The 112,976-nt window shown below is 70.8% G+C and carries 96 protein-coding genes and 2 pseudogenes (2 of these 98 cut by a window edge); 45 read left to right on the top strand and 53 right to left on the bottom strand.

What is annotated here, in order from left to right; genetic code table 11:
* Positions 1 to 318, bottom strand: partial view of an ATP-binding protein gene (locus tag ACIBJB_RS20910; RefSeq protein WP_398932572.1) — the 5' end (the start) only. Its footprint begins 1,143 nt before the window's first position; 318 of the gene's 1,461 nt are visible here — the first part of the coding sequence; it begins with the start codon at positions 316 to 318; its stop codon lies beyond the left edge, outside the window.
* On the bottom strand, positions 315 to 1,010 hold the full coding sequence (locus ACIBJB_RS20905; protein ID WP_398932571.1) for a response regulator: 696 nt from the start codon (positions 1,008 to 1,010) through the stop codon (positions 315 to 317). Before ACIBJB_RS20905 ends, ACIBJB_RS20910 begins: the two co-directional genes overlap by 4 nt.
* A gap of 173 nt (positions 1,011 to 1,183) precedes the next feature.
* Here ACIBJB_RS20905 and ACIBJB_RS20900 point away from each other — a divergent pair, with 173 nt between their 5' ends.
* From ACIBJB_RS20900 to ACIBJB_RS20890, 3 genes are all read left to right on the top strand, one after another.
* Positions 1,184 to 1,954 carry a DUF3152 domain-containing protein gene (locus ACIBJB_RS20900; RefSeq protein WP_398932696.1) on the top strand — a complete coding sequence of 257 codons (771 nt, stop codon included), beginning with the start codon at positions 1,184 to 1,186 and terminating at the stop codon, positions 1,952 to 1,954.
* A gap of 31 nt (positions 1,955 to 1,985) precedes the next feature.
* Positions 1,986 to 5,339 carry a S8 family serine peptidase gene (locus ACIBJB_RS20895; protein WP_398932569.1) on the top strand — a complete coding sequence of 1,118 codons (3,354 nt, stop codon included), beginning with the start codon at positions 1,986 to 1,988 and terminating at the stop codon, positions 5,337 to 5,339.
* A gap of 207 nt (positions 5,340 to 5,546) precedes the next feature.
* Entirely contained in the window at positions 5,547 to 6,371 is an 825-nt protein-coding gene (locus ACIBJB_RS20890) for an SAM-dependent methyltransferase (RefSeq protein ID WP_398932567.1), read from the top strand.
* A 19-nt stretch (positions 6,372 to 6,390) separates the two neighbouring features.
* Here the strand turns inward: ACIBJB_RS20890 and ACIBJB_RS20885 are convergent, their stop codons facing one another.
* Both ACIBJB_RS20885 and ACIBJB_RS20880 read right to left on the bottom strand, forming a co-directional pair.
* On the bottom strand, positions 6,391 to 7,227 hold the full coding sequence (locus ACIBJB_RS20885) for a helix-turn-helix domain-containing protein (protein WP_398932695.1): 837 nt from the start codon (positions 7,225 to 7,227) through the stop codon (positions 6,391 to 6,393).
* A 175-nt stretch (positions 7,228 to 7,402) separates the two neighbouring features.
* Positions 7,403 to 8,683, bottom strand: coding sequence for an MFS transporter (locus ACIBJB_RS20880; RefSeq protein WP_398932565.1), 1,281 nt, complete (start codon positions 8,681 to 8,683; stop codon positions 7,403 to 7,405).
* 228 nt (positions 8,684 to 8,911) lie between these two features.
* Between ACIBJB_RS20880 and ACIBJB_RS20875 the strand changes: the two genes are divergently transcribed.
* Entirely contained in the window at positions 8,912 to 9,808 is an 897-nt protein-coding gene (locus tag ACIBJB_RS20875; RefSeq protein WP_398932694.1) for a S1 family peptidase, read from the top strand.
* Here the strand turns inward: ACIBJB_RS20875 and ACIBJB_RS20870 are convergent.
* Positions 9,787 to 11,244, bottom strand: a complete 1,458-nt coding sequence (locus ACIBJB_RS20870; RefSeq protein WP_398932563.1) for a tannase/feruloyl esterase family alpha/beta hydrolase — start codon at positions 11,242 to 11,244, stop codon at positions 9,787 to 9,789. The two genes, ACIBJB_RS20875 and ACIBJB_RS20870, sit on opposite strands and share 22 nt — an antisense overlap.
* A gap of 280 nt (positions 11,245 to 11,524) precedes the next feature.
* On the opposite strand from ACIBJB_RS20870, the gene ACIBJB_RS20865 reads away from it, so the two are divergent.
* From ACIBJB_RS20865 to ACIBJB_RS20855, 3 genes are all read left to right on the top strand, one after another.
* Positions 11,525 to 13,009 (top strand): alpha/beta hydrolase family esterase, encoded by a 1,485-nt coding sequence (locus ACIBJB_RS20865; protein WP_398932560.1) that lies wholly within the window; start codon positions 11,525 to 11,527, stop codon positions 13,007 to 13,009.
* Positions 13,010 to 13,177: 168 nt separating this feature from the next.
* Entirely contained in the window at positions 13,178 to 13,852 is a 675-nt protein-coding gene (locus ACIBJB_RS20860) for a polysaccharide lyase family 7 protein (RefSeq protein WP_398932558.1), read from the top strand.
* Positions 13,853 to 14,018: 166 nt separating this feature from the next.
* Positions 14,019 to 15,569 (top strand): CBS domain-containing protein, encoded by a 1,551-nt coding sequence (locus ACIBJB_RS20855; protein ID WP_398932556.1) that lies wholly within the window; start codon positions 14,019 to 14,021, stop codon positions 15,567 to 15,569.
* 23 nt (positions 15,570 to 15,592) lie between these two features.
* On the opposite strand, the gene ACIBJB_RS20850 is transcribed toward ACIBJB_RS20855, so the two are convergent.
* Positions 15,593 to 16,021, bottom strand: coding sequence for a secondary thiamine-phosphate synthase enzyme YjbQ (locus ACIBJB_RS20850; RefSeq protein ID WP_398932554.1), 429 nt, complete (start codon positions 16,019 to 16,021; stop codon positions 15,593 to 15,595).
* 104 nt (positions 16,022 to 16,125) lie between these two features.
* Between ACIBJB_RS20850 and ACIBJB_RS20845 the strand changes: the two genes are divergently transcribed.
* From ACIBJB_RS20845 to ACIBJB_RS20825, 5 genes are all read left to right on the top strand, one after another.
* A complete protein-coding gene (locus tag ACIBJB_RS20845; RefSeq protein ID WP_356244832.1) occupies positions 16,126 to 16,227 on the top strand; it encodes a putative leader peptide in 102 nt (33 codons plus the stop codon).
* 124 nt (positions 16,228 to 16,351) lie between these two features.
* On the top strand, positions 16,352 to 17,251 hold the full coding sequence (locus ACIBJB_RS20840; RefSeq protein WP_398932552.1) for an ABC transporter permease: 900 nt from the start codon (positions 16,352 to 16,354) through the stop codon (positions 17,249 to 17,251).
* A complete protein-coding gene (locus ACIBJB_RS20835; RefSeq protein ID WP_398932550.1) occupies positions 17,224 to 18,048 on the top strand; it encodes an ABC transporter ATP-binding protein in 825 nt (274 codons plus the stop codon). Before ACIBJB_RS20840 ends, ACIBJB_RS20835 begins: the two co-directional genes overlap by 28 nt.
* A gap of 43 nt (positions 18,049 to 18,091) precedes the next feature.
* A complete protein-coding gene (locus ACIBJB_RS20830; RefSeq protein ID WP_398932548.1) occupies positions 18,092 to 19,117 on the top strand; it encodes an ABC transporter substrate-binding protein in 1,026 nt (341 codons plus the stop codon).
* 60 nt (positions 19,118 to 19,177) lie between these two features.
* Positions 19,178 to 20,254, top strand: a complete 1,077-nt coding sequence (locus ACIBJB_RS20825) for an NAD(P)-binding domain-containing protein (RefSeq protein ID WP_398932546.1) — start codon at positions 19,178 to 19,180, stop codon at positions 20,252 to 20,254.
* Positions 20,255 to 20,275: 21 nt separating this feature from the next.
* Here the strand turns inward: ACIBJB_RS20825 and mltG are convergent, their stop codons facing one another.
* Both mltG and ACIBJB_RS20815 read right to left on the bottom strand, forming a co-directional pair.
* On the bottom strand, positions 20,276 to 21,124 hold the full coding sequence (gene mltG, locus ACIBJB_RS20820) for an endolytic transglycosylase MltG (RefSeq protein WP_398932544.1): 849 nt from the start codon (positions 21,122 to 21,124) through the stop codon (positions 20,276 to 20,278).
* Positions 21,125 to 21,186: 62 nt separating this feature from the next.
* A complete protein-coding gene (locus ACIBJB_RS20815; RefSeq protein WP_398932542.1) occupies positions 21,187 to 23,022 on the bottom strand; it encodes an ABC transporter ATP-binding protein in 1,836 nt (611 codons plus the stop codon).
* Between the two features lie 94 nt (positions 23,023 to 23,116).
* Here ACIBJB_RS20815 and ACIBJB_RS20810 point away from each other — a divergent pair, with 94 nt between their 5' ends.
* A complete protein-coding gene (locus ACIBJB_RS20810; protein ID WP_398932540.1) occupies positions 23,117 to 23,554 on the top strand; it encodes a MarR family winged helix-turn-helix transcriptional regulator in 438 nt (145 codons plus the stop codon).
* Positions 23,555 to 23,617: 63 nt separating this feature from the next.
* Here the strand turns inward: ACIBJB_RS20810 and ACIBJB_RS20805 are convergent, their stop codons facing one another.
* From ACIBJB_RS20805 to ACIBJB_RS20795, 3 genes are all read right to left on the bottom strand, one after another.
* On the bottom strand, positions 23,618 to 25,078 hold the full coding sequence (locus tag ACIBJB_RS20805) for a cation:dicarboxylate symporter family transporter (protein ID WP_398932538.1): 1,461 nt from the start codon (positions 25,076 to 25,078) through the stop codon (positions 23,618 to 23,620).
* Positions 25,079 to 25,247: 169 nt separating this feature from the next.
* Complete coding sequence (locus ACIBJB_RS20800) at positions 25,248 to 26,852, bottom strand: peptide-N4-asparagine amidase (protein WP_398932536.1); 1,605 nt, start codon at positions 26,850 to 26,852, stop codon at positions 25,248 to 25,250.
* 56 nt (positions 26,853 to 26,908) lie between these two features.
* Positions 26,909 to 27,667: a hypothetical protein gene (locus ACIBJB_RS20795; protein WP_398932533.1), complete on the bottom strand. Its 759-nt coding sequence runs from the start codon at positions 27,665 to 27,667 to the stop codon at positions 26,909 to 26,911.
* A gap of 180 nt (positions 27,668 to 27,847) precedes the next feature.
* Between ACIBJB_RS20795 and ACIBJB_RS20790 the strand changes: the two genes are divergently transcribed.
* From ACIBJB_RS20790 to ACIBJB_RS20775, 4 genes are all read left to right on the top strand, one after another.
* Positions 27,848 to 29,662 carry an ABC transporter transmembrane domain-containing protein gene (locus ACIBJB_RS20790; protein WP_398932531.1) on the top strand — a complete coding sequence of 605 codons (1,815 nt, stop codon included), beginning with the start codon at positions 27,848 to 27,850 and terminating at the stop codon, positions 29,660 to 29,662.
* On the top strand, positions 29,659 to 31,440 hold the full coding sequence (locus ACIBJB_RS20785; RefSeq protein WP_398932529.1) for an ABC transporter ATP-binding protein: 1,782 nt from the start codon (positions 29,659 to 29,661) through the stop codon (positions 31,438 to 31,440). The genes ACIBJB_RS20790 and ACIBJB_RS20785 overlap by 4 nt, the downstream gene beginning before the upstream one ends.
* A gap of 951 nt (positions 31,441 to 32,391) precedes the next feature.
* Positions 32,392 to 32,862 (top strand): DUF5709 domain-containing protein, encoded by a 471-nt coding sequence (locus tag ACIBJB_RS20780; protein ID WP_398932527.1) that lies wholly within the window; start codon positions 32,392 to 32,394, stop codon positions 32,860 to 32,862.
* 78 nt (positions 32,863 to 32,940) lie between these two features.
* Positions 32,941 to 33,201 (top strand): type B 50S ribosomal protein L31, encoded by a 261-nt coding sequence (locus ACIBJB_RS20775; protein ID WP_398932525.1) that lies wholly within the window; start codon positions 32,941 to 32,943, stop codon positions 33,199 to 33,201.
* Between the two features lie 23 nt (positions 33,202 to 33,224).
* On the opposite strand, the gene ACIBJB_RS20770 is transcribed toward ACIBJB_RS20775, so the two are convergent.
* The gene (locus ACIBJB_RS20770; protein ID WP_398932523.1) at positions 33,225 to 34,019 is read right to left on the bottom strand and encodes a metal-dependent hydrolase; all 795 of its coding nucleotides are present in this window, start codon (positions 34,017 to 34,019) and stop codon (positions 33,225 to 33,227) included.
* A gap of 145 nt (positions 34,020 to 34,164) precedes the next feature.
* On the opposite strand from ACIBJB_RS20770, the gene ACIBJB_RS20765 reads away from it, so the two are divergent.
* Both ACIBJB_RS20765 and ACIBJB_RS20760 read left to right on the top strand, forming a co-directional pair.
* Entirely contained in the window at positions 34,165 to 36,678 is a 2,514-nt protein-coding gene (locus ACIBJB_RS20765) for a DEAD/DEAH box helicase (RefSeq protein WP_398932521.1), read from the top strand.
* Between the two features lie 37 nt (positions 36,679 to 36,715).
* Complete coding sequence (locus ACIBJB_RS20760) at positions 36,716 to 37,582, top strand: acyl-CoA thioesterase (protein WP_398932519.1); 867 nt, start codon at positions 36,716 to 36,718, stop codon at positions 37,580 to 37,582.
* A 1-nt stretch (position 37,583) separates the two neighbouring features.
* On the opposite strand, the gene ACIBJB_RS20755 is transcribed toward ACIBJB_RS20760, so the two are convergent.
* Complete coding sequence (locus ACIBJB_RS20755; protein WP_398932517.1) at positions 37,584 to 38,468, bottom strand: DUF6397 family protein; 885 nt, start codon at positions 38,466 to 38,468, stop codon at positions 37,584 to 37,586.
* Between the two features lie 125 nt (positions 38,469 to 38,593).
* Positions 38,594 to 39,007, bottom strand: a complete 414-nt coding sequence (locus tag ACIBJB_RS20750; RefSeq protein WP_069762461.1) for a roadblock/LC7 domain-containing protein — start codon at positions 39,005 to 39,007, stop codon at positions 38,594 to 38,596.
* Positions 39,008 to 39,101: 94 nt separating this feature from the next.
* Here ACIBJB_RS20750 and ACIBJB_RS20745 point away from each other — a divergent pair, with 94 nt between their 5' ends.
* Positions 39,102 to 39,530, top strand: coding sequence for a PPOX class F420-dependent oxidoreductase (locus tag ACIBJB_RS20745; protein ID WP_398932513.1), 429 nt, complete (start codon positions 39,102 to 39,104; stop codon positions 39,528 to 39,530).
* Positions 39,531 to 39,558: 28 nt separating this feature from the next.
* On the opposite strand, the gene ACIBJB_RS20740 is transcribed toward ACIBJB_RS20745, so the two are convergent.
* The 5 genes from ACIBJB_RS20740 to ACIBJB_RS20720 form a co-directional block, all read right to left on the bottom strand.
* Positions 39,559 to 40,161, bottom strand: a complete 603-nt coding sequence (locus ACIBJB_RS20740; RefSeq protein ID WP_398932511.1) for a GTP-binding protein — start codon at positions 40,159 to 40,161, stop codon at positions 39,559 to 39,561.
* Between the two features lie 198 nt (positions 40,162 to 40,359).
* Positions 40,360 to 40,773, bottom strand: a complete 414-nt coding sequence (locus tag ACIBJB_RS20735; protein WP_266524315.1) for a DUF742 domain-containing protein — start codon at positions 40,771 to 40,773, stop codon at positions 40,360 to 40,362.
* 22 nt (positions 40,774 to 40,795) lie between these two features.
* Positions 40,796 to 41,269 carry a roadblock/LC7 domain-containing protein gene (locus ACIBJB_RS20730; RefSeq protein ID WP_392769793.1) on the bottom strand — a complete coding sequence of 158 codons (474 nt, stop codon included), beginning with the start codon at positions 41,267 to 41,269 and terminating at the stop codon, positions 40,796 to 40,798.
* On the bottom strand, positions 41,266 to 43,791 hold the full coding sequence (locus tag ACIBJB_RS20725; RefSeq protein ID WP_398932508.1) for a nitrate- and nitrite sensing domain-containing protein: 2,526 nt from the start codon (positions 43,789 to 43,791) through the stop codon (positions 41,266 to 41,268). Before ACIBJB_RS20725 ends, ACIBJB_RS20730 begins: the two co-directional genes overlap by 4 nt.
* A gap of 62 nt (positions 43,792 to 43,853) precedes the next feature.
* Positions 43,854 to 44,627 (bottom strand): MHYT domain-containing protein, encoded by a 774-nt coding sequence (locus tag ACIBJB_RS20720; protein WP_398932506.1) that lies wholly within the window; start codon positions 44,625 to 44,627, stop codon positions 43,854 to 43,856.
* A gap of 153 nt (positions 44,628 to 44,780) precedes the next feature.
* On the opposite strand from ACIBJB_RS20720, the gene ACIBJB_RS20715 reads away from it, so the two are divergent.
* On the top strand, positions 44,781 to 45,380 hold the full coding sequence (locus tag ACIBJB_RS20715) for a methyltransferase domain-containing protein (protein WP_398932504.1): 600 nt from the start codon (positions 44,781 to 44,783) through the stop codon (positions 45,378 to 45,380).
* Between the two features lie 6 nt (positions 45,381 to 45,386).
* Here the strand turns inward: ACIBJB_RS20715 and ACIBJB_RS20710 are convergent, their stop codons facing one another.
* Positions 45,387 to 46,142 carry an alpha/beta fold hydrolase gene (locus ACIBJB_RS20710; protein WP_398932502.1) on the bottom strand — a complete coding sequence of 252 codons (756 nt, stop codon included), beginning with the start codon at positions 46,140 to 46,142 and terminating at the stop codon, positions 45,387 to 45,389.
* Between the two features lie 108 nt (positions 46,143 to 46,250).
* On the opposite strand from ACIBJB_RS20710, the gene ACIBJB_RS20705 reads away from it, so the two are divergent.
* Entirely contained in the window at positions 46,251 to 46,784 is a 534-nt protein-coding gene (locus tag ACIBJB_RS20705) for a PadR family transcriptional regulator (protein WP_266524326.1), read from the top strand.
* Positions 46,785 to 46,842: 58 nt separating this feature from the next.
* On the opposite strand, the gene ACIBJB_RS20700 is transcribed toward ACIBJB_RS20705, so the two are convergent.
* Complete coding sequence (locus tag ACIBJB_RS20700) at positions 46,843 to 48,201, bottom strand: FAD-dependent oxidoreductase (RefSeq protein WP_398932693.1); 1,359 nt, start codon at positions 48,199 to 48,201, stop codon at positions 46,843 to 46,845.
* A 308-nt stretch (positions 48,202 to 48,509) separates the two neighbouring features.
* Between ACIBJB_RS20700 and ACIBJB_RS20695 the strand changes: the two genes are divergently transcribed.
* Positions 48,510 to 48,806: a hypothetical protein gene (locus tag ACIBJB_RS20695; protein WP_398932499.1), complete on the top strand. Its 297-nt coding sequence runs from the start codon at positions 48,510 to 48,512 to the stop codon at positions 48,804 to 48,806.
* A gap of 135 nt (positions 48,807 to 48,941) precedes the next feature.
* Positions 48,942 to 49,919: a hypothetical protein gene (locus ACIBJB_RS20690; protein WP_398932497.1), complete on the top strand. Its 978-nt coding sequence runs from the start codon at positions 48,942 to 48,944 to the stop codon at positions 49,917 to 49,919.
* Positions 49,920 to 49,972: 53 nt separating this feature from the next.
* Here ACIBJB_RS20690 and ACIBJB_RS20685 read toward each other — a convergent pair whose 3' ends face one another.
* Entirely contained in the window at positions 49,973 to 50,155 is a 183-nt protein-coding gene (locus ACIBJB_RS20685; protein ID WP_057609876.1) for a hypothetical protein, read from the bottom strand.
* Between the two features lie 131 nt (positions 50,156 to 50,286).
* Positions 50,287 to 51,345 carry a fatty acid desaturase family protein gene (locus ACIBJB_RS20680; protein ID WP_398932495.1) on the bottom strand — a complete coding sequence of 353 codons (1,059 nt, stop codon included), beginning with the start codon at positions 51,343 to 51,345 and terminating at the stop codon, positions 50,287 to 50,289.
* Between the two features lie 232 nt (positions 51,346 to 51,577).
* On the opposite strand from ACIBJB_RS20680, the gene ACIBJB_RS20675 reads away from it, so the two are divergent.
* On the top strand, positions 51,578 to 54,415 hold the full coding sequence (locus tag ACIBJB_RS20675; RefSeq protein ID WP_398932692.1) for an SNF2-related protein: 2,838 nt from the start codon (positions 51,578 to 51,580) through the stop codon (positions 54,413 to 54,415).
* On the top strand, positions 54,412 to 55,680 hold the full coding sequence (locus ACIBJB_RS20670; RefSeq protein ID WP_398932493.1) for an SWF or SNF family helicase: 1,269 nt from the start codon (positions 54,412 to 54,414) through the stop codon (positions 55,678 to 55,680). The genes ACIBJB_RS20675 and ACIBJB_RS20670 overlap by 4 nt, the downstream gene beginning before the upstream one ends.
* A 111-nt stretch (positions 55,681 to 55,791) precedes the next feature.
* Here ACIBJB_RS20670 and ACIBJB_RS20665 read toward each other — a convergent pair whose 3' ends face one another.
* Positions 55,792 to 56,637, bottom strand: coding sequence for a patatin-like phospholipase family protein (locus ACIBJB_RS20665; RefSeq protein ID WP_398932491.1), 846 nt, complete (start codon positions 56,635 to 56,637; stop codon positions 55,792 to 55,794).
* 100 nt (positions 56,638 to 56,737) lie between these two features.
* On the opposite strand from ACIBJB_RS20665, the gene ACIBJB_RS20660 reads away from it, so the two are divergent.
* On the top strand, positions 56,738 to 57,418 hold the full coding sequence (locus ACIBJB_RS20660) for a TetR/AcrR family transcriptional regulator (protein WP_398932489.1): 681 nt from the start codon (positions 56,738 to 56,740) through the stop codon (positions 57,416 to 57,418).
* 136 nt (positions 57,419 to 57,554) lie between these two features.
* Entirely contained in the window at positions 57,555 to 58,895 is a 1,341-nt protein-coding gene (locus tag ACIBJB_RS20655; RefSeq protein ID WP_398932487.1) for an esterase-like activity of phytase family protein, read from the top strand.
* A gap of 8 nt (positions 58,896 to 58,903) precedes the next feature.
* On the opposite strand, the gene ACIBJB_RS20650 is transcribed toward ACIBJB_RS20655, so the two are convergent.
* A complete protein-coding gene (locus ACIBJB_RS20650) occupies positions 58,904 to 59,359 on the bottom strand; it encodes a hypothetical protein (protein ID WP_398932485.1) in 456 nt (151 codons plus the stop codon).
* Positions 59,360 to 59,539: 180 nt separating this feature from the next.
* Positions 59,540 to 60,706 carry a xylose isomerase gene (gene xylA, locus ACIBJB_RS20645; protein WP_398932483.1) on the bottom strand — a complete coding sequence of 389 codons (1,167 nt, stop codon included), beginning with the start codon at positions 60,704 to 60,706 and terminating at the stop codon, positions 59,540 to 59,542.
* A gap of 179 nt (positions 60,707 to 60,885) precedes the next feature.
* On the opposite strand from xylA, the gene xylB reads away from it, so the two are divergent.
* From xylB to adh, 6 genes are all read left to right on the top strand, one after another.
* The gene (gene xylB / locus ACIBJB_RS20640; protein WP_398932481.1) at positions 60,886 to 62,331 is read left to right on the top strand and encodes a xylulokinase; all 1,446 of its coding nucleotides are present in this window, start codon (positions 60,886 to 60,888) and stop codon (positions 62,329 to 62,331) included.
* 7 nt (positions 62,332 to 62,338) lie between these two features.
* Complete coding sequence (locus tag ACIBJB_RS20635; protein WP_398932478.1) at positions 62,339 to 63,547, top strand: ROK family protein; 1,209 nt, start codon at positions 62,339 to 62,341, stop codon at positions 63,545 to 63,547.
* 264 nt (positions 63,548 to 63,811) lie between these two features.
* On the top strand, positions 63,812 to 64,825 hold the full coding sequence (locus ACIBJB_RS20630; RefSeq protein ID WP_398932476.1) for an acetamidase/formamidase family protein: 1,014 nt from the start codon (positions 63,812 to 63,814) through the stop codon (positions 64,823 to 64,825).
* A gap of 29 nt (positions 64,826 to 64,854) precedes the next feature.
* Positions 64,855 to 65,454 (top strand): N-acetylmuramoyl-L-alanine amidase, encoded by a 600-nt coding sequence (locus ACIBJB_RS20625; RefSeq protein WP_398932474.1) that lies wholly within the window; start codon positions 64,855 to 64,857, stop codon positions 65,452 to 65,454.
* Positions 65,455 to 65,548: 94 nt separating this feature from the next.
* The gene (locus ACIBJB_RS20620) at positions 65,549 to 66,829 is read left to right on the top strand and encodes a GAF domain-containing protein (protein ID WP_398932472.1); all 1,281 of its coding nucleotides are present in this window, start codon (positions 65,549 to 65,551) and stop codon (positions 66,827 to 66,829) included.
* Between the two features lie 55 nt (positions 66,830 to 66,884).
* Complete coding sequence (adh, locus tag ACIBJB_RS20615) at positions 66,885 to 68,408, top strand: aldehyde dehydrogenase (RefSeq protein WP_398932470.1); 1,524 nt, start codon at positions 66,885 to 66,887, stop codon at positions 68,406 to 68,408.
* A 242-nt stretch (positions 68,409 to 68,650) separates the two neighbouring features.
* On the opposite strand, the gene ACIBJB_RS20610 is transcribed toward adh, so the two are convergent.
* Together ACIBJB_RS20610 and ACIBJB_RS20605 are read right to left on the bottom strand one after the other, a co-directional pair.
* Positions 68,651 to 69,112, bottom strand: coding sequence for a DUF5990 family protein (locus ACIBJB_RS20610; RefSeq protein WP_398932468.1), 462 nt, complete (start codon positions 69,110 to 69,112; stop codon positions 68,651 to 68,653).
* An 8-nt stretch (positions 69,113 to 69,120) separates the two neighbouring features.
* Positions 69,121 to 70,122 (bottom strand): alkylmercury lyase family protein, encoded by a 1,002-nt coding sequence (locus ACIBJB_RS20605; RefSeq protein WP_398932466.1) that lies wholly within the window; start codon positions 70,120 to 70,122, stop codon positions 69,121 to 69,123.
* Between the two features lie 64 nt (positions 70,123 to 70,186).
* Here ACIBJB_RS20605 and ACIBJB_RS20600 point away from each other — a divergent pair, with 64 nt between their 5' ends.
* From ACIBJB_RS20600 to ACIBJB_RS20590, 3 genes are read left to right on the top strand one after another with little or no spacing between them, the layout of a single operon-like run.
* On the top strand, positions 70,187 to 70,597 hold the full coding sequence (locus tag ACIBJB_RS20600) for a heavy metal-responsive transcriptional regulator (RefSeq protein ID WP_398932464.1): 411 nt from the start codon (positions 70,187 to 70,189) through the stop codon (positions 70,595 to 70,597).
* A 46-nt stretch (positions 70,598 to 70,643) separates the two neighbouring features.
* Positions 70,644 to 71,591 (top strand): ClpX C4-type zinc finger protein, encoded by a 948-nt coding sequence (locus ACIBJB_RS20595; RefSeq protein WP_398932462.1) that lies wholly within the window; start codon positions 70,644 to 70,646, stop codon positions 71,589 to 71,591.
* Positions 71,588 to 72,676 (top strand): helix-turn-helix domain-containing protein, encoded by a 1,089-nt coding sequence (locus ACIBJB_RS20590; RefSeq protein WP_398932460.1) that lies wholly within the window; start codon positions 71,588 to 71,590, stop codon positions 72,674 to 72,676. The genes ACIBJB_RS20595 and ACIBJB_RS20590 overlap by 4 nt, the downstream gene beginning before the upstream one ends.
* A gap of 108 nt (positions 72,677 to 72,784) precedes the next feature.
* On the opposite strand, the gene ACIBJB_RS20585 is transcribed toward ACIBJB_RS20590, so the two are convergent.
* The 6 genes and pseudogenes from ACIBJB_RS20585 to ACIBJB_RS20560 form a co-directional block, all read right to left on the bottom strand.
* Entirely contained in the window at positions 72,785 to 73,735 is a 951-nt protein-coding gene (locus tag ACIBJB_RS20585; protein ID WP_398932458.1) for an alpha/beta hydrolase, read from the bottom strand.
* Between the two features lie 188 nt (positions 73,736 to 73,923).
* Positions 73,924 to 74,335, bottom strand: a pseudogene (locus tag ACIBJB_RS20580) (MFS transporter); the annotation flags it as partial.
* A 1-nt stretch (position 74,336) separates the two neighbouring features.
* On the bottom strand, positions 74,337 to 74,837 hold the full coding sequence (locus tag ACIBJB_RS20575) for a cupin domain-containing protein (RefSeq protein WP_398932456.1): 501 nt from the start codon (positions 74,835 to 74,837) through the stop codon (positions 74,337 to 74,339).
* Between the two features lie 191 nt (positions 74,838 to 75,028).
* On the bottom strand, positions 75,029 to 75,979 hold the full coding sequence (locus ACIBJB_RS20570) for an alpha/beta hydrolase (RefSeq protein WP_398932454.1): 951 nt from the start codon (positions 75,977 to 75,979) through the stop codon (positions 75,029 to 75,031).
* Between the two features lie 29 nt (positions 75,980 to 76,008).
* Positions 76,009 to 76,953, bottom strand: a complete 945-nt coding sequence (locus ACIBJB_RS20565; RefSeq protein ID WP_398932452.1) for an NADP-dependent oxidoreductase — start codon at positions 76,951 to 76,953, stop codon at positions 76,009 to 76,011.
* A 97-nt stretch (positions 76,954 to 77,050) separates the two neighbouring features.
* A complete protein-coding gene (locus ACIBJB_RS20560; RefSeq protein ID WP_398932449.1) occupies positions 77,051 to 77,635 on the bottom strand; it encodes an NAD(P)H-dependent oxidoreductase in 585 nt (194 codons plus the stop codon).
* Positions 77,636 to 78,055: 420 nt separating this feature from the next.
* On the opposite strand from ACIBJB_RS20560, the gene ACIBJB_RS20555 reads away from it, so the two are divergent.
* The 3 genes from ACIBJB_RS20555 (at position 78,056) to ACIBJB_RS20545 (ending at position 82,980) form a co-directional block, all read left to right on the top strand.
* Positions 78,056 to 78,559 (top strand): MarR family winged helix-turn-helix transcriptional regulator, encoded by a 504-nt coding sequence (locus tag ACIBJB_RS20555; protein WP_398932447.1) that lies wholly within the window; start codon positions 78,056 to 78,058, stop codon positions 78,557 to 78,559.
* Positions 78,560 to 78,808: 249 nt separating this feature from the next.
* Entirely contained in the window at positions 78,809 to 80,866 is a 2,058-nt protein-coding gene (locus tag ACIBJB_RS20550; protein ID WP_398932445.1) for an AAA family ATPase, read from the top strand.
* A gap of 1,034 nt (positions 80,867 to 81,900) precedes the next feature.
* Complete coding sequence (locus ACIBJB_RS20545; RefSeq protein WP_398932443.1) at positions 81,901 to 82,980, top strand: TRAP transporter substrate-binding protein; 1,080 nt, start codon at positions 81,901 to 81,903, stop codon at positions 82,978 to 82,980.
* Positions 82,981 to 83,122: 142 nt separating this feature from the next.
* Here ACIBJB_RS20545 and ACIBJB_RS20540 read toward each other — a convergent pair whose 3' ends face one another.
* Complete coding sequence (locus tag ACIBJB_RS20540; protein ID WP_398932441.1) at positions 83,123 to 83,557, bottom strand: SsgA family sporulation/cell division regulator; 435 nt, start codon at positions 83,555 to 83,557, stop codon at positions 83,123 to 83,125.
* 257 nt (positions 83,558 to 83,814) lie between these two features.
* Between ACIBJB_RS20540 and ACIBJB_RS20535 the strand changes: the two genes are divergently transcribed.
* Entirely contained in the window at positions 83,815 to 85,119 is a 1,305-nt protein-coding gene (locus ACIBJB_RS20535; RefSeq protein ID WP_398932691.1) for a chloride channel protein, read from the top strand.
* Here ACIBJB_RS20535 and ACIBJB_RS20530 read toward each other — a convergent pair.
* The 5 genes from ACIBJB_RS20530 to ACIBJB_RS20510 form a co-directional block, all read right to left on the bottom strand.
* Positions 85,070 to 86,887 (bottom strand): glycoside hydrolase family 15 protein, encoded by a 1,818-nt coding sequence (locus ACIBJB_RS20530; RefSeq protein ID WP_398932439.1) that lies wholly within the window; start codon positions 86,885 to 86,887, stop codon positions 85,070 to 85,072. The two genes, ACIBJB_RS20535 and ACIBJB_RS20530, sit on opposite strands and share 50 nt — an antisense overlap.
* Positions 86,888 to 86,912: 25 nt before the next feature.
* Complete coding sequence (locus tag ACIBJB_RS20525) at positions 86,913 to 88,331, bottom strand: DUF2252 domain-containing protein (RefSeq protein WP_398932437.1); 1,419 nt, start codon at positions 88,329 to 88,331, stop codon at positions 86,913 to 86,915.
* The gene (locus ACIBJB_RS20520) at positions 88,328 to 89,914 is read right to left on the bottom strand and encodes a GMC oxidoreductase (protein ID WP_398932435.1); all 1,587 of its coding nucleotides are present in this window, start codon (positions 89,912 to 89,914) and stop codon (positions 88,328 to 88,330) included. The genes ACIBJB_RS20525 and ACIBJB_RS20520 overlap by 4 nt, the downstream gene beginning before the upstream one ends.
* 79 nt (positions 89,915 to 89,993) lie before the next feature.
* Positions 89,994 to 90,908, bottom strand: a complete 915-nt coding sequence (locus ACIBJB_RS20515; protein WP_398932433.1) for a YhjD/YihY/BrkB family envelope integrity protein — start codon at positions 90,906 to 90,908, stop codon at positions 89,994 to 89,996.
* Between the two features lie 277 nt (positions 90,909 to 91,185).
* The gene (locus ACIBJB_RS20510; protein WP_398932431.1) at positions 91,186 to 92,118 is read right to left on the bottom strand and encodes a cyclase family protein; all 933 of its coding nucleotides are present in this window, start codon (positions 92,116 to 92,118) and stop codon (positions 91,186 to 91,188) included.
* A gap of 130 nt (positions 92,119 to 92,248) precedes the next feature.
* Between ACIBJB_RS20510 and ACIBJB_RS20505 the strand changes: the two genes are divergently transcribed.
* Entirely contained in the window at positions 92,249 to 93,211 is a 963-nt protein-coding gene (locus ACIBJB_RS20505) for a DUF389 domain-containing protein (RefSeq protein WP_398932429.1), read from the top strand.
* A 93-nt stretch (positions 93,212 to 93,304) separates the two neighbouring features.
* Here ACIBJB_RS20505 and ACIBJB_RS20500 read toward each other — a convergent pair whose 3' ends face one another.
* From ACIBJB_RS20500 to ACIBJB_RS20470, 7 genes and pseudogenes are all read right to left on the bottom strand, one after another.
* Positions 93,305 to 93,847 carry a gluconokinase gene (locus ACIBJB_RS20500; RefSeq protein WP_398932427.1) on the bottom strand — a complete coding sequence of 181 codons (543 nt, stop codon included), beginning with the start codon at positions 93,845 to 93,847 and terminating at the stop codon, positions 93,305 to 93,307.
* 137 nt (positions 93,848 to 93,984) lie between these two features.
* A pseudogene (locus ACIBJB_RS20495) lies at positions 93,985 to 94,405 on the bottom strand (hypothetical protein).
* A 217-nt stretch (positions 94,406 to 94,622) separates the two neighbouring features.
* Positions 94,623 to 96,398: a cation:proton antiporter gene (locus tag ACIBJB_RS20490; RefSeq protein WP_398932425.1), complete on the bottom strand. Its 1,776-nt coding sequence runs from the start codon at positions 96,396 to 96,398 to the stop codon at positions 94,623 to 94,625.
* A 106-nt stretch (positions 96,399 to 96,504) separates the two neighbouring features.
* Entirely contained in the window at positions 96,505 to 97,545 is a 1,041-nt protein-coding gene (locus ACIBJB_RS20485; RefSeq protein ID WP_398932423.1) for a cytochrome d ubiquinol oxidase subunit II, read from the bottom strand.
* Complete coding sequence (locus ACIBJB_RS20480; protein ID WP_398932421.1) at positions 97,545 to 99,029, bottom strand: cytochrome ubiquinol oxidase subunit I; 1,485 nt, start codon at positions 99,027 to 99,029, stop codon at positions 97,545 to 97,547. The genes ACIBJB_RS20485 and ACIBJB_RS20480 overlap by 1 nt, the downstream gene beginning before the upstream one ends.
* A gap of 54 nt (positions 99,030 to 99,083) precedes the next feature.
* Complete coding sequence (locus tag ACIBJB_RS20475) at positions 99,084 to 100,403, bottom strand: NAD(P)/FAD-dependent oxidoreductase (RefSeq protein WP_398932419.1); 1,320 nt, start codon at positions 100,401 to 100,403, stop codon at positions 99,084 to 99,086.
* Between the two features lie 6 nt (positions 100,404 to 100,409).
* Positions 100,410 to 101,246: an SDR family oxidoreductase gene (locus ACIBJB_RS20470; protein WP_398932417.1), complete on the bottom strand. Its 837-nt coding sequence runs from the start codon at positions 101,244 to 101,246 to the stop codon at positions 100,410 to 100,412.
* Positions 101,247 to 101,621: 375 nt separating this feature from the next.
* Here ACIBJB_RS20470 and ACIBJB_RS20465 point away from each other — a divergent pair, with 375 nt between their 5' ends.
* Positions 101,622 to 101,882, top strand: coding sequence for a hypothetical protein (locus ACIBJB_RS20465; protein ID WP_398932415.1), 261 nt, complete (start codon positions 101,622 to 101,624; stop codon positions 101,880 to 101,882).
* A gap of 105 nt (positions 101,883 to 101,987) precedes the next feature.
* On the opposite strand, the gene ACIBJB_RS20460 is transcribed toward ACIBJB_RS20465, so the two are convergent.
* Together ACIBJB_RS20460 and ACIBJB_RS20455 are read right to left on the bottom strand one after the other, a co-directional pair.
* Positions 101,988 to 102,272, bottom strand: a complete 285-nt coding sequence (locus ACIBJB_RS20460; RefSeq protein WP_398932412.1) for a hypothetical protein — start codon at positions 102,270 to 102,272, stop codon at positions 101,988 to 101,990.
* 62 nt (positions 102,273 to 102,334) lie between these two features.
* Complete coding sequence (locus tag ACIBJB_RS20455; protein WP_398932410.1) at positions 102,335 to 103,765, bottom strand: endo-1,4-beta-xylanase; 1,431 nt, start codon at positions 103,763 to 103,765, stop codon at positions 102,335 to 102,337.
* A 283-nt stretch (positions 103,766 to 104,048) separates the two neighbouring features.
* Between ACIBJB_RS20455 and ACIBJB_RS20450 the strand changes: the two genes are divergently transcribed.
* The gene (locus ACIBJB_RS20450) at positions 104,049 to 105,518 is read left to right on the top strand and encodes a non-reducing end alpha-L-arabinofuranosidase family hydrolase (RefSeq protein ID WP_398932408.1); all 1,470 of its coding nucleotides are present in this window, start codon (positions 104,049 to 104,051) and stop codon (positions 105,516 to 105,518) included.
* A gap of 138 nt (positions 105,519 to 105,656) precedes the next feature.
* Positions 105,657 to 106,865 carry a metallophosphoesterase gene (locus tag ACIBJB_RS20445; RefSeq protein WP_398932406.1) on the top strand — a complete coding sequence of 403 codons (1,209 nt, stop codon included), beginning with the start codon at positions 105,657 to 105,659 and terminating at the stop codon, positions 106,863 to 106,865.
* Positions 106,866 to 106,874: 9 nt separating this feature from the next.
* Here ACIBJB_RS20445 and ACIBJB_RS20440 read toward each other — a convergent pair whose 3' ends face one another.
* The 4 genes from ACIBJB_RS20440 to ACIBJB_RS20425 form a co-directional block, all read right to left on the bottom strand.
* Positions 106,875 to 107,723 (bottom strand): endonuclease/exonuclease/phosphatase family protein, encoded by an 849-nt coding sequence (locus ACIBJB_RS20440; RefSeq protein WP_398932404.1) that lies wholly within the window; start codon positions 107,721 to 107,723, stop codon positions 106,875 to 106,877.
* Positions 107,724 to 107,787: 64 nt separating this feature from the next.
* Positions 107,788 to 110,721, bottom strand: coding sequence for a hypothetical protein (locus ACIBJB_RS20435; RefSeq protein ID WP_398932402.1), 2,934 nt, complete (start codon positions 110,719 to 110,721; stop codon positions 107,788 to 107,790).
* Between the two features lie 2 nt (positions 110,722 to 110,723).
* A complete protein-coding gene (locus tag ACIBJB_RS20430) occupies positions 110,724 to 112,601 on the bottom strand; it encodes an HSP90 family protein (protein WP_398932400.1) in 1,878 nt (625 codons plus the stop codon).
* A gap of 79 nt (positions 112,602 to 112,680) precedes the next feature.
* Positions 112,681 to 112,976 carry the end of a hypothetical protein gene (locus ACIBJB_RS20425; protein ID WP_398932398.1) on the bottom strand. Its footprint extends 688 nt past the window's final position, so 296 of the gene's 984 nt are visible here — the last part of the coding sequence; the start codon falls outside the window, past its right edge; it ends in the stop codon at positions 112,681 to 112,683.

The raw sequence follows: 112,976 nt of genomic DNA, 5'->3' as shown, positions 1-112,976 counted from the left end.
GGCGTCGCCCGGGACGGAGGGAGCGCTGAGGTCCCCGTACGTCACCAGCACCCGCCAGCTCCCCTGCGACTCGGTGGCCGCCATGTCCTGTGCGAACTTGCGCAGCGCCGATTCGTCGGGTGGCAGGGCGAGTTCGGCGGCGTGCTGGTTGAGCTGGGCCCGCAGTTGTCTGATGGTGGCGTCCTGGCTCTGCTGGAGTATGCCGGTGCGCGCCTCGCGGAAGGTCAGGGCTCCGGTCGAGATGGCCGCGACGGCGGCGACGAGCCCGAAGGCCACCACCAGACGGGCTCGCAGGCCCCGCAGCCGGCGCTTTCTCACGGCGCCGCGAAGCGGTAGCCGAAACCGCGCACGGTGTGGATGTAGCGGGGTGCGCGGGGCGGCTCGGACATCTTGGTACGCAGTCGTTTGACGCAGGCGTCCACGAGGCGGGCGTCGCCGTGGTAGTCGTGCTCCCAGACCGCCTCCAGGAGTTGCTGGCGGCTGAACACCTGGCCCGGCGAGGCGGAGAGGGTGAGCAGGAGCCGTAGCTCGGAGGGGGCGAGGGCGATCGGCTCGCCGTCCAGCGCGACGGTCAGTCCGGCCCGGTCGACGGCGAGGTCGCCGTAGGTGTCGATCTTCGGCAGGCCCTCGGTGCGGGGTGTGCTTCCGGCCGCCCGGCGCAGGACGGCGCGTATGCGCGCGTCGAGCACCCGGGCCAGGACGGGTTTGACGACGTAGTCGTCGGCGCCCGCCTCCAGGCCGACCACGATGTCCACTTCGTCACCCCGTGCGGTCGCCATGATGATCGGCAGGGTCTGGTCGACGGCCCGTATGCCCCGGCACACGTCCAGGCCGGTCATGCCGGGCAGCATCAGATCGAGGACGACGATGTCCGGCCGGAAGGCCCGCAGCCGGTCCATTCCCTCCTCGCCGGTGGCGGTGGCGGCGACGTCGTGGTTCTGGCGGCGCAGGGCCAGGGCCACGCCCTCCCGCACGGCGGGGTCGTCTTCGATCAGCAGTACACGTGACATGCGCACAGTATCCACACGACCATGACCACGAGGAGGGTTATCGGTTCGTTATCTTCCGGGCCAGGTCCGATCACATGGCGATCACATCGTGAACCACCGTGACAGCGCACAAACGAAACCCCGCCGGCCGTCGTCGCCGGAAGCGCTCCGAACGGAGCGTGAAGAGCCAACTGATGGGCGGCCTGGCCGCGTTGGCGGTCTTCGCGGCCGTCGGTGGCGCGGTGGTGGCGTGGCTGCCGTCCGACGCGGGACGAACGTCCGCTGCTCTGGCACCCGTTGAGAGTCCGGTGCCTCAAAGGACCACCACATCGCCGGAGTCGGAACCGGAACCTGAACCGGAAGAGTCCAGCGCGTCTCCCAGCCCCTCCACGACTCCCCTCCCCCAGAGCGGTCCGGGGACCTTCGTCACCGCGCCCGGCGGGAGCGGGCGGGTCGGCAAGGGCACGCCCCTGCGCTACCGGGTCGAGGTGGAGAGGGGCATCACGATCTCCCCCGAGGACGTCGCCGCGCAGGTGGAGCGGACCCTGGCCGACCCGCGCGGCTGGACGGCCGACGGCCACTCGGCGTTCCAGCGGGTGTCCAGTGGCCCCACCGACTTCCGGGTCCGCCTCGCCACCCCGGCGACCGTCGACAAGATCTGTGCCGAGGGCGGGCTCGACACCGGCGGCAAGGTCAACTGCAGCGTGAACCACGACGTGATGGTCAACCTCAGACGCTGGGTGCTGGCGACCGAGTTCTATCCGAAGGACGTCGTCGGGTACCGCTCGCTGATCATCAACCACGAGGTGGGCCACTTCCTCGGCCACGGCCATGTGACCTGCCCCGGCAAGGGGCAGCCGGCCCCCGCGATGATGCAGCAGATCAAGGGCCTGCTCGGCTGCGTCCCCAATGTCTGGCCGTACGACAGCGACGGCCGTCTCCTCACGGGCCCCTCCGTCCCGTGACGCATTGATCCCCCAACTGTCAGGAGTTCTGATGGAGTTACGCGTACGCCACAGACATGCGGCCATGGCCGCGGGAGTGGCTTCCGTGACGCTGGTCCTCGCCGGTCTCCCGGCCGGCGCGGGAGCCGTCGACACCGGGGGCGGTCGTACGGCCGCCGCGGTACGGACGGTCACGCTGGTCACCGGCGACCGGGTCCTGGTCGGCGCCAAGGGGCAGGTCTCCGGAGTGGAGCGGGCGCCGGGCCGAAAGGACGTGCCGTTCTCGGTCCGGGAGGTCGCCGGACACACCCGGGTCGTTCCCGGCGACGCCGAACTGCTGCTCGCGCGGGGCAAGTTGGACGCGAGACTGTTCGATGTGACCCAGCTGCTCAAGGACGGCTACGACGACGCGGGCCGCTCCGACGTCCCGCTGATCGTCACGTTCAAGGGCAAGAAGACGCCCTCGATGAGCCCGTTCACCGAGGCCGGGGCCCGGATGGGCCGTACGCTGCCGGTGGTCAACGGCAAGTCGATGCGTTCCGTCAAGAAGCGGACCACCGACTTCTGGGACACCGTCACCACCGAGGAGTCCGGGACCGTCGAGAAGGTCTGGCTGGACGGCCGCCGCAAGGCCTCGCTCGACAAGAGCGTCCCCCAGATCGGCGCACCCACCGCGTGGGCCGCCGGATACGACGGCACCGGAGTGAAGGTCGCCGTCCTGGACACCGGAGTCGACACCTCCCACCCCGATCTGGCGGACCAGGTGGTCGAGGAGAAGGACTTCTCGGGCTCCGACGGCACCGGCGACAAGTTCGGACACGGCACACACGTGGCGTCCACGGTGGCCGGCACCGGCGCCAAGTCCGAGGGCAAGTACAAGGGGGTCGCGCCGGGCGCGAAGATCCTCAACGGCAAGGTCCTGGACGACACCGGCTTCGGCTCGGACTCCGGGATCATCGCCGGCATGGAGTGGGCGGTGGCCCAGAAGGCGGACGTCGTCAACCTCAGCCTCGGCGGCACCGACCTTCCGGGCTCCGACCCGATGGAGGAGGCCGTGGACCGGCTCTCCGCCGAGTCCGACACGCTCTTCGTCGTGGCGGCGGGGAACGAGGGCGAGTACGGCGAGGGCACGGTCGGCTCGCCCGGCAGCGCGGACGCCGCGCTCACCGTGGGCGCGGTCGACAAGTCCGACGCGCTCGCCGACTTCTCCAGTCGCGGCCCGCGGGTCGGGGACAGCGGCGTCAAGCCGGACCTGACCGCGCCCGGTGCCGAGATCACGGCAGCGGCGGCGGCCGGCAGCATCGTCGAGGAGCAGTTCCCCTCCGGCGTCCCCGGCTACGCCACCCTCGACGGTACGTCCATGGCGACCCCGCATGTCGCGGGCGCCGCCGCCCTCCTCGCCCAGCAGCACCCCGACTGGAGCGGCGAGCGTCTCAAGGCGGTCCTCACCGGCTCCGCGAAGCCGGGGACGTACAGCTCCTTCCAGCAGGGCACCGGCCGTACCGATCTGGTCCGGGCGCTGGAACAGAACGTCGTCACCGAGCAGGGGCCGCTCGACTTCGGCGAGCAGCAGTGGCCGCACGACGACGACAAGCCGTCCACCAAGCAGCTCACCTACCGCAACATAGGTACCGAGCCGGTCACCCTCGACCTGTCCGTCGACGCCTTCGCGGTGGACGGGAAGCCCGCCGCCGAGGGCATGTTCAGTGTGTCCCCGCAGCGGATCACCGTTCCGGCGGGCGGCACCGCCGGCGCCGAGGTCACGGCGGACACCCGCGCGGGGAGCGCCGACGGCAGCTTCGGCGGTTCGGTGCAGGCCACGTCGGCCGACGGCAAGGTCCAGGTGCGGTCCGCCGTAGGGGTGGCGCGCGAGGTGGAGTCGTACAGCCTGACCCTCAAGCACATTGACGAGAGCGGCCGGCCGACCGGGGACGCCGCCACCGCCGTCGCCGATTTCGACGGCGACTTCTACGCCGAGTACGCCGACGAGCAGGACGGCGAGCTGACGGTACGGCTGCCCAAGGGCGACTACATCCTCAGCGGGGTCGTCCACCCGGCGACCTCGTCGCCCGTCCACGGCGTTCTGGTGGAGCCGAGGTTCCGGCTGGACGGCGACAAGACCGTCACCGTGGACGCCCGGCAGGCGAAGCCGGTGGACATCACCATGCCGGACCCGGCGGCCGAGAACACCGACGCCACCGTCGTGATCGGCTTCGGGCGCGGCGAGGGCGAGCGGGACGGTTCACTCCAGTACCTGATGCCGACCTTCCAGGGCTCGCGGTTCGGGCGGCTCGGCGGCGGAGAGCCCGTGGACGGTCTCAACGCCCTGTATTCCGGCGGCTGGAGCGGCAAGGGCGCGGACGACGACCGGGTCAACTACCACGCGGCCTGGTTCCGGGAGGGCAGCGTGGACGGCTTCACCGCCAAGGTCGGGCGGAAGCAGTTGGCGAAGGTGGACCTCGAGGTGGGCGAGGCGGTCGACGGCCGACGCGTCCAGGCCGAGGTGAGCCCGCACCTGCCCGACGGCGAACTGGTCTTCGGCTTTACCGACATGCGGGGCGACCTGCCGTTCCGGAGCACCGAGTACCTCCTCGACAACGGTGTGCAGTGGTCCATGCGCACCTGGCAACTCTCGGGCGACGGCCGGGAGTCGGTCTTCGAGAACTTCCTCATGAGGATGCCGCAGACCTGGAAGGCCGGTCACCACTACCAGGAGCGCTTCAACGTCGGCGTCTTCGGCCCGGCGCTGGGCGGCACCGGACAGCTCGGGCCGGCCAGGGGCTTCCCGGGTGTCGCCCGCACGGGGAACACCGTCCGGGCGTATGTCCCGCTGTTCGGCGACGGCGGCGGACACTGGGGCATCAGCGACACGACCGCGGTGACGACCAGGCTGGAGGCGAACGGCAAGGAGATCGCCGACGACTACGACACCCCTCCGACCGACGGGGTCACCGAGTACACGGTTCCGGCAGCGGACACCACGTACAAGCTGACCGTGGACAACTCCCGTGACCCGGCCGTGTATCCGGTCAGCACCCGGGTCCGCGCGGAGTGGACCTTCCGCTCGGCGAAGACCCCCGAGAGCGAGTTCGCCTCCCTGCCGCTGTCGACGGTCCGCTTCAGCCCCGACCTGACCCTGGCCAGCACGGCCAAGGCGGGCAAGCGGTTCGAGGTGCCCTTCACCGTCGAGGGCGCGGCGGCGGGACAGCGCCCGGCGAAGCTCGCCTTCCAGGTGTCCTACGACGAGGGGAAGACCTGGCAGGCCGCCAAGTCCGTCGGCGGCACGCACCTGTCGCTGAGGCACCCGGTGACGGCGGGCTCCGTCTCCCTGCGCGCGGAGCTGACGGACCGGGCGGGCAACACCCTGACCCAGACGATCGAAAGGGCCTACCTGACCACTCCGTAACCCCCTGTACCCACCTGCCCGGGACGGCCTCGCCGCTGTCCCGGGCAGCCGTGTCCACCTGGGCGACGGTCGGTCAACAGGCAGCAGATCAAGCCCTGTTGGGGCCGATGATTCACATGAGGTGGCCCTCGGGGACTAACGTGAACGTCCACGACCGGTGTCCGACCGTTCGGCGGGTCTCCCCGTCGCGCACACGCAGGAGCGTCCATGGCTGATCAGGCAGAGAACTCCGAGCAGTCCGAACAGGAGGCCTTGCCCAAGATCGACACCTCTGTGCCGCAGTCCGCCCGGATCTGGAACTACTGGCTGGGAGGGAAGGACAACTACGAGGTCGACCGGGTGGCCGGTGACGCCTTCCGCGAGATCTTCCCCGGCATCGAGACCGGCGCCCGCGCGGCGCGGTACTTCCTCGCCCGCGCCGTCCGTCATCTGGCCGGTGAGGAAGGCGTCCGGCAGTTCCTGGACATAGGCACCGGGCTGCCGAACGTCGACAACACCCACCAGATCGCCCAGCGGGTGGCCCCGGAGTCCCGGATCGTCTACGTCGACAACGACCCGCTGGTGCTGGCCCACGCCCGCGCGCTGCTCACCAGCACCCCGGAGGGGGTCACCAACTACGTCGACGCCGACCTGCGCGACCCCGCCACGATCCTGCGGGAGGCCGGGAAGACCCTGGACTTCGACAAGCCCGTCGCCCTCATGCTGATGGGCATCCTCGGCCACATCGAGGACCACGACGAGGCGTGCTCGATCGTGCGGGAGCTGGTCGCCGGGCTGCCCTCCGGCAGCTTCCTCGTGCAGTACGACAGCACCGCCACCAGCGAGGCCTACGTCCAGGCCATCCAGCAGTACAACGAGGGCGGTTCGATCCCCTACATCCTGCGCAGCCCCGAGCAGCTCGCGCGCTACTTCGACGGACTGGAGCTGCTGGAGCCGGGCGTGGCGTCGTGCTCGCGCTGGCGCCCCGACACCGAGGCGCTGGGACTTCCCGCGGAGGTGCACCAGTACGGCGGTGTCGCCCGCAAGAGCTGAGACCGCTCCCGGCGTGGGGTCAGGTCTCCTGGAGGATGCGGTGCAGGATCGTGGGCGTCTCGTCCGGTGACTCGGCCTCGACGGCCAGGCGGTTCATGGCGTCCCAGTAGCACTCGATCTCGGCGGGACGGTCGGGATAGAGGCCGGTGGCGAGTTGTTCGAGGTAGACGACGTCGGGCAACTCGCTGCCGGGCAGCCGCACGATGGTGATCGGGCCCCCCTCCGCCGAGTGTCCGCCGGAGAGGAACGTCAGGACCTGGATCGTGACCTGCGGGAGCCTGCAGACCTCGATGAGATGCCTGATCTGGGCCCGCATCGTGGAGCTGCCGCCCACGGGCCGCCGCAGCGCCGCCTCGTCGAGCACGGCCCAGAGCCTGGTCGCCGGCTGCCTGTGCAGGATCCGCTGCCGGGACATCCGTAACGCGACACGTCGTTCGATCTGCTCCGGGGACGCGTCCGCGTGGGCGAGCCGGAGGGAGGCACGGGCGTAGTCGGGGGTCTGCAGCAGGACGGGGACCCGCTGGACCTCGAAGCAGCGGACGAGACTCGCCGCCTGTTCGGCCGCGAGGTAGGTCTGCGTCCAGGCGGGCACCACATCGTTGAAGTACTGCCACCAGGCGGGGGTGTTGGACTCCTCGACCAGGGTCAGCAGGGTGGCGCGTTCGGCCTCGCCCGTGACGCCGTAGAGAGTGAGCAGATCCTCCACGTCCCGCGGCTTGAAGCCGTGACGGCCGGCCTCCATACGACTGATCTTCGACCGTGAGCCGCGGATGGCATGCCCCGCGTCCTCACGGGAGACCCCCCGCTCCTCCCGCAGCCTGCGCAGCCGCGCGCCGAGCAGTAGTCGCGGCACCATGGGCCCGGCCGACCGCCCGCCCAGGATCCCGCTGTCGATCGGTGTTCCTGCGGACTTATGGGCACCCATGGGCATTTCTCCCTGCGGCGGAATGCGACTGTGCACACGTACAGGCACTGCGAGTTGCCATCGTAGGGGCTGACGACCCGGCTCGGATCCGTACGCGGAAGCGGGCCTACGCGCTGTCGGCGGCCGCGGTGCTCGGGGCCGGGCCGCCCGGGGTGCCCGCGGCGCCCGAGCCGCCGAACCGGATGCCCTTGGCCTCCTTGCCGACGGCGCTCAGCACGATCACCACCGCCAGGGCCGGCACCACCGTCCACGCCATCGCCGCCGGATAGCCGTGCCGTTCGGCGAGGGCTTCCTGGATGGGCAGGTTGAGGGCGGCGATCAGGTTCCCGAGCTGATAGGTGACACCGGGGTAGAAGCCGCGGATCGCGTCCGGGCTCATCTCGGTCAGGTGCGCGGGGATGACGCCCCAGGCTCCCTGGACGCACATCTGCATCAGGAAGGAGGAGAGCATCAGCCAGCCCACGGTCGTCGACAGCACGAAGAAGGGCACCACGACCAGACCACCGGCGGCCGCGATCATGATCGTGCGACGGCGCCCCAGCCTCTCGGAGAAGGCACCGAGCAGCGCGCCTCCGATCATGGCGCCGATGTTGTAGACGACGGCGATGGCGATGGAGGTGTCCGGGGACAGACCCAGGCCCTTCTTGACGAAGGTCGGGTAGATGTCCTGGGTGCCGTGCGACATCCAGTTGAAGGCGGTCATCAGCGCCACGAGGTACACGAAGCGCTTCAGCACGGCCGGGTCCCTGAACACCTGGTACGCGGGGGTGCGGTTGAGCTTGACGCTCTTCTCCCACACCTCGCTCTCCTCCACCCGGCTGCGCACCCACAGGGCGACCAGGGCGGGCACCAGACTGAAGGCGAACAACCCGCGCCAGCCGAAGGCGGGTTCGATGACGAAGAACGCCACGGCGGCGAGCAGATACCCCAGCGAGTAGCCGCTCTGCAGGAGGCCCGACCAGAAGCCGCGCCGCTCGGCGGGGATCTTCTCCATGGCGAGCGCAGCGCCCAGGCCCCATTCGCCGCCCATGCCGATGCCGTACAGCAGACGCAGCACCAGCAGAACGGCGTAGTTGGGCGCGAAGGCGCAGGCGAATCCGACGATCGAGTAGAAGACCACGTCGACCATGAGCGGGAGCCGGCGGCCCCTGCGGTCCGCCCACATGCCGAAGACGAAGGCCCCGACCGGCCGCATCACGAGGGTGGCGGTGGTGAGGAAGGCCATGTCGGTGAGGGAGACATGGAAGTCGTCGGCTATCTCGCTGTAGACGAGGACCACCAGGAAGTAGTCGAACGCGTCCATCGCCCATCCCAGATAGGCGGCGACGAACGCGTTGCGCTGGTCCTTGGTGAGCCCCTTCGCCTGTTCCCGAACGGTATTCAGCATGCCGGCCCTTCCCACGGTTCCGCAGGTGAGGCTAGGTCCGAGTGACGACGCGAACAACGCATGACGAGCAAAGCGAGACCCACAATTGCGCCAAGCCGAGGGCCCGTTCGTCGGCCGAAGGCCGTCTACCGGCGCCGGGCGGGGCCGGGCACACTGAAGCGTCGGCCGCGGCCTTGCGCCCTCACGTGTCCCCCTCACCAGCCCTACCGCACTCGGGAGGCTTCAGTGATCAGAGCACGCCGTACCGGCACCGGACGACCGCGGCTGATCGCCTCGGTGGTGAGCCTGCTCGTGGTGACCGCTCTCGCGGTGTCGGGCACCAGCGCGGCCGCGACGCCCGAGGCCGACGCCGCACCAGCCTCCGCCTCGGTGTCCGGCGCGGCTTCGGCCGTCGAGGCCCTGGCAATCGCCGGGACGAGCTGGGCCGTCGACACGCGCACCGGGCAGCTGCGGATACGCGCCGACTCCGCGGTCGCCGAAGCGGACCTGGCCAGAATCCGCCGGGCCACCGGGCACTTCGCGGGTGCCGCGACCCTGGAACGGGTCGAGGGCCGGCTGCGCACCCTCCTGTCGGGCGGCGACGGCATCTACGCGGCCGGCTGGCGCTGCTCGGCGGGGGTCAATGTGCGCAGCGGCTCCACCTACTACTTCGTCACGGCCGGTCATTGCACCGACGGCATGCCCACCTGGTACACCAGCTCTGCCATGACCACGACGATCGGCCCCACGACCGGCACCAGTTTCCCGGGCGACGACTTCGGTGTCGTGCGGTACTCCAACCCGGCCGTACCGCACCCCGGCACCATCGGAACCGTCGACGTCACCGGGACCGCGACCGCCTACGTCGGCCAGAGCGTCTGCCGCCGGGGAGCCACCACCGGCGTCCACTGCGGCAGGGTCACCGCGCTGAACGCGACCGTCAACTACGGGGACGGAACCGTCGTCACGGGGTTGATCCAGACCAACATCTGCGCCGAGCCGGGCGACAGCGGCGGCCCGCTCTATGCCGGCGACAAGGTCGTCGGCATCCTCTCCGGCGGCTCCGGGAACTGTGCCACCGGAGGGACCACCTATTACCAGCCGATCCAGGAAGTGCTCAACACTTACGGGCTGTCCGTGTACTGACGAGACGGAGCCCCCAGGGAACAGTGGTTCACCAGGGTCGCGGTGTCCGCCCCGGCGGGCAGGCCCACAGTCCGGGAGGCGGGTGGCCGCCGACCGGTGCCGAGCCAGCGTTCGAGAGCCGTGAACGCCGTGCGGTAGCAGGGCGCGAGGGGACGCAGCCGGTCCGGGAACACGTCGGCCAGGGCATCGGTGTGGGTGCCGCCCTCGATGCGGTAGTAGCGGTACAGACCGCCTCGTCCGGCGTCGCGCACCATACGGGCGTAGACGTCGGAGTCCTGACTGATCGGCAGCAGGACGTCCAGGGTGCCGTGCAGGGTGATCAGTGGCTTGCCGATCCGTCCGGTCAGGGCGATCCTCGCCACGGCCCGCCTCACCTCGTCGGGACGCGTCGCGTAGTCGTAATCGGTGTCGCAGGCCGGTGTCCCCGCCGCGCAGTACGGCGTACCCGCCTCCGTCGCCCCGTCGAAACCAGGGTCGAGTTCCTCACGGTAGATGCGCTGGGTCAGGTCCCAGTAGACCTGGTGGTGATACGGCCAGAGGAACTCCGACCCGGCCGGGAACCCCGCGGCGTGCAGCGCCTCCTGCGCCTCCCGGGCAGGTCCGCCCCCGGCGGCGTACACCGGGTAGTGCCGCAGCGCCTCGGGCAGGAAGTCCAGCAGGGTGGGCCCGTCGGGGCGCCACAGCGTGCCTTCCCAGTCGACTCCGCCGTCGTAGAGCTCGGGACGGTTCTCCAGTTGCCAGCGCACCAGGTATCCGCCGTTGGACATGCCGGTCACCAGGGTGCGCGAGGGCGGACGGTGGTAGCGCCGGGCGACCGTGACCCGGGCGGCTCGGGTGAGCTGGGTGAGCCGGGCGTTCCACTCGGCGATGGCGTCGCCCGGCGCCTTCCCGTCCCGGTGGAAGGCGAGGCCGGTGTTGCCCTTGTCGGTGGCGGCGTACGCATAGCCGCGGGACAGTGCCGAGTCGGCGATGGCCCGGTCGTTGGCGTACTGCTCACGGTTGCCGGGGGTGCCGGCGACCACCAGGCCGCCGTTCCACCGGTCGGGCAGACGGATGACGAACTGGGAGTCGTGTCTCCAGCCGTGGTTGGTGTTGGTGGTGGAGGTGTCGGGGAAGTAGCCGTCGATCTGAATGCCGGGGACGCCGCTGGGGACGGTCAGGTCCTCAGGTGTCAGCCCGGCCCAGTCGGCCGGGTCGGTGTGCCCCGAGGCAACCGTACCGGCCGTGGTCAACTCCGCCAGACACGCGGCCTGTTGACGTTCGGCACCCGGTACGCGGACCTGCTCGCGGTGCGCGCAGTGACCGCCCGGATCCCCCGATACGGCGGTGGCTTCCACGGACGTGGGAGTGAGCACGAGAGCAACCACGGCGAGGGCGACGGGAAGGCGGTGTTGGTGTTGCCGGGAGCCTGGCGGAGAACTGAGGGACAGACGCATCAGATTGCCTCCGAGGACGCTGAGGGATGCGCGGGAGACTAGGGCGCCCCACCCGCCTCAGACATGGGTCGGCCAACCACCGTCAGCCTGCCGGCGATGGTGCGGGACACCACCCCGAGCCGCGAGGCAGGTCCTGCACGAGCGACTATGGGCGGCCATCACACAGCACTCCCCTCGGTCCTGGCTGTTCAGCCCATCCCAAGGCCCGCGGGTACGCCCCGATGATGCACGGCACCCCATCCCCCAACGGGCCCCGCCCGTGCATCAGGAGGCAGTCGTCATGGGACCGTCGCACCCTCCGTTCCGCTTCACGAAGAGCCGCCGCCTCGTCAGAGGCATCCGCCGCCGGATCGCCGCCGCCGCGGGCACCCTGGCCCTCACAGCCGGCCTGGTCGCCATGGGCCCGCAGGCGTCCGCCGCGGGCCTGACGCAGGTCACCGGCTTCGGCACCAACCCCGGGAACCTGTCCATGTACACCTATGCGCCGGACACCCTGCCGCCCGGCGCCCCGCTCGTTGTCGCCCTGCACGGCTGCACACAGAGCGCGAGCGACTACTACGCCCACTCCGGCTGGCCGAAGTTCGCCGACCGCTACGGCTTCGCGCTGGTCCTCCCCCAGACGAGCAGCGCCAACAACGCCAACTCCTGCTTCAACTGGTTCGAGCCGGGGGACAGTTCGCGTGGTCGGGGCGAGGCACTGTCGATCAGGCAGATGATCGACAAGGCCGTCTCCCAGTACGGCAGCGACAGCCGCCAGGTCTACGTCACCGGCCTGTCCGCCGGCGGCGGCATGACCGCGAACCTGCTGGCCGCGTACCCCGACGTCTTCGCGGGCGGGGCCATCGACTCCGGTCTGCCCGCGTCCTGCGCGACCACCGTGTCCGCGGCGTACACCTGCATGTACAGCCCGCCGGACAGGACCCCCGCCCAGTGGGGCGACCTGGTGCGCTCCGCCGCGCCCGCCGGCGTCACGTCCTGGCCGCGCATCGCGATCTGGCAGGGCTCCGCCGACACCACGGTCCGGCCCGCCAACGCCACCGAGCTGCGCGACCAGTGGACCGACGTGTGGGGCATCGGCCAGACACCTTCACGCACGGAGAGCCTGAGCGGGGGCACCACGCTGACCGCCTACGACGACGCCTCCGGCCGACCCGCGGTCGAGGTCTACTCGGTCGCGGGCATGGCGCACGGGCTCGCGGTCGACCCGGGCAGCGGCGACGAGCAGTGCGGCGCCACCGGCACGTACTACCTCGACACCATCTGCTCCGGCTACCACACCGCCCGCTTCTGGGGCCTCGACGGCCACGACCAGGGCAACGGCGCGCTCCCCGCGCCCACAGGTCCGACGGTCACCGGGACCACCGACACGACCACGACCCTGAGCTGGAACGCGGTGCCCGACGCGGCCTCGTACACCGTCTACCGAGACGGCACGAAGGTGGGCACCACCGGGTCGACCACCTACACCGACACCGGCCTGAACTCAGGCACGACATACGCCTACACCGTCGCGGCCGTGGACGCGGCAGGCGCGGCAGGCGCGGTGTCCGCCGCGGTGACGGCGTCCACCGGGTTCACACCCACGTGTCATACAGCGAGCAACTACGACCACACGGTCGCCGGACGCGCCCATCACATCGACGGCCACACCTATGCGAACGGCTCCGACGAGCCCATGGGGCTGTGGAACACGTTCACCGGGCACACCCTCGAGCAGGCCGCGCCCGGCTACTACGTGGTGGCGGACTCCGGCTGTCCGGCCTGAGCCCGGACGGCCGATACATCGGGTGTATTGGGGAGACACGTACGCGTTTCACTCACACGAGAACCAACCCTGCGCGGACGCGATGCGGTCGAAGTCATTGACTCCTCCGATGTATTGGTGTTGCCTCCGACCGGATCGACCTCCACTCCCGCAACGGAAGGACACCCGATGAACAGGAGATCCGTCTTACGGACAGCGGCCGGACTGCTGGTCGGCGGCCCCGTACTCACCCTCCCCCGGACCGCGGGCGCGACGGTGGCCGCCGACCCGACCGACGGCTGGCGGCAGACGTCGTTCACCTACAGCTGGCAGAAGCCCTGGAACCTCGACCTGAGCGAGCGTCACAGCTACAGCGGCGGAGTCCACCGGATGTGGGTGTACGCCACCGACGAGCCCTTCGAGGAGGGCAGCTCCACCGATCCGCGCACGGAGATGCGCTGGAAGGCCGACTACACCACGGGCGATCACATGTGGGACGCCGATGTCTACCTCCCTTCCGGCTCGGACGGCGCCTCCTTCGTCCAGATCCTGCGGAGCGTCCACCCCTCCGGGACTCCGGCCACCGACATCATGCTCAACGTCTACGACACGGGCGGGGGCACCGTGCGCCGCTACGACGGCACGGCCCTCAGGACCGGGGCCTACGACACCTGGTTCAACGTGAAGATCGCCCACCAGGCGAGCACGGGAACGGGCACGGTCAAGGTCTACTTCGACGACTCCCTCGTCCTGACGGTCGCCGACCGGGGCCCTGCCACCCGCTACTTCAAGAACGGCGTCTACAACCACGGCTCCGGGCGCGCGGAGGCCCGCTTCCGCAACATCCGGTACTGGACGCGATGACCGCGACGAGCCGACAGAGCTGACAGAGCTGACCCAACTGTCCGTTCTGGTCCGCTTTCAGGCTTTCCGGGGCGCTCCCGCACCCACGACGCACCCACTCCGCCTCGCTCAGGTCGGTTCATTAGGATCCAACCGCACTGTATGCGCGGTTGAGGGGGTACGCAGGATGCGCGCATGGATGGTCAGAGCCGGCAGCGACGGTGAACGTGAGGAGCCCGATCTGAACGGCGGCATCATCGCGGCTGGATGGCCGGAGCTCACCGCCGACATCAGGGATGTCACCACCCGCGAACAGCTGCGCGCCATAGTGGAGGCGACCTATCCGGGTTACAACCCCAGGGTGATCGGCAACTGGGTCGGTCAGCTGTGGCGCTTCCTCCACGAGATGAGCGTCGGCGATCTGGTCGTGCTGCCACGCCGCTCAAGGCAGCTGGCGCTCGGCCGGATCACCGGCGAATACGCGTTCCATCGCAACGTCGAATCCGGACTTCAGCACACCCGGCAGGTGGACTGGGTGCGCACCGACCTCGACCGCTCAGCAGTTCGACAGGACCTGCTCGACAGTATGGGCTCGCTTCTGACGATCTTCGAGCTGCGGCGGTACGACGCCGCCCGACGCATCGCCACGCTGCTCGAAACAGGCGAGGATCCCGGCGGCGGGGAAACCACGCCAGTCAGCCTCTCCTTCGCCTCAGCCGCCAAACTCCTCGATGCGGCCACCACTGCTCCGACCGATCAGCCGCTGAACATCACGATCCGTAACCTTCTCGAGGCGTGGGGCGCCACCCGGCGAGGCTCCACCATCGTCGACCAGATCGAGACGGACCTGGCGGACAAAGGGCTGACCGCAACCCCTCCCCTCACCACCGGGAGCATCGACACCACCGTCACACTGCTGCGCACCGGCGCCGAGCCGGGCCCGGACCAACCTCTGTTGACGGACGAGGACGTCCCGGACGAAGAGGTGGAGCTGGCGCCACTTACCTACCGCATCAGCCATCTCGCCTCGGCCAACGGCGGCGTGGTGTCGGTGACCCTCGACGACACGCTGCAGCGCGCCATCACCAAGATGGTCTACCACGACTTCTCGCAACTGCCGGTACTTGATGAGCAGGGACGACTGTGCGGGGCCGTGACGTGGGAGTCGATCGGAAAAGCCCGCATGTCCGGAAGGCCGCTGACCCTCGCAGATGTCGTTGTCCAGTCTCCGCTGGACCTGCACGGCCAGGCCGAACTCCTCCCCTGGATTCCCCAGATCCAACAGCATGGCTACGCCTTCGTCCGCAACGACCAGCACGCCGTCACTGGCATCGTCACCGCAGCCGACCTCACGAGCCAGTTCGGGGTCCGCGTCGAACCCTTCGTACTGCTCGAAGAGTTGGAACAGCGATTGCGGCGGCTCCTCAACCGCGCACTGGGCGCCGCCAGAATCACCCTTGAGGCGGTCCATTCCCAGCTGAGGCCCCACCGCAGGAACAGAGTTCGCGGCGCGGACGACCTTACCCTCGGCGAGTACCGTTTCGTTCTTGCCCCGGAGGATCACTGGGTGGCCTTGGAGTGGGACGCGGATCAGGACCTCGTGCTCGAGTCACTCAGAGAATGTGCGGACTTCCGGAACAGACTGATGCACTTCAGCCCAGATCCTCTTCCGGACACGGAGTTGGCTCCGGTGCGCGGACTGCTGGAGGTTCTGCGTTCCTTGGACCCGATTGCCTGATCACTGGTCGACCAGGATCAAGGTCAGGAACCCGCAAGGAAGGTGATACGAACCTTTCGCTGCGAGTTATCACGATTTGTGTCCACCAGGCACACCGACTGCCAAGTCCCCAGCTCCAGCTGCCCGTTCACCACCGGCAGCGTCGCGTGGGGCGGGACGATCGCCGGGAGGACGTGGTCGCGGCCGTGGCCGGGGCTGCCGTGGCGGTGCTGCCAGCGGTCGTCGGCGGGGAGGAGGGTATGGAGGGCGGCGAGGAGGTCGTCGTCGCTGCCGGCACCGGTCTCGATGAGCGCGACACCGGCTGTCGCGTGGGGGACGAAGACATTGAGGAGTCCGTCACGGCCTGCGGCGACCTCCCTGAGGAAGGCCTCGCAGTCGCCGGTGAGGTCGACGATCCGCTCCGACGAACCGGAGGCGACGTTCAGGACTCGGGTGGTGAAAGCGTCTGCCATACCCCCATCCTCACCCCTGAGCCCGAATTCACTCGTCATTCCGGGACCATCCTGCGATACGGCGGGTCCAGTCCGCGAGACGCCATTGACCGTGGACACGCCGAATGGCTAGCTTCGGCCCCATGTTGCGTTCAGTCCTGCTCACCACGCGCGGTCACATCGACCTGCTGCGGGTGGCCTCCGCCGCGTGTCGCCGCGGCTGCTGACGCCCTTCTCCCCACTTTTCCCGCACCCTCGTTCCGCCGACCGGCGCGCACGGTGATCCGCGCCGTCCTCAGGCGGCGTCGAGGCGTGCCCCTCGCCGGTCGCTCTCCCCCTCCGTGGAGCATCATGAGCATCAGCCACGCCCCGCCAGGTTCCCCTGAAACCGACATTCCGGAAACCTCCCACCCGGACTCCGCCGAGCCCACTGCCGTCGGTCCCGTTCCCGACCTCGAACCCATCGTCCCCACCTCCTCCCACCGCACCCGCGTCCCCCGCTGGCTGCGCCGCACCACCGGTCCTGTCCTGCTGCTGGTGCTGTGGCAACTCCTCAGCAGCACGGGTGTGTTGACCGCCGACGTCCTCGCCTCCCCCGGCCGTATCGCCCAGGTCGCGGGTGATCTGATCTCCGACGGTTCGCTGGCCTCGGCGATGACGACCTCGTTGCAGCGGGTCGCGGGCGGACTGCTCCTCGGCGCCCTCATCGGCACCGGACTCGCCCTCGTCTCAGGTCTGTTCCGGATCGGCGAGGACATCGTGGACGCCCCGGTGCAGATGCTGCGGACCGTGCCGTTCGTCGGTCTGATCCCGCTGTTCATCATCTGGTTCGGCATCGGCGAGGCACCGAAGATCGCCATCATCACGCTCGGCGTGACCTTTCCCCTCTACCTCAACGTCTACGCGGGCATCCGTGGCGTGGACGCCCAGCTGATCGAGGCCGGGGAGTCCCTCGGTCTCTCTCGGTGGGGGCTCGTACGGCATGTCATCCTGCCCGGCGCGCTGCCCGGCGCCATGACCGGTCTGCGCTACTCGCTCGGCATTTCCTGGCTCGCGCTCGTCTTCGCCGAGCAGGTCAACGCGGACTCCGGCATCGGCTTCCTGATGGTGCAGGCGCGGGACTTCCTGCGCACCGACGTCATCGTGGTCTGCCTGATCGTCTACGCCTTCCTCGGCCTGCTGGCCGACCTCGTCGTCCGTTCTCTCGAAAGGCTGCTGCTGCAATGGCGACCGACGTTCACCGGCCGGTGAACCACCAGGTGACCGGGGAATCCACGGCCGAGGCATCCACGGCCAGGGAACCCGAGGTCGAGGCATCCAGGACCGAGGCACCCCGCCCCGCGCAGGCCGTGCGCGTCGAGGGGCTGACCCGCTCCTTCGACGGCCGTGCCGTCATCGACAACCTCCGACTCGACGTCCGCGCAGGCGAGTTCGTGGCCCTGTTGGGCCGCAGCGGCTGTGGCAAGTCCACCCTGCTGCGCATCCTCGCCGGACTCGACCGGGACATCGAGGGCACCGTCCTGGTCCCGCGCCGCAAGGCGGTCGCCTTCCAGGCACCCCGGCTGATGCCGTGGAAGAAGGTGTGGCGCAACGTCCTGCTCGGCCTGCCGGGCAAGCCCGCGCGCGGCGTCGCCGACCAGGCCCTGGGGGAGGTCGGCCTGAGCCACCGTACGGACGCCTGGCCCAAGACCCTCTCTGGCGGCGAGGCCCAACGTGCCTCACTGGCAAGGGCGTTGGTGCGCGAGCCCGATCTCCTGCTGCTGGACGAGCCGTTCGGCGCGCTCGACGCCCTCACCCGGATCAAGGCCCAGCGGCTGGTCGGGGAGTTGTGGCAGCGGCGCGGCTGCGCGGTGCTGCTCGTGACGCACGACGTCGAGGAGGCCGTGCTGCTCGCCGACCGTGTCCTCGTGATGGACGAGGGCGTCATCGCACACGAGCAGGCGATCGACCTCGACCGGCCGCGCGACATCACCGATCCCCGGTTCGCCGAGATCCGCGGGCAGCTCCTGGAGCGCCTGGGCGTCGACACCGCAGCCGAAGCCGCCTGAACTTCCCCACCCACAAGCCGAGTTACACAGAACGGATCCCCCCATGCGACGTCGCCTCGCCCCCGCCGCACTGCTCCTCCCCTTCGCCCTTCTGCTCACCGCCTGCGGCGGAAACGCGACCGCCGGCACCGGCAACGACACCGACGGCAAGGGCTCCCTCACCCTCAATGTCGGTGACCAGAAGGGTGGTTCGGAGGCGATCCTTCGCGCCGCCGGGGAACTCGACAACCTCGACTACAAGATCAAGTGGTCGACCTTCACCTCCGGCCCGCCGCTCCTGGAGGCCGTCAACGCCAAGGCCGTCGACATCGGCGGCGTCGGCAACACCCCGCCGGTGTTCGCGGCCGGCGCGGACTCGAAGATCACGGTGGTGGCGGCCTGGCACGGCACGTCCAAGGGTGACGCCATCCTCGTACCGAATGACTCCAAGCTGACCGGTCCGACGCAGCTGAAGGGCAAGTCCGTCGCGGTGGCACAGGGATCGTCCGCCAACTACCAACTGGTCGCCTCCCTCAGGAAGGCCGGGCTCGGCCTGGGTGACGTGAAGGTCAAGTATCTCCAGCCGGCCGACGCCCTGGCCGCGTTCACCTCCGGCAAGGTCGACGCGTGGGCGGTGTGGGACCCGTACACCTCGCAGATCCTCCAGGCGAAGCAGGGTCGTGTGCTGACCACCGGGGACGGCATCACCAACGGTCTGACCTTCCAGGTGGCGGCGCCGAGCGCGCTGAAGGACAAGAAGAAGGTCGCCGCGATCAACGACTACCTGGAGCGGCTGCGACGCGCCTACAAGTGGGTCTACTCCCATGAGCCGGAGTGGGCGAAGGTCTGGGCGAAGGAGACGGGGCTGCCCGAGGACGTGGCGCTGGCCGCGGTGAAGCGCACTTACACCACCCGCGTCGCGGTGGCGGTGGACCAGCGGCTCATCGCCTCCGAACAGGAGATCGCGGACACTTTCACCGGCCTGAAGCTCATCCCCCGCAAGGTCGACTTCGGCGACTTCACGGACGCGCGGTTCAACGGCGGCCTCCCGCCGTCCACCGCCGCGCCCCGCCCCTCGGAGACGGACTGACACGACCGGCTCCCGCGTGCGCACGGGAAGATCCAGGGCCCCCGCGCCGTTGGTAGAAAGGTGAACAACTTCCGCGAGGTCGAGGTAGTCGTCATAGGCGCCGGCCAGGCAGGTCTGTCCAGCGCCTATCACCTGCGCCGCACCGGTTTCGAGCCGGACCGCGACTTCGTGGTGCTGGACCACTCCCCCGCCCCCGGCGGCGCCTGGCAGTTCCGGTGGCCCTCGTTGACGTACGGCAAGGTGCACGGCATGCACGCACTGCCGGGAATGGAGCTCACGGACGCCGATCCGGAGCGCCCGTCGTCGGAGGTGATCGCCGAGTACTTCACGGCGTACGAGCGCGCTTTCGACCTTCGGGTACGGCGCCCCGTCGATGTCCGTGCCGTACGCGAGGGCGACGACGGGCGGCTGCTCGTCGAGACCTCGGACGGGACCTGGTCGGCACGGGCGCTGATCAACGCCACCGGCACCTGGGACCGGCCGTTCTGGCCGCGCTATCCCGGCCAGGAGACCTTCCGGGGGCGGCAGTTGCACACCGCGCAGTACCCGGGGCCCGAGGCGTTCGCCGGGCTGCGGGTGGTCGTGGTGGGCGGGGGCGCGTCCGGCACCCAGCACCTCATGGAGCTCGCCCCGTACGCGGCCGCCACCACATGGGTGACCAGGCGTGAGCCCGTCTTCCGCGAGGGTCCCTTCAGCGAGGACGTCGGCCGGGAGGCCGTGGCCCTCGTCGAGGAGCGGGTACGGCAGGGGCTGCCGCCGAAGAGCGTGGTGTCGGTGACCGGGCTTCCGCTCAACGACGCGGTCCGGCAGGCGATCACGGAGGGGGTCCTTGACCGGCAGCCCATGTTCGACCGGATCACGCCCGAGGGCGTGGAGTGGAACGACGGGCGGCATCTGGAGGCCGATGTGATCCTGTGGGCGACCGGGTTCCGGGCCGCCATCGATCACCTGGCTCCGCTGAAGCTGCGCGAGCCGGGTGGCGGGATCCGGGTCGAGGGCACGCGCGCGGTCGCCGACCCGCGGATCCATCTCGTCGGCTACGGCCCGTCGGCGAGCACCATCGGCGCCAATCGCGCGGGCCGTGCGGCCGTGCGCGACATCAGGCGGCTGCTGACGACGGAACCCGTCGCTGCCTGACGCTCCGCCAAAGGCACCCCGTCACCCCGCCTTGGCCGACTTCTGCTGGTTCTTGTTGAACTCGGCCACGTTGCGCCGGTGTTCCTCGAAGCTGTTCGTGAAGCGTGTGTCCCCCGGCTTCACCGTCACGAAGTACAGCCAGTCCCCCGGGGGCGGGCTGATCGCCGCGCGCATGGCGTCCTCGCCCGGGTTGTCGATCGGGGTCGGCGGCAGACCCATGCGCTGGTACGAGTTGTAGGGGCTGTCGATCCGGAGGTCGGCGCTGGTCGTCCTCAGCGTGGAGCGGTTCAGCGCGTAGTTGATGGTGGAGTCCATCTGCAACGGCATCCCGCGCTCCAGGCGGTTGAAGATGACCCTGGCCACCTTCCCCATGTCGGCCTCGGTCGCGGCCTCGGCCTGGATGATGCTCGCGATGGTGACGGCCTGGTAGACGTTCATCGCGTTGCGCTGGGCGCCGGCCGCGACGGGAGCGCCCTTGAACTTCTCGTTCGCGGTGTCGACCATGAGCGACAGCAGCGCCTCGGGCGTCGTCTTCCTCCCGTTGCGCTCCAGCGGATACGTCGCCGGGAAGAGGTAACCCTCCGGGTTGCCCTCCGCCTCGTTGGGCAGCTTGAGGTGCACCTTGGCCAGGGACTTCTTGGCGGTGCCCGGGGGCTGGGCGAGGGCCTTGTCCACGGCGTCGTAGATCTGCCCGGCCCGCCAGCCCTCCGGGATCACCAGCGTGGTGGGCTTCTTGTCCCCCCCGCTCTCCAGGCGCAGCAGCGGTACCGCCACGGCGGTGCCTGCCACGACGGCCCCGGTCGCGATGAGGACGAGTCGGCCCCGGCGCGTCAGTCGGATCGTGCTCCGTGGCGGAGTGTTCATGTGCATGCGGGCACGGTAACCCGCATATCGTCACAAACCAGGCATATCTTCGGCTTGTCGGATGCGGTTCAGCTGGTCGGTTCCAGCTGCGCGTCGCCGTGCGCGGGGTCCAGCCGGGCGTCCCGGCGTACGAGCTCCGCGTACCGCCCGTCCTGTTCCAGCAGTTCCTCGTGCGTACCGCGTTCGGCCACCCGGCCGGAGTCGAGGACCACGATCTGGTCGGCGTCGCGGATGGTGGACAGGCGGTGCGCGATGGTGAGGGTGGTGCGGTTGGCCGAGAGCGCGTCGATGGCCTCCTGCACGGCGTGCTCGGTCCGGGTGTCCAGTGCGCTGGTCGCCTCGTCCAGGATGAGGACGGGCGGGTCTCGCAGAATGGTCCGGGCGATCGCCAGGCGCTGCTTCTCACCGCCGGAGAACCGGTGGCCTCGCTCCCCGACGACCGTGTCGTACCCGTCCGGCAGCGAGGCGATGTGCTCGTGGATCTGGGCCGCCCGCGCCGCCTGCTCGATCTCCTCGTCCGTCGCGTCCGGCTTGGCGAACCGGAGGTTGTCGGCGACCGAGGCGTGGAAGAGGTACGTCTCCTGGGAGACGACCCCGATGCCGCGCGCCAGGGTGTCGAAGTCGAGGTCGCGGACATCGACCCCGTCGAGGGTGACCCGGCCGCCCGTCACGTCGTAGAGCCGCGGGACGAGGTAACCGAGCGTGGACTTGCCGGCGCCGGTCGGGCCGACGACCGCGAGACTGCTGCCCGCGGGGACGTCGATGTCGATGCCGCCGAGGACGGGGCCGCGCTTGTCATCGTTGTCGTAGCGGAACTCCACGTCCTCGAGGCGGACCTCGCCCTTGACGCGGTCGAGGTGGACCGGGTCCTCCCGCTCGGTGATGTCGATCGGCAGGTCGAGGTACTCGAAGATGCGCTGGAAGAGCGCGAGCGAGGTCTGGATCTGGACGCCGGTCGACAGGAGGCTCACGGCCGGACGGAACAGGCCCTGCTGGAGCGAGACGAAGGCGACGATGGTGCCGATGGAGATGTCCGGGCCGCCCGTCTGGAGGGCGATGCCCGCGGTCCAGTAGATGACGGCAGGCATCGCGGACATGACGATCCCGATGACGGCCATGCGCCAGCGGCCGGCCATGTTCGACCGCACTTCGAGGTCGACCAGACCCTCGGACTCGTCGGCGAAGGACCGGGTGAGCGAGTCGGAGCGGCCCATGGTGCGGCCGAGCAGGATGCCGCTGACGGAGAGCGACTCGGTGACGGTCGCGGCCATCGCGGCCATCTGCTTCTGGCGCTGGGTGACGATCTTCTTGCGTTCCTTGCCGACCCGGCGGCTGATCCACACGAACACCGGGAGCAGCAGCAGCGAGACGACGGTCAGGCGCCAGTCGAGGGCGATCATCGCGACGATCGTGGCGATGACGCTGGTCAGGTTGGAGACCAGAGAGGTGGCCGTCGAGGTGACGGTGGCCTGCATGCCGCCGATGTCGTTGGCGATGCGTGACTGCACCTCGCCGGTGCGGGTGCGGGTGAAGAAGGCGAGCGACATGCGCTGCAGGCGGCCGTAGACCGCGGTGCGCAGGTCATGCATGACGCGCTGGCCGACCGTCGTGGAGATCAGGGTCTGCAGGACGCCGAAGATGCCGGTGAGGACGGCGCTGAGGATCATGCCCAGCGCGAGCAGGCTGAGCAGCCCGGTGCGGCCCTCGGGGATGGCCACGTCCAGCGTTTCCTTCAGTAGGAACGGGGTGGCCACGGTGACGAGGGAGGAGGCGCCGACCAGCAGGCCGACCACGGCGAGCTTGGCGCGGTAGGGCTTGAACAGCCGGAGGATGCGGCGCACCTGACGGGGTTGGTCGGTCGAGGTGCCCGGGGTGGGGGTCCAGTCGATGTGATCGCGGGGCATGGTCTCCTACGGAGGGTGAGAGGGTGAGGACCAGCGGAGCCTAGCTCATTGTTACCTTTGCTCACAATGAACTGGATCCTGATATTGTTCCCGCATGGACACGCCCGATTCCGACAGCCTGCTCGCCGAGCAGTTGCTGAGGCTCACGCGTCGGGTGCACCGCATCCAGAAGCGCCAGCTTCATGAGCGCGGTCTCGGCGTGACTCCGGCCCAGTCCCGACTGCTGCGCACCCTCGCGCACTGGGAGACACCACCGCGCATGGCCGATCTCGCGGAGCGGCTCGAGGTGGTGCCGCGCGCGGTGACCACGCTCGTCGACGGGCTGGAAGCGAGCGGCAAGGTGCGCCGGGTGCCCGATCCGGCCAATCGCCGGGTGATCCGCATCGAGCTGACCGACGACGGGGTGAAGGTTCTTCAGGAACTGCACGCCGTACGCAGGGCGGCCGCGGAGGAGATCCTCGCTCCCCTGACGGACGAGCAGCGCCGGGCGCTCGGCGGGCTCCTGGACACGCTGGTGGACACACACGGCTAAAAGGACCGCGGCCACCGCTCCGTAAACCCGGAGCGGTGGCCGCGGTCTGTTCGGTTACGCCGGTCAGCCGGCCTCGGAGACCGCCGGCTCCTTCGTGGTCCCGACCGGTACGTCGGCGGGCTGCTCCTCCGGAACGGGCTGGTCCTCCGCGGCGGGCTGGTCCTCCGGAACGGGCTGCTCCTCCGCGGCGGGCTGCTCCTCCGGAACGGGCTGGTCCTCCGCGGCGGGCTCGACGGTCTCGCCGCCCAGGACCTTCTTCGCCCGGTCGATGTCCAGCGCCCCCTCCCAGCGGGAGACCGCGAAGACGGCGACGCAGTTGCCGAGCAGGTTCGTCACGACACGCATCGAGTCCATGATGCGGTCCACGCCGAGGAGCAGGGCGACGGCCCCGGCGGGGATGGCACCCAGCGAGGACGCCGTGGCGGACAGGGCGAGGAAGGCCGACCCGGGGATGCCCGCCATGCCCTTGCTGGTCAGCATGAGCACCAGGACCACGGTGATCTGCTGGCTCAGGCTGAGGTCGACGCCCACCGCCTGGGCGATGAACAGCGTGCCGATGGAGAGATAGAGCGAGGCGCCGTCGAGGTTGAAGGAGTAGCCGGTGGGCAGCACCAGGCCCACCGCGTCGTCGCGGGCGCCGGCCTTGCGCAGCTTCTGCATCACGCGCGGCATGACGGACTCGGTGGACGCGGTGCCGAGTGCGAGGAGCATCTCCTCGCGGATGTAGCGCAGGAACTTCCAGAGGCTGAGCCCGGTGACCGCCTTGAGTGCGACAGCGAGCAGAGCGATGAAGAGCGCGGCGGCCGCGTAGCACAGGACGATCAGCTTGGCGTAGGTCTCGATGACGCCGAGGCCGTACTGGCCGATCAGGACGGCCATCGCGCCGAAGACCGCGATCGGCGCGAGGCGCATGACGAAGCCCACGACCGCGAAGATGATCTCCTGGGCCTGCTCGATGGCGGGCAGCACCTGCGGGACCTTGGTGTGGCCGAGGTGCAGCAGCGCGGCGCCGACCAGACAGGCCAGGATGAGCACCTGGAGCAGGGAGTTCTCGGCGAAGGCGCCGATGAAACTGGTGGGCAGCGCGTTGACGATGAACTCGGTCGTCGAGGGAAGGTGCCCGCCGCCCGTCTTGGCGTCGACGGCGGCGGTGTTGAGCGTGGCCGGGTCGACGTGCATCCCCGAGCCGGGCTGGATCACATTGGCGGCGACCAGACCGATGATCAGCGCGAGCGTGCTCGCGACCTCGAACCAGATCAGCGCCTTGAGCCCGATCCGGCCGAACGCCTTCAGGTCACCGGCCTTGGCGATGCCGACGACGACCACACAGAACACGAGCGGCGAGATGATCGTCTTGATGAGCCGGGTGAAACCGTCGCCGAGCGGCTGGAGGTCCGAGGCGAAGCCGGGCCACAGCTTTCCGACGAGGATGCCGAGCACGAGCGCGCAGGCGACCTGTGCGAAGAGAGACGTACGCAGTATGTGTGCGACGCGTCGCGGTAGGGACGGGACGGACGACGGCACGAGCACTCCTTGAGCGACGGGGACGCGCAGAAGCCATGGGGGATACTTCTGCGATACGGAAAGCGGTTTCCGTGGCGAACACTCTGGAGGGGCCGTTGATCACGCGCAAGACCGACGCGTTTCGGCCGTGTAAATCACGACACCTGTGACCCATCGCACACAACTCGCCTCAGCAGCCGCCGTGTTCTCCGGTCAGCACCCCCTGGACGGTGGCGAGAGAACGGTCGTAGCAGCCGGTCGACCCGCGGATCCGGTAATGCTCGCTCGTCGCGCCGACCGCGTGCCGCTGGTCGCGCGGGACGTTGATCGTGTACGTGGCGTCGCCCGTGTAGGTGTCGTCGAGCCGAGACCACGCCGTGCGGTGGCGCGCTCGGGTCACCGAGACCTCGGCATGGTCACCGAGGGTCAGCACGGTGCGCAGCCGGTCGCCCGCACCGATACTGGTCGTGCCGTCCATCGTGTACGTGCGGTGAGCGCGCGCGGTGCGAGCCGGTCCACGGCCGTCGACGGTGACCGACTCGTCGTCCGTCCAGGTCCCCTTGAGCGCGTCGGGGTTCTCGCCGTCGCCCCAGCGATGGGTGGACGTGTTCGCCAGTGAGCGGTGGACGGTGGTCGTGACGCGGCCGTGCGAGGTGTCGACATATCCGGCGACGGTGAGCCGATGGTCACCCTCGGTGTCCACGCGGTGTTCCGAACCAGGTGCATACGCCGAGGAGTTGGCGAGGTCGCCGCTCTGGTGCGTGGTGAGCTTCCCGGTGACGTGTGCGCTCTTGGCGTCCTGCCAGACGAGGACGTTCACGGGGGTGCTCCAGCCCGGCTGCCCTTCGGGGACGCCGACGACCGCGACCTCCACCCGGTGCGGACGCCCGTCGTTGAGGATCCCGGCGAAGGGGGTCAGGTCGTATTCGATCGGCTTGATGTCGAAGGCACGGGGGCCCGGGACGACGTACCAGAGGAAGGGATTGGACCAGCCACCCGTCCACACGGTCGGGAACGGAGCGGCGATCCCCGCGAGTCGGCCGTCGACCTTGATCTGCACTTCACGGTAGGGCCCGTTGTCGGCCTGGCAGGAGTACGGCGCTTCGGACGGCACCGTCAGGTACCAGTACTCCTCGCAGCCGCCGCCCGAACCGGTGGCGTACACCTCGGCGAGGATGCGCACGCTGTTGCGCGGGGTGGTGAGGGTGTTGTCGTCGAGCGTCAGCACACGGTCCGGCGCCGGGGCCTGTCGCCCCTCGTAGAACGTGAGCGTGACCTTCACGTCGATGATCCCGGTGTACGCGTCGTCGACGACGTTTCCGATGAGCATCTCGACGTCGTGCCCGGTGCGGAGGGTGTCGCTGTAGCGCGTGACGTCCTTCTCGACGGACCACTGGACACCGTCGGGCGAGGGCTGCGGTGTGGACGTACGGAAGACCTCGACCCCACCGATGTGCAGATACCCGAGCCGGTCGAACTGCCGTCCCCTGACCTTGCCGTCCATGCGCAGCACGACCTTGCTCCAGCGGTCGCCGCAGCCGTCGGGAGGTGTGTAGCTGCCGGTGTACGGGGTGAAATCGCGGAACTGTGCTTCGGCGACCGTGACGTGGCAGGACTTGCCGGAGGGTTTGGCGACGGGTGGTGCCGCGGTGATGGGGTCGTGCCAGTCGGTGCCGAACTCGGCGGGCGGGACCGCGTGTTGCGCCTCCGCGGGCTGGGCGAGGGTCGCCCCGAGCAGCGTGCTCGCCAGGAGGGTTGCTCCCGCGAGCATGGACATGACGATCCGTCTCTTCATGGCCGGGTTCTACGGCGAGTCGGGCATCCCCCGCAATGCCGCCTCCCGCGACGGTCTCAGGCCTTCAGGTCCGCCCTGTCCCCCATCACCACCACGGGATGCCGGTCCGGATCGAGCGTGCGCAGCAGGAACCGCATCGCCGCCCTGGACACGCTGACGCAGGCGGACGTACCACTGCCGTGGTCCATGTGCAGCCAGATGCCGCCGCCCTTGCCGTAACCCCGGGGCCGGGCCTGGTCGTTCGGCGGCGTGCCCTCGATCCGGTTGTAGTCGATGGCGATGACGTAGTCGAAGTCGTGCCAGTAGGACCGGGGCCACCAGCGTGGGGCCGCGATGGCGGCGGATCGCGTGTACGGCAGCCGGGCCCCGGGGTCCGGGAGCGCACCGCCCGCGTCATGGAGCGTGAACACGCCGACGGGGCTGCGTTTGTCGCCCTCGTGGTGGCGGGTGGTCCAGCCCTTCTTGCCGTTGTGCGCGGGCCAGCTGCGGACGCGGTCCCAGGTGGAACCGTGCCTGGTGTAGAGCACGACGGTGGCGTCTGCGGAGTCCTTGCCGTCGCCGTAGACCGCGACGACCTGGCGGGAAGCGGCGGGGATGCGGCGCTGGAGGCGGTCCCCGACGCCGGGGATGCGGCGCTGGAGGCGGTTCCCGATGCCGGAGATGCGGGTCGGTTCGTCCGCGGGCTTGTCGGCGGCCTTGGTCTGAGGGTTGCCGGTGCCTGCCGGACCCGGGCCGCCGCACCCTCCTAGGGGGATCAGCAGCGCTCCCAGGAGCGTCGTCGTCACCACCGCACGTCGTGCGTCTCCGCCTCGCATCGCTCCATGGTGGCACCGCGGGCCGGGGGGAACCGATTCCTCGAGCGCAGCCGGTTCTGTACGGCTCAGCGGAAAACCTGTTGCCTCCGACCACGCTCTGCCGCGACCCTTTCACGGTTTGCAGCCGCCGTGTGCGGCTCCCTCCCACCCCCCTGACACGAGCCACTGGACGTCACCGTCATGCAGATCCAAGACCTTCCGTATCCCGACCCGGGCGTGCCCGACGCACGCTCGGGCTCCCGGTTCCTGTGGTGGCTCTTCAGGAACCAACTGGGCGGACAGCTCAAGTCACTTGCCTGGGGACTGCTGCACTTCCTCTCCATCTCCGTGCTGCCGTTCTGCGTCGGCGTGGCCGTCCAGGCGGTCGTCGACCACTCGGGCCGCCGACTCGCCCTCGCGGGCGGCCTGCTGGCGCTGTGCTGCGTCGGCAGCGCGCTCGGCGACACGTTCCTGCACCGCACCGCCGTCACCAACTGGATCACGGCCGCCGCGCGCGTCCAGCAGCTGCTGGCCCACAAGGCCGCCAACCTGGGCTCGGCGCTGACCCGGCGGGTCGCGGCCGGCGAGGTCGTGGCCGTCTCCACCGGCGACGTCGAGAAGATCGGCTGGTTCGTGGAGGCCTGGTCGCGGTTCACCGCGGCGGCGGTCACCATCGTCGTGGTCTGCGCCGGAATGGTCGTCTACCAGCCGCAACTCGGCGTGCTGGTCGCCGTGGGCCTGCCGGTCCTGGCCCTCGCGGCGCTGCCGCTGCTGCCCCGGGCGACCCGACGCGCCGACGTCCAGCGCGAGAAGGCCGGCCGTGCCACCGAGCTGGCCTCCGACACCGTCGCCGGTCTGCGGGTGCTGCGCGGCATCGGCGGCGAGGAACTCTTCCTCGACCGCTACCGCAGGGCCTCACAGGAGGTCCGCCGCGCGGCCGTGCGCAGCGCCCGGATGTGGTCCCTGATCGCCGCGATCCAGGTACTGCTGCCGGGACTGCTGCTGATCGCGGTCGTCTGGTATGGCGTCCACCTGGCCCGTCAGGGCCGCGTCGAGATCGGCGAACTGGTCGCCGTCTACAGCTCGGTCATGATCCTTTCCTATCCGCTGCGGCACTTCGAGGAGATCGCCATGGCGTACTCCTTCTCCCGGCCCTCGGCCACGCGGGCCGCCCGGGTGCTGTCGCTGGAGCGGGCCACGTCCGCCGAAGGCTCACGGGGCAGGGACGGGAGCGGCCTGCCGGCCGGGGATCTGTACGACCCGGCCACCGGTCTGCTCGCCCCCTCCGGTCGGCTCACCGCGGTGGTGTGCGGCGACCCGGACGCGGCCGGGCTGCTGGCCGAGCGCCTCGGCGGTCACCCCTCGGAAGAGGGCACGTCGGTGCTGCTGGGCGGGGTGCCGCTGGACGAGTTGCCGCTCGGTTCGGCGCGCACGGCGGTCCTGGTCCAGGACAAGGACCCGGTCCTGCTCTCCGGGACCCTGCGCGAACTGCTCGACGTGCCCGCCTCGGGCGACGTCGGCGCCGAGGAGGCGCTCGCGGCAGCGCAGTGCGCGGACGTACTGGCCGCCCTGGTCCAGGGGTCCCTGGGCGCCGAGGACCCGATGGACGCGCGCATCACCGAGCGCGGGCGGTCCCTTTCGGGCGGCCAGCGCCAGCGGCTCGCCCTGGCCCGGTCCCTGTTCACCGACCCGGAGGTGCTCGTCCTGGACGAGCCGACCTCCGCCGTCGACTCGCACACCGAGGCACGGATCGCACAGGGGGTGCGGGACCTGCGGGCCGGGCGCACGACCGTGGTGTTCACCTCCTCGCCGCTGCTCCTGGACCACGCCGACCGCGTGGTGCTCGTGCACGAGGGCGAGGTCGCGGCGGTCGGCGTGCACCGCGACCTGGTACGCAAGGAACCGCGGTACCGGGCCGTCGTCACCCGCGAGACGGACGAAGAGGCCGTCCTCAACGACGTACTGAACGAGGACGACGTACTGAACGAACTGGAAGAGATCGAGGAGACCGCATGATCGGCGTGGCGCCACCGGCCTACGACCCGGCGGCACCGACGACGGCGAACACCCTGCCCGTCGGAGCCACCGCGACCGTACGCGCCTACGTGGCCGAACTGTTCCAGCGGCACCGCCGCGCCTTCGCGCTCCTCGTCGGCGTCAACACGGTCTCGGTCGTGGCCTCCATGGTCGGGCCCTGGCTGCTCGGTGACCTCGTCGAGCGGGTGTCGGACGGCGCGAAGGAACTCCATCTGGGGCTGACGGCCGGGCTGTTCGTGATCGCGCTGATCGTCCAGGCCGTGTTCGTACGGGAGGTGCGGCTGCGCGGTTCGATGCTCGGCGAGCGCATGCTGGCCGACCTGCGCGAGGACTTCCTCGTACGGTCGGTCGGCCTGCCGCCTGGCGTCCTGGAGCGGGCCGGGACCGGTGACCTGCTGTCCCGGATCACGACGGACATCGACCGGCTCGGCAACGCGATGCGCGAGGCCGTGCCACAGCTGGCGATCGGCGTGGTGTGGGCGGCCCTGCTGCTCGGCGGGCTCGTGATCACCGCGCCGCCGCTGGCCGCCGCCGTGCTGCTCGCCCTGCCGGTGCTGGTGGTCGGCTGCCGCTGGTACTTCAAGCGGGCGCCGTCCGCCTACCGCTCGGAGGCCGCCGGGTACGCCGCCGTGGCCGCCGCGCTCGCGGAGACCGTGGACGCCGGACGCACCGTCGAGGCGCACCGGCTGAGCGGCCGCCGCATCGCGCTGTCGGAACAGCGGATCAAAGAGTGGACCGCCTGGGAGCGCTACACCCTGTGGCTGCGGTCGGTCCTCTTCCCGTGCATCAACGTCAGCCATGTGATGATCCTTTCGTCTGTGCTGATGGTCGGCGGGGTGTTCGTACTCCAGGGCTGGATCGGGGTCGGCCAGCTGACGACGGGCGCGCTGATCGCGCAGATGCTCGTGGACCCGGTCGGGCTGATCCTTCGCTGGTACGACGAGCTGCAGGTGGCCCAGGTGTCGCTGGCCCGGCTGGTCGGGGTCCGGGACATCGAGCCTTCCAGCGGAGACGCGGGGCTCACCCCCGACGGGCGGGACGTGCACGCGGACCGGGTGCACTTCGGCTACGTGGAGGGCGTGGACGTCCTGCGCAAGGTGTCCCTGGAGGTCGCCCCCGGGACGAGGCTGGCGCTGGTCGGTCCCTCGGGTGCCGGCAAGTCCACGCTGGGCCGTCTCCTGGCCGGGATCTACGCGCCCCGGGACGGCCGGATCACCCTCGGCGGCGCCGAACTGTCCCGGATGCCCGCCGAACGCGTCCGTGAGCACGTGGCCCTCGTCAACCAGGAGCACCACGTCTTCGTGGGCTCCCTGCGCGACAACCTCCTGCTCGCCCGCACGGACGCCACGGACGCCGAGCTCTGGGCGGCCCTCGGGGCGGTCGACGCGGGCGGATGGGCGGGGGCGCTCGACGACGGTCTGGACACCGAGGTCGGCTCGGGCGGCCTGACCGTCACCCCGGCCCAGGCCCAGCAGGTCGCGCTGGCCAGGCTGGTGCTGGCCGACCCGCACACCCTGGTCCTGGACGAGGCGACGTCGTTGTTGGACCCCCGGGCCGCACGCCACCTCGAACGTTCCCTCGCCCGCGTCCTCGACGGCCGCACCGTGGTCGCCATCGCCCACCGCCTGCACACCGCCCACGACGCCGACGTCATCGCCGTCGTCGAGAACGGCCGCATCAGCGAACTGGGCAGCCACGACGAGCTCGTCGCGGCGGACGGAGCGTATGCGGCGCTGTGGAGGTCTTGGCACGGGTGAGGGTGGGGGTGGGGGCACGGGGGCGTGGGTGGGGGTGCTGGGGAGTGCGAGGGTGTGAGAGCGCGAGTGCGGGGTGTGCGCGGGGTGCCCGGGGTGCCCGGGGTGCCCGGGGTGCCCGGGGTGCCCGGGGTGCCCGGGGTGCCCGGGGTGCCCGGGGTGCCTGGCGTGCTCGGGGTGCCCGGGGTGCCCGGCGTGCCGAGAGTGCCTCGGCGTGCCGAGAGTGCCTCGGCGTGCTAAAAGCCGACAGTGCCCGGGGGCCGGGGTGCCCGGGGGCCGGGGTGCCCGGGGTGCCGGGGTGCCGGGGTGCCCGGGGGCCGGGGTGCCCGGGGTGCCGGGGTGCCGGGGTGCCGGGGTGCCGGGGTGCCGGGGTGCCGGGGGCGAGGTTTCTGGGAGCTGGCGGGGGCGTCGACTGGGTGGGAGGTCGGCTGGGCCGCTGAGCCTCGGGGCCCTTGGGCTCTGATGCTCAGAACCCCGGCCGCTGGGCCGCTGGGCCGCTGGGCCGCTGGGCCGCTGGGCCGCTGGCGCAGTCTTGCCGGGCCGCTGTGGGTCGGCAAGGTCGGCGAACCTGGCCCGCCGGCCTCCGGCCGCACCCCAGAATCCCGGCCCCTCCCTCGGCCGACCCAGCCCATCCCCCGCAGCACACACCGGCCCCTCCGACGACCAGTCCAGCCCGCACCCCGCCCCCCACCGGCCAGCCCAGCGCACCCCACCCCCTCCGACCACTGGCCCAACCCACACCCCACCCCCCTCCGACCGCCGATCCAGCCAGCGCAGCGCCCTCGTGGCGTTGCGCCGTCCCGAAGGGGAGTGGAAGGCTGGACAGCAGCACCGGCTCAGGGAGCGCCCGCGAACGGCATGGTTCGACGGCGGGCGCGGCAAGTGCCCCGTGAGTCCGTGGTCCGCCCCGGGCCGCGGGAGGACCGGGTCCGTCCCCTTCACCTGGAGGTACTCGTGGACAGCTCCGACGGATGGGGAGACGACGTCTACCAGCCCGACGGCTCCGAGATCCAGGACGACGCGGGTCTGCTCGATGCGGAGGACACCCTGGAGGACGACGGGGTCGGCGACCCCCTCGACCGCGGCTGGTCCCCGCCGGAGAGACCGTGGGCGGTCGAGCACAGCGGTGTGACGGCCGCGGAGCGCCGGCAGGGCGAGACGCTGGACCAACGGCTCGCGGAGGAGACGCCCGACCTCGCGCCGCCCGACGGTGACGGCATCGGTGACTACGACGGCTCCGACGGCGAGCTCCTGGACAACGAGGTCGGCGCGATGCGCTCCGGCCGTCTCGTGGCCCCCGACGAAGGGGCCCACGAGGACGAGGAGAGCGCGCTGATCGCCACGGACGTGGGCATCGACGGTGCCGCGGCGTCCGCGGAAGAGGCCGCGATGCACATCGTCGACGAGGAGCCCCTGCCCGGCTGACCGCCGTGGCCGACCGACCGGTCCTGCACCGCCCACCGCACCGCCCACGCCCCATACCGCACCGCCGAGGGAGCAGCCATGCAGCAGGACAAGCAGCCCGACTACCACCCGGTCGTCTTCCGTGACCGCTCCGCCGGCTACGCCTTCCTGACCCGGTCCACCGCCACCAGCGACCGGACCATCGAGTGGGACGACGGCGAGACCTACCCGGTGGTGGACGTCGAGATCTCCTCCGAGAGCCACCCCTTCTACACCGGCAAGGCGCGGACAGTGGACTCGGAGGGACGTGTGGCCGCCTTCGAGCGGCGGTACGGAGGCGGTCCCGGTCAGGGCAGCTGACGGAGGATTCCGGCGCCCCGGCCTCAGATGAAGTTGAGCGCCGCCGCGCAGCCCACTCCCCCGAGGAGCATGAACACCGGCATCAGCACCTTCAGCTCGACCCAGCTGCCCGCCCGGAACCTCATGACCTTCGGCGGGCCGATCGGGTACCAGCGCTTGCGGCCCACCGGGATCGGCCACAGGATCGGGCAGCCGGAGACCGTCAACGCGTCCCCGATGTCGTGCACGAGCGCGCCCAGCACGACCGGCAGCCCCAGCCACAGGTACTCCTGGCCCGGCTGCGTGAACAGCCAGTCCGAGCCGTTGCCCGGCTTGTCCAGAACGCCCGCGATGATCCACGCGCTGGTCGCGGCCAACAGCCAGACCAGGACGTCGGCGCTGGAACCCCGGGTCGCACGCCACAGCAGGCCCTCGATGGCCAGCACCATGTGCACGAACAGGATCGCCAGCACCGCCCAGCGGCCGCCGGTGATCGCCGCCACCGAGCAGCCCGCGCCGATCAGCACGGCCCACAGCCAGGTGTGGGTGAGCGTGCGGTGTCCGCCGGAGCGACGCGGGTCGCCCTGCTTCCTGGTGGCCTTGTAGACGGCGTACGAGAGTTTGTCGACGATCTCGCACAGGCCCCGCGAGACCGGCCCGAAGGCCCGCGAGATCGTGGCCGCCTTGTGGTCGAGGTCAGGAGCGAGCGCGGCGCCCGCGCAGATCAGGGCTCCAGCCAGCAGTACGGGCCACGGCATGGTGTGCCCCGTGGCGGCGGCCGCCGCTCCTACGCCCAGCCAGGCCGCGGCGCCCGACAGCGAGTGTGCTGGTCCCATCATCGGCGTTGCCCGCCCCATTCCTCGTGTGCCACTGTCCACTTGACCGGCTGCGCTGACGCCCCGTCGGCGACACAGCGTACTGGTCGTGATCTTCCCACTCGCATCCGATTCCCCCATCGGGCATCCGGGCAGGCAAGATGGGTGGGTGACCCTCATCGATCAGCTGCCGCCGACCGCCGACCCCGATGCCCTCTACGACGCCTTCGAGTCGTGGGCCGAGGAGCGGGGGCTGACGCTCTACCCCCATCAGGAGGAGGCGCTGATCGAGGTGGTCTCCGGCGCCAACGTGATCGTGTCGACGCCCACCGGCTCCGGCAAGAGCATGATCGCGGCGGGTGCGCACTTCGCCGCCCTCGCCCGAGACGAGGTCACCTTCTACACCGCGCCCATCAAGGCGCTCGTGTCGGAGAAGTTCTTCGAGCTGTGCAAGATGTTCGGCACGGAGAACGTCGGCATGCTGACCGGCGACGCGTCCGTCAACGCCGACGCTCCCGTCATCTGCTGCACCGCCGAGGTGCTCGCCTCGATCGCGCTGCGCGACGGCAAGGGCGCGGACGTCGGCCAGGTCGTCATGGACGAGTTCCACTTCTACGCCGAGGCGGACCGCGGCTGGGCCTGGCAGATCCCGATCCTGGAGCTGCCCCAGGCGCAGTTCATCCTGATGTCGGCCACGCTGGGCGACGTCTCGATGTTCGAGAAGGACCTGACCCGGCGCACCAACCGGCCCACCTCGGTGGTCCGCTCGGCGACCCGCCCCGTACCGCTCTCCTACGAGTACAAGCTCAGCCCGCTCACCGAGACCCTCACCGAGCTCCTGGAGACCAAGCAGGCACCCGTCTACATCGTGCACTTCACGCAGGCGCAGGCGGTGGAGCGGGCGCAGGCGCTGATGAGCATCAACATGTGCTCGCGCGAGGAGAAGGACAAGATCGCCGACCTGATCGGCAACTTCCGCTTCACCACCAAGTTCGGCCGCAACCTCTCCCGTTACGTACGGCACGGCATCGGGGTCCATCACGCCGGCATGCTGCCCAAGTACCGGCGGCTGGTGGAGAAGCTCGCCCAGGCCGGTCTGCTGAAGGTCATCTGCGGCACGGACACGCTCGGCGTCGGCGTCAACGTGCCGATCCGCACCGTGCTGTTCACGGCGCTGACCAAGTACGACGGCAACCGCGTCCGCACCCTGCGCGCTCGCGAGTTCCACCAGATCGCGGGCCGCGCCGGCCGGGCGGGCTTCGACACGGCGGGCTTCGTCGTCGCCCAGGCACCCGAGCACGTCGTCGAGAACGAGAAGGCGCTCGCCAAGGCCGGCGACGACCCGAAGAAGCGCCGCAAGGTCGTCCGCAAGAAGGCACCCGAGGGCTTCGTCGGCTGGACGGACAACACCTTCGAGAAGCTGATCGCCTCCGAACCGGAGCCGCTGACGTCCCGCTTCCGCGTCACTCACACGATGCTGCTGTCGGTGATCGCCCGTCCGGGCAACGCCTTCGAGGCGATGCGGCATCTCCTGGAGGACAACCACGAGCCGCGCAAGCAGCAGCTGAAGCACATCCGGCGGGCGATCGCCATCTACCGCTCGCTGCTGGACGGCGGCATCGTCGAGAAGCTCGACGAGCCCGACGCCAGCGGCCGCATCGTCCGCCTCACCGTGGACCTCCAGCAGGACTTCGCGCTCAACCAGCCGCTGTCCACGTTCGCGCTCGCCGCGTTCGAGCTGCTCGACCCCGAATCGCCGTCCTACGCCCTGGACATGGTCTCCGTCGTGGAGTCCACGCTGGACGACCCCCGCCAGATCCTCGTCGCCCAGCTGAACAAGGCGAAGGGCGAGGCGGTGGCCGCGATGAAGGCGGACGGTGTCGAGTACGAGGAGCGCATGGAACGCCTTCAGGACATCACGTACCCGAAGCCCTTGGAGGAGCTCCTCTTCCACGCGTACAACACGTACCGCAAGAGCCACCCCTGGGTCGGCGACCATCCTCTCTCCCCGAAGTCCGTCATCCGTGACATGTACGAACGGGCCATGTCCTTCACGGAGCTGGTGTCCTTCTACGAGCTGGCGCGCACCGAGGGCATCGTCCTGCGCTACCTCGCAAGTGCCTACAAGACGCTCGACCACAACATCCCGGACGACCTCAAGTCCGAGGATCTGCAGGACCTGATCGAGTGGCTCGGCGAGACGGTCCGCCAGGTCGACTCCAGCCTCCTGGACGAGTGGGAGCAGCTCGCCAACCCGGAGGAGATGACCGCCGAGGAGGCCCAGGAAAGGGCCGACGAGGTCAAGCCGGTCACCACCAACGCACGCGCCTTCCGTGTCCTGGTCCGCAACGCCCTGTTCCGCCGCGTCGAACTCGCCGCCCTCGACCAGGTCGAGGAGCTCGGCGAGATGGACGCCGAGGCCGGCTGGGACGCCGACGCGTGGGGCGAGGCCATGGACAAGTACTGGGACGAGTACGACGACCTCGGCACCGGACCCGACGCCCGCGGTCCCAAGCTGCTGCAGATCGAGGAGGAGCCGCACAACCGGCTGTGGCGCGTACGGCAGACTTTCGCCGACCCGAACGGCGACCATGACTGGGGCATCAGCGCGGAGATCGACCTCACCGCCTCCGACGCGGAGGGCCGCGCGGTCGTCCGGGTCACCGATGTCGGCCAGCTGTGAACCACGGACCGGCTGTGAGCACAGGAGAATCCCACCCATGACGAACCCGGCCGAGAAGCTCGTCGACCTGCTCGACCTGGAGCAGATCGAGGTCAACATCTTCCGTGGCCGAAGCCCGCACGAGTCCCTCCAGCGGGTCTTCGGCGGCCAGGTGGCGGGCCAGGCGCTGGTGGCCGCCGCCCGCACCACGGACGGCGACCGCCCGGTGCACTCGCTGCACGCGTACTTCCTGCGCCCGGGCCGGCCCGGCGTACCGATCGTGTACCAGGTCGAGCGGGTCCGGGACGGACGGTCGTTCACCACCCGCCGGGTCACCGCCGTGCAGCAGGGCCGCACGATCTTCAATCTCACCGCCTCCTTTCACAAGCCTGAGGAAGGTCCCTTCGAGCACCAGCTGCCGCCCGCCCGCAAGGTCCCGCCACCGGAGTCCCTGCCGACGGTCGGCGACGAGATCCGGGAACATCTGGGCGAACTCCCCGAGCAGTTGGAGCGGATGGCGCGCCGCCAGCCCTTCGACATCCGGTATGTGGACCGGCTGCGTTGGAGCGCCGAGGAGGTCAAGGACGCCGAGCCGCGCAGCGCGGTGTGGATGCGCGCGGTCGGGCCGCTCGGGGACGACCCGGTCGTGCACACCTGCGCGCTGACCTACGCGAGCGACATGACCCTCCTGGACGCCGTCCGCATCCCGGTCCAGCCCCTGTGGGGCCCCCGGAGCTTCGACATCGCGTCGCTGGATCACGCCATGTGGTTCCACCGGCCGTTCCGCGCGGACGAGTGGTTCCTGTACGACCAGGAGTCGCCGATCGCGACGGGCGGACGCGGTCTGGCGCGTGGCCGGATCTACGACGTGGAGGGACGTCTGCTGGTGTCCGTCGTCCAGGAGGGCTTGTTCCGTCCGCTGTAGGTCAGGAGCTTCTGCGCCGGAGCCAGCCCAGCAGGCCGCGTGTCGGCTCCTCCTGGGTCGTCGACAGGTCCTGCGGCTGAGTGAAGGCTGTCCGCCGGGCCGTGGGGCGCGGCGCGGGCCGGTACCTCCGGGCGTCCTCCAGGGCGCGGGTCAGGTCGGTCCTGAGCCATTCGATCTCGTCCGGGTGGTCCGCGGTCATGATCTTCTCGATGAGGTGCGCGGCGGGCGATCCCTGTCCACCCTGGGCCGGTGGTCCCGGCCGGAAGCGGCCCAGATGGGATCGCTCGTACGGGTCGGGGACGAGCTCCGCGATCTGGACGGGGTCGAGGAAGGCGGCGAGGGCTCCGGCACTCTCCCAGGGGTCTTCCGCGAGCCGCAGGAGGAATCCGCGGTGGCGACCCCGCCAGTTGCGGGCCCGCAGGTCCACGCCCGCGTCCAGCATGTCGCGCAGCCCTTCGGGCATACGGCGTGCGGTCAGCAGCGGGGTGTTCTCCTCGACTGCCGTGAACTCCTCGAGTTCTTCGGCGAGATACAGCCACACCACGGCTCGGTACCGGTTCAGGTAGAAGCGCACCGGCGAGAACAGGCCCAGGCGGGCCAGGCGGGTGAACCTGCCCGCGGGGACGTCCATGACCTTCGCGCCCTCGGTGGTGCCCACGACCCGCACGCGCTGGAGCAGCGAGTCGGGAAAGCCGTCCGTCGCCCGCAGCCGGTCGATCTCGGAGCCGGTGACGCGCCGGCCCCCGCCTCCTTCGTCGGGCACGGTCCGGATCTGCCCGAGGTGCACCGCGAGGTCGAACTCGCTTCGTTTGAGGCCCAGTTCCCGGGCGGCTCGACTGGGTGTGTGCGCCTGGTGATGGCGTTGGGTGATCAGGCTGCCCGACATGGTCGCTCTCCCCGTGGAGTCATCGCTCACGCTGTGTGCGCTCGCTGTGACAAAAACCGTATCCGTTGGGGCGAGATGCGTGGCGAGCCTGTGGATAACTCCTCATGGACCAAAGAACGCGCAGGTCACAGGTCTGGCGCCGGGCTCCGCTCGGGTCGGCGGGCGTCCACGTCGAGGTGCTCGCCGACCCGGTTGACGAGCAGCGTCATCTCGTAGGCGATCTGGCCGATGTCGGCGTCCGAGCCGCTGAGCACGCACAGACAGCTGCCGGTGCCCGCCGCGGTGACGAAGAGCACCGCGTCGTCGAACTCGATCATCGTCTGCCGTACTTTGCCCGCGCCGAAGTGGCGTCCCGAGCCCTTGGCCAGGCTGTGCAGTCCGGACGAGACGGCGGCGAGATGTTCCGCGTCCTCGCGGCGCAGCCCCGTGCTGGCGCCCGTGACCAGCCCGTCGTTGGACAGCACCAGCGCGTGCCGCACATGGTCGACGCGCTCGGTCAGATCGTCCAGCAGCCAGCCGAGCCCCTGCTTCTCCGGCATGTGTCCCGTCTCCCCGTGTGACGTCTCCTCCTGCCCGGAGGATCTCCACACAAGCCTTCCCCACGGCCGTCGACGGGGCAAGGAGAATGGAGACATGGCACAGAAGATGACCGATGAGCAATGGCGGGAGTTCGTCTCGTACGGCACCCGCACCGGCAAGTTGTCGACCGTCAGGGCCGACGGGAGCCCGCATGTGGCGCCGATCTGGTTCGTGCTCGACGGCGACGACCTGGTGTTCAACACCGGGAAGGAGACCGTGAAGGGGCGCAATCTGGCGCGGGACGGGCGGGTCGCCCTGTGTGTGGACGACGACCGGCCGCCCTTCGCCTATGTGGTGCTGCAGGGCCGGGCCCGGCTGTCGGAGGATCTCGACGAGGTCCGGCACTGGGCCGGGCGGATCGGGGCGCGCTACATGGGCGAGGAACGGGCCGAGGAGTTCGGCGCCCGCAACGGCGTTCCCGGGGAACTCCTCGTCCGTGTGAGGATCGACCGGGTGCTGGCAGAGAGGGACCTCGCGGAGTGACGTGCCGGTGAGCCGGCCCCGACCGTGGTCAGCCCACCGAGTCGAGCAGCCGGGCGGTGTGCATCCGCCCGGCGTACTCGACCAGTCGGATCAGCACTTCCTTGCCCGAGTCACGGTCCCGCGCGTCGCACAGCACCACGGGTGTGCCCTGGTCGAGGTCGAGAGCGCGGGAGACGTCGTGGGCGCCGTAGGTCCGGGCGCCGGCGAAGCAGTTGACGGCCACCACGAAGGGGATGTGCCGGTGCTCGAAGTAGTCCACGGCGGGGAAGCAGTCCTCCAGGCGCCGGGTGTCCGCGAGGACGACGGCGCCCAGGGCTCCTTGCGACAACTCGTCCCACAGGAACCAGAAGCGGTCCTGCCCCGGGGTGCCGAAGAGGTAGAGGGACAGGCCGGAGCGGATGGTGATGCGTCCGAAGTCCATGGCGACCGTGGTGGTGACCTTCTGGTCCACACCGTCGGTGTCGTCCACCAACTGGCCGGCCTCGCTGAGCAGTTCCTCCGTGCGCAGCGGCCTGATCTCGCTGACGGCACCCACGAGGGTGGTCTTGCCCACGCCGAACCCGCCGGCGACCAGTATCTTCAGCGCGAGGGCGGTCGTCTCGCCCTGGGCGTCGGAGTTCTCGGAGACCATCGATCACTTCTCTCGGGAGGGCCGGCTACGGGCGGCGACGTCGGTAGGGGGTCGCGAAGGCAGCATCATGACAACGGGAGCTCCGCTTCGAGTGGTTGGACCGCTTTTTGCCCGTTGTGACCGACTCGCGCCCGATCTGTGTCGGAAAGGGTGCACGAGTCGGTGCCGTACTGGACCGCGGTGGTTCTGAACGTTCATCTACAGGGCCCGGAGCCCTTCGATCACCTCGCGCAGAATCCGTTCGTCGGGCAGCTGCGCGGGCGGCACCGGGCGGCTGACGGTGACACAGCCGAGTTCCAGGAGGTCTCCCAGGAGCACCCTGACCACGCCCACGGGCAGGTCGGCGCCGGCGGAGAGTTCCGCCACCGACTGCGTCTCCGTGCGGCACAGGTCGATCAGGGCACGGTGTTCGGGCCCGAGCGCCGTGTCGTCGCCGGCTCCGGGCGCGCCCAAGTCCAGGGTGACAAGGGCGATCAGGTCGAAACGCACCCCACTGGGGCCGGGTTTGGTGCGTCCGCCCGTCATCGCGTAGGGGCGGACGAGGGGCCCGGCCTCGCCGTCGTACCACTGGCTGCCCGGTTCGTACGGGACGCCCTCCATGTCCTCGGTCATCTGAGCCGACCGCCCTTCCCTCTCATCCTGCCGCGGGTGGCCGCGCGCCCACGCGCGGTGGCGTGTAGAGGTGCTCGCCCACCCGCTTGACCAGCCGTGCCATCTCGTAGGCGACCAGGCCTATGTCCGCGGTCACAGCGGTGAGGACGGCGAGACAGGAGCCGTCTCCCGCGGCGGCCACGAACAGGAAGCCGTCGTCCATCTCGACCATGGTCTGGCGCACTCCCCCGGCGCCGAAGTGCCGGCCCGCCCCCTTGGCCAGGCTGTGGAAGCCGGAGGAGACTGCGGCGAGGTGTTCCGCGTCCTCGCGGCGCAGGTCCGTCGAGGCCCCCACGGCCAGGCCGTCGTTGGAGAGCACCACGGCATGCCGTACCTCGCTCACCCGCAGCACCAAGTCGTCCAGCAGCCAGTCGAGTTCGCCGGACCGTCCCCACTCCCGGCTTCGCTCGCGCGGGGGGACTCCCATGTCGGCCCTCGTGCTCGGGTCCTGGATCATCCTCGGTCTCCTTCGCTGCTGTCTCTGCCCACTGGGGAATCAGGGGTGGCGCCACGGCCGGGCTGCCTGCCGCCGCCACGCGCCCAGCCCTCCCGGTATGCCGCCATCCGGTCCCGAACCATCTCGGGTGTACGGCCGTCGTCGTCCCGGCCGGCGGCTGCCGGGGCCGTTTCTTCGGAGCGCTGTTCGCGCAGCTGGGGAGCGAGGTGCGCCTGCCGTACCCGACGGGGCAGGTCGTCGGACTCCTCCAGCTCGTCGGGCGGGCGGTGCAGACGCAGGGCGGTGACTCCGGAGGGCGGTGTGTCGGTCGTTCCCCGGTCCGCCGAGGCCGTGAGGGGAGCCACCAGGGCGGGCCGCTCGGCAGGGGCGGGGACGGATTCCTGGTCCCGTTCTGCGGCGGTCACGCGCGCGTACTCGCGTTCCGTGAGCCGTTCCCGGTCCGCGGCCTTGGCGGGGGAACGTTCCGCCGCCTTCATGTGCAGCAGTGCCGTGGGCAGCAGGACGACCGCGGTGGTGCCGCCGTACGGCGAGGTGCGCAGGTGCACCTTGATGCCGTGCCGCGCCGCGAGCCTGCTGACCACGAACAGGCCAAGCTGGTCGCTGTCGAACAGGTCGAGCGCTTCGGACTGCTCGATGCGGCGGTTGGCCTCCGCGAGGGTCTCTTTGCCCATGCCCAGACCGCGGTCCTCGACCTCGACGGCGTAGCCGTTGCCGACGGGTTCGCCGGTGACCCGCACGCGCGTGTGGGGCGGCGAGAACTGGGCGGCGTTCTCGATGATCTCGGCCAGCAGATGGGTGAGGTCGGCGACCGCCGCGCCGACGACGGAGGTGTCCGGCAGCTGACGCACCTCCACGCGCGCGTAGTCCTCGACCTCGGAGACGGCCGCGCGGACCACGTTGGTCAGTGACACCGGCATGCGCCAGGCGCGGCCGGGTGCCGCTCCGGAGAGAATGATCAGACTCTCGGCGTGGCGACGCATGCGGGTGGTGAGATGGTCGAGCCGGAAGAGGTCGCTCAGTTCGTTCGGGTCGTCGGAGCGGCGCTCCATGCTGTCGAGCAGGCTCAGCTGGCGATGGACGAGGACCTGGCTGCGGCGGGCGAGGTTGACGAAGACCCCGGAGATGCCGCTGGCGAGTTCGGCGCGCTCCACGGCGGCCCGCAGTGCCGCGCGGTGCACGGTGGTCAGGGCCTCGGCGACCTGACCGGCCTCGTCCTCCGCGGGCGGCCCCGGCGGGGCCTCGGACTGGATGTCGATCTCGTCGCCGGCCCGCAGCCTCCCCATGGCCTCGGGCAGCTTGCGGCGGGCGATCTCGAGGGCGCTGTTGCGCAGGCTCACCAGCTCGACGACGAGTCCGCGCCCGATACGCACGGAGATGACGAGCGACGCGGCGACGGCCATCAGACCGAGCAGGACCGCGGCGCCGGCCGGGGTGAGCAGTCCTCGGGTGAACGGGTCGGCCCGGTGGGCGACACCGCTGCCCGCCGCCTGTTCGACGGTCCGCATACCGCTCTGCACACGCGTGTGTGCCGCCTGCCAGGTGGGCTGCCGCGTCGACTCGACGGCGCGGGTGCCGGGGGCGGCTGCGAGTGTCCGGTCCTCGGCGGCGGTCACGGTGGCGTAGGCGCGGCTGTCGGCGACCTTCTGCCAGGTGGCGCGGTCGGAGCCGCGCAGGTCGGCCACGGCGCTCTCGGTGAGGGCCCGGCGGGTGTCGACGGCTCCGGTGAACAGCCGCAGCCGCTCACCGGCGAGAACGCCCGCCAGGCGTGCGCTGGCCAGCACGACGTCCTCCTGGGCCAGCGACTCGCCGGCGCGGGAGAACTCGAGCAGCACGCGCGCGTCGGAGCCGAGGTCGGCGTCCTGGATGCCGCTGAGGGCACCGCCCACCGCGAAGGCACCGGCGATGGTCCTGGTGTACCGACCGTACGTCTCGTCCCATCCGGCGCTGCGGTCCAGGACGGCCGTGCGCACGGAGGGCAATTGTTCGGCGCCGGTCACGAAGACTTCGAGCCGCTGGGCGACACCGGCGGGCAGTTCCTCGCTGTCGGCGACGGTGTTGCCGTCACCGAGCCGCAGCCGTGCCACGGCCTGGTCGGTGCGCTCGGCGAGCTTGCGGAGGTCGTCGCTCTGCGCGGCGGACGGGTCGGTCGCGTAGCGGACCGCGGCGGCACGCTCCGCCTGGAGCGCGGTCACGGCGTCGCTGACGGGCGAGCGGACGGCGTCGTCCACGCGCTGCAACTGGCGCAGCCGGGCCACGTCCTGGGCGGTGGTGACCGTGGCGTACGCCCAGAGGGCGAGCAGCGAGACGACGGGCACCATGAGCAGGCAGACGATCTTGGCGCGGACCGTGCGGGGGCGTATCCGCCAGGGTCCGGCGCGCACGGGTATGTCCTCCGGCAGGGGGCCCGCCGGGTCGTCGGGGCTTTCGTCGGCCGGTCGTCCGGCATGTGCGCGTCGCCCGCGCGCGGGTGTCTGGAGCGGCGTCTCGGCGCCGCCTGTGGGGGTCCTACGCGGTGTACGCATGGCCTCCTCGCTCGGGAGTGGTTCGGGGGCGTGTCGTCGGGCCGTCCGGCCCGGATCCGCCGCTAGGAGGGGACGCTCTCGACCGCGCGCTGGGCCGAGGCGGATGCCTCACGCTCTCCTGTCGTGGGCGACAGGGCGACGAAGGCCGAGGTCAGGAACAGGTAGGAGCCGAGGCCGACGGCGAGCGGGAAGATGAACTGCATCGCCGTGGCCCCGGGCAGGACGGCACCGGAGGGTGAGACCCGCACACTCACCGCGAACATCCCGGTGTAGTGCATGCTGCTGACCGCGGCGCCCATGATGAGGGAGGCGATGGTGACGGCGACGGGCGACTTGATGTTGAGCGCCGCCCACAGGGCCGCCGTCGCCGCGACGACGGCGATGAGGACGGAGAGTCCGACCAGCACCGGGTCGTAGTCGACGTCGCCGTGCAGCCGTACGGCCGCCATGCCCAGGTAGTGCATGCTCGCCACGCCCAGGCCGGTGGTGAGCCCGCCCAGGAAGAGCGCGCGGACCCGGTCACGGCTGTAGCCGACGGCGAAGACTCCTGCGGAGACGACGACCATCGCGACCAGGAGGCTCGCGATGGTCAGTGGTACGTCGTAGCGGATGTCGGTACCGCTGACGCTGAAGCCGAGCATGGCCACGAAGTGCATGGTCCAGATGCCGGTGCCGATGGCCGAGGCCGCGGTGATGAGCCAGTTGCGGCGCGAACGCCCGGTGGCGCCGAGCGCGCGGACGGTGCAACGCAGGCCGAGCGCGGCGCCGATACAGGCCATGACGTACGAGAGCGTGGGCGTCAGCCAGCCCAGGGCAGCGTGGTCCAGGTGTCCCATGGCCAAGGGACGCTAGTGGGGGCAGGGGCGCACAAAGAGGGCGCATTTCGAAAGGTGTTGCAATATGGCGCAGAGATGCTTCTGAACGATCGCGTCACGCTCGAACATGCGCGCACGCGCCCTCATCCGTGTCGGTGAGGGATCATGCGGAACATGAGCGACGACCACACACATGTCCAGGAGTTCTTCTCGGCCCGTGCCGCCGACTGGGACAGCCGGTTCCCGGACGACGGTCCGGCCTACGCCGCCGCGGTCGCGGAGCTCGGGCTGCGCGTGGGTGACCGCGTGCTCGACGCGGGCTGCGGCACCGGACGGGCCCTGCCGCCCCTGCGTGCGGCCGTGGGGCCCTCGGGAGTGGTCGTGGGGGTCGATCTGACCCCGGCCATGCTGGATGCCGCCGTACGGGCCGGACGGGATCGGGACGGGCGGCTGCTGCTCGCCGACGTGGCCGCGCTGCCGTTCCGCTCCCGGTCGCTCGACGCCGTCTTCGGAGCGGGCCTGGTCTCCCATCTGCCCCGGCCGGCCGAGGATCTGCGCGAGTTGGCCCGGGTGGTGCGGCCCGGCGGCGTCCTGGCCCTCTTCCACCCGATCGGCAGGGCCGCGCTCGCCGCACGCCAGGGGCGCCAGATCACCCCGGACGACCTGCGCGCGGAGCCCAACCTCCGTCCCCTGCTGGCCGGTTCCGGCTGGCGCATGACGTCGTACGCCGACGAGGACGCCCGCTTCCTGGCCCTGGCCGTCCGCGAGGACTGACCGGGCTCACTTCGTCCCGGCGATCGCCGCCACGAAGGCGTCGGGGTTGTCGAGCATGACGTTGTGCCCGGCGCCGGGGACGGTCACCACCCGCACTCCTGTCCCCTCCAGCGCCTTTCGCCCCTCCAGTTCACCGCTGAGCTCGCCCTGGAGGTACACGCGGTCGATGGTCAGCCCTTCGAGGATCGCGCGCATCATGGGCGCCGATCCGCGCCTGAGGCCGGTCGCGCTGCGGTGCAGGGCGCGCGGGTCGGCCAGCCGCATGGTCGCCGCCCACAGGGGGCCGACCTTCTCGAGCACGCGCGCGTGGGCGCCGGCGACGAAGTCGTCCTCCTCATAGGCGTCGATCCAGGTGCTGCCCGCCGTGACTGGAGGCGAGGCGTCGAGGTTGGCCTCGGTGATGACCAGGCGGGAGACGAGCTCGGGCCTGCGGTGGGCAAGCACGAGCGCGACCGACCCGCCCATGCTGTGCGCGACGATCTCGACGCCGGTCAGATCCGCGGCGTCCAGAGCGGCGGCCAGGGCGTCCGCGTGGTCCTCCAACGTGTATCCGAAGTCCTCAGGGCGGTCGCTGACGCCGTGCCCGGGCAGATCGACGAACAAGCTGCGCCGGCCCGCGAGTTCGGGCCGGGCCGCGATGTGCGCGTGATAGACGGTCGAGATCGATCCCAGCCCATGCACGTACACGCGTGCCGGCTCCTCGCCGGGCGTCTCGGTCCAGCGGATGCAGCTTCCCTTGCCGTCGAACGCGGCCTGCCTCATGGTGCCCTCCCTCGATGCGTCACCCAGGACAATACATCGTCACCGATGTATAGCGAAGTAGAGGTAATACGGCAGGGATGTACAGCGACGATGCGGCAGAATGCGTGCATGCTGGAGCTCGCCATCCTCGGATTCCTCTACGACACCCCGCTGCACGGTTATGAGCTGCGCAAACGCATCACAGCGCTGGCGGGTCACGTGCGGCCCGTGGCCGAGAGCACGCTGTATCCGGCGATCAAGCGGCTGGAGAAGGCGGGGCTGCTGGCGCGCGCGACAGAACCTGGTGCCGTGGCCGCGCCTCGCCATGTCCTGACGCTCACCGACGAAGGCCGCCAGGAGTTGCGCCGCCGGCTCGCCGAACCGGCCGCGCGCGACATCACCGACGAGAACCGGTGGTTCACGGTCCTCGCCTTCCTCCGGCACCTGGACGACGCCGGCGCGCAGGCGGCCGTACTGCGGCGCCGACTCGCCTTCCTGGAGGAGCCGGCGAGCTTCTTCTACGAGGGTGACCGGCCGCTGAGCGCCGAGGAGTTGGACGATCCCTTCCGGCGCGGTGTGCTGACGATCGCACGCGCCACCTCCCGGGCCGAGCTCAGCTGGCTGCGGGAGACGATCGCGTCACTCGACGGGGCCTCTTCCTAGGTGTTGGCCACGTGCCGGAGGATCGGCACCGAATCGCACAGCCCAAGGGAGCCGAGCACTATGTCCGGGCCGCGGATTCCTCCGGTGCCGCGGGCGGCTCGGTGGGCGTCGGCGCGGGTGGCCGGAAGAGGACGGCCCGGGCCACGGGCGGAGCGAACAGGGCGGTGACGGGTGCGGAGAGGGTCAGCACGGCGCGGAAGGCCCGCCCCACGACAGGGTCACCCGGGGCCCGTTCCTGGACGCGGCTGAGGTACCAGCCGGCGATCCGGTCCGAGGGCCCACCGTCGGTCGCCGTGCCGACCGCGCCCGGCATCTTGCGGTCCGCCCCGGCGGAGATGTCCCACGCCAGCCGGGACGCCGCAAGGAGCGCCTGCTGCACGCGCCGTGTCGTGGGCGTCCGGCGCCGGTCGGTCAGCGCGTCCCGCAGGGCGACCGCGCTCATCGCGGCAACGGCCATGCCCTGCCCGTAGATCGGGTTGAAGGTGCACAGGGCGTCGCCTGTGGCGAGGAATCCTGCCGCATGGCCGGGAAGGTCGTAGCGGCGGCGGATGTTCGCGGTCCGTCGGAAGCCGAAGGCCGGGGAAAGCGGTTCGGCCTCGTCCAGCCACCGGTGCAGGAGCGGATGCGGCAACCTCTTGGCGTACGTCACGAACTCGTCGTCGTCCGTGGGCGGTTCGTCACCGCGCAGGCCCGAGACGATCACCAGGTGGCTGCCGTCCTCCAGGGGCAGTGCGCCGCCGGCGTGCACCTGCTCGGGGTCGGGATAGGCGTAGTAGCCGCGGGTCTCGCCGTCGAGGGCGCCGTTCGTGCCGCGGTAGACGCGGGAGGCGTAGGCGAGTCCCGTGTCGATGGTCTCCTCCTGTGGGCCCTCGGCGCCGATCGCGGCAAGCCACTGCGGAGCCTTCGTGCCGCTGCCGGAGGCGTCGACGACCAGATCGACCTCCAGGGGCCGGGACTCCGCACGGGCGTCGCCGGAGCGGTTCCGCACCAGCACACCCCGCACGCGCGAGGCGTCACCAAGGAACCCGATGACGTCGGTCCCCTCCACAATGTTGATCACGGGGTTGGCGAGAACCCGCCGCCGCACCAGGTCCTCCAACTGCGCGCGGGAACCGGTGTAGATGTGTGTCGTCGCGGGCAGCCGGCGGAACCAGCGGCCGGTCTGCCACATCACCATGTCCGACGGCATGCCCACCCGAGGCGCGCCCGCCTCCCGCAGCTCCGCCAGGAACCCCGGCAGCAGCGACTCCATGGCCACCTGCCCGCCCTGCAGCAGGACGTGCGGATGCCGGCCCTGCGGCACGCCGGGCCGCGGCTCGGGGCCGTCCGGCAACCGGTCGCGCTCGACGATGGTCACCCGGTCGGCGTGCCCGGCCAGGACATGCGCCGCGAGAAGCCCTGCGAGGCTCCCGCCCACGACGACGGCATGCCGACCGCCCCGGCCGTCGCCTGCGCCCCAACGGCCCTTCTCTGCGGCAGAGTTCACCTCACCACTCCTCTGGTAGCCATGTCGTGAGAGGACACAAGTATCCCGTTCCGCAAAGCGGGTTGACCGTTTTCCGGCCCTTCTGAGCAACACGGGAACGGGCGGGTGGGGCTGCATGTCCGCGCCTGCGACGACTGCACCGTCACGCTCCGGCCCCCTTCTGCGGCCGGAGCTCCAACCTTACGTTTGGTAGCAGAATATTCGCCGGGGTCACGTCACGCAGGGGGAAGGCAGTCGGCATGTGGGGCAGAATCCGCAAGTCCAGCGCCAGATTCGTCCATGGGGTGCGCACCGGGGCGCCCGCCGGGCGGGAGGCCCGCACGCACAATCTGTTCGAGGCCGCCGCCGCGTACGTCTCGGCCTGCGCCGAGGACGATCAGGACCGGATCGACGAGGCCTCGGCCTGGGTCTCGCCGGAGGCACTGTCGTTCGGGGTCAACGAGCTCGCGTGCCGGGCCGTCATCGCCCTCGCGCGGGAGCGCGACGAGTCGCCACGTACGGTGGCACGTGCGCTCCTCGGACTGCCGGCGGCCTGACCGGCCCTGAAGGGATGGTCGATTCGCCCCGTCCAGTCGGAAAACTGCAGCTCCGGGTGGGCTTGGGAGTCGTGACAAGGGCCTTCCGCGCACACTAAGGTGCGCGCCGTTGGACGAACCGATGGGGAGGCTGGGATGGCCGGGACGGACGAGGACGCCGTCGCCGCTACGGACGACGCGCTCTATGTGCTGACGGCGGTGCTGCTCACGCCGGCGAAGTTCCCGAGCGTGCTGGGCGACGACTATCCGGAGGCCTGCGCGGCACTCGGTCTGGCACCGCTGGCCGACGGGTACGGCCTGGTGCTCGGCCAGGACGGCGGCGGCGCCCGATGGACGGTCGTCATCGACGACGTCGCGCTGGTCGCCGTCGCCATCGCGTCCTGGGACTGCGGTATGGAGTACGACCTGTCGCCCGACGAGCGCACGATCGTGGCCGCGCTGCCCGGCTGGCCGCTCGCGGTCGCCGTCGCCGCGCCCGGTGTGCCGGCGCCGCACGATCCCGATCCCGAGACCGGCGACGGCCCGCCGCTGACGCCGCCGGACACGTCCACGTGGGGATCCGCCCAGCGGCGGCTTGGCGCCGATGAGATCGCGCTCCAGTGGGCGATGTGGCGGGAGCAGATCGACGAGGCGGCCTTCCTGAGCCCGAACGGCGGGTCCACCGGGGGTGACAAGGCCGTGGCCGGCGGGGTCTCCGACGGCGAGGCCGCGGACCGCGATGCCCCGGAGTACAAGTCCACGGGCGACGAGGTCGCGGGCAACGAGACCTCGGGGGAAAGGCCTGCGGAAGGCGAGACTGCGGGAAACAACATCTCGGGCGGGGTCGCGAAAGAGGCTCGCAAGGGCCACAACGGCATCCGGCGTGTCCTCGCGGAGGCCCGCGCCTACCTCGATTCGCCGCCGCCCCTCGGGCGGGTCCGGTCGTCCTTCGCATCGGGCGACGCGCGGACGCTGCGTGCCGACGGTCCCGGCTGGTCGCTGGTGGCCAGGACCGACGACATCGCGTTCGTGCTGCTCGACGACGAGCCCGGAGAGGTCCTGCCGGTGGGCCGGGGCCCGCAGCTGCCGGGACTGCTGGCAGCGCTCGACAAGATGGCCGTACGTCCCAGTTGAACCGCCGCGCCGCACCGTCCGGGACTGTCGTGCTCCCGGCCGGTGCGGGTGCCTCAGCGGCCGAGCTCCTTGCGGGTGACGCGGCGCAGTCGGCGCCGCTGCGAGGGGTCCAGTGTCAGGTATGCGGCGGCCGGGACTCCCAGGATGATCAGGACCGAGGCCCACCAGGGCAGCCAGATCAGCAGGAGCAGCCCGACCGCAACTCCCCCTGCGGCGATCTTCGCGTTCTTCGACATGTGCGTCGCCTCCTTCGCGGCGGTTGCCGCTCTCTGTCCAGAAAAACGGGTCCGCGCCTCCAGCAGTTCCGAACCGCGACCCTGAGACATCCCTGAGACCTCGCCCTGAGACGCCCCGGATGCGCGCGCTCCTAGCGGTCCGCCCGCAGTGGCTCGCCCACCTCGTGCATGTGGCTCAGGGCCTGTCGGTAGGAGTCGACGAGTCCGGTCTCCGTGTAGGGGATACCCAGATCCCGGCAGTGGGCGCGCACCATCGACTGTGCGAGACGCAGATGGGGCCGGGGCATGCTGGGAAAGAGATGGTGCTCGATCTGGTAGTTGAGGCCGCCGAGGAACCAGTCGGTGACGGCGCCGCCGCGGATGTTGCGGGAGGTGAGCACCTGGCGACGCAGGTGGCCCCAGGGCTCGCCGTCCGGGTCCGGCATTTCCATGCCCTTGTGGTTGGGGGCGAAGGCCATCCCGAGGTGCAGGCCGAACAACGCCTGGTGGACGGCCGCGAAGGCCAGCGCCTTGCCTGGGGACATGGTGGTCAGCAGCAGGGTGGCGTAGGCGGCGAGATGGACCACCAGGAGGGCGCCCTCCACCGCACGCTCCCCCGGCGCCTGTCGGCGCAGGTCCCGGAAGCCCTGAACCTTCAGGGCGACGCCTTCGAGGAGGGTGAGCGGGAAGAACAGCCATGCCTGATGGCGGGTGAGCCAGCGCCTGAAGCCGGTGCGTCCCTTGGCCTGTTCGCCGGTGAAGACGAGGACGTCCGCGGCGACGTCGGGGTCCTTGTCGATGTGGTTGGGGTTGGCGTGGTGCCTATGGTGTTTGTGGTTCCACCAGGAGTAGCTCATCCCGAGCAGCAGATTGCCGTGGACGAGACCGATGGCGCGGCTGGCCGCCTTGTCTCCGGTGATCTGCGTGTGGCCCGCGTCGTGGCCTATGAAGGCGGTGCGGGCGCAGAACACGGCGAGGAGCGGGGCCAGCAGCAGGGTCCGCCAGGAGTCGCCGGACAGGGCGACGGCGGTGACGAGACCGGCGAGGGCGAGTGCGTTGACGGTGATGGCCCGGGCGTACCAGCCGTGGCGGCGTTCCAGGAGGCCCTGGCCCTTCACCGCGCGCAGGAGGGGCGCGAATTCGCTTCCGCCGGGCGGGGAGCCGGACGTACCGCGCGGGCGGGGTGCGACGGTTGCGGTGCTCTGCGGCATGTCCGGGCTCCGGCTCTCTCAGGAAACGTGCTGACCTGAGGAAACGTACGGACCGGTGACCGGTCGCGACCATGCGGCAACCCCCCGTCTACGTGCGGGGGGCAGCACCGGCCGCACAGGGGGGTTGACAACACCCTGGCGTGAATGTGGTACAGGCCACTCCACAGTGGGCCCGAGAGGTGATGTATCCTCAACCACTCCTATGAAGTAGTCAAGTTTGAGGAGTCCCGCGATCTCTGTCCAGAGGTTTCCCGCGGCATCACCGTCCGAGATCTCCGAACTGACCTTGTGCTGTGCCGTCTTCGTGCCCGGCGACCCGGCCCGCACGGGCAGTGTGGCCTTTTGGCGGCCGGACGGCGCTCCTCCGCCGGCCGTCGCGGCGGGGACGGTCGAGGATCTGAGGCTCGTGGTACCCGGCAACAGTGGTGTCGATCTGGTGAGCCTGCCAGCGGTGCTGCTGCCGGTCCGCGCCGCCCTGCCGGTCCTCACGCGTGCGCGTGCTTCCGCGCACGGGCACCGGGCGACCCTCTTCTGGGGTGCCGCCGCCGTGCTGGCCCTGCAGTGCGCGGCCCGTGGCCTGCTGCTGCCCGGACTGTCCCCCGCCGACCACGACGCCTGGCGCATGGGTCCCCTGGGAGCGGCCGACATCGAGCGTGTCCGCCGACTTGCCGCGGCGATGCCGCCCGAGGCGCACGCCGTACCCCTGAGCGCCGTCGAACCGCTCCGGCTGCCCGACCCCGAACGGCTGGTGCGTGCCTTCCTGGACGGGGTCGCCGACACCCTGCCCCGCTCTCCCGCGGCGCCCCTGGTGACGGGCGGACCCGCCTACGCCGCCCAGGAACCGCAGCACGTGCCCGAGCAGCGCGCGTGGGCGGCGGATGTCGCCGCGGGCCACGACGCGGGCGTACGAGTCTCGTTGCGCGTCGAGGTGCATGGCCTGGCCACTGGTGAGGCGCCCTCCTTCCGGGCCGTTCTCCAAGTGCACAGCGTGAGCGATCCGACGACCGTCGCGGACGCCGCCGACGTATGGGCCGGTTCCACGGCCTTCGGCCCCCACGCGCAGATGGACTGCCTGCTCGCGCTCCGCAGGGCCGCACGCGCGTGGCCCCCGCTCAACCCGCTGCTCTCGGCCACCGTCCCGGACGCGGTCGAACTCGCCGACGAGGAGATCACCGATCTGCTCGGCGCGGGCGCGCAAAGTCTCTCCGACCTGGGCGTCGAGGTGCACTGGCCGAAGGAGCTGGCCAGGAAGCTCACCACGCGCGCGATGGTCGGTCCGCCGGACGACAGCGACCGGATCGGGTCGGGCACCGCATCGTTCCTGTCCGTCGACGCGCTGCTCGCGTTCGACTGGTGGTTCGCGCTGGGCGACCAGCAGCTCACGCGCGAGGAGCTGGACCGGCTCGCCGAGGCAAACCGGCCCGTGGTGCGGCTGCGTGACCAGTGGGTGCTGGTCGACCCGCACGAGGTGCGCCGGGCCCATTCCCGGCAGGACCGCAAGGTGACGCCCGTCGACGCGCTGAGTGCCGCTCTGACGGGCTCGGCCGAGGTCGACGGCCACAGGGTCGAGGTTCAGCCCACCGGGTGGCTGGCGGCCCTGCGGGACCGGCTGGCGGACCCGGAGGCTCAGGAGCCGGTCCCGCAACCCGCCGCGCTCGCCGCGCCCCTGCGGGACTACCAGCGCCGGGGCCTGAACTGGCTGGCCCGTATGACGTCCTCGGGACTCGGCTGCTGTCTCGCCGACGACATGGGACTCGGCAAGACGATCACCCTGATCGCGCTGCATCTGCACCGGCAGACCGACACGGCCACCGCCGGCCCCACCCTCGTGGTGTGCCCGACGTCCCTGATGGGCAACTGGCAGCGCGAGATCGAGAAGTTCGCACCGGGTACGCGCGTGCGCCGTTTCCACGGTCCGCGGCGCGAGCTCGACGGCCTGGCCGACGGGGAGTTCGTACTCACCACGTATGGCACGATGCGCCTGGACGCGCCCCGGCTTGCCGAAGCCGCGTGGGGAATGGTCGTGGCGGACGAGGCGCAGCACGTGAAGAACCCGTACTCGGCGACCGCCCGGGAACTGCGCTCGATCGGGGCACGCGCACGCGTGGCGCTCACCGGAACCCCGGTGGAGAACAACCTGTCGGAGCTGTGGGCGATCCTCGACTGGACGACTCCCGGTCTGCTGGGCCGCCTCGGCGCCTTCCGCGCCCGGTACGCGCAGGCCATTGAGAGCGGTCAGGATCCGGCCGCCGCGGAACGTCTCGCCCGGCTGGTGCGCCCCTTCCTGCTGCGGCGCCGCAAGTCGGACCCTGGAATCGCCCCGGAGCTGCCGCCGAAGACCGAGACCGACCGCGCCGTGTCGCTCACCCAGGAGCAGACCGGCCTGTACGAGGCAGTGGTGCGCGAGACCCTGGCCGAGATCTCCCGGGCGGACAGCATGGCGCGGCGCGGGCTGATCGTGAAGCTGCTGACCGGGCTGAAGCAGATCTGCAACCACCCGGCGCAGTTCCTCAAGGAGGAGCAGCCGAGGATCACCGGCCGTTCCGGAAAGCTGGAACTGCTGGACGAGCTCCTCGACACCATCGTCGCCGAAGGAGCGAGCGTCCTGGTGTTCACGCAGTACGTGCGTATGGCCCGTCTCATCGAGCAGCACCTCGCGGCGCGTGGCCTGCCGTCGCAGTTCCTGCACGGCGGGACACCGGTCCCCCGGCGTGAGGCGATGGTGCGGCGGTTCCAGGAGGGTGAGGTGCCCGTGTTCCTGCTGTCGTTGAAGGCGGCCGGCACCGGCCTGAACCTCACCCGGGCCGAGCACGTCGTGCACTACGACCGCTGGTGGAACCCGGCCGTGGAGGCGCAGGCCACCGACCGCGCGTACCGGATCGGCCAGACGCGTCCCGTGCAGGTGCACCGACTGATCGCCGAGGGGACCGTCGAGGACCGCATCGCCGACCTGCTGCACCGCAAGCGGAAGTTGGCCGACGCGGTACTCGGTTCCGGCGAGGCGGCACTGACCGAGCTGACGGACGCGGAGCTGGCCGATCTGGTCGAGCTTCGGGGGGGTGCACGATGACCGGCCACGACGGTGACATGGAGCGCACGTTCGCGGCGCTGCCGCCCGCGCACGGGCGGGGTTTCGCACAGACCTGGTGGGGCCGGGCCTGGCTGCGGGCACTGGAGGACGCCGCGCTGGACTCGGCGCAGGTGAAGACGGGCCGCGGGATCGCACGCGCGGGCGCTGTCGGCGCGGTGTCGGTACGTCCTGGGCGCATCACGGCCGTCGTCCAGGACCGTGATCGCACCGCGCACCGCGCCGACGTCCTGCTGGCCGAACTGTCGGCCGAGCAGTGGGACCGCCTCCTCGACATGGCCGTCGAGCGGGCCGCTCACGTCGCGGCCCTGCTGGACCGTGAGATGCCGCCGCATCTGGTCGAGGACGCGGCGTCCGCAGGCATCGAACTCCTGCCCGGGCTGGGCGATCTGGAACCGGAGTGCGACTGCGGCGCCTGGGACCACTGCGGGCACACGGCAGCTCTCTGCTATCAGGTGACCCGGCTGCTGGACCAGGACCCCTTCGTCCTGCTGCTGATGCGCGGGCGCGGCGAACACGCCCTCCTCGAGGACCTCCAGGACCGCAGCGCCGCGCCCGTGGAGGAAGCTCCCGAACCGGAGGGTGTGGATGCCGCCGAGGCGTATGCGGTCTGCGACATCCTGCCGCCCCTGCCCGTGACTGCGGAACTGCCCGAGAAGCCCGGTTCGCCGCCCTCGCTGGACGCCGAGGCCCCGCCCGGGCCGGGAGTCGACCCGGTCGCCGTCCGCCATCTGGCCGCTCGGACCGCCGTGGAGGCTCATCGGCTGCTCGCGGAGGCTCTCCGGCGACCGCCCGAAAGGTCTGCCGCCGTATCCGCACTGACGGCCGCTCAGGACGCCGTGCGTCTCGCCGTCGACGCGGCCGACCCGGCACTGACGGAACGGCTCGCCAACGGATCGGGCCGTGATCCGCAGTCGATGGCGGACGCCACGCGCGCGTGGCGGCTCGGTGGTGCGGATGCACTGTCGGTGCTGGAGGAGGAATGGGCGCCCTCGGGCGACACACTCGCACGCGCGCGTGCCGCTCTGGACTCGGCCTGGGACGAGGACGAAAGGCCGTCGCTCAGGGCGGAGGGCAACCGGTGGACGGCCGTCGACGCACCGGCCCAGGTGCGTCTGGGGCGGGACGGGCGGTGGTGGCCGTACCGCCAGGAGCGGGAACGCTGGATACTCGCGGGCCCGGCGGCCCTGGATCCGGCGACGGCTCTGTCGTCGGCGGAGCTCTCCTCAGCCGAGCCGCAGCGGTAGTTCGGCCAGGCCCCTCAGGAGCGTGCTGCCACGCCAGGTCAGTGTGCCCGGATCGGTCGCGAAGGCGAGAGCGGGCCGGTGGCGCAGCAGTAGGCGCCCCGGGCCCGGCCTTCACCGCTCGGCGTGCCAGAGCGGGTGCACCGAGGGCGCGAGGGCCGTCGCCTGGGCGTGGCCGGCCAGGGCGGCCGCGGGGCGGCGCGCGTCGGACGTCATGTCGCGGCCCATGGCCCGGCGTGCGGCGCGGTCCGGGGTCACGAGGGTGACGTGGGCGCCTTCGGCTGCGAGGGCGGCCGCCTGCTGTTCGGCACCGGGATGAGGGCCCACGGCGGCGGGGATCGGGGCGATGGCCAGGACGTGGTGGTGACCGCGCGCGAGGTGGATGTTGGCCGTGGAGCGACTGCCCCCGTCCATCCAGCGGCGCCCGATCAGGGTGATCGGGGGCCAGACCACGGGCACCGCGCAGCTCGCGACGACGGCCTCGAGGAGCGTGACGTCCGAGTCGGCGTCGAAGGCCGTCAGTTGCCCGGAGAAGGCGTCGACGGCCGTGATCCGCAGTGTGCGGTCGGGCCAGTCCCCTACGCTCCGCAGCAGCGGACGCAGGGCGTTGTAGACATCGGACTCGGGACCCGTGCGGGTCTTCAGCGCCGCTCGCCCGAGGCGCAGCACGGAACGCTCCGGGTCGCGGGAGCCCAGCGCGGCCCACAGAAAGCGAAGCGTCTGAGCAGACGTCACGGCGAGGCCCACCCGGTCGGCGCCGACCAGTTGGCGTTCGTACAGCTCGCGCGCCGGCTCGCCCGCGCGGAGACGCGCACCGAAGATCGCACCGGCCGAGGTCCCGATGGCGACGTCCGCGTCGGCCGGGTCGATACCGGCGTCGCACAGGCCGGCGAGGACTCCCGTCAGCCAGGCTCCGCCGACGGGGCCACCCCCGCCGAGAACAAGCGCCGTACTGCCCATGTCACACCCCTCCCAGGTAAGTGGGGAGCACTCCCCACTTACCTGGACGACGATAGCATCGCTACCGGGGAATACTCCCCGGTAGCGCGAAGGGGCGATCATGGCGGACGACGCGGCGGTGCCGGTACGGCGTCGCGATGCCCGACGCAACCGGGAGTTGCTGGTCGAGGCCGCTCACGAAGTGTTCACGGAGCAGGGGCTGGAGGCACCTCTGGACGTCATCGCGCGACGCGCGGGGGTGGGAAACGCCACGCTCTACCGCCATTTTCCGAGTCGTGCCGCCCTGGTCGACGCGGTGTTCCGTGACCCGCTGGCGGGCACCATGGCCGCCGGCGAGCAGGCCCGTGCCGCCACGGACGCCTGGGAAGGGCTCGTCGGCTACGTGGCAGCGGTGTTCGCCGTCCTGGCGACCGATCGCGGTACGAACGACCTGATGACCACGCGTCTCGAGGGCGTCGAGTCGTTGCAGGCCGTGCACGCCCACAACCGGGCGACCATGGAGCTGCTCCTGCGCCGTGGACGCGAGGAGGGAAGCATCCGGGCGGACGTCACGACGGAGGACGTTCTCTTCGCACTGGCCGCGCTGGGCCGGGCCGTCCCCTCCCTCGCCACGGCCGCCGGCTCCGAAGCCTGGCGTCGCCCTCTCGCTCTGCTCCTCGACGGTCTGCGCGCCTCGCCGGCCCTCGCGTCCCTCCCGTCCCCCGCGCTCACGGCGGACGAACTCGGCGATGTCCTCCAAGGATTGGGACCGCACCGGCCACCCCGCAGCTCGACCGGCTGAGCGCGCGGCACGCGCGCGTGCCGCGATGTCGGGCCGACGCACGGCCGAGGCCGCACGTTCACCCTTCGGTCGTACGGCGTTCCGAGCGAGGCCGAAATCTGGCCGTTGTCACCGAACTTGGTTCTCAGGAGGCCCCATGTCCCCGCACGCCGACGGCCGACGCCCCGCCAGACGCACCGCAGCGGCGGGTGTACCCCTCGCCCTGGTCGCCGCCCTCATCGCGGCGGGACCGGCCATGGGTGCCCCGTCGGGCCAGGCGCGTGTCGTCCGGACGGCGACGCTCGGCGACATCCCGCTGGGAGCGTTCAGCAACAGGCTCCTGCCGGGCACCGTGGCCGACGACCGCGGGGTGGACCTCGGCGGCATCGGCAGTGACATCTATCCGGCGGGCCGCAAGGGCGAGTTCTGGACCGTGACCGACCGCGGGCCCAACGGCCAGGTCAAGGTGGCCGGCACCAAGCGCCGCACGTTCCCGGTCCCCGGCTTCGACCCGGCGATCGTGAAGATCCGCGTCTGCGGCGACACCGTGAAGGTACTGGACGCGGTCCCGGTCACCACCTCCTCGGGCAAGCCGGTCACGGGGCTGCCCAACCAGCAGGGGCGCGACGAGGCGCCGTACGACTACAACGCGCTCACCGCGCTGTCGTACAACCCGAACGGCCTGGACACCGAGGGCATCGTGCGGGCCTCGGACGGGACCTTCTGGCTTGTCGACGAGTACGGGCCGAGTCTGGTCCACGTCTCCGCGCGCGGGAAGGTCCTCACGCGCTATGTGCCCAAGGGGCTGAACCTCACCGGCGCCGGCTACCCGGTGGTGGAGGCGCTGCCCTCCGTCCTGCTGCACCGGAAGACCAACCGGGGCTTCGAGGGGCTCGCCCAACTGCCCGGCGGCGATCTCGTGCTGGCGGTGCAGAGCCCGTTGTCCCTGCCGGACACAGCCGCCGGGGAGGCCTCCAGGACGACCCGGCTGCTGCGTTTCTCGCCGAAGAAGAAGACGGTCACCGCCGAGTACGCGTACCGCTTCGACCCGGTGAACGTCGTGGACCCGAGCGAGGACGACACCTCCGAGCTCAAGATCTCCTCGGTGGTCGCGGTGGGCGGTGACCGGCTGCTGGTCGAGGAGCGCACCGACAAGGCCGCCCGGCTTCACCTGGTGCGCCTGAACCGGTCCTCGAACATCCTCGGCGGCACCTGGGACGACGACACCAGGTCTCCGTCGCTGGAGCAGCTCGACGATCCGGCGTCCTCCGGCGTGCCCGTACTCGCCAAGAAGCCGGTCGTCGACCTGGGCACGGTCGCCGGGGTGCCCGGGAAGGTCGAGGGCGTCGCACGGGTGGATCACGACACACTCGCCCTGATCAACGACAACGACTTCGGGATGACGGACGGAGCGGGGGCGTTCGACGCCGACGGCCGACTGGTCGACAGCGGGGTGGAGACGACGGTGACCTACGTCAGGCTGCCGCGTGGTCTCTGAGGTCCGCGTCAGCCGATCAGGGACGGCAGCAGCGATTCCAGGTCGCTCGGGAACTCACTGGGTATGTCGGTCGGGAACTGCGACGGGAGCTCGCTGGGCAACTCGCTGGGAAGCCGGGTGGGCAGGCTGAACGACGGCTTGGGAGAACCGCTCGTACTGGTCGCCGGGGCCGGGTTCTTGTCCGGCGAGTCGTCGTTCCCCGAGGCCATGAAGACCACCACGAGGGTGACGGCCACGGCCGCCGCGATCACGGCGAGCAGGGCGAACAGCGGGCTGCGGCGCTTTCTCGGCCCGTTCGGCCCGGGGTCGCCGACCGAACCCATCTGCTGGGTCGGCGGCTGGCCCCCGTACGGGTTCGGGCCGTTGTGCCCGAAGTCGTCAGGAGGTGGTCCGAAGCCACCGCCCGGAGGCGGTGTGTCACCCGGCGGTCCGGGCGGCTGGGGCGGTACCGGCGGCATGGCCATACCGTCCAGAGTCGCCTCGAACCGGTCATGGGGCGACCCCCGCGCGGGAGTTGATACGCCCCCATGCCGTGGATCGCATGGTTCCGGCACATTCCCCGCGAGGGTCGCTGCGAGGCCGCGCGCGCGTGTGCCGTCGGTGGAGGCCACTCACGGCCGACGGCACACGCGCGTGGGTCTCATTCAGCCGCGCGCACCCAGCAGGTGGTCCATGGCGAGCTGGTCGAGCTGCTCGAAGGCCATGCCGCGCGCGGCGGCCGCCTCCACGTCGAAGTCCTCGAAGGCACTGCGGTCCGCGAGCAGCGACTTCAGGCCGTCCGCCGCCGTCTGCTGCGCCAGCTCGTCCAGACGCGAGGCACGCAGCGCCTCCTGGACCTGCGGGTCGGCGCGGAAGGCGGCCGCACGCTCCTTGAGGATGAGGTAGTTGCGCATGCAGCCCGCGGCCGACGCCCACACGCCGTCGAGGTCCTCGGTCCGCGGCGGCTTGAAGTCGAAGTGCTTGGGGCCGGCGTAGCCGGCGCTCTCCAGGAGGTCGACGAGCCAGAAGGCGGCCCGCAGATCGCCCGCGCCGAACCGGAGGTCCTGGTCGTACTTGATGCCGGACTGGCCGTTGAGGTCGATGTGGAAGAGCTTGCCCGCCCACAGGGCCTGCGCGATGCCGTGCGGGAAGTTCAGCCCGGCCATCTGCTCGTGGCCGACCTCGGGGTTCACACCGTACAGCTCGGGGCGCTCCAGTCGCTCGATGAACGCCAGGGCGTGGCCGACGGTGGGCAGCAGGATGTCGCCGCGCGGCTCGTTCGGCTTCGGCTCGATCGCGAACTTCAGGTCGTAGCCCTGCTCGGTGACGTACTCGCCCAGGAGGTCGAAGGCTTCCTTCATGCGGTCCAGCGCGACGCGTACGTCCTTGGCCCCGCCGGACTCGGCGCCCTCGCGGCCGCCCCAGGCGACGTAGGTCTCGGCGCCCAGCTCGACCGCCAGGTCGATGTTGCGGATCGTCTTGCGCAGCGCGTAACGGCGCACGTCGCGGTCGTTCGCGGTGAACGCGCCGTCCTTGAAGACGGGGTGCGTGAAGAGGTTGGTGGTCGCCATCGGCACCTTCATGCCGGTCGCGTCCAGGGCCTCACGGAAACGCTTGATGTGACCCTCGCGCGCGCTGTCGGACGATCCGAAGGGGATCAGGTCGTCGTCGTGGAAGGTCACGCCGTGGGCGCCGAGCTCGGCCAGGCGCTGCACCGTCTCGACCGGGTCGAGGGCACCGCGGGTGGCGTCGCCGAACGGGTCCCTTCCCTGCCAGCCGACGGTCCACAGGCCGAAGGTGAACCTGTCCTCAGGGGTGGGCTGGTAGTTCATGACGCGGCTCCTTGCTGCTTCGGACTATTTCGTCATGGCGGTTTACAAATTAGTATGCACACACGTCTCTGGGAAGAGACAAGGTGTCTCCGGACGGAGACATGAGCCGCATCAAGGTCACGAGTCGCATCACGGTCAAGAACCGCATCACGGTCAGAGCCGCAAAAAGGGAGAGCCCGATGTCAGCAGCCGAGGGTCCGCTCGTCGTCGGCGTGGACACGTCCACCCAGTCCACCAAGGCGCTGGTGGTCGACGCGGCCACCGGACGGGTCGTCGCGCGGGGTCAGGCGCCGCACACCGTGTCCTCCGGGGCCGGCCGTGAGAGCGACCCGCGTCAGTGGTGGGACGCGCTGTCCGAGGCGCTGCGCCAGTGCGGGGACGCCGCCCGCGAGGCCGCCGCGGTGTCGATCGGGGGGCAGCAGCACGGCCTCGTCACGCTCGACGCACAGGGCGAGCCGGTGCGGCCGGCCCTTCTGTGGAACGACGTGCGCTCAGCGCCCCAGGCTCGGCGTCTGATCGAGGAGCTGGGCGGCCCGAAGGCCTGGGCGGAGCGAACCGGCAGCGTGCCGGGCGCCTCCTTCACGGTCACGAAGTGGGCGTGGCTCGCCGACCACGAGCCGGAGGCCCTGCGTGCCACGAAAGCCGTGCGTCTTCCGCACGACTACCTCACCGAGCGCCTCACCGGCGAGGGCACGACGGACCGGGGCGACGCCTCCGGCACCGGCTGGTGGGCGTCGGCGACGGAGTCGTACGACGACGAGATCCTCGCGCGCGTGGGCCTCGACCCCGCTCTGCTCCCCCGCGTGGTCCGGCCCGGCGAGGTGGCCGGCACCGTGCGCGACGGCCATGACCTGCCGTTCTCCAAGGGCACCCTGGTCGCCCCCGGCACCGGCGACAACGCCGCGGCCGCGCTCGGCCTCGGGCTGCGCCCCGGCACGCCGGTGATGAGCCTGGGCACCTCGGGCACTGTGTACGCCGTCTCGAAGCACCGCCCCACCGACCCCACCGGCACCGTGGCGGGCTTCGCCGACGCCCACGGAGACTGGCTGCCGCTCGCCTGCACCCTGAACTGCACGCTCGCCGTGGACCGCATCGCGGCGCTGCTGGGCCTGGACCGCGAGGCCGTCGAGCCGGTCTCCGGGGTCACCCTGCTGCCCTACCTGGACGGCGAGCGGACCCCGAACCTGCCGAACGCCTCCGGGGTACTGCACGGACTTCGCCACGACACCACCGGAGGCCAGCTCCTCCAGGCGGCCTATGACGGCGCCGTACAGGCACTGCTCGGAGCGCTGGACCTGGTGCTCGACCAGGACGCGGACCGTTCGACGCCCCTGCTGCTCATCGGCGGCGGCGCGCAGGGCACCGCCTGGCAGCAGACCGTACGGCGGCTCTCGGGGCGTCCGGTCCAGGTGCCCGAGGCCAAGGAGCTGGTCGCGCTCGGCGCCGCCGCGCAGGCCGCCGGACTGCTCACCGGCGAGGACCCGGGCGCGGTCGCCCGGCGCTGGAACACGGCCGCCGGGCCGGTACTGGAGGCCGTGGAGCGGGACGACGAGACGCTGGCCAGGATCGCCGGGGTACTCTCCGACGCGGCGCCGCTGCTGGAGCGGGGGACCTCTGAGGGGTGAGGGAGGCATGACGGCACCGCTGCACGACGCCCACCCGGCGGGTCCGCGGCGTGGCCTGCCCGACACCCAGCAGGGCATGCGCCGCCGCAACCTGGCCCGGGTCATGCACACCGTGAGTGCCGAGGGACCGCTGTCGCGTGCCGCGGTCGCCTCGCGCATCGGGCTGACCCGGGCCGCGGTGTCGACCCTCGTCGACGAGCTCATACGCTCGGGCCTGCTCGAGGAGCTCGGTCCCGAGCGTCCCGGCCGGGTCGGCAGGCCGGGCTCCGCGCTCGCCGTCAGCGGACGGGGGCCGGCCGGGATAGGCGCCGAGGTCGGTGTGGACCACCTCGCGGTCTGCGCGGTCGATCTGCGCGGGCAGGTGCGCTCGCGGGTGGTGCGGTACGCCGCGAACCGGGGCCGCTCCCCCGAGCCGGTGATCGCGGAACTCACCTCCCTGGTACACCAGGTGGTGTCCGAGGCGGAGACCGAGGGCCTGTGGCCCGCGGGCCTTGCGGTGGCGGTGCCCGGTCTTGTGGCGCGTGACGCCCGGACCGTCGTTCGGGCCCCGAACCTCGACTGGCACGACACGGACCTGGGCACCCTGCTGCCCGAGGACCTCCCGCTGACCGTGGGCAACGAGGCCAACTTCGGCGCACTGGCCGAACTCTGGCTCGGCGACGCCACCCCCCACGACTTCCTGCACGTCTCGGCGGAGATCGGCATCGGCGCGGCACTCGTCGTGGACGGGCACCTCCTGCGCGGCACCCGCGGTTTCGCGGGCGAGCTGGGCCATGTTCCGGTCCACCCCGACGGGCCCCGGTGCGCGTGCGGCGGGCGCGGCTGCCTGGAGCAGTACGCCGGCGAGGAGGCGGTGTTGCGGGCGGCCGGTCTGGAGCCGGGCGAGGACCGGGTCGGACTGCTCGCGCAGCATGCGGCGGACGGCGACGAGGACGTACGAGACGCCCTGCGCGAGGCCGGGGAAGCGCTCGGCATCGCGCTGACCGGGGCGGTCAATCTGCTTGACCCCGAAGCCGTGGTGCTCGGCGGTGCGCTGGCCGGGCTCGCGCCCTGGCTGCTGCCCTCCCTGCGGGACGAGCTGGCCCGGCGCACGGCGGGTCCGGCGTGTCCGGTGTCCGTGTCCCGTCTGGGTTCGCAGGGGCCGCTGCTGGGGGCCGCGCACTCGGTGGTGCGGGCCGTGCTGGACGACCCGGCGGTTGTGGGCGAACGGGCCTGAGCCGCGGCGACCTCACCCCATCAGGTGAGGAAGTTGTCCACAACCCCAAGGTTGTCCACCGAAACACCAAGCGCTCTACTGCCCAACCGGCAGGCACCGTACCGTGATTCACGCGAGGCACCCAAGGGCCTCGAACGGCGAAAAACGGGGGGGTGACGTGGGAATCGTGGTGCTGATCTCACTGATACGGCGGCCTCCGGAACGTATGGCCGACACCGCCCGTGGCCACCTCGCCGAACCCGCACGAAACGGAGCTGTACAGCGATGAGCGACCCCCGGATCCTGACCGTACGGCCCCAACCCGGCGAGTACGCCTGGACGTTCGGCGGCGCACCGCCCGTGGCCCGCATCGCGCCCGGCACGGTCCTCGACCTGTACACGGAGGACTGCTTCGCGGGGCGGGTGCGGTCCGAGAAGGACCTGGTGTCCGAGGTGTGCGAGTTTCCCTTCCTGAATCCGCAGACCGGTCCCTTCCACATCGAGGGAGCGGAGCCGGGTGACACGGTCGCCGTGCACTTCGTGTCGATCGAACCGGCCCGGGACTGGGCGGCGTCGACCACGGTCCCCCTGTTCGGCGCGCTCACCTCGACGCACACCACCGCCACACTCCAGCCCCCACTGCCGGAGACCGTGTGGATCTGGCAGTTGGACCGGGCTCGGCGCACGGCACTGTTCCGGGCGCGTGACAGTGACATCGAGATCGAGCTGCCCATGGACCCGATGCACGGCACCGTGGGGGTGGCCCCCGCCCATATGGAGGTGCGTTCGGCACTGGTGCCCGACGCGCACGGCGGGAACATGGACACACCGGAGATGCGGGCGGGTGTCACCTGTTACCTCGGGGTCAATGTGGAGGGCGCCCTGCTCAGCCTCGGCGACGGGCATGCCCGCCAGGGAGAGGGAGAGACCTGTGGGGTCGCCGTCGAGTGCGCGATGAACACCGTGGTGATCGTCGAGCTGCTCAAGGGCCTCGCCACGCCCTGGCCGCGCATCGAGTCGGACACCCACATCATCTCGACCGGTTCGGCACGCCCGCTGGAGGACGCCTTCCGGATATCCCAGCTCGACCTCGTGCAGTGGCTGGTGCGCGACTACGGGTTCAGCGAGCTGGACGCGTACCAATTCGCGACCCAGGCGGTGGAGTCACCGTTGGCCAACGTGTGCGACACCAACTACACGTGTGTGGCGAAGATCCGCAAGGAATGGCTGCCGGCGCGCGAGACTCACCGCGGAGTCCACGACCGGCTCCGTGACACCGCGGTGGCCCTGCTTGGCTGAACACCGCTGAGACGAAAGGCACTTGATTCATGGAACGCGCCAGACCGCTGCTCGGCAGACGGCGGTTGCTGAAGGGGGCCGTCCTGGCCGCCACACCGTACGCGCTGCTTCCCGAAACCCAGGCTGGGGCGGCCCCGCAACCCGTCGACCATCCGCTCGCCGAGTGGCAGCCGGCCACCCCGTCCAACTTCACGGCGGCGGAGCGCCCTTGGTCCCACGAGGTCGACCGCGTGATCATCCACGTCACGCAGACCGCCTACACCGGCACCCTGGCCATCTTCCAGAACCCGGCGAAGAAGGTGTCCGCGCACTATGTCGTGCGATCGGCCGACGGGCACATCGCGCAGTGCGTGCGGGAGGCGGACATCGCCTGGCATGCCGGGAACTGGGACTACAACACCAGCAGCATCGGCATCGAGCACGAGGGATGGGTGGACAAGCCCGCCTACTTCACGGAGGCCCTGTACCAGGAGTCGGCGAAGCTCACGGCGGGGATCTGCGGAAGATACGGCATCCCCAGGGACCGGGCGCACATCATCGGGCACTACGAAGTGCCGGGCACCGACCACACCGACCCGGGGGTGTACTGGGACTGGCAGCGCTACTTGCGCATGGTCGAAGCCGTGTGAGCCGTGCATCGTTCGGGTGCCGGTCGAGAAGGTTGTCTGCGCGCGCACCCGGAGTGACGATGGTCGCAGCCGCGTCGCGTTCCGGGAGGCCGAGTTGACCGATCCATGGGTGGCCCTGGAACCGGGGGCCGACCCTGCCGAGCATGTCCGGCTCCTGCGGCGCGCGCACGAGACGTTCACCGAGGCGGGCACGGTGCAGCGGCCGGTGCGCCCGGTGGTGGCCGACTCGTGGCGGCGTTCCGCACGGGCCGGTGTCGGGCCCGACGGGACCGCGCGCGTCGAACTGAGCGACGGGGACCTCGGCTCGTATCGGGCCGAGCACCCGCTGGCGCGGGTCATGCCGCTGTTCCGTGAGCTGATGGGGACCTTCGCCTCCGACGGGGAGCATCTGCTCGCGGTGTGCGACGAGCACGGAAGGCTGCTCTGGGTCGAGGGCCATCCAAGGACCCGGCGGCAGGCGGAGTGGATGAACTTCGTGCCGGGCGCGCGGTGGGCGGAGACCGCTGTCGGGACGAACGCGCCGGGTACCGCGGTCGCGGTGGACCGGCCGGTGCAGGTGTTCGCGGCGGAGCACTTCATCCGCCGGGTACAGCCGTGGACCTGCGCGGCGGCGCCGGTGCACGATCCGCGGACCGGGCGGGTCCTGGGAGCCGTGGACATCACCGGCGGGGACGGGCTCGCGCATCCGCACAGCCTGGGCTTCGTCCAGGCGGTCGCGCGGGCCGCCGAGTCGCAGCTGGCGCTGCTCCTTCCGCAGCAGCCCGCCACCGACACGTCCGAGCTGAGCGCACTGGGCCGGGACGAGGCGCTGCTGGTCGGCGCCGGCCGCAGGGTCAGACTCAGCCGCCGGCACAGCGAGATCCTGGTGCTGCTGTCCCGGCACCCTGAGGGTCTGACCGGGGACGAGCTGCTGTGCGCGCTGTACGAGGACGAGTCGGTGACACCGGTGACGCTGCGGGCCGAACTGGCGCGGCTGCGCAGGGTGCTGGGGCCGGGGCTGCTGTCGTCGCGGCCGTACCGGCTGACCGCGCGGGTCGAGTCGGACGTGGCCGTCGTGGAGCGCCGGCTGGAGAGCGGTGCGGTCAGCGCGGCGGCGCGGGAATACACCGGTCCGCTGCTGCCGGCCTCGCAGGCACCGGCGGTGGTCAGGCTCAGGCGCCGGATCGCCGACGGGCTGCGGACGGCGCTGGTCGCCGGCCGCGACCCGGACCTGCTGGCGGACTGGGCACACGCGCCATGGGGCGAGGACGACGTCGACGTGTGGCGGGCTCTCGCCGCCGTGCGGCCCACGGCGAGCGTCCGGGCCCGGCTGGCCGCACTGGAGTCCGAGCTGGCCGCGCCGACGGCAACGTGGTTGCAACGTCGGCGCTCCTAGCCTCACGCCAGAGCTGCCCAATGGCGGGCGGCGCTGCTGAAGGAGGCTGGCCAGTATGACCCGTTACGCGGCACCCGGCACCGAGGGCGCGATCGTCTCCTACCAGGCGCGCTACGACCACTTCATCGGTGGCGAGTACGTGCCGCCGGCGCGTGGGCAGTACTTCGAGAACCCGTCCCCGGTGAACGGGCAGCCGTTCACCGAGGTCGCGCGGGGCACCGCGGAGGACGTGGAGCGGGCGCTGGACGCCGCGCACGCCGCCGCTCCGGGCTGGGGCCGGACCTCGGTGACCGAGCGGTCCGACATCCTGCTGAAGATCGCCGACCGCATGGAGGCGAACCTCGAAAAGCTGGCGGTCGCCGAGAGCTGGGAGAACGGCAAGCCGGTGCGGGAGACGCTGGCTGCTGACATCCCCCTCGCCATCGACCACTTCCGGTACTTCGCGGGGGCGATCCGCGCGCAGGAGGGTTCGCTCGGCGAGCTCGACGACGACACGGTGGCGTACCACTTCCATGAGCCGCTGGGTGTCGTCGCGCAGATCATCCCGTGGAACTTCCCGATCCTGATGGCGGTGTGGAAGCTGGCCCCCGCCCTCGCGGCGGGCAACGCGGTCGTCATCAAGCCCGCGGAGCAGACCCCGGCCTCCCTCCACTACTGGATGAGCCTGATCGCGGACCTGCTGCCGCCGGGCGTCGTGAACATCGTCAACGGCTTCGGTGTGGAGGCGGGCAAGCCGCTCGCGTCCAGTCCGCGGGTGGCCAAGGTGGCGTTCACCGGCGAGACCACCACGGGGCGGCTGATCATGCAGTACGCCTCGGAGAACATCAAGCCGGTGACCCTCGAACTCGGTGGCAAGTCACCGAACATCTTCTTCGACGACGTCTGGGCACGTGACGACGACTTCCGCGACAAGGCGCTCGAAGGGTTCACGATGTTCGCCCTCAACCAGGGCGAGGTCTGCACCTGCCCCTCCCGGGCACTGATCCAGCGCGGCAACTACGCCGAGTTCCTCGAGGCCGCCGTCGCCCGCACCGAGCTCATCAAGCCGGGCCATCCCCTCGACACCGACACGATGATCGGCGCCCAGGCCTCCAACGACCAGCTGGAGAAGATCCTCTCCTACCTGGACGTCGGCCGGCAGGAGGGCGCGAAGGTCCTCACCGGCGGCGAACGCATCGAGTACGACGGTGAGTTGAAGGGCGGCTACTACGTTCAGCCGACGATCTTCGAGGGTGACAACCGTATGCGGATCTTCCAGGAGGAGATCTTCGGCCCTGTCGTCTCGGTGACCTCCTTCGACGACTTCGACGACGCTTTGAAGATCGCCAACGACACGCTGTACGGGCTCGGGGCGGGCGTGTGGACCCGGGACATGAACACGGCGTACCGGGCAGGGCGGGCGATCCAGGCGGGCCGCGTGTGGACCAACTGCTACCACGCGTACCCGGCGCATGCCGCCTTCGGCGGGTACAAGCAGTCGGGGATCGGACGGGAGACGCACAAGATGATGCTGGAGCATTACCAGCAGACGAAGAACCTTCTGGTGTCGTACTCGCCGAAGAAGCTGGGCTTCTTCTAGAGGCACGAAAGAAGGCGCCTGAACTGAGCTTTCCCCCGTCAGGCGCCTTCCTCTCGACCCGTCCGGGGCAAGGACCGACTTACGTCATAACTCCCAGTCCCCCCACTGCCGTCCCGCTTCTGACCAGTACTTCCGGACCAGTCACGGACCACACACCGACTCACCCTTCAGACTCCGCGCCGTGCACCTCGTGCACCGAACCGCCGTCCGTCCAAGACTCGTGCCCACGGCTCGGAACGTCGCTAGGCGGTGTGTTCGGCGGTCCAGGCGATTCGTGGTGGTACGACTCGTGCGCACAGCGGGGTGCCCCGGGCGTCGGTGAGGCCGACGTGGCCGACCAGCAGGCCGCTGTGTGCGGCGGCGTCGAGGATGTCGGCGGGGACGGCGTCGAGCATGAGCTTGGCGCGGCGGAACATGGTGAAGGCGCCGGCTTCGTCGACGGTGCCCCAGGACAGGTAGATGAACCGCTGGCCCGGGCGGCCCTGCACGTACGGACCTCTCACATCGGTGCCGCTCGGCGACGGGGTCGTGGTGCATTCCAGGGTCCACGTCGCGGAGTTGGCGTCGCCGGGCTGCGGGGCGAGGAGCTCGGTCGGGCGGTCGCGGCGTTGCACGGCGACGTGGATGTTGCGGTACAGCGGGTCCCTGCCGGCGGGTGGGCAGGTGCGGCCGGGCAGGTCGTCGGCGTCGATGCGGATGCGCATAGCGGTCATCATCCTCGCCCCTCGGCCGGCTGCGCCTGTGTGAGCAGGGGGCCGAAGATGGACCGTCCGAGGTCTTCGGCGTGCGTCTGGTCGAGGGTTTGGCCTGTGTGGTCGGGGTGCGCTTCGGCCCAACTCCGCGCAGTGGCGCGGTTGGCGAAGAAGTTCAGGGCGCCGCAGGCGACCTCGGCGGCCGGGCCGGTGCAGGAGCGCCGGCCGACGTGGACCACGGCCGTGGATGGCTGCCAGGTCGTGTGTCCGTCGGCGGAGGTGACGGTGATGGTGTCGCCGGTGACGGGGTCGGTGGAGGTGATCACGGTGTCGGTGACGAGCATGTCCGCGATGCCGAGGGCGTCGATCGCGCACATCGCGAAGACCTCGATTCCACTGGCGAGGCGGACGCGGTGGGCGGTGGGCACAGCGGAGAACGGGTACGCCGCCCGGATGCGGCCGCGGTCATCGAGGGTGAGGAAGTCGTCTGCTGCCAGGTCGGCGACGACCTCGGCGGCGGTGCGGCCGTGAGCGGCAGCTGCGGGGTGCAGATCCTCGATCGCGGGCTTGTGTCCGGTGGCCGCGAAGTGGCGGAGCACGGCTTGCTGAACCGCCCGCAGTCCGCGGGTCCGCGGGGCGAGGCTTCCCTGTCCGCCGCGTCCGGCCGCGTCCATCGGCGGGCATTCGCAGTCCCCGGCGGCACCCGCATCGGCCAGTGCATCCCGCAGGCCGGCGACGCTCGGGGCTCCCTCGACGCGGCCGCCCGGCCCCCCGTACAGGCGGCAGGACAGCGACGTGGGCGCGCCGGGCACGGCGAAGGGATCCACCCCGTCGATCAGAACGGTGGGTGATCCGGCCATCCCCAGCCGTGCGGCCTGCTCGGGACCGCCGACCTCGATGCGGTCCACCTCCGCATCACGGCCGTCGAGCGCCTGGGCGAGCCGTGCCTCGACCACGGGTGCGTCGGGGCAGTCGGGCACGGTCAGCACGGTGATCCGCATGGTGTCGTCCTTCCAGGTCACAGCCTCTGCGCTCGACGGTAGACCTTCCAGTGCACGGGAAGGTCAAGGGCGTAGCGTCGGTGGTATGCGCACTGGAGAACTGGCCGCCGCCGGCGGGCTGACGGCCAAGACCATCCGCTTCTACGAGCAGGCCGGACTGCTGCCCGAGCCGCCCCGCACGCCGGCCGGCTACCGCGACTACCCGCCGCAGGCCGCGCACCGGACGGCCTTCATCCGGGAGGCGCAGGCGGCCGGGCTCACCCTCGCGGAGATCCGCTCCGTGCTGGCCGTGCGGGATTCCGGCCGGGCGCCCTGCGTCCACGTCACGGACCTGATCGAGCAGCATCTCGCGGACATCGAGCGGCGCATGGCCGAACTGCGCGCCACCCGCACCGCCCTGCGCACACTGGCCCACCGCGCGGCCGCCACCGACCCGAGCACCTGCACAGAGGACGACATCTGCCGCATCATCAGCACACCCGCGGCAGACAAGTGACAACAAGGGATTGTCACCCAACGGGTGACAACTTAACGTTGTCACCATGAGTCCAGAGCCCTCCGTGGACCAGCTCATCGAGGCGGCCCACGCCCGCGCCACCAGTGACGACCCGCTCGACCTGCTCGACGCCGTCCTGGCGTTGACCCGCGACGTGTCCGCCCGGGCCGATGCGGTCGTCGACCAGATCGTGCGGCAGGCCCGCAGCGCCGGCTACTCGTGGACCGTGATCGGCGAACGGCTCGGCGTCTCCCGCCAGGCCGCCCGCCAGCGGTACGCCGACCGCCTCGCCCGGACACCCCCCACTGTCGGGCTGATCCGCGGCCGCGACCTGGAGGCCGCACTGGCCTCCGCGCTGGCCGCGGCCGAGGCCGATCATCTGGCCGAGGCGGGCACCGAGCACCTCCTGCTGGGCCTGCTCACCGACGGGGTGGCCGCCGCCACCCTGGAACAGCTCGGCGTCAGCCGCGACAAGGTCCGCGACGCCGGCCACCGCCTCTTCGACTACCCCGCCCACCCTGACCACGAAGGCAGGCCGGTGTTCTCCGCCGAGGCCCAGGCCGCCCTGGCCGGCGCCGAGCAGCTGGCCACCGAGCGCACCCTGACCTGCGCCCCGGTCGCCGTCACCACGCCACAGCTGCTCGCGGTCATCGCCACCAACCCCGGCTCCCGCGCCCGCCGCGTCCTCAACGACCTGGGCGTGGACGTCGCCGACATCAAACGGCTGCTGCACTGCTACGTCAACGTCCCCCGCACCCCCTTCGGCCGCCGCTCCCGCCGCGGACGGGTCGGCAAGAAGCAGCCGGATCACTGCTCCTTCTGCGGGCACGCCCGCAGCGACGAGCGCCGCCTGGTCGCCGGGCCCGACGTGTGGATCTGCGCCGAGTGCGTCACCCTGTGCGGCGAAATCCTCGCGCGCCCCGTGGACAGCAGCCGCGATCATTCACCAGGCATCACCGGTTCGGGGTCCCAGGCCTGGAATCCCCGGTCATGAAGGGACTGCTGCTACGGCTGTCGGCCCTCGACGCGGACGCGGCGGCGGCGCTGCGGGTCATCGCGCACTTCGAGGCGCTGCTGGGGGCCGGACGGCTCGACGCCGAGTCGCTCGTACGGTCCACCGCGGGGCTGGCCGAGTGTCCGGCCGGGCTCGAGGCGGGCGGGCGTGTGGTGCGGTTCGGGCCTGCCGGGGCCGTGCCGGCGGGGCCTGCGGTACGGCCGTCGGGGAGCGCGGAGTTCGCGCCGGGCGGCCGGGTGTGGCTGGAGCGGTCCGGCGCGCCGGGGCCCTTCGACGAACTGGTGCTGGAGTGGATGGCCATCGCCGCGGGCGTCCTCCACGGCAGCCGTCAGCAGGACACCGCCCCCGCCCAGGTGGCCGACCCGGCGCTGGTCGAGCGCGTGCTGTCGGAGCGCGAGGCCGTCGAGGACCGGGCGCGGGCGCTGCGCCTGCTGGGTCTGGTGCCCGAGCAGCCGCTGCGGGTGGTGGCCGTCGCCGGGCCCGCCGCGGTCGCCGTTCTGGGTCGGCGCGAACTGCGTCCGGGAGTGCGGGTCGCCGCGGTCGGCCCGCTCGCCGTGGCCCTGGCGCCGGGCGCCGAATCGGTCGCCGACGAGCTGCGGGCCTACGTCCGCGAGCACGGTTTCGCAGGGGTACGGATCGGGGTCGGCGGCAGCGCTCCCGCCCTGGACGCCGGTGCCTCCTGGGCACAGGCCCGGCTCGCCCTGCGCTTCGCCGTCGAGGTCGCCGGTATGCCCGAGGAGGCCATCGTCGACCACGACACCCTCGGCCCTGTCGCGCTCCTCGCCGACATCCCCGTCGACCGGCTGCGTGCCCAGCCCGACGTGCGCGCCCTGGCCGGTCTCGCCGAGAGCAAGGGCGGCCCGGCGGCCCTCGCCGCCCTGACCGCCTTCCTGCGCACCGGCTCCCTCCGGCACGCCGCCGCGGACCTCCACCTGCACCACAGCTCGGTCGCCGCAAGACTCTCCGGCGTGGAAACAACACTGGGCTACCGACTGAGCGACCCCCAGGCCCGCTTCCGGGCCCAACTCGCCTTGTACGCCCTGCGATTGGCAGAGCCACGATAGGGGCGCCCCTCAGGAGCGCGCGGCTGTGACACACATGCGGCTCCGCCGCGTGGGCGCGCTCAACCACAGCGGTCCCGCGCCCACCAGATCACCGGCAGTCCGCCCCACCTAGCGCAGCGCCCGGCGCAAAACCGCCACCGCCTCCGCAGCCTCCCGCAGGGACACCTCCGCGTGCGGAATCATCCCCGACCCGTGGAACGTGCCCGGAAACAGATGCAGCTCCACACTCACGCCACCCGCAAGCAGCGCACGGGCGTAGTCGATGCCCTCGTCCCGCAGCGGATCGAACTCCATCACGGAGATGTACGCCGGCGGCAGCCCGGCGAGCTGCTCACCGGCGGCCCGGGCGGGCGCGGCGTAGACGGGCACGTCAGCCGTGCCGGGGACGCCGGCGCCGAGGTAGGCGTCCCAGCTGATGACAGCGTTGGGCCGGTGCCAGATGGGCGTGTCGGTGAAGGCCCGCATGCTGGGAGTGTCGAGGCGGTCGTCGAGTTCGGGGATGCCGAGGTACTGGAAGGCGATCGCGGGGCCGCCCCGGTCGCGGGCCAGCAGCGCGAGGCCGGCCGCGAGACCGCCGCCGGCGCTCTGGCCGAAGAGGGCGATACGGGCAGGGTCGATGCCGAGTTCGGTGGCGTTCTTGGCGACGTGGACCAGCCCGGCGTACGCGTCTTCGAGCCCCGCCGGATAGGGGTGCTCGGGGGCGAGCCGGTATTCGACGGAGAAGACGGCGGCGCCCAGTTCGCGCGCGAGCATCACGTTGGTGCCGTGGTCGAAGTCGACGGTTCCCAGGATGAAGCCGCCGCCGTGGATGTCGTAGATCACCGGCAGCGGGCCTTCGACGCCTTGCGGGCGGTAGCTGCGCAGGACGACGTCGGGCGCGCCCTCCGGCCCGGGTGCCACCAGCTCGGTGACGTCCACGCCGGTGGTGTCCACGTCCGCCAAGGCCGCGGCGATACCGACCGCTACCTCGGCCCGGGCGCCTTCGAGGTCCGAGCAGTCGGCTCTGGGCAGCATGTGCACGGCCGCGGCGAGCTCCGGGTCGAACGGGTACGTCGTCATGTCGGCTCCGATCCGACGTACCGCGCCGGCGGTGCCTCGTTGCGCCGCTGCTGCTCGTCACGTCGTTGTGGAAACCGTGCCATGGCGGGTACGTGCAGGTCACCCGACGGGTGTCGGGGAATACGAGGGCGCGGACCGACACGTATACGCGTCCGGCGGAACCGCCGCGGAGGGCAGGGCCCCTGGGCAGCGGAACCGGACCCCCGGGCCGCCGGGGAAGCCGTCGACAGCGGCCTGGCCATGTCCTCCAGCGAGCCGGGTTCCGCCCGTACCGCGAGCGCCGCCGCGACCAGTCCTGCCGCGCCCATCAGCCCGGCGCCGATCTGGAAGGCGAGCACCGTGTCGGCGACCACGCCCGTGCTGGTCAGGTCCGCGCAGAGGAGCGGTCCGCTGATGCCACCGGCCGCGGTGCCGATGGCGTGGACGGAGGTGATGGCCATGGCGCGGGTCTCCCCCGGGAAAGATCTCGGAGACGGTCAGGTACGCCCTGCTCGCGCCGGCCGAGGCGGAGACCAGGACCGCGCATCAGCGGGCGGTCAAAGTCGTCGCGCTCAGCGAACCCTGGTCGAGGAGCCAGGCCGTGTCGAAGAGTGACTGCCCCTCACAGGAACTCGCTCCGGTAGGTCGAGGCCAACTCGGCCGCGCGGCGGCGGCGTTCCGCGAGCTCGTCCTCCGACAGGTGGGGCGGCGGCGCGTCCTTGCCCGCGACGACATCGCCGATGCGCGTGAAGTACTCGTCCTGGCCGGCCGGAGTGCACATGCACAGCATGCGGGCCGGCGCACCCGAGGCGTTGCGGAAGTGGTGCGGGGCGTTGGCCGGGACGTTGACCGTGGACCCGGCCCGTACGGTGTGCTTCTCGCCGCGGAAGGTGAACTCGATCTCGCCCTCCAGGATCGTGAACATCTCCTCGAAGTCGTGCCGGTGCGGCGGCGGGCCGCCGCCGTCGGGGACACGCATGTCGATCAGGCAGTACCGGCCGTCGGTCTGCTCGCCGGTGACCAGCATGGCGTACGTGTTGCCCACCAGGGAGATGTACGTCGTACCGGGATCGTCGGGGTCCGCCACGGTCAGCGAGCGGGACGGGTCGTCGTCGGGGATCATCGGGGTCGTCTCCTTCAAGGGTCGGTCAGGTGAGGATCAGGTGCCGGGCGGGTCTCATGCAGTCCGGCTGCAATGTGTTCGTGCCGGTGTCCGAGGGGTTCCATCGCGGCGGGCAACGGGGCGCGGGGCCACCTTTGTGGAGCGCTTGCGTACCCCTCCTGTGGCATCGGGTGAGCGCGCTCGGTTGTGGCTCAGATGGATTTGAGGACTCGGATGCGGTCGGCGATGGCGCGGCGGGCGACGTCGGAGGTGAAGGCGATGGAGTCGAACTCGTGCGGGGCGCCGGGGTGCAGGTGGAATTCGACCGGCACACCGGCGCGGCTGAGTTTGGTGGCGTAGGCGGTGTCTTCGTCGCGGAAGACGTCGATCTGGCCGACCTCGATGTAGGCCGGCGGCAGGCCGGTCGCGTCCTCGAGACGGGCCGGGGCCGCCGTCGGCGGGACGTCGGGCCCGTCGGCGGCCTCGCCGAGCAGGGCCGGCCATGCGGTGAGGCTGTCGTCGTAGGACCACAGCGCGTAGGGCGCGATGTGTGGATCGGGGGTGGTGGTGCGGTCGTCGAGCATCGGCATGATGAGGATCTGGCGGGCGATCTTCGGGCCGCCGCGCTCGCGGGCGAGGATCGACACGGCCGCGGCGATGCCGCCGCCGGCGCTGTCGCCCATCACGCCGATCCGGTCGGGGTCGACGCCGAGTTCGGCGGCGTGTTCGTGCAGCCAGCGCAGCGCGGTGTAGGCGTCCTGGAGCGGGGTCGGGAAGGGGTGCTCGGGGGCGCGGCGGTACTCGACGGACAGCATCGGCACGCCGCTGAAGGACACGTAGCGGGAGACCGGGCCGTCGAACAGGTCGATGTGGCCGAAGATGTATCCGCCGCCGTGGAAGAACAGCACGGCTGGGCCGTGCTCGGCGCCGTGCTTGACGTACCAGCGCATTCTGATCTGTGTGCCGTCGTCTGCGGTCGCGTAGTGCTCGTGGGTCTTCACGTCGGCCGGGATCGGCTGGGCCGTTCCCGCGGCGCCGATGATCGGCTCCCACATGGCGCGCCGCGCCGCGATGTCCCCCACGGCCGGTGGTGTGGCGTCCGCCATCGCGCCGGCCATCGGGGCCAGCGCCTCGGCGATCTCGGGGTCCAGACTCAGTGCCATGGCCTTTCCCTTTCGGTGGAGGATCGGCGTCAGGCGGCGGGCGGGACGACGATGACCTTGCCGTGCACCGCGCCTTCGGCGGCCCGGGCGTGGAGCGCCGGCAGCTCGGCCAGCGGCACCCGCTCGGCGACGTCGACTCGCAGCTCGCCGCGGTCGATCAGCGCTACGAGCTGCGACAGCTGGTCGGCGTCGCTGCGGACGAACAGGTCGATGCCCCGCACGTCGCGCTCCTCGTCGGAAGGCGCGGGCATCCACACCGTCGTGTTCACCACGACCCCGCCCGGACGGACCAGCGCGACGAGCGCGGCCAGCTCGGCCGGGTCGACCGGTGCGAGGTTGAGTGCGATGTCGAGCGGTTCGGTCACTGCCGCGGTCACGCTGGTGGTGGTGTGGTCGACGACTTCATCGGCGCCGGCGGACTGGACCGCCTCGCTGCTGCGCGGGCCGGCCGTGGCGATGACATGGGCACCGGCGTTCTTGGCCAGCTGCACGGCGTAGCCGCCGACCGCGCCGCCGGCGCCGTTGATCAGCACGCGCTGCCCGGTCGTCAGCTTGCCGTGGTCGAACAGCGCCTGGTACGCGGTCAGGCCCACCAGCGGCAGCGCGGCGGCGTCGGCCAGGGGGACGCTCTTGGGTGCCGGTGTCAGGACCTCGGCCGGCGCGAGGACGTACTGCGCGGCGGCGCCGTTCCCGTCCATCGGCAGGAAGCCGATGACGTCGTCGCCGACCGCGATGCCGTCCACGTTCTCGCCCAGCGCGTCGACCGTGCCGGCGACGTCTATGCCGGGTGTGTGCGGCAGCACCACCGGGATGGGGCCACGCATGAAGCCGCCGCGGATGTTGCCGTCGACGGAGTTGAACGACGTCGCGGCGACGCGGATCCGGACCTCACCGGCCCCGGGGACGGGCTGCTCCACGTCCTCGTAGCGCAGGACGTCGGGGTCGCCGTACTCGTGGAAACGTACTGCCTTCATTTCGGTTCTCACCTTCACTGCGGTCGATGTTGCTTCGAATTCGAAGCAACTGTTGATGACAGTACATCTACTTCGAATTCGAAGCAAGTGTTCTCGGTCACTGCCGCTGCGAGCGCATCGCCACGGCGAGTTCAGCGGCGGCTCGGTCGATGCAGGCGCGCAGCCGTGCCACGTCGCTGCGAGCCATGGCCGGCCAGTCGGCGGGGTCGGCGGGGTCGGCGACGACGATGGTGGGCACGGGGTCGGCGCGCACACTGGCCAGGCGCCTGCGCATCACCTGCGCGAGGTCGGGTGGCTGCCGGCGGGAGCCGATGTTGAGCGCCAGCAACACCGGCATGCCGCAGAGGACTTCGTCCCCGAGGGCGGCGAAGAACGAGTCGAACACCTCGCTCGGGGAGGCCGCGAGCACCGGGGTCGCCACCACGAGCCCGTCGGCCGCCACGACCGCCGCGATCGCCTCCCGCAGGTCGAGGCTGACGCGGTCGTGGGTGGAACGCTGGGCGAGGTCGACCGCCAGCCGGTGCAGCTCCAGCACCTCCACCTCGGCGCGCGCACCGCCGGCCGCCAGTGACCGGCACACGGCCTCCGTGACCCAGTCCGCGAGCAAGCGGGTCGGGTGCCCGTAGCCGACGCCGGCGCACAGGACGGTGAGAGACACCGGGCTCCACGCGGCGGTGCTCATCCCGGCATCGCGTTCATGGCTTCCTCCTCGCGGCCAGGCTGTCGCGCCGTCCCGGAGAGGATGAAGGAAGACGTTGCGCGAGGTAGGGGGTGTTCATGGCCGGTCCTCGAGATCTGTGGGCGGCGGCGCCGTCCTTCTGCCCGCAACCCTGCGCCGTACCACTGCCCGATCTCCATGTTCTGCGGTGCTCAGTCGGGCCCAGCACTGCCCACACCGTGCGGGCACGAGGTACGACTTCGGCCCGTGAGACCCGCGCGTCCGGCTCAGTTCCCCCGGCCGGGATGGCACCGGAACAAGCGGAGAGGTTCGGTTCCAGCGCCGCCTGGGGTAGCTGGAAGTCGGCCGCACACACGCCGCCGCTGTGGTGGCTGGAAGTCGGGCCCGACACACGCTTCGAATTCGAAGCAGTAGACTTCGGTCATGCCTGATTCACCGCCGTCGCTCGACCCCGTGCAGCTCGGCGCTTACTTCGACCTCATCGAGGTGACCAGCCTGCTCCGGCATGCCGTCGAGCAGCAGCTGCGCGAGGCCGGCGATCTCAGCTATGTGCAGTTCCAGCTGCTGGCCCGCCTCGGGGACTCGCCGACGGGCAGTCACCGCATGACCGACCTGGCCGACGGCGTCGTCTACAGCCGCAGTGGCCTGACCTACCAGGTGGATCTGCTCCAGAAGGAGGGACTGGTCGTCCGCGCTCCCTCACCGGACGACGAGCGGAGCATCACCGTCACCCTCACCGATGCCGGGCGTGCGCTGCTTGCGAAGGTGCTGCCGGGTCACGTCGAGGTGGTCAACGGCCTGCTGTTCGAGCCGCTTTCACGCGACGACGTCAAGGCTCTCGCCGGCCTGCTGGCGCCGGTGCGCGACCACATGCGCTCGATGCCGTCCCGCTCGGCGGCGCCGCGCCGCCGCAAAAGCGGAGCATAAGGACTCGACCCAGGCCACGAAGTAGGGACACGACACGTCCCGCTCGACGCCGGGACAAGGGAAAGCGACGAGCCACGCCGCGGACAAGGGCTGTGGCGAAGCACCCGGACGACGTCGAGTCGATGCTGCATACATGCGAGCAGCGCTCTCCGTCCCGTGATCTGCCCGGCACTCGGTGCCACTCACGTGGAAAGCGCTTCATCAATCGGATCTTCGACGGCAAGATGTGCCTGACGAGAGGAGCCCGGATTGGGTGCGAGGGGCCTGGCGGACCGGCTGGCGGAGGCTCGAGCCGGAGCGCTGGTGGGCAGGGAGCCGGAGCGGGCGGTGTTGGACCTGATGCTGTCGGGCGCGGCGGACGCTCCGCTCGTCGCCTACCTGCACGGCCCCGGCGGCATCGGCAAGTCCTCGCTGGTGCGCTACGCCGCCCGGCAGGCGGAACTCGCCGGCCGCCGCGTGGTACACGTGGACGGACGGTTCCTCGAAACCGATCCTCGCCGACTCGAGAAGGCCGCCGCCCCGGCATGCTCCGAACCCGGCACGGTGCTGCTCATCGACACCTTCGAACAGTGCCAGCCCCTCGAGACGTGGCTGCGCGAGACCTTCCTGCTCCGGCTCGCCGACCACGCGATCGTGATGGTGGCCGGCAGGACCGCCCCCGACGCCGAATGGTCGTTGGACCCCGGGTGGGCGCAACTGTTCACCGCGCTGCCACTACGAGCGCTCGATCCCGCCCAGTCCCACGCCCTGCTCGCCGCCCGGGGTGTCCCCGCCGAGCAACGCGGCGCCTTCGTCGCCTTCGCCGGAGGCAGCCCGCTCGCCCTCTCACTGGCCGCCTCCGTGCCCCCGGCCGCACCCGGCGCACCGTGGTACCCCACTGGCGACACCCTGACGACCCTGGTCGAGCGACTGGTCGGCGACCTGCCCAGCGCCGTCCACCGACGCGCCCTCGAAGTCGTCGCACAGGCCTACGTCACCCGCGAGCCCCTGCTGCGCGCCGTGCTGGGTGACCAGGACACCAACACGGTGTTCTCCTGGCTGCGCCAGCTGCCCTACATCGAGGTCACACCCGAAGGGCTGCACCCGCACGACGCGGTGCGGGCCACCCTCGAGGCCGACCTGCGCTGGCGGGACCCCGAGCGCTACGACGACGTCCGCGCGCGCGTCTCGCTCGCCGGCCTGCACGCCGTGCGCTCCGCCACCGCCGACGACGCGCTCTTACGAGTCGCGGAATGGATGTTCCTCTTCCGCGACCAGGAGGGCCCGGTCAACCTGTACGACCACCGGATGCACCCCCACATCGAGGACGCTCCGCTCCAGCCCGAAGACGTGCCCGCCGTGCTGCGCATGGCCGCGGAGGCCGAGGGTCCGGCATCGGCAGCCGCGGTCGCACACTGGCTGCGCCGCCAGCCGGAGGCCTTCCGTGTCCACCGCTACGCGGGCTCCACCACACCCGTTGCGTTCATGGCCATCCTGCGGCTGGACGCACCGCTGCCCGAGGACCGCGCCGAAGACCCGGTCATCGCAGCGGTCTGGGACCTCGTGGAGGCGGCCGCTCCCCTGGGGCCGGGCGAGCACCTGGGCATCCGACGCTTCGCCGTGCAACCCGGCGGGCACCAGCGGCCCTCACCCCTGATGGAACTCAGCAGCCGGCGCACCATCGCCGAGGAGATGAGGAGCCACGGACGCGCGGTGACCTTCACCGTCTTCGAAGACGCCGACCGGTGGGGACGCTACCTCGCCAAGACCGGGATACCGGAAGTCGCGGCCGTGGACGTCGGCGGCCTGCGACAGCATGTCTTCGGCCGGGACTGGCGACGGCAAACAGTGGAACAGTGGGTGCAACACCGGGCGCGCACCGCGCTCACGCCCCTGGCGACATGGCCCGCAACCGCCCCTGCGAGAGGCCCGGGCGACCAGCTGCCGCGCGCCGCGTTCGAGGAAGGCGTACTCGAGGCGCTGCGCACCTGGCACACCCCACGCGAATTCGCGACCAGCGTCCTGCTGCACTCCCCTCTCGTGACACCAGGCTCACCCCACCCGACCGCGGACCTGCGCGGTGCCATCACCACCGCCCTCGACGCGATCCAGATCGACCCGGCGGGCGTCAAAGCCCACGAGGCTCTCACCGCCACCTACATCACGGCCTCCCGCACCCACAAGGCCGCCGCCCGACGGCTGGGTGTGCCCTACGGCACCTACCGGCGCCACCTTGCCCTGGCCAAGGAACGCCTCGTCGAACAACTGCTGCGTCAAACGGCCACGACATCCACACCGGCCCCGGCACACTCGCCTCCGAAGAAGTGAGGGCACCGCCGTACCGCGGGGCAACGTCCTCCGCGAGAAGCGCGTGCTGCCACTCGTTGTCGTTCAGGCGCCGTTCCGGCTGACGCGGCTACTGCCACCGGAAGCTGCTGGACGCGAGTCGCTATCTGGTCGCGGACGGGATCTCGTGGCGGGCGATGCCCGCGGACTTCCCCGACTGGGGCCCGGTTGGCACCGACGGCCGGACGGCCGCCCACTCAGCGTCCGACATGTCCGACGGATACCGGCGCACCCGATGGGGATGGTCGGCCGCGTTGCCGTAAACGCGCGAGGCAATCGCACAATACGGCGGGCGAGTTGGAACGGGCGGGCTCGGGCGCGTACAACAACGACATGCCCCACGGCGACCCCGCGCACTCCCGTCCCCAGCACGGCGACGAAGCTCCAGGCGAGCCCGATGTTGAGGAGGCTGCTGAGCACCATGATGTACATGACGGTGCGGGAGTCGCCGAGCCCGCGCAGAAAGCCGCCCAGCCCACCGATACGGAACACCCCGACGAAGCAGCCGTCGTCCACGGCGCCGCGGATGCCATCAGACGCACCTCACGCCCGCGGTCGCGCGGTCGAGGATGGGGGTGGGCTGGCCGGGGATGGACAAGGTCGCCGGTCCGGGCTTGGGTGAGGACGAGGGCGAGGCGGCAGTTGCTCGCGCGGATCGGCCAGACGGACTCCATGGCCGCCTTACCAGCTGGAAGCCCGCCCCGTATGGCATCCAACAGGTGGAAGAAACCGTGTGCAGGAGTGCCCCTGGTGGGCGCTGTTCGGTCATCGCGTGGAACGCCCTGTCTCGGAGGCGGGAGGCCGGCCTGAGTGCTCGGGCCGCCTGTTCGTTCTTCGTACGCCCCTTTCCGGGGGGTGCGGTCATCCCTTAGCGGGGTGTTCCGGGCCATATCGATGCGGGGGACGCCTCCCGGTCCGTACCGTCGAAGCAGGCGGACCGTGCGCCCGGCGCGCGTGCGCTGCGCCTGCTCACTTGTCAGGCCGTGGGCGGCCCATCGAGAAGGAAGCGTGACGCCATGCGTTCGCGACGTACCACGGCAGGTGCCGCACTGAGCGCGGCCATCGGGCTGGTTCTGCTCGCCGCCGGCTGCTCCGGCACCGCGAGCGGGGGGAAACCCGCCGACAACACGCAGGGCAGCGGCACGGGTGGACCGGCCGTGCTGTCGCTGGCGACGCCGATGGGCGGGAGCGAGGAGTTCGACGCCTTCCTGCAGAACGTGAGGACACTGTCCCACGGCTCGACCAAGATCTCCGTCCAATTCGACGCTCACCATAAGGAGGGACCGGACTTCGAGGAGCAACTGCTCAATGACGTGCAGTCCGGACGGGTCGACCTGGCCGCCCTCGGCAGTCGGGCCTTCGACATCCGCCGGGCCCCTGCCCTGGGCGCCCTGACTGCGCCCCTGCTGATCAGCAGCTTCGACGCCGAGGAGAAGGTCCTCGGTGCACCGGTCGCCGAGCGCATGATCCGTGAGGTCGACGGCGGCGGTCTGACCGGCGTGGGCCTGCTCCCGGGCAGCGTGCGCCGCCCCTTCGGCGCCGGGACACCACTGCTCGGTCCGCAGGACTACAAGGGACGCTCGATCGGCATCCAGGAGTCCAAGGTCGCCGACTCCACGGTGCGCGCCCTCGGAGCGAAGCCGGAATGGTTCGGCGCGGGCAGCTCGGTGGCGGGTTTCGACGGGTTCGAGCAGCAGATCGGCTCTGTCAACGGGAGCCGTTACGACGCAGCGGGGATGATCGGCACCGCCAACGTCGTTCTGTGGCCCCGCCCGATCGTCCTGGTCGCCAACACCAAGGCCATCGAGCGGCTCGGCGAGGACCAGCGCAAGCTGCTGCAGGACGCGGCACGGCGGGCGGTGCACGGCGCCGGCGCGGACTTGCGCGAAGAGGAGCACCGGGACCTGGAGAGCCTCTGCGCCCGGGGCCAGACGTTCGCCGCCGCGAGCCCAGCCCAATTGACCGCCTTGCGCAAGGCCGTGCAGCCGGTATACGACCACCTCGCGCGCGACCGCCGGACCAAGGAGTACCTCGACACCGTCACCGCCCTGGTGCGCGATGTACCGGCCGAGCCGCCCCTGTCCTGCAAGGACTGATGCGTACGAACAAGTGGAATGTCGACCCCGTATCCGCGCCGCGCCCCGATGGGCCGGGGTGCGGTGCCCCGTGCCTTCGACTACGTCCGCTACGTCCGGACGCTTCAGACCGGCAGCGCCGACGCGGCCGCGAGTCCGGAAACTACGCGCAGCTGTGCAGGTCGCTCCTGGACGTCGCCGACCGCATCGTCACCCCGATCACCGCGCTGCCCGGTCCTGACGAGGGCGACCCGAGCTCGGGCATCACCGGGGCCCTCTTCGGTCTCGACACGATGATCATCGTGGCGCCCCACGGGCCTCGCCGGTGCAGCCACGCGTAGAGACGCGCGAGACCGTATCTCCCGACCAGCTCTATGCGCAGACCGGACCCACCGTGCCGGGGGCAGGGCGGCCCGATACGGACGTCTCCTTGGCCGCTCGGGCGCCGCATGCCCTCAATCAGCAGTTCCCGGGAAAAATCGAGGTCCCCGCCGGGAGGGGAGCGGCCTGCCCATCGGTCTGCGGATCCGGCCTCGCGGACGGTCCATGAGCCCGGCGAGATCGGCCAGTGCGACCTGTGGTTCCCGTCGGCAGACATCCCGGGAGTTCGGCTTCTTCCAGGCGCCGCGGGCTGAGTCGGGGGACGACAGGAACTCGGCACGTCCACACGGAGGGTTTCCGTTGGGTGCCGCGTGGCTCGGAGGGGCGTTGTGTGAGCTGGTGAGTACTCTCGCGCTGCTGTCAGCCGAAGCGTCTGCGAGCAGAATCGGGAGAGAACCCATCGCCGAGACGAAACCCGAGCGCGCCGCGACCGCTCCGGGAAACCAGCCCAAAGAGGCCGACGAGTTGCGGGAGATGCTGCGCCGGCCCGAGTATCGGCGGGCCCTGATGTTCTGCGGCATCATCGGGATCCCGGTGTCGTTGATCGCGTTCTGGTTTCTCGTCCTGCTCCACGAGTTGGAGAACCTGATCTGGGTGGACTGGCCGCATGACCTCGGCTGGAGCGATCCGCCGTGGTGGTGGCCGCTTCCCCCGGCTCTGGTGTCGGGTGCGGTCGTCGGCCTGGTCGTCCTGCGTTTCCCCGGCAGAGGCGGGCACATTCCAGCTGCGGGCCTGCATGCCGGAGGGGCCTCGAAAGCGGCTGTTCCCGGGGTGGCCCTGGCCGCGGTGGCCAGCCTGCCGCTGGGCGCCGCGCTCGGGCCCGAAGCGCCCCTGATCGCCCTGGGCGGCGGCTTGGCGCTGGCGTTCCGGGATCTCGTACGGGCCCCCGCCACCAAGGCGAGTACGACACTGCTCGGTGCGGCCGGCGCCGCGTCCGCCATCTCCGCGATCTTCGGCAGCCCGCTGGTCGGTGCCGTGCTGCTGATGGAAGTGGCCGGAGTCGGCGGGCCGCAGCTGTTCGCGGTGATGCTTCCCGCCCTGCTCGCCAGCGGCGTGGGCGCCATCGTGTTCACCGGGTTCGGCCACTGGACCGGACTGAATGCCGAAAGCCTGAACATCGGGCTGCCCGCTCCGCCCCTCCTCGATGTCGGCGACGTGGGGTGGTCGGTGCTGTTGGCGCTCGCCATCGGGGTGGCCGTTCACGGGATGCTGGTGGGTGGACGGATCGCGGCACGCCTCGTGGCCGCGCATCCGCTCAGGAACACGGTGCTCTGCGCCCTCGGGGCGGCCTGCTGCGCGGCGCTCTACGCCGGCGTCACCGGCCGTTCACCGGCCGAGGTGTCCCTGTCCGGCCAGACCACCCTGGCGCAACTCGCCGCCGATCCCCACGCATGGTCCGTCGGCAGTCTGGTGGCGGTCCTGGTGTTCAAGGGCATCGCGTACACGCTCTGCCTGGGCAGCCTGCGCGGCGGTCCGACCTTCCCCGCGCTGTTCCTGGGCGGTGCGGTGGGTGTCCTGCTGTCACCTCTGCCCGGGCTCGGCGTCGTACCGGGCATGGCGGCGGGCATGGCGGCCGCGTCCGCCGCCACGCTCCGGCTGCCCGTCAGCTGTGTGGTGCTGGTCGTGCTCGTCGTCGGCAACTCGGAGACCGTCCCCGTGATCGTGCTCGCCGCTGTCGTGGCGTTCGTGACGACCGAGTTGCTGCCGCAGGGGCCGGACATCCCGGCGTTCAGTGCGAGGCCCGGTCGAGCGCCTCGTCCAGCGTCGTCGCGGCCATGATGAGGGAGAGGTGAGTGAAGGCCTGGGGGAAGTTGCCGAGTTGCTCGCCGCTCGGGCCGATCTCCTCGGCGAACAGGCCGACGTGGTTCGCGTACGTCTGCATCTTCTCGAAGGTGTAGCGGGCCTGCGGGAGCCGGCCTGCGCGGGCCAGGGCGTCGACGTACAGGAACGTGCACAGGCTGAAGGTCCCTTCGGAGCCGCGCAGTCCGTCGGGGGAGGCCTGGGGGTCGTAGCGGTAGACGAGGCTGTCGGAGACGAGGACCCGCTCCATGGCGTCGAGGGTGTTGAGCCAGCCGGGGCTGCGGGGGGACACGAAACCCACCCGGGGTGCCAGCAGCAGGGAGGCGTCCAGGACGTCGCCGCCGTAGTGCTGGACCATGGCCTGCTCCTTCTCGTTCCAGCCGCGTTCCATGACCTGTTCGAGGATCTCGTCGCGGGCCCGTGTCCAGCGCGCGGTGTCGGCCGGCCTGCTGAACTCCGCCGCCATCTTCAGGCCGCGGTCGAAGGCCGCCCAGCACATCACCCGGCTGTAGGTGAAGTCCTTGCGTCCGCCCCGGGTCTCCCAGATGCCCTCGTCGGGGCGGTCCCAGGAGTCGGCGAGCCAGTCGAGGGTGCGGGTCATGCCCTTCCACCCGTGGTAGCCCGCCTGTTCGCCGACGTGACGCCCCTCGGCCAGGGCGTAGAGGGCCTCGCCGTAGATGTCGAGCTGGAGTTGGTCGGAGGCGGCGTTGCCGGCCCGGACCGGGTAGGAGCCGCGGTAGCCCTCGAAGTGCTCCAGGATCTCCTCGGTCAGATGCGGATCGCCGTCGACCCGGTACATGATCTGGAGGGGTTCGTCGTCCGGTCCTTCGCGCGCCCGCAGACGGTCGCCGAGCCAGTGGGTGAAGCGGGTCGCCTCCTCCACGAAGCCGAGGTCGAGCAGCGCCCGCACCGAGAGGGAGCCGTCCCGGACCCACGTGTAGCGGTAGTCCCAGTTGCGCTCGCCGCCGACCTGCTCGGGCAGTCCCATGGTGGCGGCGGCGACCGGCGCGCCGCTGGGGGCGTAGGTGAGGAGCTTGAGGGTGATCGCCGATCGGTGCACCATCTCCATCCAACGACCGTGGTAGTTGGAGGTGCGCACCCACTTCTGCCAGAAGTCGACGTTCTTCCAGAGCTCTTCGGTGATCTGTTCCGTGGTGGGCGGGGGTGGCGCCTCCCCGTCCGGCGCGCACACCGTGAACACCACGGCTGCCGAATCCCCGTCGCTGAGGGTGATGCCGCCTCTCACGTCCTGGCCGTCCCGTTCGAGCGGGATGCTGCCCTGGAGGTAGGCGGTCGTGCCCGGGGCCCGGAACGTGGCCGTGCCGTCCGTCAGGTCGAGGTCGTGGGTGGCCCGGGCGTAGTCGAACCGCGGTCGGCATTCGAGAGCGAAGTGCACGGTGCCGCGCACCGCGCGGACGACGCGCACCAGTTGGTGCCGGTCGGTCGCCGTCAGGCCAGGCAGGACCGGCATGTGGTCGACGATCTCGCCGACTCCGTCAGGCGACAGGAAGCGGGTCACCACAGCGGCGCTGTCCGGGTAGTAGAGCTGTTTCCAGGTGCCCTCGGGATGATCGGGCGCGAGGCGGAAATAGCCACCGCCGTCGTGGTGGAGCAGGGCGGCGAAGACACTCGGCGAGTCGAAGCGCGGTGCCGCGAACCAGTCGATCACGCCCTGGGACGAGACCAGGGCCGCGGTCTGCAGATCCCCGACGAGTCCGTGATCGGCGATGGGCGGGTAGCGTTCCATGGCGTTCTCCCTGCTGATCGCCTCGTCAGGCTGCTTGAGCCGTTACCCGTCCCGTACGGACGGCGTCGACGAGTGCCTGGTGGTCCTTCTCGTTCTGGTCGGCGTAACGCTCGGCGAAGGTCACGAGCGCTCGGTCGAAGGAGTCGCCCCCGCCCAGGTACGCGCCGATCGCGATCCGGTCGCCCGACCGCGCGTGTGCGCGGGCCAGCGTGGCGCCGCACAGCTCGCCGAAGGTCCGCATGCCGGCCGGCACCATCGCCTCGGGTTCGGCGATGCCCTTCCAGTCCCGCAACTGCCGTACGTAGAAGTCACGTCGGCGACCGTCGATCCCCTCGACCCGCTCCCAGCCGAGGAAGATGTCACTGGTGGCCTGCATGAGCCGCTGGCCGGAGACCACGCGCTCGCCCTGCGTTCCGTAGGTGCCGGCCCCGGCGAAGGGCGCCAGCACCGACTGGTCGGCCTCCTTCGCCTGCAGGAGCAGCGGGTCCTGGTCGTCCCGGCCGAGCAGGAGCACGATCCAGCAGCGGGTGCCCACGCTGCCGACCCCGACCACCTTGCGGGCCATGTCGGCCACCCGGTACTGCTGCAGAAGGGACCGCCGGTCCGACTGCAGGGTGCGGCCGTACCGTTCGATGAGCCGGTGGATCTCCTTCTCCAGCGCGTCGCGTTCGACGCCCTGAAGCAGGTCCTGGAGCGGGGTGATCAGCGGCGGAACCGCGGCGATGCGGACCTGCCCGTCGACGATGTGAGTGAGCTTGCCGAAGGCCTGGAGACCGTCCCGGCTGCGTGCCTTGGTCACCGCCTGCGACCAGCGGTCGCGGCCCCGTGCGCTCAGTTCCGCGCCGAACTGCTCCCGCACCCATGCCTCGTCGAACTGGGCGTACCACACCGCGAGATTGCCCATCGTGGCGAAGCGGCGCATCCATTCGCGGTAGGAGCGCACCGTCGCCCGGACGATGCCGGCCCGCTCCTTGGCGCTGAAGCCGTTCGCCCTGCCCGCGATGACGAAACTCGCGGAAAGGCGCTTGACGTCCCACTCCCACGGGCCCGGCAGCGTCTCGTCGAAGTCGTTGATGTCGAACATCATGCGGCGCTCGGGCGAGGCCAGCAGCCGGAAGTTCAGCAGGTGCGCGTCCCCGCACAACTGCGCCCTGATCCCGGTCACGGGGGTGTCGGCGAGGTCTCCGGCCATGATGGCCGCGGCACCGCGGTAGAAGCGGAACGGTGACTCGGTCATCCGCCCGTAGCGGATCGGTACGAGCTCGGGAACCCGCGTCGCGGACTGTGCGTCGATGATGTCCACCGGGTCGGGCCGTTTCACCGTGGGCGCGAACTCCGCGTGGCTGGAGCGGGGCACGGACGACCGGGCGGCCTTGCCGCGTTCGGCTCGTTCCTGGGGTGTGCGGTGCCGGATGTCGCTGGTGTCCGGGTGGTTCGACGTCATTGAAGTCGCTCCGCGATGTGGTCGCCCACACGCAGGGCGTTGGCGATGGCGGTCAAGGAAGGGTTGACCGCTCCGATGCTCGGGAAGAAGCTCGTGTCGACGACGTAGAGGTTGTCGACGTCGTGGGCCTTGCAGTTGACGTCGAGCGCGGAGCTTTCGGGGTCGTGGCCGAAGCGGACGGTGCCCGCCTGATGCGCGGTGGCGCCGATGGGCATGCCCTTGTGCAGGTAGATGCTGTGCGACAGCAGATGGTGCTCGTGCATGCCCAAGTGGCTGAGCATGCCTTGCAGTTTGTGCCGGAGGCGCTTCAGCCCGGCGATGTTGTTCTTCTCGTCGAGGGCCAGGTGGATGCCGCCGTCCCGGTCCAGGGTGACCCGGTTCTCGGCGAGGGGCAGATCCTCTCCGCACAACCAGAAGTCGACGGCGTGGTGGGCGAGCACCTCGAAGGGCATGTCGGGGGCGACGGCTCCGGCCCAGCGGGGCGCTTCGCCGTGGATCTGCTCGGAGTCGGACTTGCCCAGCATCTGGATGCCGCCGAGGGGGTAGTCCCAGTCGTCGGATCCCAGGTACCAGTCGTGCAGCGCGAGGGTCTTCTGGAACTTGGTGTCGTTGGGTTCCTTGGACACGGCCATCAGGGCGAGGTTGTTGTGCCGCATGTAGTGCCGGCCCACCACGTCCGAGCTGTTGCCCAGGCCCTGCGGATGCCGGTCGTTGGCCGAACGCAGCAGCAGGGCGGCCGAGTTGACCGCACCACAGGCGACGATCACGATGTCGGCGCTGTACTCCACGGTGGCGGCGTCCCCGTCCCCCACGGTCGCGACGACCGAAGTGACACTGTGGCCGGTCCCGTCCGTGTCGAGGCGCCGCACGTCCGCATGGGTGACCATCTCGACGTTGCTGTGTTCGAGGGCGGGATCGACGCAGATGACCTGCGCGTCGGACTTGGCGCCGACCAGGCACGGGAAGCCGTCGACCCGGTCGCAGCGGATGCAGGCGCTGGTGTGGGTGGCCCGGCCCCGGTCGTCCTGGGTGAGGTTCACCCCGATCGGGAGGTGGAAGGGGTGCAGTCCCTGCTTCTCCAGATCGTGGCTGAGTTGCTGGATGCGCGGCTCGTGCTGGACAGGCGGGTAGGCGTACTGGGCGCTGGTGGGGCCCTCGGTCGGGTCCTCGCCGTGCCGGCCGTGGACGAGGTAGAGGTGCTCGGCCTGCGTGTAGTACGGCTCGAGTTCCTCGTAGCTCAGCGGCCAGGCCGGGGAGATGCCGTCGTGGTGTTGGAGTTCGCCGAAGTCCTCGGGGCGCATACGGAAAAGTGCGGCGCCGTAGAACTTGGTGTTTCCGCCCACGTAGTAATTGACCTCGGGCGGGAACTGGTTTCCGTTCTTGTCGTACCAGAACTCCGGAGCCCGGTATTTACCTTTGACGAAGACCGCGGTGGATTCCCAGTTGTCGCGTTCTCGGGGCAGATAGTCGCCGCGTTCGAGGAGGAGGATCCGTTTTCCGGTGGGGGCCAGGCGGTGGGCGATGGTGCCGCCGCCCGCACCGGTTCCGATGATGATGACGTCGTAGTGCAATTCGTCGGTCATGCCGGCCACCGTTCTCGGAGCATGCTCCGGTCCCGCCGGGTGAAGGGGACTCCTGATCCGTTACCAACGTATCCCCGGGTCACTTTTCCGGCGAGTTGGGCCAAGCGGGTGATCCAAGACGTCGGGCCACGGCGGGTTCCCGGGCGATGACCGCACCCACGGTGATGCAGAGGGCCACCACGACACAGAGTCCGATCAGCCACGACAACACGGTGAAGACCGCGCCCAGCGACCCGTACCGTTCCAGGCTGCGGTTGAGCGCGGCGGGCACGTACAGCTTCGCGATCACCGCCAGTGCGGTCACGGCGACCCCGGTGAGGAGCGCCCCGGGCAGCAGGGGCATCCAGGGGATGCGCGCGGCCAGCAGCAGGTGCTGGGTCCACCACCACACGGCCACCTCGACGGTCAGCAGGAGCGGCACGCCCAGCCAGGCACCGGCGCCGAACCCCTCCCGCAGCGGTCCCTGCAGAATGACGACGACGAGCCAGACCGCGATCCACACAGGCCATCTCCAGGCGGCGACCCGGGCGCCCGCGCTCGGCATCCGCCAGGCCCGTTGGCACAGTCGCTGCATCGCGCGGCTGCAGGCGGTGGCGGAGATCAGCACCATCAGCGCGCTGACGACTCCGGTGCTCTGCTGCAGATCGGCGGGGTTGGCCTGGTAGACCTTCTTCAGCTCCTGGTCCGAGGCGCCTTGGATGCCGAAAAGGTCGTGCACCGACGTGATGATCTGGTTGCGCACCCCCTGCGGGGCGAGAGAGGCGACCAGGAAGAGCAGGGGTACGGCGGTCAGGAAGGCCTGAGCCGCCAGCCGCGTCGCCGAGTCCAGCAGGTTCACCGCGATCAGGTGGGCGGTGAGGCGGGTGATCACCGGGAACCGCTCCTCGGCGGTGCTGCGCAGCCTCAGCAGCCGGGCCTTCAGATGTGCCGCCCGTTCGCGCCAACGGCTCTTTCCGCCGTCTGCGGGCGAGCCGGATTCTCTGTCTGCGCGCATGCTGCTCCCGCTGTCCGGTCCGGGCGTCACGCCCGGGGCGTGAACGCCTCACCAGAGTGCCGCCCGGGCGTCCGACGATGCCCGCGGCGCGTGCACGACTGTGCCGTACGGGTGAGGAGAGCGGTGACGGCGTTCCGGATGGCATCGGGGACTTGGGTCGAAGCATCTACCAGCCGACCGCCTGAGCCATGGGACGCCGGACGATCGCTCGTCTGCCGACTGCCGACTGCCGTCCGCCGTCGGCCGTCCGCCGCCGTCCGCCGTCCGCCGTCCGCCGTCACAGGATCGCGAGGGGGTTCACCGGGGAGCCGGTGGCCGCCGGCAGCCTGAGGGGAGCGATCACGCAGAGGAACGTCCAGCGGCCCTCCCGCGCGCAGACCGGTGCGAGGTCCTCGAACCGCAGGTAGTCGAGCAGATGCAGTCCCATCGCGTGGACGGCGAGCACATGCACCGGGAACGCGACCCCCTCCACCGGACTGGGGGCCGTGTCGCTGTTGCCGTCACTGCCGAGTACGGCCGCCTCTCGCGCGGCCAGGAACTCCATGGCGGTCGGGTGGAGTCCGGCGCGGGCGTCGGACACGTCCCAGGGCCCGAGTTCCTCACGGCGTCGGCGGTGTCCGACCCGGACGAGGACGATGTCGCCCCGGCCGACCCGGACCTCCTGCCGTGCCTCGGCCGCGGCGAGGTCCTCGGCCGTCACGCTCGTTCCTGGTTCGAGCCACGGGACGCCATGCAGCCGGGGGATGTCGAGCAGGACCCCGCGTCCGGCGATGCCGTCGTGGACCAGGTCGACGGAGAGCGCGTTCGCTCCGGCCGGGGACAGGGCGTCCGCCGCCGGTGCACCGCCGTGCAGGGTGCCGTCGTAGATGACGTGGCACAGCGCGTCCAGGTGGCTGTTCACGTCACCGTGGATGTTCATGGCGAAGCGGTCCCGCGCGAATTCCAGGCCGCTCGCCGCCGGTTCGGCGTCTGCCGGAGCCGTGAGCCGGTGCTCGGCCGGATCGGCGTCGTCAGGTCCGGGACGGGTGTTCACCGGGGCCGCGAGCGACACCGTACGTCCCGAGCGCACCTCGCGGACGGCCGCCAGCACCTGTTCCCCGGTGATCGTGTCCAGGGCACCCCTGGGAGTGCCACCGCCGGGGGCCGTGGCGCGCAGGCGGCGATACAGCGACCGGAAATCGGCCTCGCTCAGCTCGTCGGGCGTTCGCATACGCCCACTCTCCGACGGGCGCCGGACACCGGCATCCCGAGTTGCCGGGACCGGGGACCGCCGCGTTAATGGATGGACGCCTCGTCCTTGGCCGTAGGCCACCGCACCGAACCGCTCCGCGGAGGTCCGGATGGACATGATCCATGTCCGAGCGGTGTGTCCGCCGGACCTCACCGAACGCGCCATGGCCCTGCTGAGCGCCGAGACATGCGTGCTGAACCTGCATCTGCAGACGGGCCGGGTACGCCACCCCGAGGGCGACGCCATCGAGTGCGACGTGCTGACCGGAGCCGCCAACGAGGTGCTGCGCGGTCTGCGGGATCTCGGCCTTGAACACCGTGGCACCCTCGTCCTCGATCCGGTGGACACGGTGTTCTCGGACCTCGCGGCCAGGACCGGGGCCGAGGAACTCGGAGCCCGGCTGCGGGCGCCGGTGTGGGAGCAGGTGGAGGCCCGGATCCGGGCCGAGGGCAGGTACCCCCCGAGCTTCTACCTGTTCCTGGTCATCGCCGGGCTCATCGGCGCGGTGGGCATCATCACCAACTCGCAGATCCTCATCGTCGCGGCCATGGTGGTCGGGCCCGAGTACGGGGCCATCACCAGCATCGCGCTCGGGATCGACCACCGCGCCCGGCCGCGGATCGAGCAGGGCCTGATGGCGCTGCTCGTGGGCTTCCTGCTGGCCATTGCCGCGACCTTGCTCTTCTCCCTGTTGGTGCGGGGCTTCGGACTGCAGCCCAGGGCCTTCGAGCTGGGGCTCAGGCCGGTCTCGAGCCTGATAGACACCCCCAACTTCTTCTCCGCCGCGGTGGCGGTGCTGGCCGGGATCGTCGGCATCGTCTCCCTGGCCGAGGCCCGCACGAGCGCGCTGCTCGGTGTCTTCATCTCGGTCACCACGATTCCGGCGGCGGCGGACATCGGCGTCTCGTGTGCGTTCGCCAGCTGGAACGAGGCCCGGGGCTCACTGCTGCAGCTGCTGCTCAACATCGTCGTCCTGATCGTGGTCGGGACCGGCACACTCAAGTGTCAGCGGGCGATCTGGCGCCGGGTGAGCGCACGCCGACGCGAGCGGGCGGCCGGGCCGACGGCATAGGAGCGGTGCTCTCCTCGCCATCGGTGTCCACCAGGAAGTCTGCGGATCGCGGTGTCCACCAGGAAGTCCGCGGATCGCGACCGGCCGACCGCTTCAGCTGCCTGCGCGCCCCTCGCGGCATGGGACAGCGGCCCGCACCCGGCGGAGAAGCGCCGGAAGGCCGGCGGTGGCGTCCAGGGTCGTGCCCGGCTCGTCCGGTTGCAGCGGTTCCAACGTCGCGAACTGCGACTCGACCAGCCCGGCGGGCATGAAGTGACCGGTACGCCGGGACACCCTGTCCCATGCGGTGGCCCGGTCCAGGGCGAGATACAGACACCACAGCCCGGCACCGGCGGCCGACCGAAGTTCGTCGCGGTAGGCACGCTTGAGTGCCGAACAGGCGATGACCAGCCCCTCGTGGGCCTCGGCGGACCGACGGATGCGCTCGGCGAGGGCACGCAACCAGGGCTCACGGTCGGCGTCGTCCAAGGGATGGCCGGCGCTCATCTTGGCGATGTTCGCCGCCGGATGGAGGTCGTCGCCCTCGAGAAACGGCACTCCGAGCTGCTCGGCGACCGCCTTGCCGACGGTGGTCTTCCCGGAACCCGAGACGCCCAGGACCACCACGATCGGCGGACCGCAGGCGGTGGCGGTCACAGGTTCCCGGGTCCCGGTCACGGGCTCTCGGACTCGCGGCCGGGCGCCGTCTTCGGACCGGTCGGCTGCGGAGCCGCGAGTCCGGATCGCACCACGTCATTCATCACGACATCGCCTTCTGGGCCACTTCAGCGGGGTCAGCCGGTGCGGGCCTCCCGGCTCCTTCCGACACACAGCGCCCAGATGACGAAGGCGTCCACGGCGATCAGTACGACGGCCCAGACGGGGTAGTACGGCAGCCACATGAAGTTGGCGATCATCGACAGGCCCGCGAGCGCGACGCCGATCACGCGCGCCCACCATCGCTCCACCGAAGAGGGCGATGCCGGCGGCTACGACGAGGACGCCGAGGGCGAGGTGGATCCAGCCCCAACTCGTCAGGGAGAAGTCGTAGGTGTAGTTGCGAGTGGTGAGGAAGACGTCGTCCTCGGCGATGGCGGCGATGCCTTCGAATATCGCCATCGCCCCGCCGAAGATCATCATGACCCCGGCGAAAGCGGTCCAACCGGACGCCCACACTCCCCCGGTTCGGCGTTGGTGCATTCCCGCTGTAGTCATTTCCCGGATCCTCCAGCGTAGACCTCGCCACTGACCTGCAGCCGATCGGTGGCCCGTATTTCAGCTTGCCACGAGAATCGCCGACCGGCAGAACATGAGTGGGCGCATGCGGTGTTCCAGAATAGAAGAGACCGGCGCACCGAGAATTGTTTATTTGGCGGCTTACTTTCGCTCACCGGGTATGGGAAAGACGGGGTTCGGGCAGCCGACGGCCCTCCTACCCTTGCGGGCCCTCGCCGGCCCGTCCGCCCGGTGTCAGCAGGACGACCGTGTCCCCTGGCCGGGGCAGCGGTGTGCTGCCTGCCGTGACCGGATCGAGGCGGCCGTCCCGCCGCACGAGGAACAGCGGATCGCTGCCGGGCCGCACCTCGTCGGCGGGCTGCCCGAGCACGGCTGCCCCTTCCTCGTATCTGCGGGAGAACGTCGGCCAGGTCAGTTCCGGGCCGAACAGCACCTCGCCGCCGATGAACGGTGCCACCACGCCCTGGCTGTCGGCCGGTGCGTTCAGGCGGTGGACCGTACCCTCCACGCTTCCTCGCAGAAGCACCGCCGCCAATGCGTTGAAGTCGTCCTCGGCGGTGAGGAAGTACACCGCCGTGATGCCCTCCAGCTCGGCCGCCCCGCCCGTGGCAGCACCCAGCAGCTCACCGGGCGCGAGTTCGATCCCCGCCCTGCGGATACGGTCGCGTTGTTCCTCTTCCCCTGCCCACATCAGGACCTCCAGCCCTGCCGATTTCAGGGCCAGGCCCAGGTCGACCACCCAGGGGTCGCCCCCGACGAGCAAGGGCCGCGAGCGGGACGGGCGCACGACGCCCAGGCGCCGGGCGACGGGCGCGGCGGTCAGGCCGTAGAGCGTCACGGTCGCGACGATGACCACGAAGGTGGCCGGAAGGATCTTCGACGCGCCGCCGATCCCCTTGGCGACCAGGCCGGCCGAGAACGTCGAGGCCGTGGCGGCCGCGACGATGCCGCGCGGGGCCATCCAGCCGATGAAGCCCCGCTCGCCGCGCGTCAGGTCGGTGCCGAGGGTGGACACGGCCGCGACCAGTGGCCTGACGACCAGTACCAGGAAGGCGGCGAGCGCGAGCGCGGGCAGCCACACATGGCGCAGCGAGTGCGGGGTGACGGTGGCCGAGATGGAGATGAAGAGCAGACCGAGGATCAGGCTGACCAGGGTCTCGAAGAACGGCCGGCGTGCGGGTGCGCCCATGCCGGGGAGGTTGGCGACCGCCAGGCCCATCACCACGGCGGAGATGAGTCCCGTGTCGTCACGCAGCACATCGCAGAGCGCCGCCACACCGATCACCGCGGCAAGCTGCGCGGTGGTGCCGAGGACCTCGCCGAGCCGCAGTACCCGGAACAACAGCCACAGCAGAGCCGCCCCGACGGCTCCTCCGGCCGCTCCGATGCCCACGCTGGCCAGGAATTGTGCCGTCCCGCTGCCGAGATGGTGGCCCGAGCTCGCCAGGACCGCGTGGAAGACCAGTGCTCCCAGGACGCCACCGACCGGGTCGATGAGGGAGCCCTCCCAGATCAGGATGTGCTGGAGACGGTCCTTCGGTCGCACGAAGCTGAGCAGCGGTCCTACGACCGTCGGCCCCGAGACCACGAGGATCGCGCCGATCATGATGGCCGCACGTCGGGACATCCCCAGCAGCGGCTCGGCGAGGAGCGTGCCGAGCAGCCAGGTGATCAGGACACCGATCCAGATCAGCCGGACGACGACACGGCGGGTGTGGCCCTTCAGCCTCGTCAGGTCAAGGCCGAGGCCCGCGTCGTAGAGGATCACGGCGACGGCCAGCGACACCAGCGGTGAGAACGCCGCCCCGAGCAGCTGCTCGGGATCGACGTCGTCGATCAACGCGCCCGCGGCGAAGCCGACCGGCAGCAGCAGAATGAGGGCGGGGATGCGCAGGCGTCCGGCCAGGACCTGAGATCCGACGGCCAGGACGAGGATCAGGCCCACGCCGATGAGCACCTGGTCCGTTGTCACGAGTGGGCCTTTCGATGCGTGGTGGGACGAGTCGGTGCACGGTGCGTGCCGTGACGGAGGGTCAGTTGCCGTCCGGTGCGGCTCTCGTGCACGCGTCACCGCCTGGCTACGGGTTGTCCCCCGCTGCTCCGACGGCCCCGGTGTCCGCGTCGGTGAGCTCCTCCAGTTCGCCCATCGTGTCGAGCCGGTAGAGCAGTACCAGCGCCGGACCGACCAGGACGATCGCGATGGCGGTGACGATCAGCAGCCACCGCAGGGTGTGAGCGGCACCGGCCGCTTCGGCCACCGTCAGCGAGGTGGGCAGCGCATAGGGCCGCTGCGCGCAGCCCCAGGCGCCGACGGTCAGGGCGACACTCGCGACCGAGGTGTAGCGGGTCCAGCGGTGGGACCGGCGCAGCAGAAGCAGCACCGTCACCAGTCCGCAGACCGCGGCCAGGATGATCAGCAGCAGGCCCAGGCCTCCGGTGAGGCCGTCCCAGACGTACCGGGCGTCGTCGTGGGTGACGGGCAGGGCGATGAGCGCGAGGACCACCACGGCGCCGAAGGCGATCAGTGCCCGTACGCGGAAGTAGTCGACGAGATCGTGCGCGCCGAACCGCAGGGCGTCGGAGCAGAGGAAGACCGCCCCGAGGAACGCGGTGGCCGCGATGGCCAGCAGCCCCACGAGGACGGAGGTTCCATTGGCCCAGGCGTCCGCGGAGGCGGTCGTGCCGACCTTGACCCGGCCCGAGGCGATGCCGCCGAGCACCGCCCCCAGGAAGAACGGCGTCACCAGTGACGAGACGGCGAACATCGCCCCGTAGATCCGTCGTTGGGCCAGGCGTCGGGTCGGCTTGCGCAGGGCGAACCCGGCGCCGCGGAGCACCAGGCCGACGGCGGCGAGGGCGAGCGGCAGCCACATGGCGGAGAAGACGGCCTGGAACACCGTCGGGAAGCCGGTCCACATGATGACCAGGACGAAGATCAACCAGACGTTGTTGGCCTCCCAGACCGGTGCCATCGCGTGGTCGATGAGCCGGCGGGGCCGCTTGCCGCGCTCCGCGCCCCCGGCCAGGAGGTCCCAGAAGCCCGCGCCGTAGTCGGTGCCTCCGGCGCAGGCGTAGGCGGCGATCGCCAGCACCAGTACCCATGCGATGAATTCGGCCATTACGACGCACCGCCAGAGGTGTCGCCGGACCCGCCGTCGGGCGCGGCCCCGGCTGCTGCGGGTTCGGGCTCGCTCCGGGGCCCGTACGGGGTGTCGGCCTCCGGGTGCAGTCCGGCGCGCGCGGCGGCCGAGCCCTCGTCGGCGATGCGCCATCGGGTGCGCATCTTCAGGACGACGGCGACGAACGCGCCGAACACCAGCACGTACACGGCCATGACGATGCCGAGCATGGTCCAGAGCCCCGAGGCGTGGGTGCTGGTCACCGCCTCGGAGACCCGCATGTGGTGGTAGACGATCCAGGGCTGACGGCCGACCTCCGTGGTGATCCATCCGCACTCCACGGTGACCAGGCAGGCGACGCCCGCGAGGGCGGCGCAGCGGTAGAACCAGCGGCCACGGGGGTTGTCCCGGTGCCGCCACCAGGACCAGGCGTACCAGAGGGCGAGCAGGATGAGCAGGCTGCCGATGGTGACCATGATGTCGAAGGCCCAGTGGGCGATGGTGGCCTGGACGGCGGTGGGACGGTCGGCGGCCGGCACCGAGGTCAGTCCCGTCACCTGTGTGCTGGGTTTGAAGCCGGCGAGGATCGAGTCCAGCTGGGGGATCTTGAGTCCGCCGGAGATCGTCCCGTCACTGTTCAGCCGTCCGAACATGTACTCGGGCACATGGGTGTCGGTTTTCCAGACGATCTCCGTGGCGGCGAACTTGATCGGCTGCTTGTGGAAGACGGCGCGAGCGGCGGAGTCGCCGAGCATGAACTGGACCGGCGTGAGGATGGCGGCCACCGTGAACGGCAGGGTGAATCCGAGCCGGTGGTATCGGTCCCGGCGCCCGCGCAGCCAGCCGACCGCGTACACGCCGGCGACCACGTAGGCGGCGGTCAGGAGCATCGCGACGACGAAGTGCCAGTACTCCGGGCCGAAGATCGGCGTGAAGATCGCCTGCCGCACGTCGACGTGGATCGGCTTGCCCTGGGCGTCGAGGCGGAAGCCCTGGGGGGTGTTCATCCAGGAGTTGGCCGCGATGATGCCGAACGCCCCCATCAGGGCGGCCAGCGGCAACGGCACGGCCAGCCAGAAGTGCGTCCAGGGCTTGAGCCGGCGCCAGCCGTAGAGGTAGATCGCGATCAGCACGGCCTCCAGGAAGAACGCCCACGCCTCGACGCCGAACCCGAGGCCGAAGACGTCGCCCCAGCGGCCCATCATGCCGGGCCACAGCAGGCCGAACTCGAAGGACAGCACGGTGCCGGTGATGATGCCGATGGCGAACTGAACGGCCATCACCGCGGACCAGCGCCGGGCGAGCAGGAGAGCGACGGGATCGTTGCGACGCAGCCCCCGGTGGTGCATGAGCAGGGTGATGAACGGCAGTGCCACACCGAACGGGACCAGCAGGATGTGTGAGGCCAGGGTGAAGGCCATCAGCTCACGAGCCGGCAGGAGTTGGTCCGGCGTGTTCGCGAGAAGGACCGCTGTGCTGAACATGTGCGCCTCGGAGGTCTGCCCCGGATGAGCGGGTGGGGCTGGGGAAGGACAGGTCTATTGAGGGGGCGGCCCGGGGGCCGGAGCGTCGGTGTCGGTCAGGGTGAAGGCACGTTCGCGGCGCGATCCGGTGGCGAAGGCGACGGACCAGCTGAGCACCGCTCCCAGCCTGCTGCGGAAGCCGGTGAGGAACGCCAGGTGGATGAAGAGCCAGACGAGCCAGCCGGTGAACCCCGAGAGGTGCAGCGGGCCGGCCTTGACGACGGCCCGGCCGCGGGCGATGTAGGCGGCGCTGCCGAGATCCACGTACGTGAAGGGCTTCGGCTTCTTCGTCCTGCCTTCGACCTGGTGTCGCAGCATCCGGCCCGCGTAGGCGCCCGACTGCATGGCGACCTCGGCCAGGCCCGGCAGACGGTTCAGGCTCATCACGTCGCCCGTGACACGGATCTCGGGATGACCGGGGACGGTGAGGTCGGGTTCGACCAGGATGCGGCCGGCCCGGTCCTGTTTGGCACCGGTCGCACGGGCCAGGGCACCGGCGATCGGTGGCGCCTCGACGCCCGCCGTCCACAGCACGGTGCGCGCGCCGAACCAGGTCGTCGCGCCCTCGTGGTCTCGTACCGTCAGGCCGTGCGCGTCGATGTCGGTGACGATCGTGCCCAGATGGAGCTCCACACCGAGCCCCTGCAGGGTCCGGGCCGCACGATGCGCCAGTGCCGGGCCGAACGCGCCCAGCACGGCGTCGGACCCCTCGAAGAGCAGCACCCGTGCCTTGGCGGAGTCGATCTTCTGGAACTCCCGGTCGAGGGTGTGGCCGGCGATCTCCCGGATCTGCCCCGCGAGTTCCACACCGGTCGGCCCGCCACCGACGAGCGCGAAGGTGAGCCACCGCTCCCGTTCCCGCTCGTTCGCCGCCGTCTCGGCCATCTCGAACGCCCGGTAGATCCGTCGGCGGATGTCGAGCGCGTCGTCCAGGGTCTTCATGCCGGGGGCGTGCGCGGCGAACTCGTCGTGCCCGAAGTAGGACTGGCGCATGCCCACCGCGAGGATCAGTTCGTCGTACGGCAGCTCGAGGGCTCCGCCGTCGGGTCGCCGGGCGTGGACCAGCCGGGCGTCGGCGTCCACGTCGGTGGCCTCGGCGAGCACGCACCTCACGTTGTGGTGGCGTCGCAGGACCCCGCGCAGCGGCTGGGCGATCTGCCCCTCGGACAGGATCCCGGAGGCGCACTGGTACAGCAGCGGCTGGAAGAGGTGGTGGGCGCGGCGGTCGACCAGGGTCACCGCGACCGGTGACTTCCGCAGGGCACGGGCGGCGAACAGTCCGGCGAACCCCCCGCCGAGGATCACCACCCGGCGGGGCGTGACGTGATCCTGCATCAGGGATCAGCCTCCGGTGGCGAAGCCGGGGAAGAGCGTCATTCCGCCGTCGACGTAGAGGGTGCTGCCGACGACGTAGTCGAGCAGATCGGAGGCCATGGCGACGACGGCGTTGGCGATGTCGTCCGGATCGCCCACACGGCGGTACGGGATCAGGCGCAGCAGCTCGGCCTCGGCCTCGGGGGTGTCCCAGGCGTCGCGGTTGATCGGCGTGCGGATGGCACCGGGTGCGACGGCGTTGACCCTGATCCGCTTCGGTGCCAGCTCCTGGGCGAGGGTCTGCATCAGCATGCCCACCCCGCCCTTGGAGGAGGCGTAGTTCACGTGGCCCGCCCACGGGACGATCTGGTGGACCGAGCTCATGCAGATGATCTTTCCCGCCGAACGGGAGACCTCCTCCACCACACCGCGCCGGATGAACTCCTTGGCGGCCTCCCGCGCGCACAGGAACTGGCCGGTCAGGTTGACGTCGATGACCTTCTGCCACTGGGCGAGCGTCATCTCCGTCACGGCCGCGTCCCGCTGGAGGCCCGCGTTGGCCACCATGATGTCGATGGTGCCGAACTCCTCGACCATCCGCGCGACCATGGCGGTCACCTGGTCCTCGTCGGACACGTCGGCCTCGTGGGCGTAGGCGCGGACGCCGAAGCTCTCGATCTCCTTCACGACGTTCTCTGCCTCGTGCGCACCGACGACGTAGTTCACCACGACGTCCGCTCCGGCCCGGCCCAGGGCAACGGCGGTCGCCAGGCCGATGCCCGAGTTGGCCCCGGTCACCAGTGCCTTCTGGCCCTTGAGGAGCTGCGCGGACGTCGTCCCGCGGTTCTCGGCTTTCGTTGTCATCGCGATGTCTCCTTGGACGTCGTTTCGGACGGCACGCCCTCAGGATCGGGCGAGGCAAGACGTAGGCAGGGCCTCGGCCGGCCCGCCAGGACAGACACATGAGCCGTCGCACACCCGGCCTCAGACGAAAGCACCCCGCGCCGCGGACGGCGCCGACCGGCACACGGTGCCGCCGATTTCGGCGGGGCATGTCACACCGTCGGGCTACAGCCGCCCGGGGCCGTCGAGGGGCGTATTCGTAGCGGCCTGGAATCAGCAGTAAAATGCATGACAAATACATCAGGGGATTCTGATGGAACGGACAGCACCATGACTGCATCAATTGGCGCCGTACAGCAGTCCCAGTCCCACCCTGTTCAGCCGGGTGCCCCCGACGTGGACGCGGAAGACAAGAACGCCCGCGCGGCAGCCGATGCGGCCGTCGCACACAACGCCCTGGTGGTTGACGTATTCGGCAAGCACGTGGAACTGCCGCCGCCGGACCACCTCGCTTTTATGGCGGGGCTCGGCGTACTCGCCGCGCTGGAGATCATCGAATGGCCGGTGGCCCTTGCCATAACAATTGGGCACAAGCTTGCTCACAGCCACCATGGCCGCGCGCTGCGAGAATTCGGTAACGCACTGGAAGAGGTCTGAGGCCTCGGTGAGTGGTCACGAACGGAGCAACGGGCGAAACGACTGCGCCGGACCTGGTGCCGCGGCAGGCAACGTTTTCCCGGGCGAACGTTGCCTGTCGCGGCACTAGCGGGCGAGCGACCCGTTCTGGGCGTCGGACGCGGCCTGCCACGCCCGCGCGCCCGCCAGGGACGCCTCCTTGGCCTGTCGCCACTTCATGGCTGCCTGCTGCGAGGGCGGCACGTCCATCTCGCGGATCATGCGCCGGCCCGCCGAGAACACGGCGAAGGCCGCGACGCCCATGCCGGCGCACGCCACCGCGGCACCGGCCGCGGTGAGCATGGCGCCGGTCCTGATGAGCCGGGTGTCGATCTCGATCATCCGCTGAGACTGGCGGTAGTTCTGGTTCATGGCTCCACCTTCCAACGGGGGGAGCCGCCTCGCATCCCGGCCAACGGCCCGCACGGTCTCCCTCAGGTGCGGGTCCAGCGCTGGTTGCTGCCGTTCGAGCAGGTGTAGAGCTGGATCAGGGTGCCGTTGGCGGTGCCGGCCGCGACGGCGTCGAGGCAGAGGCCGGACTGGACGCCGACGATGGATCCGTCGGAGTTGAGGCGCCATTTCTGGTTGTCGGCACCCCAGCAGCTGTAGATCTGGACCTTGGTGCCGTTGCCGGTGCCGCCGGCGTCCAGGCACTTGTTGCCGTAGACCCTGAGCTCACCCGCGGCGGTGTACGTCCACTGCTGGTTGGTGGCGTTGTTGCAGTCCCACAGTTGCAGCTGGGTGCCGTCGGTGGTGCTGCCGCTGGGCACGTCCAGGCAGCGGCCCGACCCGACGCCCTTGATCGTTCCGGAACCCGTGGGGGGCGTGGAGGTGCCGCCGTTGAGTGCGTTGAGGACGGCGGTGTAGGCGGGCTTCTTGCTGCCGTCGCCGTTGAACAGCAGCGGCGTGTCCTGCGAACGCCAGGAGTCGGTGTCGCGCACGCCCCAGACGGTGATGCCGAGGCAGCGCGAGACGGCCAGGCAGTCGTTGGTCACGTTGGCGTAGGTCGTGGCCGAGGCACCCTGGATGTCGAGTTCGGTGATGGCCACGTCGACGCCGAGGGCGGCGAAGTTCTGCAGGGTGGTGCGGAAGTTGCTGTTGTACGGGCTGCCGCTGTTGAAGTGCGACTGGAAACCGACGCAGTCGATCGGCACGCCGCGCTGCTTGAAGTCCCGGACCATGGCGTACATGGCCTGGGTCTTGGCCCAGGTCCAGTCCTCGACGTTGTAGTCGTTGTAGCAGAGCTTGGCGGCCGGGTCGGCGGCGCGCGCGGTGCGGAAGGCGACCTCGATCCAGTCGTTGCCGGTGCGCTGCAGGTTGGAGTCGCGCCGGGCTCCCGAACTGCCGTCGGCGAAGGCCTCGTTCACGACGTCCCACTGGGCGATCTTGCCCTTGTAGTGGGCCATCACGCCGTTGATGTGGTCGATCATGGCCTGGCGCAGCGTGCTGCCGCTGAGGCTCTGCATCCAGCCGGGCTGCTGGGAGTGCCAGGCCAGGGTGTGTCCGCGCACCTGCTTGCCGTTCTGCACGGCCCAGTTGTAGACGCGGTCACCGGCGGTGAAGTTGAACTGGCCCCGCTGCGGTTCGGTGGCGTCGATCTTCATCTCGTTCTCGGGCGTCACCATGGTGAACTCACGGCCCGCGATCGTCGTGTACGCCGAGTCGCCCAGTCTGCCCGAGGCGATGGCGGTGCCGAAGTAGCGGCCGCTCTGCGCCGCCGCGGCACCGAGCGTGTTCTCGGCGGCGTGTGCGTTCGGTGGCGCGACCAGTGCGGCGACCGCACCGAGGGCGCCGACGACCAGCGCCAACAGCAGGACGTGGATCTTCCGGCGGGCTACCGGTCTGGGAAGGGCATACGAGCCCATGACTGTGCCTCCAAGGTCGACATCAGGGAAGGACTGAAGCGAGGGGGAACTCGGTCATGGGACCGGGATGCTGATGGATCGTCAATACTCCCCGCAGAAAAAGTTTCCGCTCATTGACCGAAACATTCGTAAGCCCGGTGAGCCGGGTGAGGTGCTGTTTATGGACAGATCGGTGACAGACCTTGACCGGCGAGCCCCGCATTCCTAGCTTGTGGCGTCGAAGTATCCGGGATTTCTTCGAAACTTTCGATACCGCCCCCGGCCCCCCAAAGGAGGCCCTCTGATGTGGTTTCGCCACCCGTCCCCGGTCCGTCTCAGACGCTTACTGGCCGTCCTCGCGCCCTTGCTGCTCGTGGCTGCCTTCCTCGGTGCCCAGCCCGCCGGCGCGGCGGCGACCATTGACACCAGCGCCTCGTACGTGCTGGTCAACCGCAACAGCGGCAAGGCCCTGGACGTCTACAACCTGGCGACCGACGACGGCGCCCGCATCACCCAGTGGTCCAGGAACGATCAGGCCCAGCAGCAGTGGCAGTTCGTCGATGCCGGGGGCGGTTACTACCGCATCAGGTCCCGCCACTCGGGCAAGGTACTGGACGTCTACAACTGGTCCACCGCGAACGGCGGCGCGATCGTCCAGTGGGCCGACCTGAACGCCACCAACCAGCAGTGGCGGCTCGCCGACAGCTCGGACGGCTACGTGCGGTTCATCTCGCGCCACAGCAACAAGGCCCTCGAAGTGCAGGGCGCCTCCACCGCCGACAGTGCGAACATCGTCCAGTACGACGACTGGGGCGGCACCAACCAGCAGTGGCAACTCGTCAAGGTCGGCGGCGACACCTCCGGCCCGTGCGACCTTCCGTCGACCTACCGCTGGACATCAACGGGCGCTCTGGCGCAGCCCAAGCCGGGCTGGGTCTCGCTCAAGGACTTCACCGTCGTCCCTTACAACGGCAGGCAACTCGTCTATGCGACGACGCACGACACGGGGACGAGTTGGGGTTCGATGAACTTCGGCCTGTTCACCAATTGGTCGGAGATGGCCTCGGCAAGCCAGAACACGATGTCGTCCTCCACCGTCGCGCCCACGCTCTTCTACTTCGCGCCGAAGAACATCTGGGTGCTCGCCTACCAGTGGGGCGGGACCGCCTTCTCCTACCGGACGTCGAGCGACCCCACCAACCCGAATGGCTGGTCATCCCCGCAGGTACTGTTCTCCGGAAGCATCTCCGGTTCCGGAACCGGACCGATCGACCAGACGCTCATCGGGGACGGGACGAACATGTACCTGTTCTTCGCCGGTGACAACGGCAAGATCTACCGGGCCAGTATGCCGATCGGGAACTTCCCGGGCAGCTTCGGCTCGTCGTACACGACGGTCATGAGCGATACGACGAACAACCTGTTCGAAGCCCCGCAGGTCTACAAGCTGCAGGGCCAGAACCGCTACCTCATGATCGTCGAGGCGATCGGCTCGCAGGGCCGCTACTTCCGCTCGTTCACGGCCACGAGTCTGAACGGCTCATGGACACCCCAGGCCGCGACCGAGAGCAATCCCTTCGCCGGCAAGGCCAACAGTGGCGCCACCTGGACCAACGACATCAGCCATGGCGAACTGATCCGCACCGGCGCCGATCAGACCATGACCGTCGATCCCTGCAATCTGCAGTTGCTCTACCAGGGCCGCAGCCCCAGCTCCGGCGGTGACTACGGCCTCCTGCCCTACCGTCCGGGTCTGCTGACACTGCAGCGCTGACGGCGTGGCGGGCTCGGCGGAAGGCCGGGCCCGCCCGGGTCACGCGACCAAGCCGGGCTCCGGTGAACGCCGGTCCGGTCGGCCCGAGGGCCACCGGATACAGTGCGTGAGACGGCAGCCTGGTCAGGGAGAAGAAGCGTGACCGATACCAGCAACACCCGACCCGCCGACAGTGAAGCGCAGGCTCCGCGGCAGAGCCGACTGCTCCGCCTGATGCGCTACCTGCCCCTGATCGCCCCCGTCCTGCTGTGGACCGTGCCCTGCTGGGTGCTCCTGTACGCGGGCCAGCACTGGCCGCTGCCCGTCACCCTGGTCGGCACCGCCCTGTTCGCCCTCGGCCTGGTCGGTATGCCGCTCGCGATGATGCGCGGACACGGCCGGCGCCAGCAGGACCGCGCGGCGATCGTCGGTGACACCCTGCTGGGCGGCAGCTGGGTCCTGTTCACCTGGTCCGTTCTCCTCGGCGTCCTGCTGCGGCTCGCGCTGACCGTGGCCGGCGTCGGCGAGGGCCAGGACCGGGCCCGCATCGTCTCGTGGGCCGTCCTCGGCACTACCGCCGTCCTGCTCGCCTGGGGATACGCCGAGGCCCGCCGCGTGCCGCGCGTGCGCCGACTCGACGTGCAACTCCCCCGGCTGGGTGCAGGGTTGGACGGCCTCCGCGTCGTCCTCATCACCGACACGCACTACGGCCCGCTCGACCGCGCCCGGTGGTCGGCGCGGGTGTGCGAGACGGTGAACACTCTGGAGGCCGACCTGGTCTGTCACACCGGCGACATCGCGGACGGCACGGCCGAACGCCGCCGCGCCCAGGCCGTCCCCCTCGGTACCGTGCAGGCCAGCCGGGCCCGTGTGTACGTCACCGGCAACCACGAGTACTACAGCGAGGCCCAGGGCTGGGTCGACCTGATGGGCGAGCTGGGCTGGGAGCCGCTGCGCAACCGCCATCTGCTGCTCGAACGCGGAGGCGACACCCTCGTGGTCGCCGGCGTGGACGACGTCACCGCCGAGTCCTCCAGTCTGGCAGGCCACCGCGCCCACCTCGCCGGAGCCCTGAACGGCGCCGACCTAGACCTCCCCGTCCTGCTCCTGGCGCACCAGCCCAAGTTCGTCGACCGGGCGGCGGCCGCCGGCATCGACCTCCAGCTCTCCGGGCACACCCACGGCGGCCAGATCTGGCCCTTCCACCACCTGGTCCGCATCGACCAGCCCGCCCTCGCCGGCCTCAGCCGCCACGGCGCCCGCACCCTCCTCTACACCAGCCGCGGCACCGGCTTCTGGGGGCCGCCGTTCCGCGTCTTCGCCCCCAGTGAGATCACCCTGCTGGTCCTCCGCTCCCCGGAGCACTGAGTTCGCAGGTCAGCGGCGCGGAGCCGGGTTCACGTCGGCGTACACCAGGTGGTGGTCCGAGACCGCGTTCGGATGTACACGCTGCTTGAGCGCAACGTAGCCCCGCAGGAACACGTAGTCGAACTTGCTCTGCCAGTCGGTGGTCGGCTCGCAGGCGCCGGTCGGCGAAGGATGGCACTGCGGGTCGGCGTCCTTGGCCAGGGCCCACATCCTGGTGAGTTCGGAGGCGTCCGGTACCGCGTTGAAGTCGCCGATGACGATCGCGCGGTCGTGCCGGGCGACCTCTTTGACGAGTACGCCGACCTGGTCCGCCCGGACCGCCTCCTGACGTCGTTCGGCGAGGTGGGTGTTGAAGACCCTGACCTGGCGGCCGCCCACCGTGGTGGTGACCGCCATGTAGCCACGGTCCTCGGAGCCGCCGTTGGGATATTCCTCGGTGACGACGTCGGTCATCGGGGCCGCCGAGAGGATCGCCTCGCCGTAGCCGCCCGGGTTCCAGGGCGCTCCCCCGCAACGGCCCCAGCTCTGGAGAACCGCCCCGTACTCGACGCGGTAGACGAGCCCGTGGAGGTTCTCCAGATACTCCCGGATCTTCTCGACGTCACCCACGCACGCTTCCTGCAGGCCGATGACCTGGGGCGCGAACGTGGCGATCTCCGCCGCCCGGTCGTCGTTGCCCGTCTCGCAGGGGTTGCACAGGTTCCACGTCATGACCCGGTTCGGTACGACGTCCCGGCCGGCTTTGTCGGGCAGCGATCTGGCGTCGAGGGCACCGCTCGGTGCGCTGGGACCCGAGAGCACCATCCAGGCCACGATCATGGCGCCCACGAGCAACCACGTGCCCTTTCCGAGCACCATTGCCTCCTCGACGTGGATCCACTGGGCAACTGACGCCCGCGTGAACGATTTTATGGGACGGGGCTCACTCCTCGTCGCGCAGCCGGGCGGCCAGGGAGGTCAGGGTCTCGGTCTCCTCGGTGTAACCCAGGCCGGTCAGGTGGGCGACCGCCGCGTCGAGGCGGGTGAGGGCGGGGGCCGGGCGTTTCAGGTAGAGGCCCTCCACGGCGCCCGCGAGGCGGACGCACTCGGCCCACTCTCCGGCCCGGTCGTCCTCCGGTCCGAGCTCGCCGAGCAGGGTCAGGGCCTTCTCCAGGGCGGTCAGTGCGTCCTCGTACGCGCCCGCGTAGGCGTTGACCCGCCCGTGCTCGTAGGCCAGGGCGCTGTCCAGGGAGCGGCCACGGGCCTCGTACCCGGCGGCGCGGGCCTCGTCGGCGACCCGGCCGGCGTCGGCGAGGAAGGCGAGGGCGTCGGCCAGACCCTCGGCGCCCTGCTGCTGGGCCTGGAGGCGGGCGAGTTCGCGCAGGGAGTTGCTGAGCAGCTCGTAGCGCGGGTCCCGGGCATGGGCGGCGATCGCCTGGTCCGCGGCCTCACGAGCCGGGCCGAACTCGCCGGACTCGCCGAGGAGTACGGCCGTCTCCGCGGCGATCATGGCGTGGCTGCCCGGGTCGTCGTCCCAGCCGGCCGACTCGGCCGCGAGCGCGGCGAACTCCGCCGTGGCGGCCTTGAGGTCCTCACCCGCGCGCAGTGCGCGGGCCCGGGTCAGGCGCAGTTGCGCGGCGAGGCGGTCGTCCAACTCCCCTGCGGCGACGTCCGGTTCGGCCAGCAGGGAGTCGAGCAGGGCGATGCAGTCCTCGACGCGGCCGAGGTCGAGGCTGAGCTGGGCCGCGTTGCCGTAGGTGCAGAACGCGTCGATCCGGCTGCCGTGGCGAAGGTCCGCGTCCGCCGAACGCGTCAGGTGCCGCAACGCCTCCTCGGGACGACCCAGGTGCATGCAGGCCTCGGCCAGATCGCCGTGCAGGCGGGTGGTGTCGACCGTGTCGGCCGGCCAGTCGGCGGCCAGTCGCAGACCTTCGGCGAGGTTCGCGTACGCGGCCTCGGGCTCCCGGAGGGCGAGCTGGAGCCGGCCGCGCAGTCCGAGGGTGCGGGGCAGGTGCCAGGCGGGGCCGTGTGCCTTCAGCCGGTCGAGGAGGGCGTCGATCTCGGTGACGGCGGCGGGCAGGTCGCCGGAGATGGCGTGGGTGCTGGCCCGCAGCAGCAGGGCGCCGGAGATCTGTCCGGCGAGGTCGTGCCGGGACGCGAAGGCGTGCAGCAGCTCCGTCTCGGCGAAGACCGGTGCGACGTGCTCCTTGCTTCCCGTCGTCTGCAGGCGCAGGCCGAGCGCGGTCGCCCGCAGCCGCAACAGGCGGGCCTCCAGGTAAGGAGCGAGGCCGGCTGTCTCCTCGTGCAGGCGGACCACGGACGCGTGGGCGGCGGTCAGCGCGGCCGCCTTCGCCACGGTTCCGTCCGCGTCCCCGGTGGGGATCTGGGCGGTGGCGAGCAGGGCGCCGGCGCGGGCGGCTGCCGCGTGACCGGGCTCGGAGGCGTCGTCGTAGAGGGCCGCGGCCTCCTCGTTGAGCGCGGCGGCTTCGGCGAAGTCGTCCTTGTTGGCCGCCGAGGTCGCCTCGTCGGCCAGCAGGTCGGCGCGCAGCCGGACCAGCGGGCCCACGGCGGGGTCGTCGGGGTGGGTGTAGTCGCGGGCGGCGACGAGCGTGCGCAGCCGCGCGAGACAGGCCTGGGCGTCCGGATGCCCCTGTTCCTCCAACTTCCTTGCCTGGAGGATGAGTTCGGGCAGCGCGTCGGGAACGGCGGCGGCCGTACGGGAGGCGGGCGCGGCGATGGGGGCGGCCGGGGCGACATCGTCGAGGCTGCGGGTGCGCAGGGTCAGTTCCAGCGCGTCGAGGAGGGGTGCCCGGTCGAGGCGGGCCCGGCGGCGGTCGGTGTGGGTCGGGGTTCCGTTGCGGGCGTCGAAGCGGGCGGCGAGGTCGTCCGCGCGGCCCCGTACCTCGGCGCGCAGCCCGGACACGGTCCAGGTGCGGCCGGCGTATCCGGTGGCGGGCAGCTCGCCGTGGCCGAGGTGCTCGACGCGCTGCAGGAGAACCTCGACGCCGGTGAGGAAGTCGAGCTGGTCCAGGGGCGAGCCGACCTCGTCGAACAGGTTCCGGTTCTCGGCGAGCAGCTCCAGGCCGCGGGCCTCGTTGCCGGTCAGCGCGCAGAACTCCAGGTGCCGGCCGACCTCCCCGGACATCGCGGGGTTGCGGCGGCAGCCGCGGTACCCGACGAGGTGCAGTTCGCGGGCCCGGTCGGCGTGGCCGGTGCGCAGCAGGGGCAGCAGTGCGTACGACAGCGAGCGGGCCGGCTCCTCCTGGCAGGACTCCTTGCCGTTCAGGACGGGCTCCCAGGTGCGCAGCGCCCGTTCGTCGTCGCCGGCCGTGAGGTGGAACAGCGCGCGCTCGCAGATCTCGCAGGCCTCGCAGTCGCTGAGCCGGGTGCGGGTGCGGCCCGCCCACAATTCGTAGGCGAGCGCGGTGTCCTCGCCGACGTGGGCGGCGAGTTGATACGCCTGGCTGTAGTAGGGCTGGAGGCCGAGACCGGCCTTCTCGTAGCGGTCGCGCATCTCCGTCAGCCACTGGCGCAGGCTGGCCAGCGGTATCTCGGGCAGCTGACGCAGGGCGTGGCCCACCCACTTGAACCGCCAGAACACCATGTGGCGCAGTCGCTCGTCGAAGACGTCGGGCTGCTCGTCGAAGAGGGTGAGCAGACGGGCGAAGACGACGGGCGACTTACGGGGTTCGGAGCCGTAGGTGTACGCCTCCTGGAGTTCGAGGAGGGCGTGGATCAGCGGTACGGGCTCCTCGAACTGCTCGGCGGCGTCGACGAGTTCCTCGGCCGTGACGGTGCGGGTCCGGCCGTAGGGACGCTCGTCGTTGTCCTGGAGCGCCTGGTACAGCTCGTCGGTGGTCTGGATCGTGGTGGGCATCGTCAGCTGTCCTTGCGGAGGGCGTGGGCGAGGAGGTCGAGGAAGGAGCGGTTGATGAGGCTCGACTCGGCGGGCCTGAGCGGGCGCCGGGACAGCATCGCGGCCTGCCCGTAGAGGGCTTCGGCGCTGGTGCGGGCCAGCTCGGGCTCGTCGATGGTGACCGCGGTGCGCACCAGCGGGTTGAGCTGGTTCAGGATCAGCTGGGCCCGCGGGGCCTCCTGGCGCAGGGCGCCGAGGATGTCGCCCCACACGCCGCCCTGCTGCTCGCGGGCGAGCTGGGAGCGGGTGCGTTCGTGCCGGGCCTCGCGGCTGTCGAGGAGGAGGGCGGGGGCGGAGGCCGGCTGGAAGGTACGCAGCGCGACATCGCAGTCGAAGACGGCGAGGGCGTCGCGGGCCTGGGCGAGATAGGCCGCGGCGGCCAGCTCGGTCTCCCGGTCGACGGGGTCGAGGTGGGCGGTGAGGGTCCCCGGGTCGAGGTCGGCGACGCTGACCTCGGGCCTGATCTCGGGCAGCCGGTGGACCAGTTCGCGGTCGTAGGTGTAGCCGCCGTTGACGACGCCGAGCCCGGCGGCCGAGGCGATCGCGGCGACCTGGCGGAACTCCTCCACGCTCGAGGTCACGAGGACGGTGCGGTGGGTGCGCGCGAACTCGTCGAGGGTGGCGTGTCCGTCGGTGGTCTCGAACGGCAGCCAGGGCAGCAGCATCCGCATGATCTCGTCGTCGTGCACCGCGAGCGACTTCACGGCCAGGTGGTGAACCTGGAGGAAACGGCCGAGCAGTTCGGGATCGCTGGCGGCGGACCGGGCGATCCACGCGCGCAGGCGCTCGGCGAGGGCGTCGCGTACGGCGGCGAGGGTGTCGTCCTCGTACAGGGACTCGCGGGACGCGGTCGGGCGCAGGCTCTCGGCGTCGATGACACAGCGGACGAAGAACGCCCAGTCGGGCAGGATCTCCTCGGCCTGCTCGGACAGCAGCATGCCTTTGACGTGGACGCGGTGGCCGTGGCGGCGCCCGGCCGGTACCGCCTCGGGCAGCACGCAGGCGATGCCCTTGAGGCCCACGGCCGGCAGGTCCAGCTCGATGGTGTCCAGCGGCGTGAACCCGAAGACCTCCTCGCCGTAGGCGGCCAGGGCGCGGGAGCGGGCTCCGGGGGTCGGGTGGGTGCGCGCCCAGGGTGCGGGCTCGGGGTTGACGGGTGGTCCCACGGACGCGCCCGGCCCGCCCGGGGCGCCGGTGCCGCCTGTGCCGTCGTCGAAGGTCACCGGATGGCGCAGCAGGGAGCCGAAGTGCCGGGCCAGCGCGTGCACCTGGGCCGGGCGGGTCCATTCGCCCGCGTCGGCGCGGGGCGTCAGCGTGACGGTGGTGCCGGGCCGGGGGCGGGCGGAGGCGGGCAGGGTGCGGACGGTGTAGCTGCCGTCGCCGCGTCCGCGCCATTCCACGGCGGGGGCGTCGGGGGTGCGGGCGGAGCGGCTCACGACGTGGATCTCGTCCGCGACCAGGAAGCAGGAGAGCAGACCGATGCCGAACTGGCCGATGAAATCGGCGCGTTGCTCGGCGATCTGGTCCGTCCGCTTGCTGCTGCGGCCGATCGTGGCGAGGAAGGTGTGCACGTCCGCCTCGGTGAGACCGACGCCGTCGTCCTCGACGCGGACCACCGAACCGTCGGCGTACAGGCGAATGCCGAAGGCGTCGGCGGGGGCGCCCGGTTCGAGGCCGTGGCGGGCGGTCAGCGCGTCCACCGCGTTCTGCAGGAGTTCGCGCAGGTAGACGCGGGGGCTGGAGTAGAGGTGGTGGGAGAGGAGGTCGACGAGGCCGCGCAGGTCCACCTGGAAGGTGCGGTCGGTGCTGGCGTGGTCGGCGGAGTCGTGGCGCAGAGGCATGGGGCAGTCCGGGGAGAAGAGAACGGCGGGGGTGGGTGATGGTCCGGCCGGGACGGGCGGGAACCGTGCGGCCTTCGGCTCAGAAGGCCTTGCGGAAGCGTGCGTAGGCTTTCTGGGGGTCCGCCATGAAGGTCCACGGCCACTCGGTGAAGACACCGTCCAGTTCGCGGAAGACATTGGAGGCCTTGCTGCTGCCCGCCAGCGAAAGGGCCATGGCGAAGATGTTGTAGTCGCCCTGCCAGCCCAGACGGCGTTCGTACGAGTGGTGCAGGATGCTGCGCTCCGCGGCCTCCCTCAGCTCGGTCCGGATCCGCGGGTCTTGCAGACAGTCACGGTTGTCGGACTCCACCCACTCCTCGATGTGCGCCATGGCGA

The sequence above is a fragment of the Streptomyces sp. NPDC050759 genome, from assembly GCF_044456945.1.
Lineage (GTDB): Bacteria > Actinomycetota > Actinomycetes > Streptomycetales > Streptomycetaceae > Streptomyces.
The sequence above is the reverse complement of the archived record's forward strand: the minus strand, read 5'-3'. Positions and strand labels throughout refer to the sequence as shown.

Excerpts from the sequence above, each read along its gene's own strand:
- ACIBJB_RS20855 (WP_398932556.1), top strand. The coding sequence starts at position 14,019 with ATGCGCGCATGGATGGTCAGAGCCGGCAGCGACGGTGAACGTGAGGAG.
- ACIBJB_RS20795 (WP_398932533.1), bottom strand. The coding sequence starts at position 27,667 with ATGCGAGGCGGAGACGCACGACGTGCGGTGGTGACGACGACGCTCCTG.
- ACIBJB_RS20840 (WP_398932552.1), top strand. The coding sequence starts at position 16,352 with ATGAGCATCAGCCACGCCCCGCCAGGTTCCCCTGAAACCGACATTCCG.
- ACIBJB_RS20650 (WP_398932485.1), bottom strand. The coding sequence starts at position 59,359 with ATGGCCATGCCGCCGGTACCGCCCCAGCCGCCCGGACCGCCGGGTGAC.
- ACIBJB_RS20585 (WP_398932458.1), bottom strand. The coding sequence starts at position 73,735 with ATGACGACGTACCCGTTCGACCCGGAGCTCGCCGCGGCCGTGCACATG.
- ACIBJB_RS20845 (WP_356244832.1), top strand. The coding sequence starts at position 16,126 with ATGGCTAGCTTCGGCCCCATGTTGCGTTCAGTCCTGCTCACCACGCGC.
- ACIBJB_RS20775 (WP_398932525.1), top strand. The coding sequence starts at position 32,941 with ATGCAGCAGGACAAGCAGCCCGACTACCACCCGGTCGTCTTCCGTGAC.
- ACIBJB_RS20835 (WP_398932550.1), top strand. The coding sequence starts at position 17,224 with ATGGCGACCGACGTTCACCGGCCGGTGAACCACCAGGTGACCGGGGAA.
- ACIBJB_RS20715 (WP_398932504.1), top strand. The coding sequence starts at position 44,781 with ATGAGCGACGACCACACACATGTCCAGGAGTTCTTCTCGGCCCGTGCC.
- ACIBJB_RS20870 (WP_398932563.1), bottom strand. The coding sequence starts at position 11,244 with ATGCGTCTGTCCCTCAGTTCTCCGCCAGGCTCCCGGCAACACCAACAC.
- ACIBJB_RS20730 (WP_392769793.1), bottom strand. The coding sequence starts at position 41,269 with ATGATCCAGGACCCGAGCACGAGGGCCGACATGGGAGTCCCCCCGCGC.
- ACIBJB_RS20630 (WP_398932476.1), top strand. The coding sequence starts at position 63,812 with ATGAGCGACCCCCGGATCCTGACCGTACGGCCCCAACCCGGCGAGTAC.
- ACIBJB_RS20600 (WP_398932464.1), top strand. The coding sequence starts at position 70,187 with ATGCGCACTGGAGAACTGGCCGCCGCCGGCGGGCTGACGGCCAAGACC.
- ACIBJB_RS20665 (WP_398932491.1), bottom strand. The coding sequence starts at position 56,637 with ATGGGCAGTACGGCGCTTGTTCTCGGCGGGGGTGGCCCCGTCGGCGGA.
- ACIBJB_RS20540 (WP_398932441.1), bottom strand. The coding sequence starts at position 83,557 with ATGTCTGCCGACGGGAACCACAGGTCGCACTGGCCGATCTCGCCGGGC.
- ACIBJB_RS20530 (WP_398932439.1), bottom strand. The coding sequence starts at position 86,887 with ATGGAACGCTACCCGCCCATCGCCGATCACGGACTCGTCGGGGATCTG.
- xylA (WP_398932483.1), bottom strand. The coding sequence starts at position 60,706 with ATGAACTACCAGCCCACCCCTGAGGACAGGTTCACCTTCGGCCTGTGG.
- ACIBJB_RS20575 (WP_398932456.1), bottom strand. The coding sequence starts at position 74,837 with ATGATCCCCGACGACGACCCGTCCCGCTCGCTGACCGTGGCGGACCCC.
- ACIBJB_RS20455 (WP_398932410.1), bottom strand. The coding sequence starts at position 103,765 with ATGGGCTCGTATGCCCTTCCCAGACCGGTAGCCCGCCGGAAGATCCAC.
- ACIBJB_RS20850 (WP_398932554.1), bottom strand. The coding sequence starts at position 16,021 with ATGGCAGACGCTTTCACCACCCGAGTCCTGAACGTCGCCTCCGGTTCG.
- ACIBJB_RS20520 (WP_398932435.1), bottom strand. The coding sequence starts at position 89,914 with ATGACCGACGAATTGCACTACGACGTCATCATCATCGGAACCGGTGCG.
- ACIBJB_RS20900 (WP_398932696.1), top strand. The coding sequence starts at position 1,184 with ATGGGCGGCCTGGCCGCGTTGGCGGTCTTCGCGGCCGTCGGTGGCGCG.
- ACIBJB_RS20655 (WP_398932487.1), top strand. The coding sequence starts at position 57,555 with ATGTCCCCGCACGCCGACGGCCGACGCCCCGCCAGACGCACCGCAGCG.
- ACIBJB_RS20885 (WP_398932695.1), bottom strand. The coding sequence starts at position 7,227 with ATGGTGCCGCGACTACTGCTCGGCGCGCGGCTGCGCAGGCTGCGGGAG.
- ACIBJB_RS20695 (WP_398932499.1), top strand. The coding sequence starts at position 48,510 with ATGTGGGGCAGAATCCGCAAGTCCAGCGCCAGATTCGTCCATGGGGTG.
- ACIBJB_RS20435 (WP_398932402.1), bottom strand. The coding sequence starts at position 110,721 with ATGCCCACCACGATCCAGACCACCGACGAGCTGTACCAGGCGCTCCAG.
- ACIBJB_RS20595 (WP_398932462.1), top strand. The coding sequence starts at position 70,644 with ATGAGTCCAGAGCCCTCCGTGGACCAGCTCATCGAGGCGGCCCACGCC.
- ACIBJB_RS20505 (WP_398932429.1), top strand. The coding sequence starts at position 92,249 with ATGGACATGATCCATGTCCGAGCGGTGTGTCCGCCGGACCTCACCGAA.
- ACIBJB_RS20565 (WP_398932452.1), bottom strand. The coding sequence starts at position 76,953 with ATGAAGGCAGTACGTTTCCACGAGTACGGCGACCCCGACGTCCTGCGC.
- ACIBJB_RS20745 (WP_398932513.1), top strand. The coding sequence starts at position 39,102 with ATGGCACAGAAGATGACCGATGAGCAATGGCGGGAGTTCGTCTCGTAC.
- ACIBJB_RS20865 (WP_398932560.1), top strand. The coding sequence starts at position 11,525 with ATGGGACCGTCGCACCCTCCGTTCCGCTTCACGAAGAGCCGCCGCCTC.
- ACIBJB_RS20750 (WP_069762461.1), bottom strand. The coding sequence starts at position 39,007 with ATGCCGGAGAAGCAGGGGCTCGGCTGGCTGCTGGACGATCTGACCGAG.
- ACIBJB_RS20770 (WP_398932523.1), bottom strand. The coding sequence starts at position 34,019 with ATGATGGGACCAGCACACTCGCTGTCGGGCGCCGCGGCCTGGCTGGGC.
- ACIBJB_RS20800 (WP_398932536.1), bottom strand. The coding sequence starts at position 26,852 with ATGAAGAGACGGATCGTCATGTCCATGCTCGCGGGAGCAACCCTCCTG.
- ACIBJB_RS20430 (WP_398932400.1), bottom strand. The coding sequence starts at position 112,601 with ATGCCTCTGCGCCACGACTCCGCCGACCACGCCAGCACCGACCGCACC.
- ACIBJB_RS20720 (WP_398932506.1), bottom strand. The coding sequence starts at position 44,627 with ATGGGACACCTGGACCACGCTGCCCTGGGCTGGCTGACGCCCACGCTC.
- ACIBJB_RS20625 (WP_398932474.1), top strand. The coding sequence starts at position 64,855 with ATGGAACGCGCCAGACCGCTGCTCGGCAGACGGCGGTTGCTGAAGGGG.
- ACIBJB_RS20690 (WP_398932497.1), top strand. The coding sequence starts at position 48,942 with ATGGCCGGGACGGACGAGGACGCCGTCGCCGCTACGGACGACGCGCTC.
- ACIBJB_RS20440 (WP_398932404.1), bottom strand. The coding sequence starts at position 107,723 with ATGGTGCTCGGAAAGGGCACGTGGTTGCTCGTGGGCGCCATGATCGTG.
- ACIBJB_RS20590 (WP_398932460.1), top strand. The coding sequence starts at position 71,588 with ATGAAGGGACTGCTGCTACGGCTGTCGGCCCTCGACGCGGACGCGGCG.
- ACIBJB_RS20740 (WP_398932511.1), bottom strand. The coding sequence starts at position 40,161 with ATGGTCTCCGAGAACTCCGACGCCCAGGGCGAGACGACCGCCCTCGCG.
- ACIBJB_RS20895 (WP_398932569.1), top strand. The coding sequence starts at position 1,986 with ATGGAGTTACGCGTACGCCACAGACATGCGGCCATGGCCGCGGGAGTG.
- ACIBJB_RS20635 (WP_398932478.1), top strand. The coding sequence starts at position 62,339 with ATGACGGCACCGCTGCACGACGCCCACCCGGCGGGTCCGCGGCGTGGC.
- ACIBJB_RS20790 (WP_398932531.1), top strand. The coding sequence starts at position 27,848 with ATGCAGATCCAAGACCTTCCGTATCCCGACCCGGGCGTGCCCGACGCA.
- ACIBJB_RS20810 (WP_398932540.1), top strand. The coding sequence starts at position 23,117 with ATGGACACGCCCGATTCCGACAGCCTGCTCGCCGAGCAGTTGCTGAGG.
- ACIBJB_RS20905 (WP_398932571.1), bottom strand. The coding sequence starts at position 1,010 with ATGTCACGTGTACTGCTGATCGAAGACGACCCCGCCGTGCGGGAGGGC.
- ACIBJB_RS20555 (WP_398932447.1), top strand. The coding sequence starts at position 78,056 with ATGCCTGATTCACCGCCGTCGCTCGACCCCGTGCAGCTCGGCGCTTAC.
- ACIBJB_RS20760 (WP_398932519.1), top strand. The coding sequence starts at position 36,716 with ATGACGAACCCGGCCGAGAAGCTCGTCGACCTGCTCGACCTGGAGCAG.
- mltG (WP_398932544.1), bottom strand. The coding sequence starts at position 21,124 with ATGCACATGAACACTCCGCCACGGAGCACGATCCGACTGACGCGCCGG.
- ACIBJB_RS20545 (WP_398932443.1), top strand. The coding sequence starts at position 81,901 with ATGCGTTCGCGACGTACCACGGCAGGTGCCGCACTGAGCGCGGCCATC.
- ACIBJB_RS20755 (WP_398932517.1), bottom strand. The coding sequence starts at position 38,468 with ATGTCGGGCAGCCTGATCACCCAACGCCATCACCAGGCGCACACACCC.
- ACIBJB_RS20470 (WP_398932417.1), bottom strand. The coding sequence starts at position 101,246 with ATGACAACGAAAGCCGAGAACCGCGGGACGACGTCCGCGCAGCTCCTC.
- ACIBJB_RS20660 (WP_398932489.1), top strand. The coding sequence starts at position 56,738 with ATGGCGGACGACGCGGCGGTGCCGGTACGGCGTCGCGATGCCCGACGC.
- ACIBJB_RS20610 (WP_398932468.1), bottom strand. The coding sequence starts at position 69,112 with ATGCGCATCCGCATCGACGCCGACGACCTGCCCGGCCGCACCTGCCCA.
- ACIBJB_RS20880 (WP_398932565.1), bottom strand. The coding sequence starts at position 8,683 with ATGCTGAATACCGTTCGGGAACAGGCGAAGGGGCTCACCAAGGACCAG.
- ACIBJB_RS20515 (WP_398932433.1), bottom strand. The coding sequence starts at position 90,908 with ATGCGCGCAGACAGAGAATCCGGCTCGCCCGCAGACGGCGGAAAGAGC.
- ACIBJB_RS20480 (WP_398932421.1), bottom strand. The coding sequence starts at position 99,029 with ATGTTCAGCACAGCGGTCCTTCTCGCGAACACGCCGGACCAACTCCTG.
- ACIBJB_RS20830 (WP_398932548.1), top strand. The coding sequence starts at position 18,092 with ATGCGACGTCGCCTCGCCCCCGCCGCACTGCTCCTCCCCTTCGCCCTT.
- ACIBJB_RS20460 (WP_398932412.1), bottom strand. The coding sequence starts at position 102,272 with ATGAACCAGAACTACCGCCAGTCTCAGCGGATGATCGAGATCGACACC.
- ACIBJB_RS20670 (WP_398932493.1), top strand. The coding sequence starts at position 54,412 with ATGACCGGCCACGACGGTGACATGGAGCGCACGTTCGCGGCGCTGCCG.
- ACIBJB_RS20725 (WP_398932508.1), bottom strand. The coding sequence starts at position 43,791 with ATGCGTACACCGCGTAGGACCCCCACAGGCGGCGCCGAGACGCCGCTC.
- ACIBJB_RS20525 (WP_398932437.1), bottom strand. The coding sequence starts at position 88,331 with ATGACGTCGAACCACCCGGACACCAGCGACATCCGGCACCGCACACCC.
- ACIBJB_RS20450 (WP_398932408.1), top strand. The coding sequence starts at position 104,049 with ATGTGGTTTCGCCACCCGTCCCCGGTCCGTCTCAGACGCTTACTGGCC.
- adh (WP_398932470.1), top strand. The coding sequence starts at position 66,885 with ATGACCCGTTACGCGGCACCCGGCACCGAGGGCGCGATCGTCTCCTAC.
- ACIBJB_RS20560 (WP_398932449.1), bottom strand. The coding sequence starts at position 77,635 with ATGAGCACCGCCGCGTGGAGCCCGGTGTCTCTCACCGTCCTGTGCGCC.
- ACIBJB_RS20890 (WP_398932567.1), top strand. The coding sequence starts at position 5,547 with ATGGCTGATCAGGCAGAGAACTCCGAGCAGTCCGAACAGGAGGCCTTG.
- ACIBJB_RS20475 (WP_398932419.1), bottom strand. The coding sequence starts at position 100,403 with ATGCAGGATCACGTCACGCCCCGCCGGGTGGTGATCCTCGGCGGGGGG.
- ACIBJB_RS20785 (WP_398932529.1), top strand. The coding sequence starts at position 29,659 with ATGATCGGCGTGGCGCCACCGGCCTACGACCCGGCGGCACCGACGACG.
- ACIBJB_RS20710 (WP_398932502.1), bottom strand. The coding sequence starts at position 46,142 with ATGAGGCAGGCCGCGTTCGACGGCAAGGGAAGCTGCATCCGCTGGACC.
- ACIBJB_RS20485 (WP_398932423.1), bottom strand. The coding sequence starts at position 97,545 with ATGGCCGAATTCATCGCATGGGTACTGGTGCTGGCGATCGCCGCCTAC.
- ACIBJB_RS20705 (WP_266524326.1), top strand. The coding sequence starts at position 46,251 with ATGCTGGAGCTCGCCATCCTCGGATTCCTCTACGACACCCCGCTGCAC.
- ACIBJB_RS20685 (WP_057609876.1), bottom strand. The coding sequence starts at position 50,155 with ATGTCGAAGAACGCGAAGATCGCCGCAGGGGGAGTTGCGGTCGGGCTG.
- ACIBJB_RS20860 (WP_398932558.1), top strand. The coding sequence starts at position 13,178 with ATGAACAGGAGATCCGTCTTACGGACAGCGGCCGGACTGCTGGTCGGC.
- ACIBJB_RS20735 (WP_266524315.1), bottom strand. The coding sequence starts at position 40,773 with ATGACCGAGGACATGGAGGGCGTCCCGTACGAACCGGGCAGCCAGTGG.
- ACIBJB_RS20535 (WP_398932691.1), top strand. The coding sequence starts at position 83,815 with ATGCTGCGCCGGCCCGAGTATCGGCGGGCCCTGATGTTCTGCGGCATC.
- ACIBJB_RS20570 (WP_398932454.1), bottom strand. The coding sequence starts at position 75,979 with ATGGCACTGAGTCTGGACCCCGAGATCGCCGAGGCGCTGGCCCCGATG.
- ACIBJB_RS20680 (WP_398932495.1), bottom strand. The coding sequence starts at position 51,345 with ATGCCGCAGAGCACCGCAACCGTCGCACCCCGCCCGCGCGGTACGTCC.
- xylB (WP_398932481.1), top strand. The coding sequence starts at position 60,886 with ATGTCAGCAGCCGAGGGTCCGCTCGTCGTCGGCGTGGACACGTCCACC.
- ACIBJB_RS20510 (WP_398932431.1), bottom strand. The coding sequence starts at position 92,118 with ATGCGAACGCCCGACGAGCTGAGCGAGGCCGATTTCCGGTCGCTGTAT.
- ACIBJB_RS20815 (WP_398932542.1), bottom strand. The coding sequence starts at position 23,022 with ATGCCCCGCGATCACATCGACTGGACCCCCACCCCGGGCACCTCGACC.